The sequence below is a fragment of the Salinarimonas sp. genome (assembly GCF_046292825.1).
Lineage (GTDB): Bacteria > Pseudomonadota > Alphaproteobacteria > Rhizobiales > Beijerinckiaceae > Salinarimonas.
In genome coordinates this window covers 1-90,242 of sequence record NZ_JBKBQG010000014.1, presented here as the reverse complement: position 1 = coordinate 90,242, position 90,242 = coordinate 1, and the positions used below count along the sequence as shown (strand labels likewise).

80 protein-coding genes and 2 tRNA genes are annotated in these 90,242 nt (G+C 71.8%); 56 read left to right on the top strand and 26 right to left on the bottom strand.

What is annotated here, in order from left to right; genetic code table 11:
- On the top strand, positions 1-1,012 hold a 1,012-nt coding region (locus ACK4UM_RS09355), incomplete at its 5' end, for a transketolase C-terminal domain-containing protein (protein WP_409798084.1).
- A gap of 19 nt (positions 1,013-1,031) precedes the next feature.
- On the opposite strand, the gene ACK4UM_RS09350 is transcribed toward ACK4UM_RS09355, so the two are convergent.
- From ACK4UM_RS09350 to ACK4UM_RS09340, 3 genes are all read right to left on the bottom strand, one after another.
- Positions 1,032-1,340 (bottom strand): AzlD family protein, encoded by a 309-nt coding sequence (locus tag ACK4UM_RS09350; protein ID WP_409798082.1) that lies wholly within the window; start codon positions 1,338-1,340, stop codon positions 1,032-1,034.
- Positions 1,337-2,056, bottom strand: coding sequence for an AzlC family ABC transporter permease (locus ACK4UM_RS09345; RefSeq protein ID WP_409798080.1), 720 nt, complete (start codon positions 2,054-2,056; stop codon positions 1,337-1,339). Before ACK4UM_RS09345 ends, ACK4UM_RS09350 begins: the two co-directional genes overlap by 4 nt.
- 79 nt (positions 2,057-2,135) lie before the next feature.
- Positions 2,136-3,257: a hypothetical protein gene (locus ACK4UM_RS09340; RefSeq protein ID WP_409798078.1), complete on the bottom strand. Its 1,122-nt coding sequence runs from the start codon at positions 3,255-3,257 to the stop codon at positions 2,136-2,138.
- A 233-nt stretch (positions 3,258-3,490) separates the two neighbouring features.
- Between ACK4UM_RS09340 and ACK4UM_RS09335 the strand changes: the two genes are divergently transcribed.
- The gene (locus ACK4UM_RS09335; RefSeq protein WP_409798076.1) at positions 3,491-3,925 is read left to right on the top strand and encodes a GlcG/HbpS family heme-binding protein; all 435 of its coding nucleotides are present in this window, start codon (positions 3,491-3,493) and stop codon (positions 3,923-3,925) included.
- A gap of 10 nt (positions 3,926-3,935) precedes the next feature.
- Here ACK4UM_RS09335 and ACK4UM_RS09330 read toward each other — a convergent pair whose 3' ends face one another.
- The gene (locus ACK4UM_RS09330; protein ID WP_409798074.1) at positions 3,936-4,622 is read right to left on the bottom strand and encodes a hypothetical protein; all 687 of its coding nucleotides are present in this window, start codon (positions 4,620-4,622) and stop codon (positions 3,936-3,938) included.
- Between the two features lie 166 nt (positions 4,623-4,788).
- Between ACK4UM_RS09330 and ACK4UM_RS09325 the strand changes: the two genes are divergently transcribed.
- Together ACK4UM_RS09325 and ACK4UM_RS09320 are read left to right on the top strand one after the other, a co-directional pair.
- Positions 4,789-5,118 carry a hypothetical protein gene (locus ACK4UM_RS09325; RefSeq protein ID WP_409798072.1) on the top strand — a complete coding sequence of 110 codons (330 nt, stop codon included), beginning with the start codon at positions 4,789-4,791 and terminating at the stop codon, positions 5,116-5,118.
- A 336-nt stretch (positions 5,119-5,454) separates the two neighbouring features.
- Positions 5,455-6,177 (top strand): cold-shock protein, encoded by a 723-nt coding sequence (locus tag ACK4UM_RS09320; protein WP_409798070.1) that lies wholly within the window; start codon positions 5,455-5,457, stop codon positions 6,175-6,177.
- Positions 6,178-6,326: 149 nt separating this feature from the next.
- Here ACK4UM_RS09320 and ACK4UM_RS09315 read toward each other — a convergent pair whose 3' ends face one another.
- The gene (locus tag ACK4UM_RS09315) at positions 6,327-6,923 is read right to left on the bottom strand and encodes a hypothetical protein (RefSeq protein ID WP_409798068.1); all 597 of its coding nucleotides are present in this window, start codon (positions 6,921-6,923) and stop codon (positions 6,327-6,329) included.
- A 184-nt stretch (positions 6,924-7,107) separates the two neighbouring features.
- Between ACK4UM_RS09315 and ACK4UM_RS09310 the strand changes: the two genes are divergently transcribed.
- Complete coding sequence (locus tag ACK4UM_RS09310) at positions 7,108-8,742, top strand: long-chain-fatty-acid--CoA ligase (protein WP_409798066.1); 1,635 nt, start codon at positions 7,108-7,110, stop codon at positions 8,740-8,742.
- 10 nt (positions 8,743-8,752) lie between these two features.
- Here ACK4UM_RS09310 and ACK4UM_RS09305 read toward each other — a convergent pair whose 3' ends face one another.
- Complete coding sequence (locus ACK4UM_RS09305; RefSeq protein ID WP_409798064.1) at positions 8,753-9,274, bottom strand: DUF1523 family protein; 522 nt, start codon at positions 9,272-9,274, stop codon at positions 8,753-8,755.
- A 362-nt stretch (positions 9,275-9,636) separates the two neighbouring features.
- Between ACK4UM_RS09305 and ACK4UM_RS09300 the strand changes: the two genes are divergently transcribed.
- The gene (locus tag ACK4UM_RS09300) at positions 9,637-10,494 is read left to right on the top strand and encodes an alpha/beta hydrolase (protein WP_409798062.1); all 858 of its coding nucleotides are present in this window, start codon (positions 9,637-9,639) and stop codon (positions 10,492-10,494) included.
- A 6-nt stretch (positions 10,495-10,500) separates the two neighbouring features.
- On the opposite strand, the gene ACK4UM_RS09295 is transcribed toward ACK4UM_RS09300, so the two are convergent.
- Both ACK4UM_RS09295 and ACK4UM_RS09290 read right to left on the bottom strand, forming a co-directional pair.
- Positions 10,501-11,550 (bottom strand): polysaccharide deacetylase family protein, encoded by a 1,050-nt coding sequence (locus ACK4UM_RS09295; RefSeq protein ID WP_409798060.1) that lies wholly within the window; start codon positions 11,548-11,550, stop codon positions 10,501-10,503.
- A gap of 73 nt (positions 11,551-11,623) precedes the next feature.
- Complete coding sequence (locus tag ACK4UM_RS09290; protein ID WP_409798058.1) at positions 11,624-13,843, bottom strand: GumC family protein; 2,220 nt, start codon at positions 13,841-13,843, stop codon at positions 11,624-11,626.
- Positions 13,844-13,987: 144 nt separating this feature from the next.
- Between ACK4UM_RS09290 and ACK4UM_RS09285 the strand changes: the two genes are divergently transcribed.
- A complete protein-coding gene (locus ACK4UM_RS09285; protein WP_409798056.1) occupies positions 13,988-14,863 on the top strand; it encodes a MurR/RpiR family transcriptional regulator in 876 nt (291 codons plus the stop codon).
- Positions 14,864-14,883: 20 nt separating this feature from the next.
- On the opposite strand, the gene ACK4UM_RS09280 is transcribed toward ACK4UM_RS09285, so the two are convergent.
- The gene (locus ACK4UM_RS09280) at positions 14,884-15,456 is read right to left on the bottom strand and encodes a hemerythrin domain-containing protein (protein WP_409798054.1); all 573 of its coding nucleotides are present in this window, start codon (positions 15,454-15,456) and stop codon (positions 14,884-14,886) included.
- 656 nt (positions 15,457-16,112) lie between these two features.
- Between ACK4UM_RS09280 and ACK4UM_RS09275 the strand changes: the two genes are divergently transcribed.
- The 11 genes from ACK4UM_RS09275 to ACK4UM_RS09225 all read left to right on the top strand — a co-directional run bounded on the left by ACK4UM_RS09275 (position 16,113) and on the right by ACK4UM_RS09225 (position 30,453).
- Entirely contained in the window at positions 16,113-17,156 is a 1,044-nt protein-coding gene (locus ACK4UM_RS09275; RefSeq protein WP_409798052.1) for a GMP reductase, read from the top strand.
- A gap of 55 nt (positions 17,157-17,211) precedes the next feature.
- Entirely contained in the window at positions 17,212-18,180 is a 969-nt protein-coding gene (locus tag ACK4UM_RS09270) for an alpha/beta fold hydrolase (protein WP_409798051.1), read from the top strand.
- Between the two features lie 147 nt (positions 18,181-18,327).
- Complete coding sequence (gene crtI / locus ACK4UM_RS09265) at positions 18,328-19,887, top strand: phytoene desaturase family protein (RefSeq protein ID WP_409798049.1); 1,560 nt, start codon at positions 18,328-18,330, stop codon at positions 19,885-19,887.
- A gap of 14 nt (positions 19,888-19,901) precedes the next feature.
- The gene (locus ACK4UM_RS09260; protein WP_409798047.1) at positions 19,902-20,378 is read left to right on the top strand and encodes a DUF2141 domain-containing protein; all 477 of its coding nucleotides are present in this window, start codon (positions 19,902-19,904) and stop codon (positions 20,376-20,378) included.
- Positions 20,379-20,393: 15 nt separating this feature from the next.
- Positions 20,394-21,947 carry a phytoene desaturase family protein gene (locus tag ACK4UM_RS09255; RefSeq protein ID WP_409798045.1) on the top strand — a complete coding sequence of 518 codons (1,554 nt, stop codon included), beginning with the start codon at positions 20,394-20,396 and terminating at the stop codon, positions 21,945-21,947.
- Positions 21,948-22,294: 347 nt separating this feature from the next.
- A complete protein-coding gene (locus ACK4UM_RS09250; protein WP_409798043.1) occupies positions 22,295-23,158 on the top strand; it encodes a lysophospholipid acyltransferase family protein in 864 nt (287 codons plus the stop codon).
- On the top strand, positions 23,155-24,267 hold the full coding sequence (locus tag ACK4UM_RS09245) for a glycosyltransferase (RefSeq protein ID WP_409798041.1): 1,113 nt from the start codon (positions 23,155-23,157) through the stop codon (positions 24,265-24,267). The genes ACK4UM_RS09250 and ACK4UM_RS09245 overlap by 4 nt, the downstream gene beginning before the upstream one ends.
- Before the next feature lie 4 nt (positions 24,268-24,271).
- The gene (locus tag ACK4UM_RS09240; RefSeq protein WP_409798040.1) at positions 24,272-25,954 is read left to right on the top strand and encodes a squalene/phytoene synthase family protein; all 1,683 of its coding nucleotides are present in this window, start codon (positions 24,272-24,274) and stop codon (positions 25,952-25,954) included.
- Positions 25,951-27,237 carry an FAD-dependent oxidoreductase gene (locus tag ACK4UM_RS09235; protein WP_409798038.1) on the top strand — a complete coding sequence of 429 codons (1,287 nt, stop codon included), beginning with the start codon at positions 25,951-25,953 and terminating at the stop codon, positions 27,235-27,237. The genes ACK4UM_RS09240 and ACK4UM_RS09235 overlap by 4 nt, the downstream gene beginning before the upstream one ends.
- Positions 27,234-28,190: a 4-hydroxy-3-methylbut-2-enyl diphosphate reductase gene (gene ispH / locus ACK4UM_RS09230; protein WP_409798036.1), complete on the top strand. Its 957-nt coding sequence runs from the start codon at positions 27,234-27,236 to the stop codon at positions 28,188-28,190. The genes ACK4UM_RS09235 and ispH overlap by 4 nt, the downstream gene beginning before the upstream one ends.
- Positions 28,191-28,266: 76 nt before the next feature.
- Complete coding sequence (locus ACK4UM_RS09225) at positions 28,267-30,453, top strand: DUF294 nucleotidyltransferase-like domain-containing protein (protein WP_409798034.1); 2,187 nt, start codon at positions 28,267-28,269, stop codon at positions 30,451-30,453.
- A 470-nt stretch (positions 30,454-30,923) separates the two neighbouring features.
- Here ACK4UM_RS09225 and ACK4UM_RS09220 read toward each other — a convergent pair whose 3' ends face one another.
- A complete protein-coding gene (locus ACK4UM_RS09220) occupies positions 30,924-31,844 on the bottom strand; it encodes a hypothetical protein (protein ID WP_409798032.1) in 921 nt (306 codons plus the stop codon).
- A gap of 217 nt (positions 31,845-32,061) precedes the next feature.
- Between ACK4UM_RS09220 and ACK4UM_RS09215 the strand changes: the two genes are divergently transcribed.
- The 4 genes from ACK4UM_RS09215 to ACK4UM_RS09200 all read left to right on the top strand — a co-directional run bounded on the left by ACK4UM_RS09215 (position 32,062) and on the right by ACK4UM_RS09200 (position 37,367).
- The gene (locus tag ACK4UM_RS09215; protein ID WP_409798030.1) at positions 32,062-33,210 is read left to right on the top strand and encodes an MFS transporter; all 1,149 of its coding nucleotides are present in this window, start codon (positions 32,062-32,064) and stop codon (positions 33,208-33,210) included.
- 49 nt (positions 33,211-33,259) lie between these two features.
- Positions 33,260-34,255 (top strand): hypothetical protein, encoded by a 996-nt coding sequence (locus ACK4UM_RS09210; protein WP_409798028.1) that lies wholly within the window; start codon positions 33,260-33,262, stop codon positions 34,253-34,255.
- A gap of 373 nt (positions 34,256-34,628) precedes the next feature.
- Complete coding sequence (locus ACK4UM_RS09205) at positions 34,629-35,921, top strand: adenylosuccinate synthase (protein WP_409798027.1); 1,293 nt, start codon at positions 34,629-34,631, stop codon at positions 35,919-35,921.
- A 33-nt stretch (positions 35,922-35,954) separates the two neighbouring features.
- On the top strand, positions 35,955-37,367 hold the full coding sequence (locus ACK4UM_RS09200) for a histidine kinase (protein ID WP_409798025.1): 1,413 nt from the start codon (positions 35,955-35,957) through the stop codon (positions 37,365-37,367).
- 40 nt (positions 37,368-37,407) lie between these two features.
- On the opposite strand, the gene ACK4UM_RS09195 is transcribed toward ACK4UM_RS09200, so the two are convergent.
- Complete coding sequence (locus tag ACK4UM_RS09195) at positions 37,408-37,584, bottom strand: hypothetical protein (protein ID WP_409798023.1); 177 nt, start codon at positions 37,582-37,584, stop codon at positions 37,408-37,410.
- 188 nt (positions 37,585-37,772) lie between these two features.
- Between ACK4UM_RS09195 and ACK4UM_RS09190 the strand changes: the two genes are divergently transcribed.
- Positions 37,773-39,314: a helicase HerA domain-containing protein gene (locus tag ACK4UM_RS09190; RefSeq protein ID WP_409798021.1), complete on the top strand. Its 1,542-nt coding sequence runs from the start codon at positions 37,773-37,775 to the stop codon at positions 39,312-39,314.
- Positions 39,315-39,559: 245 nt separating this feature from the next.
- Positions 39,560-40,276 (top strand): DUF937 domain-containing protein, encoded by a 717-nt coding sequence (locus ACK4UM_RS09185; RefSeq protein WP_409798019.1) that lies wholly within the window; start codon positions 39,560-39,562, stop codon positions 40,274-40,276.
- Positions 40,277-40,526: 250 nt separating this feature from the next.
- Here ACK4UM_RS09185 and ACK4UM_RS09180 read toward each other — a convergent pair whose 3' ends face one another.
- Positions 40,527-41,063 carry a MarR family winged helix-turn-helix transcriptional regulator gene (locus tag ACK4UM_RS09180; RefSeq protein WP_409798017.1) on the bottom strand — a complete coding sequence of 179 codons (537 nt, stop codon included), beginning with the start codon at positions 41,061-41,063 and terminating at the stop codon, positions 40,527-40,529.
- Between the two features lie 111 nt (positions 41,064-41,174).
- Here ACK4UM_RS09180 and yihA point away from each other — a divergent pair, with 111 nt between their 5' ends.
- Entirely contained in the window at positions 41,175-41,861 is a 687-nt protein-coding gene (gene yihA, locus ACK4UM_RS09175; protein ID WP_409798015.1) for a ribosome biogenesis GTP-binding protein YihA/YsxC, read from the top strand.
- Positions 41,858-42,238 (top strand): DUF423 domain-containing protein, encoded by a 381-nt coding sequence (locus ACK4UM_RS09170; RefSeq protein ID WP_409798013.1) that lies wholly within the window; start codon positions 41,858-41,860, stop codon positions 42,236-42,238. The genes yihA and ACK4UM_RS09170 overlap by 4 nt, the downstream gene beginning before the upstream one ends.
- A 263-nt stretch (positions 42,239-42,501) precedes the next feature.
- Here ACK4UM_RS09170 and ACK4UM_RS09165 read toward each other — a convergent pair whose 3' ends face one another.
- The 7 genes from ACK4UM_RS09165 to ACK4UM_RS09135 all read right to left on the bottom strand — a co-directional run bounded on the left by ACK4UM_RS09165 (position 42,502) and on the right by ACK4UM_RS09135 (position 48,800).
- Positions 42,502-43,731: a class I SAM-dependent methyltransferase gene (locus ACK4UM_RS09165; RefSeq protein ID WP_409798011.1), complete on the bottom strand. Its 1,230-nt coding sequence runs from the start codon at positions 43,729-43,731 to the stop codon at positions 42,502-42,504.
- Positions 43,728-44,513, bottom strand: a complete 786-nt coding sequence (locus ACK4UM_RS09160) for a DUF1365 domain-containing protein (protein WP_409798009.1) — start codon at positions 44,511-44,513, stop codon at positions 43,728-43,730. Before ACK4UM_RS09160 ends, ACK4UM_RS09165 begins: the two co-directional genes overlap by 4 nt.
- On the bottom strand, positions 44,510-45,829 hold the full coding sequence (locus ACK4UM_RS09155) for an NAD(P)/FAD-dependent oxidoreductase (protein WP_409798086.1): 1,320 nt from the start codon (positions 45,827-45,829) through the stop codon (positions 44,510-44,512). Before ACK4UM_RS09155 ends, ACK4UM_RS09160 begins: the two co-directional genes overlap by 4 nt.
- Positions 45,830-45,850: 21 nt before the next feature.
- Complete coding sequence (locus tag ACK4UM_RS09150) at positions 45,851-47,308, bottom strand: cryptochrome/photolyase family protein (RefSeq protein ID WP_409798007.1); 1,458 nt, start codon at positions 47,306-47,308, stop codon at positions 45,851-45,853.
- Positions 47,309-47,448: 140 nt separating this feature from the next.
- Positions 47,449-47,784, bottom strand: a complete 336-nt coding sequence (locus tag ACK4UM_RS09145) for a hypothetical protein (RefSeq protein WP_409798005.1) — start codon at positions 47,782-47,784, stop codon at positions 47,449-47,451.
- Between the two features lie 216 nt (positions 47,785-48,000).
- Positions 48,001-48,076, bottom strand: a tRNA-Asn gene (locus ACK4UM_RS09140).
- An 88-nt stretch (positions 48,077-48,164) separates the two neighbouring features.
- Positions 48,165-48,800: an exopolysaccharide biosynthesis protein gene (locus tag ACK4UM_RS09135; RefSeq protein WP_409798003.1), complete on the bottom strand. Its 636-nt coding sequence runs from the start codon at positions 48,798-48,800 to the stop codon at positions 48,165-48,167.
- Positions 48,801-48,919: 119 nt separating this feature from the next.
- Between ACK4UM_RS09135 and ACK4UM_RS09130 the strand changes: the two genes are divergently transcribed.
- The 7 genes from ACK4UM_RS09130 (at position 48,920) to ACK4UM_RS09100 (ending at position 55,688) form a co-directional block, all read left to right on the top strand.
- Positions 48,920-50,221, top strand: coding sequence for an oligosaccharide flippase family protein (locus ACK4UM_RS09130; RefSeq protein ID WP_409798002.1), 1,302 nt, complete (start codon positions 48,920-48,922; stop codon positions 50,219-50,221).
- Positions 50,222-50,311: 90 nt separating this feature from the next.
- Entirely contained in the window at positions 50,312-51,361 is a 1,050-nt protein-coding gene (gene speB, locus ACK4UM_RS09125; protein ID WP_409798000.1) for an agmatinase, read from the top strand.
- Between the two features lie 108 nt (positions 51,362-51,469).
- Positions 51,470-52,315, top strand: coding sequence for a transporter substrate-binding domain-containing protein (locus tag ACK4UM_RS09120; RefSeq protein WP_409797998.1), 846 nt, complete (start codon positions 51,470-51,472; stop codon positions 52,313-52,315).
- A gap of 212 nt (positions 52,316-52,527) precedes the next feature.
- Positions 52,528-53,376 carry a transporter substrate-binding domain-containing protein gene (locus ACK4UM_RS09115; protein ID WP_409797996.1) on the top strand — a complete coding sequence of 283 codons (849 nt, stop codon included), beginning with the start codon at positions 52,528-52,530 and terminating at the stop codon, positions 53,374-53,376.
- Positions 53,377-53,444: 68 nt separating this feature from the next.
- The gene (locus tag ACK4UM_RS09110; protein ID WP_409797994.1) at positions 53,445-54,167 is read left to right on the top strand and encodes an ABC transporter permease; all 723 of its coding nucleotides are present in this window, start codon (positions 53,445-53,447) and stop codon (positions 54,165-54,167) included.
- A complete protein-coding gene (locus tag ACK4UM_RS09105) occupies positions 54,164-54,913 on the top strand; it encodes an ABC transporter permease (protein WP_409797992.1) in 750 nt (249 codons plus the stop codon). The genes ACK4UM_RS09110 and ACK4UM_RS09105 overlap by 4 nt, the downstream gene beginning before the upstream one ends.
- Before the next feature lie 10 nt (positions 54,914-54,923).
- The gene (locus ACK4UM_RS09100) at positions 54,924-55,688 is read left to right on the top strand and encodes an ABC transporter ATP-binding protein (protein ID WP_409797991.1); all 765 of its coding nucleotides are present in this window, start codon (positions 54,924-54,926) and stop codon (positions 55,686-55,688) included.
- Positions 55,689-56,076: 388 nt separating this feature from the next.
- On the opposite strand, the gene ACK4UM_RS09095 is transcribed toward ACK4UM_RS09100, so the two are convergent.
- Entirely contained in the window at positions 56,077-56,703 is a 627-nt protein-coding gene (locus tag ACK4UM_RS09095) for a TetR/AcrR family transcriptional regulator (protein WP_409797989.1), read from the bottom strand.
- Between the two features lie 90 nt (positions 56,704-56,793).
- Here ACK4UM_RS09095 and ACK4UM_RS09090 point away from each other — a divergent pair, with 90 nt between their 5' ends.
- The 7 genes from ACK4UM_RS09090 to ACK4UM_RS09060 all read left to right on the top strand — a co-directional run bounded on the left by ACK4UM_RS09090 (position 56,794) and on the right by ACK4UM_RS09060 (position 64,119).
- Complete coding sequence (locus ACK4UM_RS09090) at positions 56,794-58,056, top strand: amidase (RefSeq protein WP_409797987.1); 1,263 nt, start codon at positions 56,794-56,796, stop codon at positions 58,054-58,056.
- Between the two features lie 399 nt (positions 58,057-58,455).
- Positions 58,456-59,370, top strand: coding sequence for an MBL fold metallo-hydrolase (locus ACK4UM_RS09085; protein WP_409797985.1), 915 nt, complete (start codon positions 58,456-58,458; stop codon positions 59,368-59,370).
- A gap of 116 nt (positions 59,371-59,486) precedes the next feature.
- A complete protein-coding gene (locus tag ACK4UM_RS09080; protein ID WP_409797984.1) occupies positions 59,487-60,938 on the top strand; it encodes a GntP family permease in 1,452 nt (483 codons plus the stop codon).
- Between the two features lie 78 nt (positions 60,939-61,016).
- The gene (locus ACK4UM_RS09075; RefSeq protein WP_409797982.1) at positions 61,017-61,919 is read left to right on the top strand and encodes a diacylglycerol/lipid kinase family protein; all 903 of its coding nucleotides are present in this window, start codon (positions 61,017-61,019) and stop codon (positions 61,917-61,919) included.
- Positions 61,916-62,788: an inositol monophosphatase family protein gene (locus ACK4UM_RS09070; protein WP_409797980.1), complete on the top strand. Its 873-nt coding sequence runs from the start codon at positions 61,916-61,918 to the stop codon at positions 62,786-62,788. The genes ACK4UM_RS09075 and ACK4UM_RS09070 overlap by 4 nt, the downstream gene beginning before the upstream one ends.
- Before the next feature lie 107 nt (positions 62,789-62,895).
- Entirely contained in the window at positions 62,896-63,504 is a 609-nt protein-coding gene (locus ACK4UM_RS09065) for a DUF2231 domain-containing protein (RefSeq protein ID WP_409797978.1), read from the top strand.
- Positions 63,505-63,618: 114 nt separating this feature from the next.
- Positions 63,619-64,119 (top strand): SH3 domain-containing protein, encoded by a 501-nt coding sequence (locus tag ACK4UM_RS09060; protein WP_409797977.1) that lies wholly within the window; start codon positions 63,619-63,621, stop codon positions 64,117-64,119.
- An 82-nt stretch (positions 64,120-64,201) separates the two neighbouring features.
- Here the strand turns inward: ACK4UM_RS09060 and ACK4UM_RS09055 are convergent, their stop codons facing one another.
- The 4 genes from ACK4UM_RS09055 to ACK4UM_RS09040 form a co-directional block, all read right to left on the bottom strand.
- Positions 64,202-64,897 carry a GNAT family N-acetyltransferase gene (locus ACK4UM_RS09055; protein ID WP_409797975.1) on the bottom strand — a complete coding sequence of 232 codons (696 nt, stop codon included), beginning with the start codon at positions 64,895-64,897 and terminating at the stop codon, positions 64,202-64,204.
- Positions 64,898-65,058: 161 nt separating this feature from the next.
- Positions 65,059-65,676 carry an SH3 domain-containing protein gene (locus ACK4UM_RS09050; RefSeq protein ID WP_409797973.1) on the bottom strand — a complete coding sequence of 206 codons (618 nt, stop codon included), beginning with the start codon at positions 65,674-65,676 and terminating at the stop codon, positions 65,059-65,061.
- A 344-nt stretch (positions 65,677-66,020) separates the two neighbouring features.
- Positions 66,021-66,281: a hypothetical protein gene (locus ACK4UM_RS09045; RefSeq protein WP_409797971.1), complete on the bottom strand. Its 261-nt coding sequence runs from the start codon at positions 66,279-66,281 to the stop codon at positions 66,021-66,023.
- 163 nt (positions 66,282-66,444) lie between these two features.
- A tRNA-Leu gene (locus tag ACK4UM_RS09040) sits at positions 66,445-66,529 on the bottom strand.
- A gap of 188 nt (positions 66,530-66,717) precedes the next feature.
- On the opposite strand from ACK4UM_RS09040, the gene ACK4UM_RS09035 reads away from it, so the two are divergent.
- Both ACK4UM_RS09035 and ACK4UM_RS09030 read left to right on the top strand, forming a co-directional pair.
- Positions 66,718-67,095 (top strand): hypothetical protein, encoded by a 378-nt coding sequence (locus tag ACK4UM_RS09035; protein WP_409797969.1) that lies wholly within the window; start codon positions 66,718-66,720, stop codon positions 67,093-67,095.
- Positions 67,096-67,221: 126 nt separating this feature from the next.
- Positions 67,222-68,244, top strand: coding sequence for a complex I NDUFA9 subunit family protein (locus ACK4UM_RS09030; protein WP_409797967.1), 1,023 nt, complete (start codon positions 67,222-67,224; stop codon positions 68,242-68,244).
- 13 nt (positions 68,245-68,257) lie between these two features.
- On the opposite strand, the gene ACK4UM_RS09025 is transcribed toward ACK4UM_RS09030, so the two are convergent.
- A complete protein-coding gene (locus ACK4UM_RS09025) occupies positions 68,258-69,424 on the bottom strand; it encodes an acyl-CoA dehydrogenase family protein (protein ID WP_409797965.1) in 1,167 nt (388 codons plus the stop codon).
- A gap of 372 nt (positions 69,425-69,796) precedes the next feature.
- Between ACK4UM_RS09025 and ACK4UM_RS09020 the strand changes: the two genes are divergently transcribed.
- The 9 genes from ACK4UM_RS09020 (at position 69,797) to ACK4UM_RS08980 (ending at position 84,375) form a co-directional block, all read left to right on the top strand.
- Positions 69,797-70,084: a hypothetical protein gene (locus ACK4UM_RS09020; protein ID WP_409797963.1), complete on the top strand. Its 288-nt coding sequence runs from the start codon at positions 69,797-69,799 to the stop codon at positions 70,082-70,084.
- Between the two features lie 266 nt (positions 70,085-70,350).
- A complete protein-coding gene (locus ACK4UM_RS09015) occupies positions 70,351-70,608 on the top strand; it encodes a DUF4212 domain-containing protein (RefSeq protein WP_409797961.1) in 258 nt (85 codons plus the stop codon).
- Positions 70,609-70,618: 10 nt separating this feature from the next.
- On the top strand, positions 70,619-72,394 hold the full coding sequence (locus tag ACK4UM_RS09010; protein WP_409797959.1) for a sodium:solute symporter family protein: 1,776 nt from the start codon (positions 70,619-70,621) through the stop codon (positions 72,392-72,394).
- A 117-nt stretch (positions 72,395-72,511) separates the two neighbouring features.
- A complete protein-coding gene (locus ACK4UM_RS09005; RefSeq protein WP_409797957.1) occupies positions 72,512-74,428 on the top strand; it encodes a putative nucleotidyltransferase substrate binding domain-containing protein in 1,917 nt (638 codons plus the stop codon).
- 30 nt (positions 74,429-74,458) lie between these two features.
- Positions 74,459-74,995 (top strand): hypothetical protein, encoded by a 537-nt coding sequence (locus ACK4UM_RS09000; protein ID WP_409797956.1) that lies wholly within the window; start codon positions 74,459-74,461, stop codon positions 74,993-74,995.
- Between the two features lie 98 nt (positions 74,996-75,093).
- On the top strand, positions 75,094-75,477 hold the full coding sequence (locus ACK4UM_RS08995) for a response regulator (RefSeq protein ID WP_409797954.1): 384 nt from the start codon (positions 75,094-75,096) through the stop codon (positions 75,475-75,477).
- A complete protein-coding gene (locus ACK4UM_RS08990; RefSeq protein WP_409797952.1) occupies positions 75,474-77,660 on the top strand; it encodes an exonuclease domain-containing protein in 2,187 nt (728 codons plus the stop codon). The genes ACK4UM_RS08995 and ACK4UM_RS08990 overlap by 4 nt, the downstream gene beginning before the upstream one ends.
- Positions 77,661-77,830: 170 nt before the next feature.
- Positions 77,831-79,762: an autotransporter assembly complex protein TamA gene (locus ACK4UM_RS08985; RefSeq protein ID WP_409797950.1), complete on the top strand. Its 1,932-nt coding sequence runs from the start codon at positions 77,831-77,833 to the stop codon at positions 79,760-79,762.
- 2 nt (positions 79,763-79,764) lie between these two features.
- Positions 79,765-84,375 carry a translocation/assembly module TamB domain-containing protein gene (locus ACK4UM_RS08980; RefSeq protein WP_409797948.1) on the top strand — a complete coding sequence of 1,537 codons (4,611 nt, stop codon included), beginning with the start codon at positions 79,765-79,767 and terminating at the stop codon, positions 84,373-84,375.
- A gap of 219 nt (positions 84,376-84,594) precedes the next feature.
- Here the strand turns inward: ACK4UM_RS08980 and ACK4UM_RS08975 are convergent, their stop codons facing one another.
- A complete protein-coding gene (locus ACK4UM_RS08975) occupies positions 84,595-85,062 on the bottom strand; it encodes a GNAT family N-acetyltransferase (RefSeq protein ID WP_409797946.1) in 468 nt (155 codons plus the stop codon).
- An 86-nt stretch (positions 85,063-85,148) separates the two neighbouring features.
- Between ACK4UM_RS08975 and ACK4UM_RS08970 the strand changes: the two genes are divergently transcribed.
- The 5 genes from ACK4UM_RS08970 (at position 85,149) to ACK4UM_RS08950 (ending at position 89,980) form a co-directional block, all read left to right on the top strand.
- Positions 85,149-85,472, top strand: coding sequence for an FtsB family cell division protein (locus ACK4UM_RS08970; RefSeq protein ID WP_409797944.1), 324 nt, complete (start codon positions 85,149-85,151; stop codon positions 85,470-85,472).
- Positions 85,473-85,622: 150 nt separating this feature from the next.
- Entirely contained in the window at positions 85,623-86,693 is a 1,071-nt protein-coding gene (gene pdhA / locus ACK4UM_RS08965) for a pyruvate dehydrogenase (acetyl-transferring) E1 component subunit alpha (RefSeq protein ID WP_409797942.1), read from the top strand.
- A gap of 76 nt (positions 86,694-86,769) precedes the next feature.
- Positions 86,770-88,212: a pyruvate dehydrogenase complex E1 component subunit beta gene (locus ACK4UM_RS08960; RefSeq protein ID WP_409797940.1), complete on the top strand. Its 1,443-nt coding sequence runs from the start codon at positions 86,770-86,772 to the stop codon at positions 88,210-88,212.
- A 12-nt stretch (positions 88,213-88,224) separates the two neighbouring features.
- Positions 88,225-88,530, top strand: coding sequence for a DUF5076 domain-containing protein (locus tag ACK4UM_RS08955; protein ID WP_409797938.1), 306 nt, complete (start codon positions 88,225-88,227; stop codon positions 88,528-88,530).
- A 31-nt stretch (positions 88,531-88,561) separates the two neighbouring features.
- Positions 88,562-89,980 (top strand): pyruvate dehydrogenase complex dihydrolipoamide acetyltransferase, encoded by a 1,419-nt coding sequence (locus tag ACK4UM_RS08950; RefSeq protein WP_409797937.1) that lies wholly within the window; start codon positions 88,562-88,564, stop codon positions 89,978-89,980.
- Positions 89,981-90,242: the final 262 nt, after the last annotated feature.

Below are 90,242 nucleotides of genomic sequence, written 5' to 3'. Positions count from 1 at the left end.
CGTCACCTTCGACGTGGTGACGGGCGCGCAGGCCAAGCCCAAGGCCAACGCGCCGGCCTATACGAAGGTGTTCGGGCAATCCCTCATAGCAGAAGCCGAGCGCGACGAGAAGATCGTGGCGGTCACCGCGGCGATGCCGTCGGGCACCGGGATCGACCTGTTCGGCCAGGCTTTTCCCAAGCGCACCTTCGACGTGGGCATCGCCGAGCAGCACGCGGTGACCTTCGCGGCCGGCATGGCGTGCGAGGGCTACAAGCCGTTCGTCGCGATCTACTCGACCTTCCTGCAGCGCGCCTACGACCAGGTGGTGCACGACGTCGCGATCCAGAACCTGCCGGTCCGCTTCGCGATGGACCGCGCGGGCCTGGTCGGCGCCGACGGGCCGACCCATGCGGGCTCCTTCGACGTCGCCTATCTCGGCTGCCTCCCGAACATGACGATCATGGCCGCCGCCGACGAGGCCGAGCTCGTCCACATGGTCGCGACCATGGCCGCCCACGACACGGGCCCGATCGCGCTTCGCTATCCGCGCGGGGAGGGGGTGGGCGTCGAGATGCCCGAGCGGGGAATGCCACTCGAGATCGGAAAAGGCCGCATGATCCGCGAGGGCACGCGCGTCGCGCTCCTGTCGCTCGGCACGCGGCTCGCCGAGGCGCTCGCGGCGGCCGAAGAGCTCGAGGCGCGGGGCCTCTCGACGAGCGTCGCCGACGCGCGCTTCGCCAAGCCCCTCGACACCGACCTCGTCCTGCGGCTCGCGCGCGACCACGAGGTGCTGATCACGATCGAGGAAGGCTCGATCGGCGGCTTCGGCTCCTTCGTGCTGCACGCGCTCGCCGAACACGGCGCCCTCGACCGGGGGTTGAAGGTGCGCGCCATGGTCCTGCCGGACGCCTATATCGACCACGACAAGCCCGCCAGGATGTACGCGCAAGCCGGCCTCGACGCGCAGGGCATCGTCGCGAAGGTCTTCGAGGCGCTCGGCCGCGCGGACGAGGCGAAGGCGCGGGCGTGAGCGACGCCCCGGGGGCGCCTCACACCCCCAACGTCGCGCGCATCAGCGCGAGCGTCGCGGCGCCGGCGAGGGCGGCGGCGAGGTCGTTGCGGGTCGCGATCATCACGAGGGCGACGGCGCCGAGCGCGGCGAGCTCCTCGGGCCGTCCGCGGATCGCGGTCAGGGCCACGATGCCGGCCATCACCCCGAGCGGCGTCGCCTTGAGCGCGGCATCGAGCGCGTCCGAGCGCGGTACGAAGCGCATCAGGAAGAAGCCGCCCGCGCGGCACAGATAGGACACGAGCGCCACCGCGAGAAGCAGCGGCACGAGGTCGGCATCGAGGCTCATCCGCCGATCCCCGCCCGCACGCGCAGATAGGCGACCGCGCCGCCCGCCAGCCCCGCCGCGACGATCGCCCAGCCGAAGGAGGCGAGGCTCCCGACCGCGATCGCCGCGAGCGCGCCCGCCGCGATCACGAGGAGATCGGCCCGCGCCTTCGTCATCGCGAGCATCATCGCGCCGGCGAAGGCGACGAGCAGGAAATCGAGGCCGAGCACGCGCGGATCGGGCGCGACGGCGCCCGCGCTGACGCCGAGCGCGGTGCCCGCCATCCAGCCCGCGAAGATGAGGAGCCCGGAGCCGAGGAGAAAGCCCGCATCCTCTTCGCCCGCATCGTGCGCCTTCATCGAGAGCAGCCAATTGCCGTCGCCGAGGAAGTAGAGGCTGCCATAGGCGCGCCCCGGCGTCAGCCCGCCGAGCCAGGGGCGCAAGGCCGCCGAGAAGAGGAAGTAGCGCGCGTTCATCACGAGGACGGTGACCGCGATCGAGACGACGCCCACCCCCGCGGCTCCGCCGGCTTCCGCGAGGATGCCGATCATCGCGAGCTGCGCCGTGCCGGAATACACGAAGGCGCTGACGAGCGCGGCCTCGAGCAGCGAGAGCGAGATCTGCTGCGCCATCAGGCCGAAGGCGATGCCGTAGATGAAGGTCGCCACCGCGAGCGGCTGGCCGGCCTTCGCGCCACGCACGAGGCCGGCCCGCGTCAGGACTGTGCTCTGCGCCATCCGCCCTCTCCGACCCGTCCCGATTCGTCGCGGTCAGGATAGGTCGGACGCAGCGGCGGGCAACCGGAAATGCGCGCGGTCAGGCCGCGTAGCGGAACACCGCCGCGGCCTTGACGCCCTCGCGCAGATCCCCGCGCGGGGCGGCGAGCGCCGTGCCGCCGGTGCGCAGGGTGCGGCCGACGAGCTCGTCGAGGACGTCGTAGGTGGTGGCGCTCGCCTCCGCTCCCGGCACGAAGGAGCCGATCCCGGCCTCGAGCGTGCCGTAGACCGCCTCGTCGAGGCACACGACGAGCGCCTCGACCCGGCCCTCCTCGGCCGCGCGCGCGATCTCCGAAATGTCGAACGAGCCGCGGTTCTCGTTGCGCAGGGCCTCGGCGCGGGCGATCAGGGCCTCGACCCGCTCCTTCTCGTGGGAGGCGACGATGGCGCGGGCGCGCTCGGCGATCTCCTGGTCGTGCGTGTGCTCCTGGTTGCCGGAGATGGTCTCCTTCGTCAGGTGCGGGTAATGCGTCGCGTGGCGGAAGAAGGTCGTGATCGTGTCCACCCCCGCGACCACGAGCGGCGTGGACTTGTTCTGGAGGAAGGGACGCAGCGCCCGCTCGATCCCGTGGGCGAACTGCTCCTGGCGCATCTTCTTCTCGGCCGATTGCTGGGTTTCGGCCATGTCGGTGATCTCGGGCGTGCGCTCGCTCGTGATGAAGTCGTCGAGGGAGCGGGGGAGGTCGGGGACGTCCACCTCGCTCACGTCGCCTTCCGTCACCGCGAGGAGCCGCACGCGCTTCTGCGACATCTCGAGCACGTAGGCGTCGTGCGGGCGCGCGAGGATCGGCGCGAGCGGCTTGACGTGGAAGCGGTCGGAGATCTCCACCCGGCGCCCCACCTGCATCGGCAGGCGGAAGGTGCGCACGGCGTCGGGCGTCGCGAAGACGGCGAGCCCGTGGGCCATGTAACGCCAGAACTCCGGGTCGTCCTCGAGGGCGGAGAGCCGCTCGTCGATCGCCGCGGCGGCGCGCTTGTCGGCCTGCGCCTCTTCGAGCCGCCGCGCCGTGTCGCGCCGCAGCTCGCGGAAGGCGAGGGTGTCCTCGCGCCAGGAGGGGATGGTCGCGGGCTGCGTCGGCATGTAGAGCGACACGCAGGGCGCGCCCCGCTCCGCGTCGAGCCGGCGGACCTCCTCCACGGTGACGGGATCGAGATGCAGCATGGGGTTCTCCTGTGTTGTCGTGCGTCGTCTTGCTGTGTGCGTCGTCTTGCTGGTCCTGGCGGAGCGCGCGCCCCGCGATCCGGTCGGGGGATGACGCCCGCGGCGCGGCGGCGGTTCCGGTGCCGCGGGAAAGGAGCTTTGCCCGGGCGAGCGGGTGCGCGGGGCCGCCTCTTGCGCTACAGGGGCGGGGAGGGGGCGCGTCCGCCCGCCTGTCGCCGATCGAGGAGAGAGCGATGACCGACCTGACCCGCGAAGCCGCCCGCACCATCGTCGCGAGCGCGTTGTCGATCGCCCGCGAGAAGGGCTTCAAGCCGCTCGCGATCGCCGTCTACGACGCCCGCGGCGCCCTCAAGGCCTTCGAGGCGGAGGACGGGACCTCCCTCAAGCGCGGCGAGATCGCGATGGGCAAGGCCTATGGCGCGGTCGCGCTCGGGGTGTCCTCGCGCGCGCTCGGCAAGATGGCGGCGGAGCGCCCGCATTTCGTCGCGGCGGCGACCCATGCGGTGGGCGGCATGCTGGTGCCGGTGCCCGGCGGCGTGCTCGTGCGCGATTCCGCGGGGCGCCTTCTCGGGTCGGTCGGGATCTCGGGCGAATTGTCGGACAACGACGAGTTCGCGGCGGTCGCCGGCATCGAGGCGGCCGGCCTCGTCGCCGAGACCGGAGCCTGATCGCGGGCGATCAGCCCCCTGGCGCCGGGAAGAACGGCATCTGCATGCCGCCGCCCTGGCCGCCGGGCGCCTGTCCGCCCTGACCTTGCTGCGGCATCTGCATGCCCTGCTGGCCTTGCATGCCTTCACCGCCCGGCGGCGCCTGCATGCCCTCGGCGATGACGGCGATCTCGGCTTCGCCGGGCGTCACGCCGGGGGCGGCCGCGTCGCAGACCATCCGATAGACGCCCGGAGCGCCCACCTCGACGACGACCTGGCCGATCGCGCCGGGCGACACGACGATCGCCGGCGCGCCGGGCGTGTATTGCGCCGCGACCACGCTCGCGATCCGCTCGCCGGCGCCGAAGAAGTCGGGCGCGACGATGGCGGCGGCGTGTTCCGTGAGGTTGACGATCTGCAGTCGCACGATCGTGCCGGCCGGCAGCCGCGCCTCCGGCGGGCGGCAGGCGACCGCGCCGTCCTGCAGCGTCACGGCGACTTCGACCGGGATCGCCTGATGCGTCGCATCGGGTGGCGTGAGCGTCGGGAAGCCGGCCTGAGGCTGCGCGCCCGCGACGCCGGTCATGGAGACGAGAGCGATCGCGCCGGACAGAGCGGCGACGACGCGCCGGGTGCCGAGGACGGGGCTCGCGGGGGCTGCGCTCGCGGGGGCTGCACGCGGCGCGGCGGCGGAGGGTTTCTGGTCTCTCTTGGACATGCATTCTCAATGCTCGGGCGTCGAGGGCGGTTCCGGTGCGTGGCCGCCGACGGGTCGGGAGCGGATGGAACCCGAAGTCGTCGGCCGTATTTCTCTCCTCACAAGCGTTTGGCACCGCTCGCGTTTTCCGGCGCGACCGAGCGCCGGAGGGAGGATGCCGATGTCGTTGACGAACAGACCCCGCCGCCGCTCCGGCCCCGCCGAATACTGCGCGATCGTCGGTGGCGTCCTGGGACTGGCGATCCTCGCGGCGCCCGCGAGCGCCGAGCGCGGCCTCGACCCCGCCATCGCCGGGCTGTTCCTGCCGCTCTCCGTCTACGCGGCCGAGGCGAATGCCCCCGATCCGGAGGCGACGGGGGCCCTGATCGAGCCGCCGATCGGCGAGCGCCCCACGCCCGCGGAAGCCCGAGAGGCCGATCTCGAAGAGCGGATCCTGATGCGCCCGCCGGGCGGCGACGCGACCGGTGGTCGTCCGGACATGCCCGTCGAGCGCTGATCCGGCATCCGGTTACGCAACGAGATCGTTCTTCGTCGCGCCCGCAAGAGTCCCGCGGGGCGGAAAAGCGCAAATCGGCAGCTCTTTTTTTGCGCGACGTCTTTACAAGTGGGCGGAACTTCGCCACACTCGGCTTCGTATGGCGATTAATCGCCACCCGACAGGCCGAAATACACGCGTTTTGATGGATCCTAATCCCGCAAGAGCCATGATATCGGTCTGAGAGGGCCTGTTTTTCGGACCCGGCTCTTTGCGCTGCAAACGCGATGGCTCGAGTTCGTGAAGCAAGTGCCAGCGTGAACGTGAAGCTGCTACAGCGCGAGAGCGAGAGAATACATGGGTCGAGGTCGAGAGTTCCGCGATTCGGGCCGTCGTGGGTTCGATGACGATTTTGGTCAGCGCCGGTCTGACTTCCCCGAGCCGCGAGCGGACCGCGGCTCGTTCGGTGGTGGAGGGGGCGCCCCGATGGGTGGCGCTCGCCCGATGGGCGGACCGCCCGTCGATGCCACCGTCAAGTGGTTCAACCCGGAGAAGGGTTTCGGCTTCGTCGAGGTCGAGGACGGCTCCGGGGACGCGTTCCTCCACATCCGCGCGGTCGAGGCCGCCGGCCATGCCGAGCTCCAGCCCGGCACCCGGCTGCAGGTCCGCACCGCCCAGGGTCAGAAGGGTCCGCAGGTCACGGAAGTGCTCAGCGTCGACACCTCGACCGCTCAGGCGCCGGCTCCGCGCAGCGGCTTCGGAGGCGGCGGCGGCTTCGGCGGCGGCATGGGTGGTCCGGGCGGCATGCGCCGTCCCCCCCGCGCCGGCGGTTTCGGCGCCGGCGGCGGCCCCCGTCACAGCGGCCCCACGACGGAGCTCATGGGCACCGTCAAGTGGTACAACCCCACGAAGGGCTTCGGCTTCATCGTGGCCGAGGACGGCGGCAAGGACGTGTTCATCCATCGCTCGGTGCTGATGCGCGCGAACCTGCCCGACCTCGTCGAGGGCCAGCCGGTCCGCATGGGCGTCGTCGACGGCATGAAGGGCCGCGAGGCGGCGACCATCGAGCTGGCCGACTGAGGCCCACGCGCCGTCGTCGATCGGTCGTCGATCGTCGTCGCTTCGATCGTCAGACGGCGGGTCCTTCCGGGGACCCGCCGTTTCGTTTTTCGCCAGGGTCGCGATCGTAACCTCGCGATCGTAATCTCGCGATCGTAATCGCGTCCGCCTCAATTCCTCTGCTGCTGCCCCTGGCCGCCCTGCTGGCCGCCGCCGCCCTGGCCGGTCGTGCCGCCCTGCTGGCCGCCGCCGAATTGCGGGCCGAAGGTGCGGCCCTCCTGGAAGCCGAACATCTGCTGGTTGCCGCCACCGCCGCCGCCGCCCCCGACGGCGCCGGTCGCCTGCGCGTCCTGGATCTGGACGAAGACCATCTCGCCCTCGGGCGAGCGCGCGCGCAGCACGTTGTGGCCGATCTCTTCGATGTCCTGGTAGCCCGCCTGGCGCAGGGCCTGCACGAGACGCTGGTGGCCTTGTCCGACCTGCTGCTGCTGCTGCTGCTGCCCGCCTTGCTGCTGGCCCATCTGCTGTTGGCCTATCTGCTGCTGACCCTGGCCGATCGGCTGCTGCGTCCATTGCTGCTGGCCCTGAACCTGGCCGTCGGCGCGCCAGGGATCGCGTCCCTGCATGTCCCCGGACTGCTGGCCCTGCTGCCCGAATTGCTGCTGCTGACCGGATTGGCCCCATTGGCCGCTCTGCTGCGCGAGCGCGGGGGCCGCGCCGCCGATCGCGAGCGCCGCGGCGAGGGCGGGGAGAATGGTACGCTTCATGGTCGTTTCCTCTCGTCGTTGATGCCGAGGCCGGCTGCGCCACGCGGCGCGCGCGCCTCCCCTCCCAAACGCTCGAGCGGATCGGTGTTCCGAAAAGCCGCGGCCATGGTCGAAGCGCCGCTTATGGCTTATCCTCCCGCGCCACCGCCCGAGACACGAAGGCGGAAACGGGAGAGACGCGCAGATGGACGGCATGCTCCACGGCCTCATGCAGGATTGGCCGCTTCGCATCCACACGATCATCGACCACGCCGCCGCCCAGCACGGCGCCCGCAAGGTCGTCTCGCGCTCGGTCGAGGGACCGATCGTCGAGACCGATTACGCTGCGATCCGCACCCGCTCGTTGCGCCTCGCCAAAAGGCTCGCGCGCGAGGGCGTGCGCCCGGGAGACCGGATCGCGACGCTCGCCTGGAACACCGCGCGCCATCTCGAATGCTGGTACGGCATCACCGGAATGGGGGCGGTCTACCACACGGTCAATCCGCGGCTCTTCGAAGACCAGATCGCCTACATCGTCGATCATGCGCAGGACCGGATGATGTTCCTCGATCTCGGCTTCGTGCCCCTCGTCGAGAAACTCGCGCCGCGCCTGCCGAGCATCGAGCGCTACGTGATCCTCACCGATGCCGCCCATATGCCGAACACGAGCCTGCCCGGCGCCGTTCCCTACGAGGAGTACCTCGCCGAGGCGGATGCCGATTTCGCCTGGCTCGCGGTGGAGGAGGGTGCCGCGGCGGGCCTGTGCTACACCTCCGGCACGACGGGGGAGCCGAAGGGCGTCCTCTATTCGCACCGCTCGAACGTGCTCCACGCGCTGATGGCGCGGGCGCCCGACGCGTTGGGGCTCTCGGCGCGGGACGTCGCGATGCCGGTCGTGCCGCTCTTCCACGCCAACGGCTGGTCCTTCGGCTTCTCGGCGCCGATGACGGGGGCGAGCCTCGTCCTGCCCGGCCCGAAGCTCGACGGCGCTTCGCTCGCCGAACTCCTCACGCGCTTTCGGGTGACCATCTCGGCGGCGGTGCCCACCGTCTGGTTCGGCCTCCTCCAGCATCTCGAGGCGTCGGGCACGATGCTGCCGGACCTCCAGCGCGTCGTCATCGGCGGCTCGGCCTGCCCGCGGGCGGTGACGCGCACCTTCCGCGACGTCTACGGCGTCGAGGTGCTGCACGCCTGGGGGATGACGGAGTTGAGCCCGCTCGGCACGGTCTGCTCGCTCAAGCCCGATTACGGCGAGCTCGACGCGGAGGCTTGGCTCGACGTGAAGGAGCGCGCCGGGCAGTCGTTCTACGGCGTCGAGATGCGCATCGTCGACGATGCCGGCGCGGAGCAGCCCTGGGACGGCAAGACCTCGGGGCGGCTGCAGGTGCGCGGGCCGGCGGTCGCGCGCGCGTATTTTCGGCGCGAGGACGAGCCGATCCTGACGGGGGACGGCTTCTTCGACACCGGCGACGTCGCCACCATCGATCGCTTCGGCAACATGCAGGTCGTCGATCGCGCGAAGGACGTGATCAAGTCCGGCGGCGAGTGGATCTCCTCGATCGATCTCGAGAACGCGGCCGTGTCGCATCCGGACGTGGCGGAGGCGGCCGCGATCGGCGTGCCGCACCCGAAATGGGACGAGCGACCGCTCCTCGTCGTGGTGCCGAAACCCGGCCGCGAGCCCGACAAGGCCGCGATCCTCGCCCATCTCGCGCAACGCTTCGCCAAATGGCAGGTGCCCGACGACGTGGTCTTCGTCGAGGAGATCCCCCACACCGCCACCGGCAAGATCTCGAAAGTCGAGCTGCGCCGCCGGATCGTCCCACCCGTCGCCGAGTGAGATTCAAGGCTCACGCGGCGCGGCGGCGGCGCCAGCGGGCGATCGCGATCCAGGCCCAGGCGACCAGGATCGCGAGGCCCGCGAGGAAGACGATGTTGAACCACGGCACCGGCGTGTAGTCCGCCGGGACCCGGCGGATCGAGACCGCGTTCGGGAAGACCGAGAACATCTGGATGCGCCAGCCGTAATAGGTCACGAGCGCCGTCGCGCGCTCGGATGCGGCGGAGGCGGCGCGCGCCTGCACGTCGGCGGAGTTGAACTTGAAATAGGGCGGGAAGCCCCAGCCGGTGTCCTCGTTGCGGAAGACGCGCGGGGCGCCGGTCTCGGGACGCTCGGCGAAGATGTAGTACACGTCGCGGGTGCGGATGCGCCCCTGCGCGTCCGGTCGCTCGTCGATGCGGCGGATGTCGGTCGCGGTGATGCGCACGACCTCGTGGCTCGGCAGCACGTAATGCAGACCCGCCACGATCGGGGAGAGGAGGAGAAGGACGAGGAGCGCCCGCACCACGACGCTGCGCATTCCGCTCTTCATGCTCCCGTACTCCCTCGCCTCGTCCGCCTCGTCCGCCTCGCCGCCGCGGCGCGCGCCCTCGCACATGTCGGCGTGCGGCGCGTATCAGTCAAGGCTGAGGGGGGCCTTCACCGAGGGAGAACGGAGGTTCTGCGTCAGGAGATCGTCCGCTCGCCGGACGGCGCGGTCGCGGCGGCTTCACGAACGCGTGACCGTCCGGCCATGGCGGCGACGAGCGCTTCTTGGTCGAGCCGACCTGGTGCACTTTGCGGGACGAGGAAACGCGCTCGGTGGCGGAAGATCAACCCGATCCGTCGGCGCGGCATTCGAAATCGTGTATCGATTGCATCGCCCGATCGGCCCCGGCTCCCTCGCGAGACGTCATGACCCGCACGCCCCCCTCACGCACCCTCGCCCGCACGCTTCTGCGCGTCGCCCTCGTCGGGTTCGTCCTCTATGCCGGTTTCGTCGCGCTGCTCTATTTCGGACAGCGCGGGCTGGTCTTTCCCGCGCCGCAGGGGGTGGCGAGCGCGGTGGAGGCCGGGCTCGAGGGGTTTGCGGACGTCGTCATCGAGACCGAGGACGGCGAGCGCCTGCGGGCCTTCTTCCGCGCGCCGGAGCCGGGGCGGGTTCTCACGATCTATTTCCACGGCAATGCCGGCTCGAAGATCCAGCGTGCGCCGCGGGGCCGGGTGCTGGCGGAGGACGGGCGCGGCGTGCTGCTCCTCGCCTATCGCGGCTATTCCGGCTCGACCGGCCGCCCGAGCGAGGCGGGGCTCCTGGAAGACGGGCGCGCCGCCTATCGCTTCGCCCGCGCCCATGCCGAGCCCGACCGGATCGTCCTCTACGGCGAGAGCCTCGGCACCGGCGTCGCCGTCCCCCTCGCCGCCGAGGTCCCGGTCGCGGGCGTGATCCTCGACGCGCCCTTCACCGCCGCCGTCGACCTTGCGCGGCGCGCCTATCCGTTCGTCCCGGTCGATCTCCTGATGCGCGACCCGTTCCGCTCGATCGACCGGATCGGCGAGATCGAGGCCCCGATCCTCATCCTCCACGGCACCGCCGACCCGGTCACGCCCTTCGCGCATGCCGAGCGGCTCTACGCCGCCGCCCCCGAGCCGAAGCGCTTCGTCGTCCTCGAAGGCGAGGGCCACATCCGCAATTTCGAGAACGGAGGCCTGCCGGAGATCCGCGCGCTCCTCGACGCGATCGAGGCGGGGGCGGCGCCGTTCGGGGGATCGTGATCCCCTTCACGCCACCGCCAACCGCCGCCCCCGGTTCCAGGCGAGAAGGGGGAGGCCGGAGAGGAGGGCGCGCAGGGCGCCGGCGCTCTGGTGGAGGCCGTTGACGGAGATGCGGGGGAGCGCGTGGAGATGCTGCGCGTGGTCGGGCCAGAGATGGCCCGGGCGCGTCGTCACCGCAGTCGCGAAGCCGGCCTCGCGGGCGAGGGCGAATTCCCGCGCCCCGGCCGAGCCCGGATCGCCGACGGGGTAGGCGAGGTGGCGGACCTCGCGTCCGAGGCGCTCTGCGAGGATGGCCCGGCTCTCGACGATCTCGCGGCGCGCGGTCGCCTCGTCCCATTTGGCGAGCATCGGATGGGTAAGCGTGTGCGCGCCGAGCGTGAGTTCCGGGGTCGCGCGGCTCAGCGCGGCGAGCTCGTCCCAGTCGAGACAGGCGTCGCGCGAGAGGGCTGCGGGGTCGATGCCGGCGCTCTCGCAAAGACGCGCCGTCTCCCGGCGCAGATCCGCCTCCGAGCCCGCGCGCAGGCGCCAATAGATCGCCTCGAAGGCTTGGATCTTCTGCGCGTCCGTCTCGGCGGGCAGATCGAGGCCGAGCGCGCGCACCCGTGTCGAGGCCGCGACGGCGGCCTCGATCTCGCGCCACCAGAAGCGGCCGCGCCCCTCGGCGAAATCCGTCGTGACGAACAAGGTCCAGGGCGCGCCGCGGCGGGCGAGGATCGGGGCCGCGTGGTCGCGATTGTCGCGATAGCCGTCGTCGAAGGTGAGGACCGCGAAGGGCCGCGCATCGCGTCCGCCGTGCGCCTGTGCGACGCGCTCGGGGACGGCGTCGAGCGGCACGATCTCGAAGCCGAGCGCGTCGAGCGTGTCGAGCACGGTCTCGAGAAAAGCGGGCGTGATCTCGAGCAATCGGTTCGGCGCGAAGCCGGCCTCGGCGGCGGGGCGGACGTGGTGGAAGGTGAGGATCACGCCGCAGCCGCGGGCGAACCGCGCCCAGCGCTCGGCCCGCGTGCGATCGGCGACGGCGAGGCCGAGCTCGATGACGGTGCGCTTGATCGACACGGACGGCCCCCCGGTTGGCGTTCACGCCGACCGGGTGTAGCGCGGTTTTCCTTGCGGCACCGTTAGCGCGCCGTCATGCGGCCGCCTCGCCGCTGGAGGGGGACGCGCGGCCTTCCGCGGCGTCCTCCCCGGAGAGGGCGACGACGACGTCGGGCGCACCCGCCGCCCGCAGCGCCTGGTAGACCGCGACGAGATCGGGATCGTCCGGGCTCGTGCGCGCGGCGAGGATCGCCGTGTCGACCCGCTCGCCTACGAGCGCGAGGAGGGCCGGGTCCAGGGGATCGGCGAGGACGAGGAGGCTCGCCTCGTAGGTCTGGTCGAAGGCGCTGAGGGTGATCTCGAGCGCGTCCGCGATCTCGGGATCGGCGGGGTCGAGCGCGGGCTCGCCGGGGCCGATGCGGTGAAGGCGCGCGCCGGGGCTCGCGGCGATCGCCTCGAAGAAGCGCGCCTCGCCGGCGACGAGATCGGCGAGCCCGGCCGCATCCGTCGGTACGGTGCCGGGGGCCGCGTCGAGCGCGACGACGAGGACGGGGAGGCTGCCGGGCAGCTCGCGCGCGAGCGCCTCCGCGAGCCGCGCGGCCGAGATCGGATCGCCGACGGCCGCGCCGTCTTCGTCGCGACCGAGCGCGCAGACGAGCACCCGGCGGCCGCGCTCATCGACGTCGGCGCGCAGCATCCGCGCGACGAGGGCGGGGACGTCGACGCCGATCGCGGCGCGGCCGGGCTCGGAGGGCTGGCGGTCGCGGAGGAGACGTCGGCGCCCGGCAGGCCCGCCTTCCGGCGGATCGCCGTCGGGATCGGCGAGGGGCTCCACCGCGCCACGGGCGATCGCCGCGGGGGCGGGGCGGGCGGCGGGCTCGGGCAGCCGCGCCCGGGCGCCGTCGAACAGGAGGGCCTTGAGGAGCACGGTGCCGATCGCGAGCATCAGCGCCGTCGCGGTGGCGAGGATCAGGATCGGGCCCTTGCGCGGGAAGACGGGCTCGTCCGGCACCGCGGCGCGGGAGACGATCCGCGCGTCGGGCAGGGTCGCCTCGTCGGAATCGCGGGCGACGGCGTCGCGATAGCGGGCGAGGAAGACTTCGAGCTGCTCGCGCTCGGCCCGTGCCTCGCGCTCCAGCGCGCGCAGCTGCACCTCGTTCTCGTTGGCCTGCGAGGCGACGCCCATCTGCCGGTCGAGCGCCGCTTCGAGCGCCGTGACGCGCTCGCCCGCGAGCCGGGCCTCGCCCTCGAGCCCGCGCACGGTGCGCTCGGCGGCGCCGCGGATCTGCCCGTCGAGATCCGCGAGCTGGGCTTCGAGCGCGATGAGGCGCGGGTGCTGGGGCAGGAGGGTGCGGCTCTCGTTGGCGATCTGGGCGCGCAGGCTCACGCGCTGGGCGATCAGGCCTCGGACGAGGTCGTTGTTGACGACGTCGGGGATGTCGAAGGCGCGGCCCTGCGCGATCAGCTCGCGGATCAGGGCCGCGCGTGCGGCGGAATCCGATTGCTGGGTGCGCGCCGCGACGAGCTGGGCGTTCAGATTGTCGAGCTGCTGGCTCGTGAGCGTCACGTTGTTGGCGCCGACCAGGAGGCCGCGCCCCGCGCGAAAAGCCTCGACCCGCGCCTCCGCCTCGCGGACCTGCTCGCGCAGGCGGTCGATGTTCTGCGAGAGCCAGGTCGAGGCGCTGCGCGCGGTCTCGATCTTGGCGGCTTCCAGCGTCTCCAGATAGACCTCGGCGATGACGTTCGCCGCGCGCGCCGCGAGCTCGGGATCGGCGGAGCGGAACTCGATCGTGATCACCCGCGAGCGCGGCACGACGTAGACGAGGAGCCGCTCGTAATAGGCGCGCAGAACCCGCTCGACCGCCGCCTCCTCGCGGCCCGCGCCGCCGAGGCCGAGCATCATGCGCACGCGCGTGATCGGGTTCATCGGCCGCACGGTCGGGTCGAATTCGGGGTTGCCGACGAGGTCGAGCCTGCGCACCGCCTCGCGGGCGACGTCGCGGGAGCGGATCACCTGCACCTGGCTCGTGACGGCCTGTTCGTCGATGACGCGTGAGGTCTCGTCGGCGGTCGCGGCGATGGGGCGGGTGAAGCCGGTCTCGCGGCTCTCGAGAATCACCTGCGTCTCGCCGCGATAGCGCGGCTCGGCGGTGACCGCGAAGAGGAGGGCGCCGAGGGCGGCGAGCGCGGTGACGAGGAGAATCGCCTTCCAGCGGCGGGCGACCGCGAGGATCAGCTGCCCGAGATCGACGGTCTCGCTCTGCGGGCCGACGGAAGCGCCGGCCGTCGGCTCGTCGGTTCTCGTCACGGACATGGATACGCCTCTACCGCTCGCGATCGGGAGCACGGGGCGACTGTGTCCGATTAAGCTTGACGCGCGGTTAAGGGCCGGGCGAGGCACCCCCACCACCAGGGGCGCGCTTGTAACGGGTGTCCGCGCGCTCTACCGTCGCCGCCGATGCCCGAAATCCCGCTCGCCAGCACCATCCTGTCGCGTTTCGACGACCTTCCGCCGCAATTGCGGGCGGCGGCGCGCTTCGTCCTCGACTATCCCGAGGAGGTCGCGCTGCTGACCACCCGCGAGCAGGCGAAGCGCGCGGGCGTCTCGCCGGCGGCGCTGACGCGGCTCGCGCAGCGGCTCGGGCTCGACGGCTACGACGACGTGCGCCGGCAGCACGCGGAAGCGTTGCGCTCTCGCGGCGCGGGGATGCGCGGGCGGGCGCGCGATCTCGTCGCCGCGCGGCGCGAGGCGGGGGAGCCCGGCTTCACGCGCGCCTTCATCGAGGCCGGGGCGGAGAATCTCCACGCGCTCGCCCGCTCGGAGGAGAGCACCGCCGCGCTCGCCGCCGCCGCCGATCTCCTCGCGCGGGCGCGCACGATCTATTGCCTCGGCCGCCGCTCGAGCTTCGCGAGCGCCTTCCTCGCGAATTATCTCTTCGGCCTCCTCGGGCGCGCGAGCGTCCTCGTCGAGGGCCCCGGCGAAGGCGGCCTCGACCGGCTCGCCGCGATCGGCCCGCAGGACGTGCTCCTCGCCGTCTCGGTGCGGCCGAATGCGCGGCCGGTGCGGGAGGCGATGCGCTATGCCCGCGAGCGCGGCGCCCGGCTCGTCGCCGTCACCGACGGCCGCCACACGACGATCGCGCGGCTCGCGGACGTGGCGGTGCCGGTGCGCATCGAGACGCTCTCCTTCTTCCACGCGACGACGCCGACGCTCGCCGCGGTGGAGGCGCTCGCCGCGCTCGTCGCCGCCCGCCTCGGAGACGCCGCGCTCGAGGCGGTCGCCGAGAGCGAGGGCCGGCTCGCCCGCTTCGGCGCCTACGACGACGACGATTGAAGGCGCGCGCCGGCTGCCGCTCAGATCCCGAGGCCGGGCTCGGTGCGATCGAGGATCAGGGGGACGATCAGGTCCTCCTCGTCTTCGAGGTGGCGCAGGAGGCCGGCGAGCAGCCGATCGCTCTCGTCGGCATAGGCATCGGCGGCGCGCATCAGGGGATCGCCGGGCGCCGCCTGGAGGAGCGCGCCGGCACGCTCGGCGATGCACTCGAGCGCGTGGTGGATGCCGTCGTGGTCGCCCTCGAGCACGTCGAAGCCGCGCACGAGCCGCGCATCCGCCGCGCGGAAGAGCGGGAAATAGGCGTCGTCCTCGATGCGGTGATGCCCGTCGAGTTCGCCGAGGAAGAAGCGCAGCCGGGGCACGAACCAGGCCTTGTAGCGATCGGCCTCGACCCGCCCCTCGCGAAATTCGAGCGTCGCCCGCGAGAGCGCGCCGCCGAGTTCGCGGAACATGTCGTGCCGCTGCAGCCAGAACCGCGCGGTGGCGCCGAGATTGGGATGCGCCGGCCACACCTCCCGCGGGTACCGATCGAGCAGAACGCGCAGCTCCGGCGGCCATCCGACGCGCCGTGCCAGATCGAGATCGTCGCTCACAGGCCTCTCCGCTGCCTCGCCCCGCGCCGACATAGAGGCCCCGTGCCGCAGCGGCAAGGGCAACGGCGTCGCCTCTCCCCGCAGGGCTAGGAGGGTCGCGCATCGCGATCTGCGCATAGCCAGGGAGGACGAAGCGCCGCCCTTGTCCTTCCCCTCAGCGTTCGAGAATCTTTCTCCTAGAACCTCCCCGCCGTCATTCCGGGGCGCGAAGCGAGCCCGGAATCCAGACTCCCGACGTCGGGTCGAGCGCGCATGCGCGCTCGTTGCGCAACTTTAGGCAGCTCACGCGTCGAAGGACGCAGCCTATAGGCTGCTCATCAGACGTCGGGGTTCTGGATTCCGGGCTCGCTTCGCGCCCCGGAATGACGGGCGGGGAAAGATGCACGAGGTCTCGCCTCAGGGGAAGGAGAACGAGCGTCGTGTTTGCGTCGACGGCATGCAGGAACCACGAAGACCGTGGCTTGACGGATCATCTCCACCCGGGCCCCACCCGACCCCTGTCGCTTCGCTCCAGGGGCCACCCTCCCCTCCGGGGAGGGATTGTTGCCCTCGGCCGCGCGATCCCCTAACATGAGCCGCAATCCGAACAGATTGCGCGCGCGCAGGGCGGTTCTCGCATCGCCCGGCGGGCGCGCGCGTGCGCGGGAGGGAACGGAATGCGCATCGAGAACGATCCGAAGCTCGATTTCAAGGACGTGCTGATCCGGCCCAAGCGCTCGACGCTCGGCTCGCGCGCCGAGGTCGACATCACCCGCACGCTGCGCTTCATGCATACGGGCCGCAGCTGGACGGGCTTCCCGCTGATCGCGTCGAACATGGACGTGACGGGGACGATCGGCATGGCCCGCGCGCTCCACAAGCACGGGGCGATGGTGGCGCTGCACAAGCATTACCCCGCCGAGATGCTGATCGACTTCCTGCGCGCGCCGGAATCGGCCAACACCTTCTACGCGCTCGGCACGGCGGAGGCCGATTGGGACAAGCTCGCCGCGGTCAAGCGCCAGGTCGCGGTGCCGAACATCTGCCTCGATGTCGCCAACGGCTACACGGAAAAGTTCGTCGACATGGTCGCGCATGCGCGCGAGACGAACCCGGACGCGGTGATCATGGCCGGCAACGTCGTCACCGGCGACATGACCGAGGCGCTGATCCTCGCGGGCGCGGACATCGTCAAGGTCGGCATCGGGCCGGGCTCGGTGTGCACGACGCGCAAGATGACGGGGGTCGGCTATCCGCAGCTCTCGGCGACCATCGAATGCGCGGACGCGGCGCACGGGCTCAAGGGATTGGTTTGCGCCGACGGCGGCTGCACGGTGCCCGGCGACATCGCCAAGGCCTACGGCGCGGGCGCCGATTTCGTGATGCTCGGCGGCATGCTCGCCGGCCATGACGAATGCGAGGGCGAGCTCGTCCACGAGGTCCTGGACGGGGAGGAGCGCGCGACGAAGATGATCTTCTACGGCATGTCCTCGGACACGGCGATGAAGAAATATGCCGGCGGCGTCGCCGCCTACCGCGCCTCCGAGGGCAAGACCGTCGAGGTGCCCTATCGCGGCCCCGTCGACGCCACGATGCAGGAGATCATGGGCGGCGTGCGCTCGATGATGACCTATATCGGCGCGACGCGTCTGAAGGAGGTGCCCAAGCGGACCACCTTCGTGATGGTGGGGGCGCAGCTGAACACGGTGTTCGGGGGGTAGGGGAGCCCGGAACACCGCATCCCCCCCGGCGTTCGCCCTGCCGGAGGTGGAACCCATGCTGGAGATCGCGGCTGCGGCGGCGGGACTGGTCGCCGCGGGGGGCGGGGCGTCGGCGATCAAGGCCTATCTCGACGGGCGGCGGATCGAGACCGCGTCGCATCCGCCCCGCGGGCGCTTCGTCGAGATCGACGGTCTGCCGCTCCACGTCTGCGAGGCGGGTCCGCGCGACGCGCCGCCGGTGGTGCTCGTGCACGGCATCGGCGGATGCGTGGAGGATTTCATCGAGGGCGGGCTCGTCGACCATCTCGCGCGCGATTACCGGGTCTTCATGATGGATCGACCCGGCTACGGGCATTCGCCGCGCCCCGCCGGCCGCTTCGGCGTGCGCGAGCAGGTTCGGGTCCTGCGCAGGCTTCTCGCCCGCGAGACCATCCGCGCACCGCTCGTCGTCGGCCATTCCTACGGCGCGCTCGTCGCGTTGGCGCTCGTCCTCCATCCGAAGTCGGAGGTCGCGGGCGCGGTTCTCATGTCGGGCATGTATTATCCCGACGAGCGCCTCGCCACGAGCCTCCTCGCGCTGCCGACGGCGCCGCTGCTCGGACCGGCGCTGCTGTGGACGCTCGGCGCGCCGCTCGCGCGCCAGGCGGGTCCCCACCTGCGCGCGCGCAGCTTCGAGCCGCAGACGATCCCGCCCGCGCTCGCGGCGCGCTACCCGACGGCCTATGCCGAGCGTCCTTGGCAATTGCGCGCGCAGTTCGAGGAGGCGGCGTCGCTCGTGGCCGATACCGCCGCGCTCGCGCCGCTCTATCGCACCTGCAAGGTGCCGCTTGCGATCCTGCACGGGGACAGCGACCGCTCGATCGAGCCCGACCAGGCCGGGCGCCTCGCCGCGGCGATACCCCATGCGCGGCTGCGCCTGCTGGAGGGGCTCGGCCACATGACGCACGTCTTCGCCCACGAGGCGGTCCGCGAGGCGCTCGCGCCTGCGGCGCGCGAACGCGCGCTGCCTTCGCAGGTGCGGTGATCCTCCGCGCTCCGACCGACGTACACCTTGCATCCGACCGGCAGGTCGGCCCAATCTGCGCCGTGTACAGGGGTGCCAAAGAAGATGCGAAATCCGGAAGGGGGATCTCCGCAGCTGTCGGTGCGGGATGCGATCTCGTCGAGCGCGTTGAACGATCTCGAGGATGCCCGCGGGGCGCGGATCGCCATCGTCGGAGCCGGGCCGGGAGGCCTCGCCGCGGCGATGCTGCTGGCGCGCCAGGGCGCGCGCGTGACCTTGTTCGAGAAGGACCCCGTCGTCGGCGGCCGCACCAAGACGGTGACGGCGCCCGGCGGGTACAAGTTCGACATCGGCCCGACGTTCTTCCTCTATCCGCGCATCCTCGCCGAGATCTTCGAATTGTGCGGCGAGCGGCTGGCGGACCATGTCGACCTCGTCAAGCTCGACCCGCAATACCACGTCGTGTTCGAGGGCGGCGGCGACATCAAGGCGACGGCGAACGTCGAGCGCCTGGCCGCCGAGATCGCCAAGGTCGCGCCCGCGGACGCGCCGAACGTCCAGCGCTTCATGGCGGAGAACCGCAAGAAGCTCGAGCTCTTCCGGCCCGTGCTCGAGCAGGCCTTCGACAACCCGCTCGGCGTGATGTCGCCCGCGATGCTGCAGGCGCTGCCGATGATGCGCCCCTTCGCGAGCGTCGACGGCGATCTCAAGCGCTATTTCGCCGATCCGCGCGTGCGCCTCGCCTTCTCGTTCCAGACGAAATATCTGGGCATGTCGCCCTATCAATGCCCGTCGCTCTTCACGATCCTCTCCTTCCTCGAATACGAGCACGGCGTCTTCCACCCGATCGGCGGGTGCGGGGCGGTGTCGGAGGCGATGGCGAAGCTCGCGGCCGACATGGGCGTCGACATCCGGCTCTCGGCGGGCGTCGAGCGCGTCGTCTACGAGAACGGCCGCGCCTGCGGCGTCGAGGTGGACGGGCAGCGCATCGCGGCGGACGCGGTGGTGATCAACGGCGATTTCGCGCATGCCGCGCGCCGGCTCATCCCCGAGGAGCACCGCCCGCGCTGGAAGGACGCCAAGATCGACAAGGCGCGCCTCTCCTGCTCGACCTTCATGCTCTATCTCGGCCTCGAGGGCGAATTGCCCGATCTCGAGCACCACACGATCCTGCTCTCGGACGATTACGAGAACAACATCAACGAGATCTCCACCTGCCGGATGCCGACGAAGCCGTCGTTCTACGTCCAGAACGCCGCGCGCACCGACCCGTCCATGGCGCCGCAGGGCCATTCGAGCCTCTACGTGCTCGTGCCGGTGCCGAACCTGCGCTCGGGCACCGACTGGGCGGCCGAGACGCCGCGCTTCCGCGCGCAGGTGCTGGAGCGCCTGAAGGTGATCGGCCTCGACGACATCGAGAGCCGCATCCGCTACGAGCGGGTCATCACTCCGGCCGATTGGCAGGGCGAGTTCGCGGTCAACGAGGCGGCGACCTTCAACCTCGCCCACGATCTCGGCCAAATGCTCTATTTCCGCCCCCACAATCGGTTCGGCGGCGGCGTCTATCTCGTCGGCGGCGGCACGCATCCGGGCTCGGGCCTGCCTGTGATCTACGAGGGCGCGCGCATCACGGCGAAGCTGCTTCTGCAGGATCTCGCCGAGCGGCGCACGAGCCCCAAGCGCTCCCTGTTCCGGCGCAGGCCCGTCGCCGCCCCGGCGCAGGCGTGAAGAAAGAAGAACCCATGCTCTCCCGATACTCCCTCGCGGCGCTCGCGCTCCTCGCGAGCGCGGCCGGCGCGCAGGCGGCGACCCTCGTCGTGCGCGTCACCGACATCGAGGTCGGCCGCGGCCAGGTCTTCGTCGGCCTGTGCGATCGCGACCTCGTCCAGGAGCGCTGCCCGATCGGCCGCTTCGAGCGGGCCCGCAGCGCGACCATGAACTTCCGCTTCGACGGGCTCACTCCCGGCCGCTGGGCGGTCGCGGCCTACCAGGACATCAACGACAACGGCCGGCTCGACATGCAGCCGATCCTGTTCTGGGAGCTGCCGGCCGAGCCCTACGGGTTCTCCAACGACGTCGGCCGCTACGGCGTGCCGACCTTCAGCGGCGCGGCCTTCGATCTGCCGCCCGCGGGTGCTACGGTGGACGTGCGGCTCGCGCGCCTGCCGCTCGACGACGAAGCCGCCGTGCAGGATGCGATCCGGCGCCAGGGCCAGTAACCACAGGAGCGCGACGTGAGTGGGTCTACGAAGAAGGTGGCGGTGATCGGCGGCGGGCTCGGCGGTCTCGCGAGCGCCTGCGTCCTCGCCGCGCGGGGGCACGAGGTCGTGCTCTACGACAAGAACGCGTGGGTCGGCGGCAAGGCGGCGGTGCTGCACGAGGGCGGCTTCCGCTTCGACATGGGGCCGACCATCCTCACCGTGCCGCGCGTGCTGCACAAGATCTTCGCGGAGGCGAACCGCAAGGTCTCCGACTACATGGACCTCGTGCGGCTCGATCCGCAATGGCGCTGCTTCTTCGAGGACGGCAGCCGCGTCGACCTCGTCGAGAACGTCGACGCGATGGCGCAGACGATGGACACGTTCGCGCCCGGCAAGGGTGCGGGCGAGGGCTACAAGCGCTTCATCGCGCTCTCCGAGCACCTGCACGAGGTCTCCGAGAAGTTCTTCTTCTGGAAGCCGGTCGAGGATCTGTTCGACACGATGGATCTCGGCACCACCTTCAAGCCGGACACGCTGCGCGACGTGATGGCGCTGCGGATGGGCTCGTCGGTCGCAGGCACGATCCGCGCGCGGGTGAAGGACGAGCGCCTCTCGCAGATGCTCGACCATTTCACCCAATATGTCGGCTCGAACCCCTACGGCTCGCCCGCCGTGCTCTGCTCGATCGCGCATATGCAGGTGGCCGAGGGCATCTGGTATCCGATGGGCGGCACCCGCGCCTGCGCGGAGGGCCTCGCCAAGCTCGCGACCGATCTCGGCGCCAAGCTTCGTCCGAGCACGGACATCGTCGGCCTCGACATCGAGAGCGGGCGCGTCAAGGGCGTGCGGCTCGCGGACGGCACGGTCGAGGCCTGCGAGGCGGTCGTCTCCAACATGGACGCGATCCGCACCTATCGCGAGCTCGTCGGCGGCAAGGCCGCGGAGCGCTACGACCGCAAGGGCTTCGAGCCGGCCTGCTCGGGCGTCGTGCTCTATCTCGGGCTCAACAAGCGCTACGACCACCTTGCCCACCACGATTTCGTCTTCTCCCGCGATCCGGAGGAGGAGTTCGACTACATCTACGGCAAGGGCGAGCCGGCGCCGGACCCGACAGCCTATCTCGCCGCGCCCGCCGCGACCGATCCGTCCGTCGCGCCCGAGGGCGGGGAGGCGCTCTACGTCCTCGTCCACACGCCCTATCTGCGCCCGCATCACGACTGGTCGAAGATGTTCGCGCCCTATCGCGCCAAGATCATCGACAAGCTCAAGCGCACCGGCGGCATGGAGGACATCGAGGAGCGCATCGTCGTCGAGCGCCACCTCACGCCGCAGGACATCCACGAGCGCTACAAGGTGCTCAACGGCGCGATCTACGGGCTCGCGAGCCACGGCAAGTTCCTCGGCGCCTTCAAGCCGGGCAACCGCTCGCGCGACGTACAGGGCCTCTACCTCGCCGGCGGCGCGGCCCATCCGGGCCCTGGCATGCCGATGGTGATGATGTCCGGCTGGATCGCCGCCGACGCGCTCGACCAGGACGCCAAGAGCCCGGGCAGCGCCAAGAACCCCACCTTGCGCGCGGCGTCCTGACGCGGCCGCGACCTGCGCGAGCGCCGAGCGAGGCGCTTGCGCGGGTGAGGCATGCGCGGCAAGTTTTCGGCACCAATCCGACGGGTGTCATCCCGGGCCGCGAAGCGGACCCGGGACCCATACCCTCGACGCTCGATCGAGCGCGCATGCCGCGCTCGCTCCACGACATCGCCGAATGCGGCGTCGTCGAAACGCAGCCTACAGGCTGCGAACCAGCGTCGAGGGTATGGGTCCCGGATCGCCTTCGGCGTCCGGGATGACAGCCTTGAGATCGCCTCGTCGCATCCGAGGGGACGAGGTGTCGGTCGAACGACGTTTGTTGAAGTCACTGCGTATCGGGAGCGGTCATGAGCGACGTGACGGGGCGGCTCGCGAAGGTGTCGCGGCTCGCCGAGAAGCTGCCGGAGGGGGAGCGGCCGACGCGCTTGCGCGATCCGCGGCGGCTTGCCTTCTTCACCGCCTATTTCCGGCGCTACTTCAAGCGTCACATGAACGCGTTGCGGGTACCCCTCTGGGGCGAGCCGCAGATCGCCGACGAGCCCCGCCCGCTCGTCTTCTACACCAATCACCCCGCCTGGTGGGACGCGGCGACCTACATGATCGTCGGCGACCATTATTTCCGCGCGCGCCAGAGCTACGCGCCGATCGATGCCGAGATGCTCGCCGCCTACGGCTTCATGAAGCGGATCGGCGCCTATGGCGTCGATCTCGAGACGCCCAAGGGCGCCGCCGCCTTCCTCGCGGCCTCCGCCGACATCCTGGCGCACGACGACGCGGCGATCTGGGTCGCGGCGCAGGGGCGCTTCGTCGACGTGCGCGAGCGCCCCGTGGGCCTGCGCCCGGGCATCGCCCGCCTGCCGGAACTCGCGCCGCACGCGCTCTTCGTCCCGGTCGCGATCGAATATTCCTTCTGGGAGCAGCGCGGGGCGGAGGCCTTCATCGCCTTCGGCACGCCCGAGACCGGCGAGAGCCTCCTCGCGCTCCCCCGCGAGGCGCGCCGCGCGGCGCTCGACGAGCGGCTCGGCCACCTGCTCGACCGGCTCTCGGCGGACGTGCGCAGCCGCGACCCCGCGCGTTTCCACGCGATCCTCGACGGCAAGGCGGGGGTCGGCGGCATCTACGAGGCCTGGAAGCGGTTGCTCGCCGCCATCAAGGGCGAGCGCTTCGAGGCCGCGCACGGCAAGCGGCCGCAGCCGCGGAGGGTCGGATGACGTTTCTCGCCTGGATCGCCGTTCTCCTCGCCGCGCTCTCGGCGGGCCTCGCCGCGGCCAATCTCAAGCTCGCCCGCACGCCGGCCGCGCGCCCCGCGCCGGAGGGCACGCTCGTCTCCGTGCTGATCCCCGCCCGCGACGAGGAAGCCAATATCGGCGCGGCGGTCGAAGCCGCGCTCGCGAGCCGGGACGTCGCGGTCGAGGTCGTCGTGATGGACGACGGCTCGACCGATCGCACGCCGGAGATCGTCGAGCGGCTCGCCGCGCGCGATTCCCGCGTGCGCCTCGCCCGCTGCCCGCCGCTGCCGGAGGGCTGGACGGGCAAGGTCCATGCCTGCCAGCGCCTCGCGGACGAAGCGCGCGGCACGCATCTCCTCTTCGTCGATGCCGACGTGCGCCTCGCCCCCGATGCCGCCGCCGCCCTCGTCGCGCACCAGGCCGACAACGGGCTCGCGCTCGTGAGCGCCGTGCCGCGCCAGATCATGAAGGGGCCGGGCGAGCTCCTCACGGTGCCGATGATCAATTTCCTGATGCTCGGCTATCTGCCCTTCGCGCTGATGCGCAAGCGCCCCGATCGCGGGCTCGGCGCGGCCTGCGGGCAATTGATGTTCTTCGAGCGGGGCGCCTACGACGCCATCGGCGGCCACGGCTCGATCCGCCATCTCCTGCACGACGGCATCCAGCTCGCGCGCCGCTTGCGCGACGAGGGGCGGATGACGGACGTCGTCGCGGGTGCCGAACTCGCCACCTGCCGGATGTACGAGCGCTTCGATCAGGCCTGGGCGGGTTTCGTCAAGAACGCGCACGAGGGCATGGCGAATTGGCGCCAGCTCCCTGTGTGGACCGTGCTCCTCGGCCTCGGCCACGTGCTGCCGCCGATCCTCGTCCTCCTCGCGCTGATGGGCATCGGCTCGCTCCTGCCGGCGCTCCTCGCGCTCGCGCTCTCGCTCGGCACGCGCGCCGCGATCACGCGGGCGACGGGGGAGAGCCTGTGGACGATCCCGCTCCACCCGGCGACCGTGGCCGTCGGGCTTGCGATCCAATGGGCGTCTTTGCTCGGCCTCGCAGGACGCGCCGGTTGGAAGGGACGCGTCTATCCGGCACAATGAGCGCATGACGCCCGATCTCGCGGCCGACGCGCCGACCAAGACCCATCGCGACGAGAACTTTCCCGTCGCCTCCCGCCTGATCGCGCGGCCTCTGCGCGCGCCGGTGCTCGCCTTCTACCGCTTCGTGCGCGCCGCCGACGACGTCGCCGATTCGCCCGACCTCGCCCCCGAGGCGAAGCGCGCGCGGCTCGACGCCATGGAGCGTGCGCTCCGGGCCGGCGACCCGGGAGAGCCCCTCGCCGCCGCGCTCCACGCCGCCGATCGCCGCTTCGGCGCCGGGATCGAGCAGGCCTGCCGGCTCCTCGACGCCTTCCGCCAGGACGCGGTGAAGAGCCGCTATGCCGATTGGGACGAGCTCCTCGCCTATTGCCGGCTCTCGGCCGAGCCCGTCGGGCGATTCCTGCTTCGCCTCCATGGCGAGAGCGCGCGGGCGGATGCCTCGGCGGACGCGCTCTGCAGCGCGCTCCAGATCCTCAACCATCTGCAGGATCTCGTGAAGGACCGCGACGCGCTCGATCGGATCTACCTCCCCGAGCCCTGGCTCGCGGAGGCCGGAGGGGAGGGCGCCTTCTTCGATCCCGCCGACGAGCGCGCCGCCCGCGCCCGCCGCGCGCTCGTCGACGCCGCGCTCGACCGCACCGACGATCTCCTCGACCGCGCGGCCGATCTTCCCGCGCGCGTCTCGAGCCGCCGTCTCGCCGCCGAGAGCGCGGTGACGATCGCGCTCGCGCGGCGTCTGACCGCGAAGCTGCGCCGGGCGGATCCGGTCGCGACGCGGGTGGCGCTCTCCAAACGCGATTTCGCGCTCGCCTTTTCCGGTGTCCCGCTGGCGCTCGCGCGACGCGGCGCGAGCGACCGGGCGGTGGTCTCGCGGATCGTCGCGGGCTCGGGCTCCTCGTTCAAGCTCGGCATGGCGGCGCAATCGCCCGCGCGCCGCCGCGCGCAGCACGCGGTCTACGCCTTCTGCCGGGTCATCGACGACATCGCCGACGGCGCGGCGCCGCTTTCCGAAAAACGGGTCTTCCTCGATGTGTGGCGGCGCGAGATAGGCGCGCTCCCGGACGCGCCGACGCATCCGATCGGCCGCGAGCTCGCCCACGCGATGCGCGCCTTCGATCTGCCGGCGGAAGAATTCTTCGCGCTCCTCGACGGCATGGAGAGCGACGCGCTGCCGCGCGTGCGCATCGCGGACGAGGCGGGGCTCGACCTCTATTGCCGGCGCGTCGCGGGGGCGGTCGGCGCGCTTTCGATCCGCATCTTCGGCGCCCCGCACGCCCACGACTTCGCCCTCGTGCTCGGGCGCGCGCTGCAGATCGTCAATATCCTGCGCGACATCGACGAGGACGCGGCGATCGAGCGCGTCTACGTGCCGCTCACCCGCCTCGCCGCGCTCGGCATCCCAGCGGGCGAGGACGTGCCTGCGGCCGCGATCGTGACCGATCCGCGCTTTCCCCGCGCCTGCGAGGATCTGGCGGCGGAGGCGCGGGCGGGTTTCGCGCAAGCCGATCGGATGCTCGCCGGGCTCGACCGGCGCACGCTCAAGCCGGCGATCCTGATGATGGAGGGCTACCGCGCGCTCTTCCACAAGCTCGAGGCCCGCGGTTTCGCGCAGCGCGGCCCGCGCATGCGGCTGTCGAAACGCGAGAAGGCGCGGCTCGTCCTTTCGAGCCTGCGGAGCGCACCGTGAGCGCCGGGCGGCGCCTGCACGTCGTCGGCGCGGGCGTCGCGGGGCTCGCTGCGGCGCTCACCGCGCGCGATGCCGGGGCGGAGGTCGCCCTCTACGAAGCCGCGCCGCAGCCCGGCGGGCGCTGCCGCACGATCGTGCCGGCGACCGGCTTCCGCTACGACAATGGCACCCACGCCCTCGTCGGCGCCAATCCGCGCGCGCTCGCCCTCCTGTCGCGGGTCGGCGCGCGGGAGCGCTGGATCGAGCCGGAGCCGGAGGGTTTGCCGGTCTACGATGCCCGCGACGGGACGCTCTCGCGCGTCGCGCTCTCGCCGGCGGGATGGTGGCGGCGGGATCGGCGCCCGCCGGGGCTCGGCTTCGCCGACCTGCCGCGCCTCGCCCGCCTCGCGCTGCCGCTCGCCGACCGTCCGATCGGCCCGCTCTTCGCCGGTCGCCCGCTGCTCGAGGGCTTCGTCGAGCCGCTCACCGTCGCCGTCCTCAACACGCCCGTCGCGATCGCCTCCTCGGCGAAGCTCGGGCGGGCGCTGCGGCGGGTGGTGCGGCCCGGCGGCGCGCGGCTCTACGTGGCGCGGACGGGGCTCGGGCCGGATCTCGTCGAGCCCGCCTTCGCAGCGCTTGCGGCCGGCGGCGCCGTGGCGCGCACCGGGGCGCGGCTCAAGGCGATCGAGACGCGAGCGGGTCGCGTCTCGGCGCTCGTCTTCGGCGAGGCGCGGATCGCGATCGGGGAGGGGGAGGGCGTCGTCCTCGCGCTGCCGCCCGCCGAGGTCGCGCGGCTCCTGCCCGGTCTCGACGTGCCGGACGCCTACGAGCCGATCCTCAACGTGCATGTCGGTCTCGCGTCCGGGCCCGCGACGCCGCGCTTCGTCGGCCTCGTCGGCACGTTCTCGCAATGGGTCCTCGTGCGCGAGGACCACCTCTCCGTCACCGTCTCGGCGGCGGGCGAGGCAAAGACGGGCGATCCGGAGGGGCTCGTCGCGCGTATTCTCGGCGAGATCGCCCCTGCGCTCGCCGCGGCGGGCGTCGCGACGGGCGAGTACGGGGAGGCGCGGGTGGTGAAGGAGAAGCGGGCGACGATCCGCCAAGTTGCCGGCGCCGGGCCCGTCCGCGCGCGCGCGGGCGTCGGAGGGCTCGCGCTCGCGGGCGATTGGCTGAGCCCCCTTCCCGCCACCATCGAGGCCGCGATCGCGAGCGGCGAGGCCGCCGCGCACGCTCTGCTGCGGGATCTCCCCGCCCGCGCACGCACGCCGCTGCCTGCGCTCGACGCCGCGGAGCGCGCCCCGTGACGGCCCCCGCGGAGAAGCCACCGCTCACGGTGCTCCTCGCCGCCCCGCGCGGCTTCTGCGCCGGGGTCGAGCGCGCGATCGAGGCGGTGGAGGCGGCGCGCGCGGCGACCGATCGGCCGGTCTATGTCCGCCACGAGATCGTCCACAACGGCCGCGTCGTGCGCGCGCTCGAGGAGACGGGCGTCGTCTTCGTGGACGAGGTCGCCGCGATCCCGGACGGTGCCGTCACGATCTTCTCCGCTCATGGCGTCTCCCGCGCGGTCGAACAGGAGGCCGCCGCGCGCGGGCTCGACGTGATCGACGCGACCTGCCCGCTCGTGCGCCGCGTGCACACGGAAGGCCGCCGCCACGTCGCCGACGGGCGCACGCTGATCGTCATCGGGCACCGCGACCATGTCGAGGTCGAGGGGCTCGTCGGCCAGGTGGACGGGGCGGTGCACGTCGTCGAGAGCGTCGAGGAAGCGCGCATGCTCGCGATACCCGATCCCGAGCGCCTCGCCTACGTCACGCAGACGACGCTCTCGGTCGACGACACGCGCGACATCATCGCCGCGCTCAAGGCGCGCTTCCCCACGATCGTCGGGCCCGACCTCAAGACGATCTGCTACGCGACGCAGAACCGCCAGGCGGCCCTGCGCAGCATCGCCGCGCGGGCCGAGCGCGTCATCGTCTGCGGCGCGCGCAATTCCTCGAACACGAACCGCCTGGCCGAGCTCGCCCGCGTCCTCGGCCGCCCGGCGCTCCTCGTCGAGGATGCGGGGGAGATCGGCGAGGATTTCGTCGCGGGCGTCTCGACGATCGGGCTCACCTCCGGCGCCTCCGCTCCCGAAGCGCTCGTGCAGGAGGCGCTCGCGCGGCTCGCCCATTGGCGGCGGCTCGACCTCGAGGAGATCCGCGTGACGCAGGAGAGCGTCCGCTTCGCTCCCGTCGATCTCGGCGCGCTCGCGGGCTGAACGCCCGCAAGCAATTCGCAACGGATCGGCGCTACGCTGTCTTTCGCGTCCACAGGGACGTCCGAGGAGGCCAGCCATGAGCCGCATCGAGCATCGGCCGGTGGTCACGACACTCGAGCAGCTCGATTTCGTCGTCGTCGATCTCGAGACGACGGGCCTCGACGTGCGGCGCGATCGCATCGTCCAGATCGGGGCCGTGCGGATGCGCGGGGCGCGGATCGCGCATGAGGAGACGTTCTCGACGCGGGTCGACCCGCAAATGCCGATCCCGGCGCTGGCGAGCCGCATCCACGGCCTCTGCGACGCGGACGTCGCGGGCGCGCCGCCGATCGCGGAGGCCCTGCCCCAGCTCCTCGCCTTCCTCGGCGACCAGATCGTCATCGGCCACGCCGTTGGCTTCGATCTCGCCGTCCTGCGCCACGAGGCCGCCCGCGTCGGCGTCGAGTGGCGCGAGCCGCGCGCGCTCGACGTCGGCCTGCTCGCGGCGGCGCTCGATTCGAAGCGCGTCGATCCCTCCCTCGACGATCTCGCGCACGCGCTCGACATTCCGCTGGAGGGCCGCAACACGGCGCTCGGCGACGCGATCGCGACCGCGCAGGTCTTCGCCGGCCTGTTTCCGGAGCTGCGCGCGGCGGGCGTGCGGACGCTGCCGCAGGCGGAGGCGCTGGCGCGACGCCCGCGCGGCCTCGTCGCCCGGCAGGAGGAGGCGGGCTGGCACGACCGACCGGATTCGAAGCCCGATTTCGCCGATGCCGCCATCCGCCGCGGCGCCGCGCGCGCGATCGACGGATTCCTCTACCGCCACCGCCTCGCCGACGTGATGTCCTCCCCGCCGCTCTCGATCGATCGCGAGAGCACGCTCGCGGAGGCGGCGGCGCGGATGAAGACGGCGGGGATCGGCTGCCTGATCGTCGAGCCGCTCGTCGCGGGCAAGGCCGGCATCGTCACGGAGCGCGACGTCCTGCGCGCACTCGGCGCCCATGGCGCCGCCGCGGCCGATCTTCCCGTCGCGGCGGTGATGAGCGCGCCGGTGATCGCGGCCTCGGGGGACACGCTCCTGTTCCGGGCGCTCGGGGGCATGGCGCGGCGCAACCTGCGTTATCTCGCGGTGACCGCGCCGGACGGGCGCATCGACGGCGTCTTCACCCTGCGCACCCTCCTGCGCGAGCGCGCGCTCGCGACGCTCACCGTCGGCGACGAGATCGCCGCCGCGCGCAGCCCCGCCGATCTCGCGGGCGCCCATCACGCGCTCGCCCCGCTCGCCGCCTCGCTGATGGCGGACGCGATGACGGCACCCGAGATCGCGGCGGTGATCTCCGCCGAGATCGTCGCGATGACGGCGAAGGCGGCCGAGCTCGCCGAAGCCGAGCTCGTCGCCGCGGGAGCCGGGCGCGCCCCCGCGCCGTGGTGCCTCCTCGTGCTCGGCTCGGCCGGGCGCGGCGAGTGCCTGCTCGCCCCCGACCAGGACAATGCGCTCGTGATCGACGACCGCTATCGCGGCGATCTCGACGACGAGGCGGACTGGTTCGCGCGCTTCGGCGCGCGGGTGAGCGCGATCCTCGCGGAGGCGGGCGTGCCGCTCTGCAAGGGCGGCGTGATGGCGAGCGAGCGCAAGTTCCGCCGCCGCCTCTCGGAATGGGGCGAGGCGATCGCTGCCTGGGTGGCGCACCCGGAGCCGGAGGCGCTTCTGGACGTCGACACCTTCTACGATTTCGCCCCGGCCGCGACCTCGGACGCCGCCGGCGCGCATCTCGCCCACGTGCTGCGCGAGATCGCGACGCAGGCCGCGCGGGCGGCGCCGGGGCTCGCGCGCACGCTGGGCGCCCAGGCGATGGGCCGGCGCGCGCCGCTCGGCCTCCTCGGCGGCATCCGCACCGACGAGGCGGGCCGGGTCGACCTGAAGGCGGGCGCGCTCGCGCCGATCACGGCCGGCGCCCGCGCCATGGCGTTGCGCCACGGCATTCCCGCGCGCGCGACGCCGGAACGGCTCCTCGCGGCGACGCGCGCCGCCGGCACCGGCGCGGCGGATGCCCGGCTCCTCGCCGACATCCACGCCTTCGTCTCGCGCCTCGTGATCGCCCAGCAGATCGCCGACGTCTCCGCCGGCCGCCGCCCGAGCGCCAAGGTCGACCTCAAGGCGCTCGAGCCCGCCGAACGGGAGCGGCTGCGCGAGGCGCTCGGCCATGTCGACCTGATCGGCGAGATCACCCGCACCGTCCTCGCCGCGAGCGCGGCGAAGGGGCAGGAGTTCGTGGCGGGGTGAGGGGCGGGACGACGGAGTAGTCTCGATTCCTCCACGCCCGTCATTCCGGGGCGCGAAGCGAGCCCGGAATCCAGACTCCCGACATCGGGTCGAGCGCGCATGCGCGCTCGCTCTCCACCTGCAGGCGATTGATCGATGCGTCGAGGGACGCAGCCTATAGGCTGCTATTCCGAGGTGGGGAATCTGGGTTCCGGGCTCGCTTCGCGCCCCGGAATGACGGGGGTGGGGGATTCCCGAACGCTCAGAGCTTGAAAATCTCTCGTTGCGGTGTCATCCCGGACGCCAAAGGCGATCCGGGACCCAGAACCACGACGTGTCAGTCGCAGCCTGTAGGCTGCGTTTCTCCGACGGAAGCTGCCCAAATGTAGCGGAACGAGCGCGGCATGCGCGCTCGGACTTGTCGTCGAGGGTATGGGTCCCGGGTCCGCTTCGCGGCCCGGGATGACAACCTCCGAAAGATTCACAGGCGCTCAGCTGAAGCGCACGAGCTTCTCGCGGACGGGGAGGGCGTCGATGTCGGCGAAGGCGCCGAGATCGAGCTCCTCCTGAACCGCGATCTCCTCCTCAGCCGGCTGCTCGGCGACGTCCTCCACCGCCTCCTCCGCGGACGCCTCGGCCAGCGGCTCGGTCCAGGCGATCGGCTCGGCGGGGAGATCGTCGACGGGGGCCGGTTCGACCACCTCGATCGCGAAGGGCGTCGCCTCGACGATCAGGGCGTCGTCGATGGCGGTCTGGTCGAGGCCGTTGAAGACGTCGAGCTTGGCGGAGAGGTGCGGCTCGCCCTCGTCCTGCGCGTCGAGATCCCCGGCGTCCGCGCCCCAGACGTCGATCATCGCGTTGATGCGCCCCTCGAGGAAGCGCAGCGTCTCGATGATGCGGCGGGTGCGCTGGGCGGTGAGGTCCTGGAAGGAGCAGGAGGTGTAGATCTCGGTCGCGCGCCGGTCGAGCTCGTCGCACAGATCGGCGCGAGCGCCGTCCTCGCGCAGGGTCCAGGCGGCCTCCTGCACGTGTTCGGCGGCTTCGAGGATGTCGGTCGTCGCGCGCTCCGTCGTGCGCACGATCCCGTCGAGCGCCTCGGAGGCGACGCCGAGATCGGTGGGCGTGCCCTCGGCGGGGCGGATCGAGGCGATCTCGCGCTTGGTGACGGTGATGGCCCGCGCCATCTCGACGAGGTCGAAGCGCAGGCGATCGAGATCGACGATCTCGCGCTCGGAACGAACGGCGTTCTCGAGCCGGCCGATGGCTTCGAGGAGCATGCCGGTGTCGGCGGTGCGGTTGCGGCGCGCGTATTCGGCGAGGAACCAGCGTCCGCGCTGCGTCTCCATCACGGCCGCCTCGATGGCCTCGTAATCGGCCTCGTCGATCGGGGTGAGGGCTTTCGACTCGTTCATGCGGGGGGCGACCTCGGGTCTCGAATCGCGGGACGGCTCCGAGGTCGACCTTCGCCCACGAGGCGTTGAGGACCCCTTACCGAAGGGCACGATCAACGCGCAATTCGGCGAAAAGGTGAAGCTCGGGTCACCGAACGCGGTCGCATTCGCGGCATCGGGCGCGCGTGCTATAGGGAGAGCCCGCCGCCGCATCCCGCGCGATTCCCTCCGGCTCTCGATGTCCCTGCCGCTCTCCGTCCGCCTCGCGGCGCTCTCGGCCACGGCTTTCGCCGGGATCGGCATCGCCATGCCCTATCTGCCGGTCTGGCTCGAGAGCCGCGGCGTCGCGGCGAGCCTGATCGGGCTCTTCGTCGCGCTGCCGACGCTCGCGCGCATCGTCGCCGCCCCGCCGCTCTTGGGGCTCACCGATCGCGGGGTCTCCGCGCGTCGGCTGATCGTGTGCGCGCAGCTCGGGGTCGCGGCGGCCTATGCCGCCCTCGTCGCCGCGCCCGACCCGCTCGTGATCGCGCTCGTCGTGATCGCGGCGGCGATCGCGCAGGCGCCGATCGTGCCCGCGAGCGAGCTCGTGACGACGGACGCCGTGCGCGAGCATCGCGGCATCGATTACGGGCGCATCCGCATCTTCGGCTCGCTCGCCTTCCTCGCCACGACGATCCTGATGGGCTGGCTGCTCGAGGCGCTGCCGCCGGACGCGATCCCGATCGGCGTCGCGGCGCTCGCGCTCGTCGGCGCCCTCGTGGGGCTCGGCGCGCCCGCCACCTCCTCGGAGCGCGACACGGGCGTGGGGGCGACGGCGCGGACGCCCCGTCTGCCGCGCCCGCTCGTCCTCGCCATCGCCGCCGCCGCGATGGTCCAGGCGAGCCATGCGGGCGTCTACGCCTACGGCACGCTGCACTGGAAGGGGCTCGGCTTTCCGGGGCTCGCGGTCGGCTGGCTGTGGGCGGTGGGGGTGATCGCGGAGATCCTCCTCTTCGTGCTGGTGGGCCGGCAGGTGGGGAAGGTCGGCGGCTTCGGGCTGATCGTGATCGGCGGCCTCGCCGCCTTCCTGCGCTTCGGCGGCCTCGCGCTCGATCCGGGGCTCGGCGCGACCTTCCTCCTGCAGGCGCTCCACGGGCTCTCCTTCGGTGCGACGCATCTCGGCGCGATGGCGGCGATCGTGGCGCTCGCCCCGCCCGGGACGCGCGGGCGCGCGCAGGGCGCGCTCGCCGGCGCCTCGGCGCTCGCCATGTCCTTGGCGATGGTCGCGTGCGGGCCGCTCTACGCGGCGGGAGGCAGCCTCGCCTTCCTCGCGGTCGCGCCGCTCGGCCTCATGGGCGCGGCGATCGCCTGGCGCGCGAGTGCGGGTCGGCGATTGACGCAATCGTAAGGGAAGCGTGGCAGGCTCGCCCGGTGCCGAACAGCCCGTGGAGTGCCCCATGGACCACGCCGCCAGCCCCGAGAGCCGCGATTTCGGCTCGGTCGAGCCGCTCGCCGGCCTTGCGGACCTGCCGCTGACGCCCGAGGGCGTGCTCGCCCTGCGCGCGCGCATCTTCGGGCCCGACGACGCCATCACGCTCGCCGAGGGCGAGACGCTCTTCGCGCTCGCGCGTCAGGTCGGCGAGCGCGGCTGCCGGGAATGGCGCGACTTCTTCTGCGAGGCCATCGCCGACCTGATGGTCCACCAGCTCGAGCCGCGCGGCTATCTCTCGGACGCGAACGCCGACTGGATGATCGCCCGGCTCGCGGGCCGCCCGGTCCTCGCGACCGAGTTCGCCGCGCTCCTCCACGTCATGGAGCGCGCGCGCGTCGTGCCCGATCGGCTGGCCGCCTTCGCGCTCGGCCTCGTCGAGCAGGTGGTGCTGACGGGGGAGGGGGAGGCGATCACGGGCGAGCGGCATGCGCCGGGTCGCGTGACTTTCGCCGACGTGCAGGCGCTGCGCCGGGTGCTCTACGTCGCCTCGAGCGAGGGGTTCGGCCACGTCACCCGCGCCGAGGCCGAGGTCCTGATGCGCATCGCCGAGGCGACGGCGGGCGCCGACAACGATCCGAGCTTCGCCGATCTCTACGCCCGCGCGATCGGCAACCACCTGCTCGCCGGCCCCGGGCGCCACGCCCCCGCGCGGCTGCAGGTCCTCGACCGCAACGCCTGGCTCGACCAGCGCCGCTCGATCGGCTCGGGCGTCCTGTCCACCTTCCGGCAGATGGCGGCGCAGGCCTTCGGCGTGACGACCCGCCCCGTGCCGGCCGCGGTCGACGATTCGAGCGGCCTCAGCCCCGATCGCGTCGACGACGAGGAGGCCGCTTGGCTGCTCGGCCGGCTGGAGGGGCGCCGCGAACTCGGCGATCCCGAGCGCGCGCTCCTCGCCTTCGTCGCGAGCGAAGCCCTCGAGATCTCCCCGCGCCTGCGCGCGCTGATGACCCGCGTCGCGTGAGCGCGCGCTCGGCATTGCCGGGCAGCCGACGGCTCCGGACCGCGAAAAACACAAAACCCCGCCGAAGCGGGGTTTTGGGACAGCGACAATATCTAGGCTACTCGAAGCTTGTCATCGCTCGGTGAGCAGCCTGCCCAGCAAGCTGGGTCTTAATGCCCGACGACCGGGTACGCTGCTACGCCTAGAACACGCGCGCTCGTTCCGCAAGCCGACCCGCGTCGCGTGAGCGCGCGGGCGCCCGCTTGACCTCGCGCGCGCGATCCATCAGAACGCCTTGCAAGGTAATCGCCCGCCCCGGCCTTGCGGCCGGGGTTTTTCGTTCGGGCGGGCGAGCGTGGCCGTCGGCGTCGCGCCGGGTGGAGAGGGGAGTGCGATGTCGAACGTCGTCGTCGTGGGCGCCCAATGGGGCGACGAGGGCAAGGGCAAGATCGTCGATTGGCTGTCGAGCCAGGCGGACGTCGTCGTGCGCTTCCAGGGCGGGCACAATGCCGGCCACACGCTGGTGATCGGCGGCACCGTGTACAAGCTCTCGCTCCTGCCCTCGGGCGTCGTGCGCGAGGGCACCCTGTCCGTCATCGGCAACGGCGTCGTGATCGACCCGCACGCGCTCGCCGCCGAGATCGAGCGGCTGCAGGGCCAGGGCGTCGCGATCTCCCGCGACAATCTGCGCATCGCCGACAACGCGACGCTCATCCTCTCCGTCCACCGCGAGCTCGACGCGCTGCGCGAGAGCGGCGGGCACGGCACCAAGATCGGCACGACGAAGCGCGGCATCGGCCCGGCCTACGAGGACAAGGTCGGCCGCCGCGCGATCCGCGTCAACGACCTCGCCGATTTCGGCGCGCTGCGCCCGAAGATCGAGCGGCTCCTGACCCACCACAACGCGCTGCGCCGCGGCTTCGGGCTGCCGGAATTCGAGCTGGAGGCGCTCTACGAGGAGCTCTCGAGCGTCGCGCCGAAGGTCCTGCCCTATATCGATGCCGTCTGGCGGCTCCTCGACGAGGAGCGGCGCGCGGGCAAGCGCATCCTGTTCGAGGGCGCGCAGGGCGCTCTCCTCGACGTCGATCACGGCACCTATCCCTTCGTGACCTCCTCGAACACGGTTGCCGGGCAGGCGGCGACGGGCTCGGGCCTGGGCCCGAGCGCGGTGGGCTACGTGCTCGGCATCGCCAAGGCGTACACGACGCGGGTGGGGGAGGGGCCGTTCCCGACCGAATTGTTCGACGAGATCGGCGAGCGCATCGGCGAGCGCGGGCGCGAATTCGGCACGGTGACGGGCCGCAAGCGCCGCTGCGGCTGGTTCGACGCGATGCTGGTGCGCCAGACGGTGCGCACGAGCGGGATTTCCGGCATCGCGCTCACCAAGCTCGACGTGCTCGACGGCTTCGACACGATCAAGGTCTGCGTCGGCTATCGCCTTGATGGCGACGCAATCGACCACTTTCCTGCCGCGCAGGACGCGCAAGCCCGAATCGAGCCGATTTACAAGGAGTTCGAGGGCTGGTCCGGCTCCACTGCCGGCGCGCGTTCCTGGGCGGATCTCCCGGCCCAGGCCGTGAAATACGTCCGCTTCATCGAGGAGCTCATCGGCGCGCCGGTGGCCTTGCTCTCGACGAGCCCCGAGCGCGACGACACGATCCTGGTGACGAATCCGTTCGAGGCTTGACGTATCGTTCCTCCTGAGGACACTCGCAACGCGATGGCCGACTACTACCCCCTGATCGCCCGTGCCGTGCAGGGCCTGGCGGATCCTGCGCCCGCCATGCGCGGTGCGGTCTACGACCGTGCGCGCGCGGCGCTCATCGACCAGTTGCGGGCACTCGACCCGCCGCTGTCGGAGGCGGACATCGATCGCGAGAGCGAGGCCCTCGAATCCGCGATCGCGCGCGTCGAGGCGGATTACATGCAGCCGGAGGCGGCGCTCGACGAGCCGGCCTTCGAGCCGCGCGATCCTGTTCCGCCCGCGCCCGAGCGCGCGAGCTCCTTCGCGGATCCCGCGCCGCGCTACGAGCCGGAGCCGCGCTACCAAGCCGAGCCGCGCTACGAGCCCGAGCCGCCGCCTGCGCCGGTCTCGACCTTCCAGCCGGCCTACCTGCGCAAGGCTAACGCCGCGCCCCGCGAAGAGGCGGCGCAGGACCGGCCGCCGCGCGGCGAGGAGGCCTCCGGCTTCAGCCTGCCCGATCAGCGCCGTCGCCCCGCTCTCGACGAGGTCGCCGCGGCGCCGGCTCCGGCCGAGCCGCCCCGCGCGCGCCCGCGCGTCGAATCCCGGCAGCGCAAGAGCGGCAGCGGCGCGACCGCGCGCGTCGCGATCATCGCGGCGGCGCTCGTCGTCGTCGTCGGCGCCATCGCGGGGACGGCCTACAGCCTGCGCGAGACGCCCGCCGAGGTCGTCGCCCGTGCGAGCGCGCCGGCCACCACGGCGGCGCCCGCGGACGAAGGCAAGATCGCCGAGCGGATCGGCGGGGCCCCGGCCGACGCGACCGCCGCGCCGACCGTCGTCGCCTCGGCGCCCGCGGCCCAGGCTCCCGCGCAGGAGCTCGGCGGCGGCAGCGCGGCGGCGATCCCGGTGGCGCAGCGCGCCGTCCTCTACGAGGAGGATCCGGTCAATCCCGGCGGCGAGCCGCGGGCCGCGGCCGGCCGCGCCGTCTGGCAGCTCACCTCGGGCGGCCAGGGCGAGCCGGCGGTGCGCGCCACCGTCGAGATCCCCGATCAGAACCTGCGGCTCGAGATGGTGATCCGCCGCAATCTCGATCCGACGCTGCCCGCCTCGCACACGATCGATCTTACCTTCGCGACCGGCGACATCGAGTCGCGCCGCGTGCGCGACATCGGTCTGCTGCAGCTGAAGGACACCGAGACGATCCGCGGCGCTCCGGTCGCCGGCCTGCCCGTGCCGGTGCGCGACAACCTGTTCCTGATCGGCCTGTCGAACCTGCCGCGGGACGTCGAGCGCAACGCCCAGCTCCTGACCGGCCGCAATTGGATCGACCTGCCGATCCGCCTCGCGAGCGGCCAGCGCGCGATCCTGTCCTTCGAGAAGGGCAATGCCGGCTCCCAGGCGATGGCGGAGGCCTTCGAGCGTTGGGGCGCGGTCCGCACGAGCGGCAATTGAGGGCGCGCCTTCCCCTCGGCGGGGGAAGGCGGCTCTCGGCTCACGCGTCGGGGGGCACGGAGAGGCCGAGCTCGGAGAGCTTGGCGTGCACGTCCGCCTGCGAGCGCTTGGTCTTCATGCTGATGACGCTCGCGGGCACGTTCTCGCGCGCGAGCGCGATCAGCTCCTGCACCTGCTCGTAGGTCCAGGGACGGCTTTCCGAAGCGATGTCGTTCATCGTCGTCTCCCGTTCGTCCGGTTGCGTTGCGGGCGACGGGCGTCGCGTCGCCCGTGTCGAGAATGGGAGCGCCCCCGCCGCGGTTCAAGCTGTGGAGGGTCCGGACCCCGGGGCTGCATAAGGGCGGCCGACTTGCTAGGACGGGTCTCGGACGAGACGCGAGCGCGCGGGAGGATCGAGAGAGGCGGATGAGCGTCGGCATCGACATGGGCGAGATCGCGCCGCCGGGCGGGGTGGGCGATGGTGGGCGAATGCTCCTCGATCTCGAGGAACTCCTCGCGACGCGCCTCCTCGTCCAGGGCAATTCCGGCTCCGGCAAGTCGCACCTCCTGCGCCGCCTGCTCGAGCAGAGCGCGCCCTGGGTGCAGCAATGCGTCGTCGACCCCGAGGGCGACTTCGTCACGCTCGCGGACAAATACGGCCACGTCGTCGTCGAGGCGGAACGCTCGGAGGCCGATCTCCAGCGCGTCGCCGCGCGCGTGCGCCAGCACCGCGTCTCGGTGGTGCTGAGTCTCGAGGGGCTCGACGCCGAGCAGCAGATGCGCGCGGCCGCCGCCTTCCTCGGCGGCCTGTTCGACGCCGAGCGCGACCATTGGTACCCGATGCTCGTCGTCGTCGACGAGGCCCAGCTCTTCGCCCCGGCCGCGGCCGGCGAGGTGTCCGACGAGGCGCGGAAGGTCTCGCTCGGCGCGATGACGAACCTGATGTGCCGCGGCCGCAAGCGCGGCCTCGCCGGCATCATCGCCACCCAGCGCCTCGCCAAGCTCGCCAAGAACGTCGCGGCCGAGGCCTCGAACTTCCTGATGGGCCGCACCTTCCTCGACATCGACATGGCGCGCGCGGCCGATCTCCTCGGCATGGAGCGCCGCCAGGCGGACGCGTTCCGCGATCTCGCGCGCGGGCATTTCGTCGCGCTCGGTCCCGCGCTCTCGCGCCGTCCGGTCTCCGTGAAGATCGGCACCGTCGAGACCGCCGCCCGCTCCTCCTCGCCGAAGCTGATGCCCCTGCCGGAGGCGCCGGGGGAGGCGGTGCGCGATCTCATCCTCGCGCCGCTCGAACCCGAGCCGATGCGCCCGCGCCCCGAGCGCCGCCCCGCGCCGCCCCCGCCGCCCTCGACGAACGACCTCCTCGCCGAGCTCGTCCGCGCCCGCCCCGCCGGCACCGCGGCGCCGCAGGAGGAGACGCTGCCGGCGGCCGAGCGCGAGGCGGTGCTCGACGAGGTCCTGCGGGAGATCCTCGCCGATCCGGATGCGGCGTTCCGCTCGGTCGCGGTCCTGTACCAGGACTTTTTGGTGCGCCTGCGCATCCGGCGCGTGCCGGGAGAGGCGCCCTCGCTGCCCTCCTTCCGCAAGCGCCTCGCGGTCGCGCGGGCGGGAGTCGATGCGGGCGCCGTGGACGACGAGGCATGGGCGCGCGCCGAGGCCGCGGCGGCGGATCTGCCGGACGACATCCAGGGCGTCTATCTCATCCTCGCGCGGGCCGCGCTGGAAGGCGCGCCGTGCCCCTCCGACGGCGCCATCGCGCGCGCCTGCGGCAGCCGCTCGCCCGGTCGCGCCCGCCGGCTCGTGCAATACATGGAGACGCGCGGCTTCGTCGTGACCCGCGCGGACCTGCGCGGCCAGCGCATCGTCGCCCTGCCGGATCTCGGCGTCGAGACCGCCCCCGGAGACCCCGCCGCCGCCGACGAGCCACCCGACGCGCCCGAGCGCGACCTGTTCGCGGCGGGGTGAGCGCCATCCCTCCCCGGAGGGGAGGGTGGACCCTGGAGCGGAGCGACAGGGGCCGGGTGGGGCCCGGTCGGAGAACTCCCCGCAGGCGTCGTGCCCCACCCGACCTCCTCGCTTCGCTCGGAGGCCACCCTCCCCTCCGGGGAGGGACGTGCCCCGTTCGGGGGCATTCCCTTCGGCGCGATGACGCGTCATGCTGTGGACGGCATCCCGCGCGGGCGGGAGCGGGACGAGAGGCGCCGGGGTCGATGCACACCTTCTTCGAGATGATCCGCGACGCGCAATCGGGTGCGGCCGCGGACCTGTTCTTCCGGCAATTCGGGGTCTCCCCGGAGGAGACGGCGAAGGCGGTCTCGGCGCTGATGCCGGCCTTCGCGCTCGGCCTCGAGAAATCCGCGCAACGCCCGGACGCCATGGCCGAACTCACCCGCCTGATGACGAAGAGCGGCTTCGGCGGCCTGAGCGCGAGCCCGCAGGCGATCTTCTCGCAGCAGGCGATCGCGCTCGGCGAGGAGGTGATGGGCAAGCTTTTCGGCTCGCCCGCCCTCGCCAAGGCGATCGCCGAGCAGGCGGCGGCGATGTCGGGCGTCGCTCAGGAATCGGTCGCCAAGATCATGCCGGTGATGGCCGCGACCATGATCGACGCCATGGCCCAGGCCGCGCGCTCGGGCGCGGAGGCGAGCGCGCGCGCGCAGCCCGCGTCGAAGCCGGCGTCGAAGCCCGCCGCCAAGCCCTCCAATGCCGAGAACCCCTGGGAGGCGATGTTCGCCACGATGATGGGCGCGCCCGAGAAGCCCGCCCCCGAGCCGGAGCCCGAGCCCGAGCCGCGCGACCCCGCCCACGCCGCCGCCGAGGACGCCTTTGCCGCCTATGCGAAGCTCGTCGATGCCGGCCGCGAGATGCAGGACGCGCAGCTCAAAATGATGAAGGCGATGATGGACGCCTATCTCGGCAAGAAGGGCTGAGCGCGCGGCCCGACACCGACGGCTGTCATCCCGGGCCGCGAAGCGGACCCGGGACCCATACGCTCCACGACCGTCCGAGCGCGCATGCCGCGCTCGCGCTGCACCCTCGCAGCGGCGCTCGTCGGAGAAACGCAGCCTACAGGCTGCGACTGAAGCCTCGTGGGTCTGGGTCCCGGATCGCCTTCGGCGTCCGGGATGACAGCGTCGGACGTCGGTTGTCGAACCCGACTCGCCGCTCGCCCGCGGCACCTCACCCCTCCGGCATCACCCCGCGCAGCCCCTTGGCGCGCAGGACCGCGCTCGCGTCCTCCACCTTGGCGAGCGCGCCTTCGAGCGCGGCGCGCTCGGCGGCGTCGAGGCCGGCGACGAGCTCCGCCTCGAGGCGCAGCGCGAGCCGGGAGATGTCGAGGAACACGCGCCGACCCTCGCTCGTCAGCGCGATCGCGGCGAAGCGCCGGTCGCGCCGCGCCGATTCGCGGCCTGCGAGGCCGAGCTCGACGAGGAGCCCGATCGCGCGGCTCGCGGCGAACTGGTCGAGCCCCGCGGCCTGCGCGATCTCGCCCGCGCTCGCGCCGGGGCGCGCGCCGACGACCGCCATCGCCCGCCAGGCGGCGAGCGTCAGGCCGTAGCGCGGCGCGTAATAGCTCTGGAGGATCTCGGCGATGCGCGTCGCGACGCCGAACAGGCGGTAGGGGAGCCACGTCTCGAGGACGATCGCCGGGTGGCCCTCTCCTGCGCCCGCGCCCTCGTCCGGTCCGCTCGGCTCCGCTCTCGGAGGTTTCGCCATCGTCCACCCACGCGTTTCCCCGGGGCTTCGTGTCGCGCATATGCCGCGACGGGGCAAGAGGCGGCAGGCGGGCCGCTTGCCAGATCGCGCGAGACCCGTCATGAACGAGCCATGGCCGAACACGATCAGGACGAGACGCTCGCCGAAGCTGGGCGCAAGCTGTTCGCGCGCGAGGCGCGCTTCACCGCCGCCGTCGACAAGGTGGAGCGGCTTCCCCCCATGAGCGGGCTCGAGATCGCCTTCGCCGGGCGCTCGAACGTCGGCAAGTCGAGCCTCGTCAACGCGCTGACGGGGCGCAACGCGCTCGCGCGCACCTCGCACACGCCGGGCCGCACGCAGGAGCTGATCTTCTTCGACGTCGGCTCCACCTTCACCCTCGTCGACATGCCCGGCTACGGCTATGCGGCGGTCGGCAAGGAGAAGGTGCGGGCCTGGACGCAGCTGATCCGCGATTACCTGCGCGGGCGCTCCAATCTCGTGCGCGTGCTGCTGCTGATCGATTCGCGCCACGGCGTGAAGCAGAACGACGAGGAGATCCTCGATCTCCTCGACAAGGCGGCGGTGCCCTACCAGATCGTGCTGACCAAGGCCGATGTGCCGAAGAAGGCCGAGCTCGACGCCGTGATCGAGGCGACCCGCGCCGCGATCGCCCGCCGCCCGGCCGCCTTCCCCGAGATCGTCGTCACCTCGAGCCGCGCCAAGGACGGCATCGCCGACCTGCGCACCGCGATCGCGCGGCTCCTCTCCGAGCGCGGGGTCGCGCTGCCGACGGTCGAACCGAGAGGCGAGGGGGCGTGAACGTGGGCGTGCGGCTCCTCGTCGCCGCCTCGGGGCTCGCGGGCCTTCTCGGGGTCGCGGCTTCCGCCATGGCCGCGCACGTGACGGGCGGCGGCTCGCTCGCGATCGCCGGCACCTTCCTCCTCATCCACGCCGCCGCGCTCCTCGGCCTCGCCGCCCTCGTCGGACAGGGCCTCGTCAGCCGCCGCTTGGGCCTCCTCGCCGGCGCGATCCTGGTGGCGGGCCTCGTCCTGTTCTGCGGCGACATCGCGCTTCGCGTGGGCGCGGGCGTGACGATGTTCCGCTGGGCCCCCCCGACGGGCGGGTTCCTCATGATGGCCGGATGGGCGCTCGTCGCCACGGCGAGCCTGCGCGGGCGCGGCGCGTCGGTGGGGTGAGCCCCCGGGTGCGTACTTCGTGATCAGCCGCCGCCGCTCTCCTTCCCCTCAGGGGAAGGTGGCCCGGCGGCGAAGCCGACGGGTCGGATGGGGTCATTCGCCGCGACAGCGGCGAAGGGGCGTCGTCTTAGAGCCCCTTACGTTCGGAGAAGCCCAACGCCCCTTCGACCCTTCGGGTCGAAAGACCCCATCCGTCTCCGACCCCTGTTCGGGGTCGGAGCCACCTTCCCCTGAGGGGAAGGAGAGGGAGCGACCGCTGCCCCCTAACCCCGCCGCACCACCATCTGCCGCACGTCCGTGTTGCGCGTGGCGAAACCCGTTTCGCAATAGGCGAGGTAATAATCCCACATCCGCCGGAAGCGGGCGTCGAAGCCGAGCGTCTCGAGCCGCGGGCCGGACGCGCGGACGCGCTCGCGCCAGATGGCGAGCGTGCGGGCGTAATCGGCGGCGTAGGAGCGGTCCTCGACGGTGTCGAGCCCGGCGCGGGCGGGGAGTGCCGTCAGGATGCCGTCGGAGGGCAGCATGCCGCCGGGGAAGACGCGGGCGCGGATGAAGTCGATTTCGGTGCGGTAGCGCGGATAGCGCGCGTCGCAGATCGTGATCGCCTGCAGCCCCGCGAGCCCGCCGGGCACGAGCCGATCGTGCAGCACCCGGAAGAAGCGCTCCCAATAGGCCTCGCCGACGGCCTCCAGCATCTCGATCGAGACGATCCGGTCGAACTGTCCCGCGACATCGCGATAATCCTCGAGCCGGATGTCGATGCGCTCGGAAAGCCCCGCCTCGTGGACGCGGCGGCGGGCGACGTCGGCCTGGGCTTGGGAGATCGTCAGCGCCGTGACGCGGCAGCCGATCTCGCGGGCGGCGAAGAGCGCGAAGCTGCCCCAGCCGCAGCCGATCTCGAGCACGTGCGCGGAGGGCTCGATGCGCGTCGCTTCGGCGAGCCGCCGGTTCTTGCGCGTCTGCGCCGCTTCGAGATCGTCGCCCTCGGCGAAGATCGCGCTCGAATAGGTGAGGTCGCGGTCGAGCCAGGCGGCGTAGAAGGCCTCGCCGAGGTCGTAATGGTCGGCGATGTTGCGCCGCGCGCCCGCCCGCGTGTTGCGCCGCAGCGCATGCCCGATCCGCCGCAGCAGGAGCCGCGGCCAGGGTTCGGAGACGATGCGCGCCTCCCTGGGGCGGCTCGAGGCGAAGAGGAGGAGGAGCGCCGCGAGGTCCGGCGTGTCCCAGAGCCCATCGACATAGGCCTCCGCGAAGCCGATCTCGCCGCCGAAGACGACGCGCCGCGCGAACGCCGCGTCGCGGATCGCGAGCCGTGCGGCGGGGCCCGGCGCCTTGCCCGCGAAGAGGAGCACGCGCCCGTCCGGCAGAGCCACCTCGAGCCGTCCCGCCTCGATCGCGAGGCCGATCGCGAGGAGCCGGCGCAGGAGGAAGGGCAGCCCGCGCGCGACGCGTGCGAGGGTCTCGCGCGTGACGACGATCGGGGTCTCCTCGCTCACGCCGCTGCGTCTCCGATGCGCTCGCCCGCGCGCGTCCCGGTGCCCTTGCGCGGATGGGGGTGGACGCGGATGCCCTTGGCGAGAAGACGCAAGGCCTGCCAATGGATTGCGACGACGACCTTGAGCGTCATCAGAGGCGTGCGGGCGAGCGCCGCGAGAAGCGTGCGGCTCGACAGAGCCCGCCGCGCGCCGGCGAAGATCGCGGTGAGGATCGGCCCCTGCGCGTCGCTCTCGACGATCGACACGCGCGCTTCCGCCCCCGGCGCTTCGAGCCCGAAGCGATAGGAGAGCTCCATCGGCAGAAAGGGCGAGACGTGGAAGGCCTTGTCCGCGCTCGCGCGGGCGCGATCCGCGGCGAGGGCGAGCGGGTAGGTGTGGCGCTCGCCGAAGGTGTTGCGCACCTCCGCGAGCGCGCCCACGAGCCGACCCTGCGCATCGGTGCCGTAATAGACGCTGATCGGGTTGAAGGCGTAGCCGGCGATGCGCGGATAGGCCATCAGCCACACCCGCTCCGCCGCGATCCCGGCGCGGGCGAAGGCGGCGCGGGCCTGATCGGCGAGCGGCGCGGTCGCGTCGGCCTCGCCGTGGTCGCCAGGGTGGAAGGCGACGAGGTTGAACCGCCCGACCGAGAACAGCGGCGAAGCGCGGTCGAGCTCGGGCAGGCGATCGAGATCGGCGAGGAGCGTGAAGACGCGGTAGCGGAAGCGGTGGGCGCGCGGGCGCAGGCGCGCATGCATCACGCGGCCCACATAGAGCGCGCCCGCCGGGCCGTCCGGGCTCATTCGGCGGCTTCCGCGAAGCTGCGCGGGTCGATCCGCCAGGGGATCGTCGCGCCGAGCGCCTCGGCGGCGAGGAGGCCGGAGACGAGCCCGTCCTCGTGGAAGCCGTATTTGGTCCACGCGCCCGCGAAATGGACGCCGCCGCCGCCCTGGATCTCGGGCAGCCGCGCCTGCGCGGCGATGGCCGCCTGGTCGAATTGCGGATGGGCGTAGGAGAAGGTGCGGAAGACGCTGCCGGGCGCCGGCGGGCGCGGCGGGTTGAGGCTCACGAAGAGCGGCCGGGAGGGATCGATGCCCTGCAGCGCGTTCATGTGATAGGTGACGCAGACCTCGTCGTCCGAGTGCTTGATCACGTTCCACGCCGCCCAGGAGCGCGCGTCGCGCGGCATCAGGCCGCGATCGCGGTGCAGATAGACGTCGTTCTCGCGGTAGCGGATGGCGCCGAGCACCGCCCGCTCGGCCGCGGAGGGGGTCTCCAGGAGCGCGAGCGCCTGATCGCTGTGGCAGGCGAGGACGACCGCGTCGTAGCGCTCGCTGCCGCGCGCCGTGACGATCTCCACGCCCTGCGCGTCGCGCCGCACGGCGCGCACCGGATCGTCGAGCCGCAGCCCGTCCGCGAAGCTCGCCGTCATCGCCGTCACGTAAGTCCGCGAGCCGCCGGTCACCGTGCGCCAGGTCGGCCGCTCGATGCGCAAGAGGCGGTGGTTCTCGAAGAAGGACAGGAAGGACGCCGCCGGAAAGTCGAGGATGTCGCCCGGCGGCATCGACCAGATGGCCGAGCCCATCGCGACGACGTAATCCTCGCGGAAGCGGCGGGAGAAGCGCCGGCTCGCGAGGTAATCGCCGAGGCTCAAGCCCTCCAGCCGGCCCGCATGCAGATCCGCGACGCCGCTCCTGTTGAAGCGCACGAGATCGCGCAGGACGAGGAGGTGGACGGGGGAGGGGATGCCGATCCCGTTCGGCACGAGCCCGCCGAGGAGTCGCGAGGGCCGGCTCGTCCAGGTCAGCCGCGCGCTCCCCGAATCCTCCCAGTCCGAGACCGAGAAGCTCATGTCGGAGGCCTGCGTGCCGATGCCGAGATGGGCGAGGAGGCGCGTGAAATTGGGGTAGTTCGGCTCGTTGTAGACGATGAAGCCGGTATCCACCGTGATCGGCGCGTCGTCATACGCGACATCCACCGTCGCCGCGTGCCCGCCCGCGCGCCCATCCGCCTCGTAGACGGCGAGACGGTGGCGCGAGCCGACCGCCAACGCCCATGCGGCGCCGTTGCCGGCGATGCCGGTGCCGACGACGGCGATCCGCTTCTGCGCGCTCACGATACGCTCACCTCGCGCGCGATCTCAGGCCGCGGCCCGTTTCATCGTGGCGAGCGCCTCGAGCGCTCGATCGCGGGCCTTCTCATGAACGACGATGGGCAACGGATAGGTCTCCCCGAGGCGAATGCCCGCCTCTTCTAGCACGTTCCGCGGCGCTTCCCAGGGGGCGTGGAGGAAACGTGAAGGCAGGCGGGCGAGCTCGGGGACATAGCGACGCACGTAATCCCCCTTCGGATCGAAGCGCGTCCCCTGGGCCACGGGGTTGAAGATGCGGTAATAGGGCGCGGCGTCCATGCCCGACCCGGCCACCCATTGCCAGGAGGCGGCGTTGTTGGCTGAGTCCGCGTCGCACAACGTGTCCCAGAACCAGTCCTCGCCGCGCCGCCAGTCGATCAGGAGGTGCTTGACGAGGAAGGAGGCGACGACCATCCGCACGCGGTTGTGCATGAACCCCGTCGTCCACAATTGCCGCATGCCGGCATCGACGAGCGGATAGCCGGTGCGCCCGCGCTGCCAGGCTTCGAGCGCGGCCTCGTCCTCGCGCCAGGGGAACGCGTCGAAGGCGCGCTGCAGGTTCGTGCGCGCCATGTCGGGGGTCTCGAAGAGAAGCTGGTGGGAGAAATCGCGCCAGGCGAGCTCGGAGCGCAGCGTGTCGTAATCGCCCGCGCCGACGCTGCCCGAATCGCGCGCGTGCAGGGCGGCGTGGACGATCTGGCGCGGCGAAATCTCGCCGAATCGCAGATGCGGGGAGAGCATCGAGGTCGATTCGACGTCCGGCCGGTTGCGCCGCTCCGCATAACCCGCGAGCGGCCCGTCGACGAAGGCCGCGAGCCGCGCCCGCGCGCCCGCCTCGCCGCGGGTGAAGGTCGCGCGCAGGCCGCCCGCCCAATCGGGCGCCGTCGGCTCGAGCGCGAGATCTGCGATCGCGAGCGTCCGCGCGAGAAGCGCGTCGGGGATCTCGGCTGCGGGGATGCGGCCGGGGGCGGGGAGGGGGCGCGGCGGCGGATCGAGCGCGACGCAGGCGTTCTTGAAGGGGGTGAAGACGCGGTAGCTCCCGCCGGTCTTCGTGCGCACCTCGCCCGGCTCGCAGAGAAGGCGGGCGTTGAAGCTCGCGGCCTTGACGCCGTCGGCCTTGAGCGAGGCCTTCAGTTCGGCGTCGATCGCGCGCTCGGCGCCGTAGCGGCGGTTCCAGAAGACGGCGCTCGCTCCGAGCGCGGTCACGGCCTGCGGGATCGCCTCGCGCGCCGCCCCGCGCATCACGAGAAGCCGCCCGCCGCGGCTCTCCAGCGCCTCGGCGAGCGCCGCGAGCGAGCCGGCGAGCCACCAGCGCGATGCGCCGCCGAGCGGGCGGATCTCGGGAGAGGTCTCGTCGAGAAGGTAGAGGCAGGCGACGGGCGCGCCGCTCTCGATCGCGGCGGCGAGGGCCGGGTTGTCGGAAAGGCGCAGGTCCTCGCGGAACCAGACGAGCGCGGGACCGGACACGGGGGACACCTCTCGAGCGACGCGAAATGCCGCCAGGATATTCACCTTCGCCGCCCCGTTGAACCGCGATCGGCGCGACTTCGGGCCGCAGGCGGGGGGGGCGTCAGAAGACGGCCATATCGCGGATCAGATGGAGGCCATCACCGCTTCGGGCTGGCGCCGATCACTTCGCGTCCGTTGAACTTGTATAGAACGACCCGGAGATCGGTGGTCAGCTGGCAGAAGACGGTCCCGGTACTCGTCGGCATCGCGATCGTAATCAGATCCTGTCCTTCGAAGGGTCCGGCGACTTGCCGGATCACCGCCTCCTGAGAATAGCCTAACGACCGATCAGGAAGCGAAGCTTCGACGAATCCACGCTCAACGGCCGCATCGTCACAGGCATGCCAAGCTTCGCTGAAGTCGACCTCGGCCAGCGTGGGGCTGGTACTCGCCACGGCCATGATCGCCGCGAGCATGGCCTGTTTGAATTTCATTCTGCGTCTCCATGGTTGCGCCTGGCGCGACGCGACGTGCCCGCACGAGGCGACAACATGGTGCAGCGAAACGGGTCGGCGAGCCGAGTGTAGGCAACGCGCCTGAATCCGCCGCTCCGCATTCTGCGTCGTCACCGCCATCGACGAAGCGAACGCAGTGCCGCCGGCACACGTCACACGCGACAAGCCCGAGTATCTGATCGTGGCGGAAAAGGTTGGCTCCCCGAGTAGGACTCGAACCTACGACCGAGCGGTTAACAGCCGCTTGCTCTACCAACTGAGCTATCGGGGACCACGAGCGGGGATATATCGGGTGGCTTCCGGGGATGCAAGCCCGGTTTTTCGGGTCGGGCGGAAAAAATCGGCGGGGCGGCCGCGCGTCACAGGAAGGAGAACAGGAACGCGATCACCGTCGTGCCCGCGAGCGCGAGGAAGCCGATCCACACGAGCGCGATCGCGGTGCCGGCGAGCATCAGGAGCCCGTCCTTCTCGATCATGCCGATCGAGAGCACCGCGACGCCGATCGCCGGCACGGTGTTGGTGAGCGGGAGCGGCGTGAGGATCGACAGCGAGGCGATCACCATCGCGAGCCCGAACAGCTTCTCGGCGACCCGCGACGAGAGCGCGGAGAGGCGCGGGCGCGCGAGCAGCTCGAGGCGGCGCAGCCACGGCCCGCCGCGGGCGGCGAGCGCCCGCAGATCGTCGCGGCGGATGGTGCGCGCGCGCATCGGATCGGGCAGCCAGAGCGTCTGGCGGCCGATCAGGATCTGCGTCGCGACGAACACCATCGGCAGGGAGAAGACCTGCGGCACGCCGTAGAGGAACGGGATCGCGCAGGGCAAAGCGAGGATCAGGAGGACGAGGCCGAAGGCGCGCTCGCCGAGCACGTCGACGATCTGCCCGAGGCTCACCCGCTCGTCCGGCGCCGCGGCGGCGAGCCGCTCGAGGAGATCGGAGGCGCGGGCGGCGTGCGCCGGCTCGGCGGCGGGCAGTTGCGAGGGAGCGGCGCTGGACATGAGGCGAGGGACCCGGTGGGCGGATGGGACGAGAGCCGCGACATCGGTAGCGCCGCCCGCGCGCGAAGTCCAATCCCCGGTAACGGGATCTGAACGCACAGCCGCTAAGCGAGACCCGCATGACGCCCCTCGCAGCGAACCTCGCCAGATTGTCGACCGACCTGCGCGACGCGGGCGCGCGCGTGCTCGCCGCGGGCGGGGCGTTCGCCCTCTGGGCCTTCGCGATTCGCGTGGCCGCCGCGCTCGTCGCCTTCGTGGCGCAGATCGCGATCGCGCGCATCGTCGGCGAGGGCGAGTACGGGCGCGTCGCCGCGGCGGTCACGGTGCTCGGCGTCGCGGCGGCGCTCGCGGTGTTCGGCCTTGATGTCGCGGCGCAGCGTTTCGTCGCGCGCTATCGCCAGGAGAACGATCCGCCGGCGCTCGCGGGCTTCCTCCTGTTCTCGCGGGCGCTCGCGCTCGCGGTCGGGGGGGCGGTCGGCATCGTCGGCGCGCTCGCGCTCGCCCCCCACGATCCCGTTCTCGCGCTCGCCTTCGCCATGCTGCCGGCGATGGCCCTGATGATGGTGCAGGAGGGGATCGCGAAATCCTTCGACTGGCCGATCCTCGCGCTCGCGCCGAGCTATCTCCTGCGCCCGCTCCTGATGCTCGCCCTCGTCGGCGCGGGGCTCGCGCTCGGCATCGGCCGGGGCGCGACCGAGGTGATGCTCGCGATGCTCGTCGCGACGAGTCTCGTCTGCGGCGTCCAGGCCCTGATGCTGCGCCCGCGGATCGCGCCGATGCTGCCGCCGGGCGGCGCGCGCCGGATCGAGGGGCGCCACTGGCTCGGCGTGTCGGTGCCGCTCCTCGTCGGCGATGTCGGCGCGCTCGTGGCGGTGAGCGCGGACGTGATCGCGCTCGCCTGGTTCCGCTCCGCCGAGGAGGCGGGGATCTATTTCGCCGCCGTGAAGAGCCTCGCCCTCGTGCCCTTCGTGGCCTACGCGATCTCGAACGCGATCGCCCACCGCGTCTCGGCGCTGCACGTCCGCGGCGATCGCGAGGCCTTGCGGGCGATGGTGCGGCGCGCGACGCTCGCGACGCTCGTGCCCTCGGTCGTCTTCGCGGCGGCGCTCGTGGCGCTCGGCCCCTTCGTGCTCGGCCTCTTCGGTCCCGGCTTCGTCGAGGCCTGGCCGGCGATGGCGATCGTCGCCGCCGGCACCGTGGCGCTCGCGGCGGTCGGGCCGGCCGAGCGGGTGCTCGCCATGGTCGGGGCGGAGCGGACCTATGCCCGCATCTATGTCGGCGCGGGCGTCCTCGCCTGCGTCCTCGCGCTCGCTTTGGTGCCGGCCTACGGCGTGATCGGCGCGGCGAGCGCGCTCGCGCTCACCATGCTCGCCGAGGCGATCGCCCTCGGGCTCGCGGTGCGCCGGGTGCTCGCCCGCTGAGGACATCGCGCGAGCGCATCCCGCGCGATCGCCCGCTTGACGCTCCCGCCCCGCCGCTCGAAGCTCGCGCGACGAGACGCGGAGCGGATCATGGATCAGGACAAGCTCGCCCGGCTGCGGGCGAAATACGCGAACGCCAAGGGCGGGGACGTCTTCGACCCGGCCTTCAAGGCGGTGGCGGACACGCAGTTCATGAGCGGCGAGCGGCGGCGCTGGCCCTTCATGGAGCCGGCGACCTTCCTCGCCGCGCCCTATCGCCCGGACGCCGCTTCAAACGGCTTCGCCGGGCTCGACGTCGCGATCGTCGGCGTGCCGATGGATCTCGGCGTGACGAACCGCACCGGCACCCGCTTCGGCCCGCGCGCGGTGCGCGGCATCGAGCGGATCGGCCCCTACGAGCACGTGCTCAAGGCGCTGCCGACCTACGAGCTGCGCGTGGCGGACGTGGGCGACGTGCCGCTCGAGAGCCGCTTCTCGCTCGAGCGCTGCCATGCCGACATCGAGGCCTATTTCCGCGATCTCGTCGGCGCGGGCGTGCGTCCCCTCGCGGTGGGCGGCGACCATTCGATCTCGCTTCCGATTCTCAAGGCGGTCGGCGCCGAGCGGCCGGTGGGCATGATCCATATCGACGCCCATTGCGACACGTCCGGCGAATACGAGGGCGCCAAGTTCCACCACGGCGGCCCCTTCCGCCGCGCCGTGCTCGACGGCGTGCTCGATCCCGAGCGCACGATCCAGATCGGCATCCGCGGCTCGGCCGAATGGCTGTGGGAATTCTCCACCGAAAGCGGCATGACGGTGATCCACGCCGAGGAGGTCGACACGCTGGGCATCCCCGCGATCGTCGAGCGCGCGCGCGCGATCGTCGGCGAGGGGCCGGTTTACGTCTCCTTCGACATCGATTCGATCGACCCCGCCTTCGCCCCCGGCACCGGCACGCCGGAGGTCGGCGGGCTCACGCCGCGCGAGGTGCTCGCGCTGATGCGCGGGCTCGCCGGGCTCGACGTGATCGGAGGCGACGTCGTCGAGGTCGCGCCCCAATACGACGCGACGACGAACACCGCCCACGTCGCCGCCCAGATGCTCCTCGAGATCCTCTGCCTGATGGCGCGGGCGCCGTCTTTCTCTTCCTCCCGTTGACCGAGCGCGCCCGGCGGGCTTCACTCGCGCGCATCGGGGCCGTAAACGAGCCCCTCCGGGCGGCGCGCGCCGTCGCCCGCGATCATTCACGACGCCAAGGATGAAACCATGACCATTTCCAAGACGATCGGCCTCGCTCTCGCCGCCACGGCCCTCGCCGCGAGCCCCGCGCTCGCGCAGGAGCGCATCACCATCGCCACCGAGGGCGCCTACGCGCCGTGGAACTTCTCGCAGCCCGACGGCACGCTCGACGGCTTCGAGATCGACCTCGCGCGCGACCTCTGCACGCGCATGGGCGTCGAGTGCGAGATCATCGCGACGGATTGGGACGGCATCATCCCGAGCCTCGTCGCCGGGCGCTTCGACGCCATCATGGCCGGCATGTCGATCACCGAGGAGCGCGAGGAGGTGATCTCCTTCTCGAAGGCCTACACGCTCTCGCCGAACGGCTTCCTGGTGCCGAACGATTCCGACATCGCCGAGCTGCCGCGCTCGGGCGAGCGCTTCCATCTCGAGACGAACCGCGAGGCCGCGATGGCCGCGCTCGAGGAGGTCCGCCAGGCGATCTCCGGCAAGACCATCGGCGTCCAGCGCGCGACGACGCATGCGGTCTTCGCGCGCGAGTTCTTCGAGAACGACGTCGAGATCCGCGAATACGCCACCACCGAGCAGCACGACCTCGACTTGCAGGCGCAGCGCATCGACGCGGTGCTCGCCGACCTGCCCACGCTGGAGGCGACGCTGACGAAGCCCGAGTTCGAGGGCGAGTTCACGATCACGGGTCCGGGCTTCGTCGGCGGCATCCTCGGCCGCGGCGTCGGCGTGGGGCTGCGTCAGGGCGACGAGGAGCTGCGCGCCCGCTTCGACGAGGCGATCCAGGCGGCGATCGACGACGGCACGGTGCGCACCCTGTCGATGCAATGGTTCGGCCTCGACCTCACGCCGGTCGAGTGACGGCCGACCCGCTCCTCTACCGCACATAGCGCGGGCGAGAGGCAGGTGCGACGCAGCTGCCCATTTCCGCGCCGAATGCACAGCGTCGGCGCGGAAAAGAAGGGCTTGCAGGGGCCGCTCGCTGCCTTTTACTTAGGCGTGTCGGGCGCCTCGACGCGTCCGCGCTCCAGTTCCGCCGGGAGAGCGGAAACCTCCAGAGGGGATCTACTCGCATGATCAATCTCAAGGCGCTCGGGCTCGGGATCGCTGGCGCGGCCTTCGCGCTCGGCCTCTCGACGGCCCATGCCCAGGACGTGGTGCGCATCGCGACCGAGGGCGCGTACGCTCCGTGGAACTTCTCGAACCCCGACGGCAGCCTCGCCGGCTTCGAGGTGGACCTCGCCGAGGATCTCTGCCGCCGCATGGAAGTGACCTGCCAGGTCGTCCAGCAGGACTGGGCCGGCATCATCCCCGCGCTGCAGGCCGGCCAGTACGACGCGATCATGGCCGGCATGAACATCACCGACCAGCGCCTCGAGGTGATCAACTTCTCCCGCCCCTACGCGGGCACCCCGCACGGCTTCGGCGCGCTCGCCGACAGCCCGCTGATGGAGCTCGCCGGCACCGGCGAGACCCTGTCGCTCGACACGGATGCCGATGCGGTGACCGCGCGCGTGGCGGAATGGGAGCCGATCCTGCGCGGCAAGGTGATCGGCGTGCAGGGCTCGACCACGAACTCGAACTTCCTCCAGCAATATCTCGGGGACATCGTCGAGATCCGCGAATACGGCACCACGGAGCAGCACGATCTCGATCTCCTGGCCGGCCGCCTCGACGGCATCTTCGCCGCCCATTCGGCTTTGACCGCGACGAAGATGCAGCCCGATTTCGCCGAGATGGAGATCGTCGGCACCGGCCTCTCCGGCGGCGTGCTCGGGCGCGGCGTCGCGGTCGGCCTCCGCAAGGAGGACACGGCGCTCGCCGAGAAGTTCTCCGCCGCGATCGAGGAGGCGCTCGCCGACGGCTCCCTGCAGGAGCTCGCCGTGAAGTGGTTCGGCGTCGACATCACGCCTGCGAACTGACACGGTGAGAGCATGGGACGCGACCCCGCGCGCCGCTCGACGCGGCGCCGGGGCCAGACGGTGAGGCGATGACACCGGTCGGATTCTTCGAGCTGTTCGGCTTCGGCCCGCGCGGGTGGGGCGGAGCCATGCTCCTCGCGATGGTCGTCACCCTGGCGGTGGCGACGACCGGCTTCCTCGTCGGCAACGTCGTCGCCGCCTGCATCGCGGCGATGAAGCTCTCGCGCAGCCGGGTCGCCCGCACGATCGGCGACACCTACACCACCGTGCTGCGCGGCATCCCGGACCTGCTCGTCATCTACCTCTTCTTCTTCGGCGGCTCGCTCGCGCTCACCAATCTCGGGCGGATGCTCGGCTACGAGGGCTTCATCGGCCTGCCGGTCTTCGTCACCGGCGCGCTCGCGATCGCCGTCGTCAACGCCGCCTATCAGGCGGAGGTCTATCGCGGCGCCTACCTGGCGCTGCCGAAGGGCGAGCTCGAGGCGGCGCGCTCGGTCGGCATGGGCCGCTGGCTGATGCTGCGGCGGATCGTGTTTCCGCAGGTGATGCGCTTCGCGATCCCCGGGCTCGGCAATTGCTGGCAGCTCGCGCTCAAGGAATCGGCGCTCATCTCGGTCATCGGCCTCGTCGAGCTCCTGCGGCAGGCGCAGATCGGCGCCGGCTCGACGCGCCAGCCCTTCTATTTCTTCCTCGCGGCGGCGGTCCTCTACCTCGTCCTGACGACGCTCTCCACCTGGTTCTTCGCCAAGGCCGAGGCGCGCGCCATGCGCGGCGTGAGGAGGGCGACATGATCGATCTTCCCTTCATGTGGGACGCCTTCCAGCGGCTGCTGCCGGGCGTGCCCCTGATGCTGCAGCTCGCCGCGTGGTCGCTCTCCTTCGGCGCGGTCTTCGCGCTCGCGCTCGCGATGATGCGTCTGTCCGGGATCGCGGTGCTCGATTGGACGGCGCAGGCCTACATCTTCGTCTTCCGCGGCACGCCGCTCCTCGTGCAGATCTTCCTCGTCTATTACGGGCTCGGCCAGTTCCGGCCGCAGCTGCAGGAGCTCGGCATCTGGTGGTTCTTCCGGGAGCCCTATTATTGCGCGATCTTCGCGCTGACCCTCAACACCGCCGCCTATGCCGCCGAGATCATCCGCGGCGGGCTCCTCGCCGTGCCGCACGGGCAGATCGAGGCGGCGAAGGCCTGCGGCATGTCGGGGCTCCAGCGCTTCCGCCGCATCGTGCTGCCGATCGCGGTGCGCCAGGCGCTGCCGGCCTACGGCAACGAGATCATCCTGATGGTCAAGGCGACCTCGCTCGCGTCCGTCATCACGCTGATGGAGGTCACGGGCCTCGCGCACCGGATGATCTCGCAGACCTTCCGCGCGGTGGAGGTGTTCGTGGTGGCCGGCGCGATCTATCTCCTGATCAATTTCGCGGTCACGCGCGCGATCCAGTTCTTCGAATGGCGCCTGTCGCCGCATCTGCGCGAGCCCCCGCGCGCAGCCGACAAGCCCGTCCTGACGCCCGATCCCGCCGGCGCGCGCGGCGCCTGAGAGAGGAACGATGACCGAGACCGCCGTCAGCATCCGCGATCTGCGCAAGAGCTTCGGCTCGCTCGAGGTGCTCAAGGGCGTCTCGCTCGATGCGCGCGTCGGCGACGTGATCTCGATCCTCGGAGCGTCCGGATCGGGCAAGTCGACGATGCTGCGCTGCATCAACATGCTGGAGACGCCGGATTCGGGCGAGGTCAGCATCGGCGGCGAGACGATCGCGCTCAAGAAGACCCGCCACGGCATGCAGCCCGCCGACCAGCGCCAGGTCGACCGCATCCGCTCCAAGGTCGCGATGGTCTTCCAGAGCTTCAATCTCTGGTCCCACATGACCATCCTCGAGAACGTCGTCGAGGCGCCGATCCACGTCCAGGGTCGGCCGAAGGCGGAGGCGATCGCGGAGGGCGAGGCGCTGCTCGAGAAGGTCGGCATCGCCGACAAGGCGAAGCATTACCCCGCTCATCTGTCGGGCGGCCAGCAGCAGCGCGCCGCGATCGCCCGCGCGCTCGCCATGCGGCCCAACGTGATGCTCTTCGACGAGCCGACCTCCGCGCTCGATCCGGAGCTCGTCGGCGAGGTGTTGCGCGTCATGCGCGCGCTCGCCGAGGAGGGGCGCACCATGCTCGTCGTCACCCACGAGATGGGCTTCGCCCGCGACGTCTCGAACCGCGTCGTCTTCCTGCACCAGGGCGTCGTCGAGGAGGAAGGCCCGGCCGCCGAGGTCTTCGCCGCGCCGAAATCCGAGCGTTTCCGGCAATTCGTCTCGAGCCATCGCTGAGCGCTGGGAACTGCGTCTCGCAATCGTCGTCATGCCAGTCGCGCCGATCGCGATAGAGGTTGTCGCGGGCTACGCCGCGGGCGTCGCCTCGAGCTGCCTGGTCGGCGGCATCAGGAGCGTGCTGCGCACGCGTCTTTCTGCGCTGGGTCCCCTTCCCCTGCGCACGCTACGCGTGCTCCGGCCGGGGATGACACCGTTGGAGCACTCCGTCGGTGTCATCCCCGGCCGGGGGTCGCATGCGACCGGAGGGGAAGGGGACCCAGCGTGAGAAATTGCTTGCGGAGCAAGCTCTTGCGGCGGCGACGAGCCGCCTGGTAGCCAGCCTTGCGAGCGCCTTCGGCTCAAGGCCGGGTGCTCGCGATTCTCCGATCCACGATAATCGTAACGCTCACCCCGCCTCCAGCTCGCCCCCCGCGATCGCCGCCGCGACCAGCGCCGCGACGCCGCGGTCGAGGACGCTCTCCGGGTCCTCGCACAGGCCGCCGAGGCGCCCGGAGGCGGCGAGCGTCGCGATGCCGTGCGAGAGCCCCCACACCTGCAGCGCGAGGCTGCGCGCGTCGTCGAGGCGCGCGCCGCGGGTCGCCACGCTCGCGGCGATGGCGTCGACGAGCATGCGGAAGGCGTCTTGCGCCTCCGGCGGCCCCTCGGGCCCCTCGGGCAGGGCGGCGGAGAACATCGCGGCGTAGTAGCCGGGCTCCTCGCGGGCGAAGGCGAGATAGGCGCGGCCCATCGAGCGGAACGCCTCGCCGGGCGCCGCGCCGCTGCCGGAGAGGCGCGCGACGAAGGCCGCGAAGCCGCGCCGCGCCACCTCCGCCAGGAGCGCCTCGCGATCGGCGAAATGGCGGTAGGGCGCCGCCGGCGAGACGCCCGCGCGCCGCGCCGCGTCCGCGAGCGTGAAGCCCTGCGGCCCCTTCTCGGCGAGGAGCGTGCGCGTCGCCTCGACCAGCGCCTCGCGCAGATTGCCGTGGTGATAGCCGCGCCGCCCGCCGATGCCGACGCCGTCCGTCGCGCTCATCGGCCAAATCCCGTGCGGCAGGCGCGCGCGCTGCGCTGGGGCGCGGCCGTGCTAGGGTCGCTCCACGAGCCATACCGGGAACGCGACGCCATGCTCTCTCTCCTCGAACTCGCAGCCCGCATCGACGCGGGCACCCTCGCGCCGTCCGACGCGCTCGCCCTCTCGCGCGCGGAGATCGACGCCCATGACGGCGAGATCCGGGCCGTCGTCCATCTGGACCGCGCCGCGCATGCCGGTCAAGCGAAGGGGCCGCTCGCCGGGATCGCGCTCGGGGTCAAGGACATTCTCGACGTCGCCGGCCTGCCGACCCGGATGGGCTCGCCGATCTACGACGGGAACGTCGCGCGCGCGGATGCGAGCGTCGTCGCGCGGGCGCGCAGCCTCGGCGCGGTGCCGCTCGCCAAGACGGCGACGACGCCCTTCGCCTTCCTCGACCCCGTCGAGACCCGCAATCCCACCGCGCCGGGCCGGACGCCGGGCGGCTCCTCGTCCGGCTCGGCGGCGGCGGTGGCGGCGGGCATGCTGCCGCTCGCGCTCGGCACGCAGACGGGCGGCTCGGTCATCCGCCCCGCCGCCTTCTGCGGGGTGGTGGGCGTCAAGCCGTCGTTCAAGCTCCTGCCGAGCGTCGGCTGCAAGACCTTCTCCTGGACGCTCGACACGGTCGGCCTGTTCGCCGCGGGCGTCGCGGACGCGGCTTTCGCGCTCGCCCATCTCGCCGAGCGCCCGCAGCTCGCCCTGCAGCCCGGCGATCCGCGCGAGATCTATGCCGGCCTGCGCATCGGCGTCGTCGCGCAGGCCTATGCGGGCGATCCGGAGCCGGAGGGCGCGGCGGCGCTCGAGGCGGCGGCGCGGGCGGCCGAGCGCGCCGGGGCGCGGGTGGTGCGCCTCGCCGAGCCCTCCGCGCTCGCCGACGCCTTCGCGATGCACCCGGTGATCCAGGCCTTCGAGGCGCGCCAGGCGCTCGCCTGGGAATATGCCACGCATGCGCGCGCGCTGCCGCCGCTCCTGCGCGCCTGCCTCGACGAGGCGCAGGCCGTGTCTGCGGCGGATTACGACCGCGCCCGGCGGGTCGTCCACCAGGCGCGCGGGAGCCTGCGGGAGCTGTTCGGGGCCTGCGACGCGATCCTGACCCTGTCCGCGCCCGGGCCGGCGCCGCAGGGGCTCGGCTCGACGGGAGATTCGCGCTTCAACCGGCTCTGGACCCTCATGGGCGACCCCTGCGTGAACGTGCCGGGCCTGCATTCGGCGGACGGAGCGCCGATCGGCGTGCAGCTGATCTCGCGCTTCGGACGCGACGAGCAGGCGCTCGCCGCAGGCGCCCTCGTCGAGTGTGCGCTTGCGGGAAGTCGTTGATCGGCGGCGCCTATTCTGCCGCGCGCGCAGTCGCGCAGACCCCTTTAACCGACGATTAGGCTCGATCGTCGGGAGCGTGGCCGGACACTAGCCGTCGAAGCACTTGCGCGACCACGCGCACTTGCTACATTGAAGGTCGGTCCTCGCCAGGGAGGTGTCCATGAACCGCTTCGCGAAGATGCACATCGTACCGAAGCTGAACATCGCAGCCTATTGCGCGGCGCTCGCCTTCGTCGGCGCCATCGTCGTCGGGGTCTTCTGATCCCCGGCACGCACCAGAACCAACCTGACGAGCGGCCGCCGCCGGGATACCCGGCGGCGGCTTTTCCGTTATAGGAGCCTGCGCCGGTCCCACCGGCGGCGGCTTTTTCCTATCGGGAGCCTGCGCCGAGGAGCCTCATGAGCGAGCCGATCGCCTTCGACACGCGCTTCGACGCGCCGCACGGGGTCGCGGTGACCCTCTCGCCGCTCCTGCGCCGCGTCGTCGCCCCCAATCCGGGGCCCGTCACCTTCACCGGCACCTGCAGCTACGTGGTGGGGCGCGGCACCGTCGCGATCGTCGATCCGGGGCCGGACGATCCCGCCCATGTCGAGGCGCTGCTCGCGGCGGTGGCGGGGGAGAGCGTCGGGCACGTCGTCGTCACCCACACGCACCGCGACCATTCCCCCGCCGCCCGCGCCATCGTGGCGGCGACCGGCGCGCGGCTCGTCGGCTGCGGTCCCCACCGCCCCGCGAGCGTCTTGCCCGACGGCGTCGCGAACCCGATGGAGGCGAGCGGGGACCGCGACTACAGGCCCGATCTCGAGATGCGCGAGGGCGACGCGATCGCCGGCGCCGGCTGGAGCCTCGTCGCGGTCGAGACCCCCGGCCACACGGCGAACCACCTCGCCTTCGCGCTGCCGGAGGAGCGCGCGCTGCTCTCGGGCGACCACGTCATGGCCTGGGCGACGACCTTCGTCGGCCCGCCCGACGGGGCGATGGGGCCCTACATGGCCTCGCTTTCGAAACTCCTCGCGCGCGAGGACGACGTCGTCTACTGGCCCGGCCATGGCGGCCCCGTCACCGAGCCGCGCCGGATGGTGCGCGCGATCCTCGCCCATCGCCGCCAGCGCGAGGAGGCGATCCTCGCCCGCCTGCGCGCCGGCGACAGCGCCGTTCCCGAGATCGTCGCGAACGTCTATCGCGGCCTCGCCCCCGCGCTCCACGGCGCCGCGGCGCTGAACGTCCTCGCCCATCTCGAGGACCTCGCCGCGCGAGAGGTGGTGCGGGTCGAGGGGCCGTTGTCGCTCGCGGCGCGGTTCGCGATGGCTTGAGGGGGTTGTGCCCGGCGCCGTCCCGCGCTAGGCACGCCGCAAGCAAGAAGCACCGAGGAAACGCGAGGAACGGGCTCCGCAGGACGCCGCAGGGCAGGCACGGAGAACGCGAACCCATGGGTCTCATCGGCATCGTCGCGGGCCTCGCGCTCCTCATGGCGCTCGCCTTTCGCGGCTGGACGATCCTTCTGCTCGCGCCCGCGGCGGCGCTCGTCGCGGCGGCGTTCTCGGGCGAGCCTCTGCTCGCGCATTGGACGCAGACCTTCATGAGCGCGGCGTCGGGCTTTGTCGCGCAATTCTTCCCGCTCTTCCTGCTCGGCGCCCTGTTCGGCAAGCTGATGGAGGATTCGGGCGCGGTCGACGCCATCGCCCGCTTCATGACCCGCACGCTCGGGCCGACGCGGGCCATCCTCGCGGTCGTGCTCGCGGGCGCGCTCGTGACCTATGGCGGCGTGAGCCTGTTCGTCGCCTTCTTCGTGCTCGCGCCGATGGGGCTCGCTCTGTTCCGCTCGGGCGCGGTGCCGCGGCGGCTCCTGCCCGCGACGATCGCGCTCGGCACCTCGACCTTCACCATGTCGGCGCTGCCCGGCACGCCCGCGATCCAGAACGCGATCCCGATGCCCTTCTTCGGCACGACCGCCTTCGCCGCGCCGGGGCTCGGCACCATCGCGGCGATCATCATGCTCGGCTTCGGCCTGTTCTGGCTCGAGCGCCGGCGCATCGCGGCGAAGAAGGCGGGGGAGGGGTTCGAGGGGCCGCTCGCCGAGAAGAAGCCGGTGGCCGACAAGACGGTTCTGCGCGAGCTCGCCTCGACCGCCCGCGAATTCGACCCCGCCGAGATCGAATCGGGTGCCCGCACGCCCGGCCGCCCGCCGATCGCCCTCGCGCTCCTGCCGCTCGTGGTGGTCGTCGCGGTCAATCTCGCGATGGCGCAGGTGGTGCTGCCGATGATCGACACCGCCTATCTCCAGGAGGCGCGCTTCGGTGGCGTGTCGCTCTCCGCGGTGGGCGGCGTCTGGGCGGTGGCGACGGCGCTGCTCGCGGGGATCGTCGTGCTGCTCGCGACCTCGTGGGCGCGCTTCGCCAAGCTGCGCGAGAGCGTCGACGCGGGCGCGAACGCCTCCGTCCTGCCGGTGCTGAGCGTCGCGAGCCTCGTCGGCTTCGGCGCGGTGGTCGCCGCGATGCCCGCCTTCGAGGCGGTGCGCGAATTCGTGCTCGGCATCGGCGGCGGCCCGCTCGTCTCGCTCGCGCTCGCGACGAACATCCTCGCCGCGCTCACGGGCTCGGCGTCCGGCGGCATGACGATCGCGCTCGACGCGCTCGGCCCCACCTTCATGCAGATCGCCGCCGAGACCGGGCTCGACCCGGCCCTCATGCACCGCGTCGCCGTGATCGCGTCCGGCACCCTCGACAGCCTACCCCACAACGGCGCCGTCGTGACCATGCTCGCGGTCTGCGGCTGCACCCATCGCGAGAGCTATCTCGACATCGTCATGGTGGCGGTTGTCGGCGCCCTCATCGGCCTCGTCGCGGTGATCGGGCTCGGGACGGTCTTCGGCAGCTTCTGACGTCCCCGCCTCGGGCGCGGGAACCTCCGCGGCGCCTCCCGCGTCTGTCGCAGGAGGCCCCGAAGCGGAGGCGGACCCGTGTCGCGCGCCATCGTCATCCACAATCCGTCGGCGGGCGCCGACGACCACGGCCGCGAGAGCCTGATCGCCTCCCTGCGCGAGGCCGGCTGGGAGTGCGTCGCCTTCCGCTCGAGCAAGGAGGACGATCTCGCCCGCGTCCTGCGCGAGCCCGCCGACATCGTCGTCGTGGCCGGCGGGGACGGCACGGTGGCGCGGGTGATGCGCGCCATGCCCGACGGCGGGCCGCCGATCGCGATCCTGCCGCTCGGCACCTCGAACGGCATCGCGCGCTCGCTCGAGGCCGCGACCCACGTCTCCGCGTTGCCGAGGCAATGGCACCGTTTCCACCCCCACGCCTTTCGCCTCGGCGAGGCGTCGGGCGCGCTGGACGGCCTGTTCGCCGAGGCGGCCGGGGCCGGTGCCATCGCGCAGGCGATCGCCGAGGCCGATGCCGCAGACGCGTCGCTCGCAGGCGACGCGCGGCTCGCGGCCGGGCGCGCGCGCATCGCCGCCATCCTCGCGCGCGGGGACGCCGCGCCCCTGACCGCCTATGCCGACGGGGTCGCGCTGCCCGAGCCGCTCGTCCTCGTCGAGGCGCTGATCGTGGGCGTCACCGGGCCGCGCCTGTTCCTCGCCCCGCAGGCGGAGCCTGCCGCCGAGACGCTCGACGTCGTCTATCTCACGGCTTCGCGGGCGGGGGCGTTCCGCGATTGGCTCCAGCGCGACGACGGCACGCCCGCGCCGCTCGCCCATCTCACCTCCCGCGAGCTCGTGATCGCGGGGGAGGGGGCCTTCGTGCGCCTCGACGACGAGCCGCGTCGGTGCTCGGGACCCGTCTCGATCACGCTGCGACGCAGCGCGCGGCGCGTGCACGTGCTCGCCCCCGCCCCGACGCCGCCGGACCACGGAGACCCGCCATGAGCCGCCGACCCGAAAGCCGCTACGCCAACCATTCCGATCGCCGCGCCCGCGCCGAGACGGCGCTCGGCCACGACGCCATGGTCGCGATCGAGCGCACCGCGATCGTGCTCGCCCGCCTCGCCGGCGCCGAGATCGTGTCCGCGCTCGGCGGGCGGCGCGACGTGCATTACAAGTCGATCGAGGAGGGCGCCTATCTCGACCCCGTCTCCGAGGTCGACCACGCGGTCGAGACTATCATCCGCGCGATCCTCGCCGAGCGCTTCCCCGATCACGACATCATCGGCGAGGAAATCGCCGAGCGCCCGAGCCACGGCCACGACGTCGTCTGGGTGATCGACCCGGTCGACGGCACCGCGAATTTCGTCAACGGCTTTCCCCTCTTCTCCGCCTCGATCGGCGTCGTCTGGCGCGGATGTCCGATCGCGGGGGCGCTGTGGTGCTCGACGAGCCACACGCTGCGCTCGGGCGTCTACCATGCCCGCGCGGGCGGCGGCCTCGGCTTCGACGAAACGCCGGTCGAGTCGGGGCCCGATCCGGCGGTGCGCCGCCGCCTCGTCGGCGATCCGCGGGGGGATCTGCCGCAATCCTCGCCCTTCGAGGCGCGCAAGACGGGCTCGGCGGCGCTCGAATGCGCCTTCGTCGCCGCGGGGCTCCTCGCCGCGGCGCGGTTCGCGCGGCCGAACGTGTGGGACGTGGCGGGCGGGATCGCGCTCGTCGAGGCGGCCGGCGGGGTGGTGGCCGAGCACGGCCCGGACGGCGCCTGGCGGCCGTTCGAGGCCTTTCCGTCCGACCTCGCCTCGTGGCGCGCGCAGCTCGCCATCGCCGGCAGCGAGGGCGCGCTCGCCGATCTCGGCGTCGACGGCGGCTGAAACACCCTTCGCCCGCCACGCGGGCACCGCGAATTCTCGCCGACCCGCCGGAACTCGCTACCCGACGGCGCATTCGCCCGTGGTGGTACCACATGCGGGAGGCGCGAATGGCACGGGACCCTGGACGAGAGAGGGTCGAGGCCGGCCCCGACCCGCGACACGGCGATGCCGCGCGGCACGGCCGGCGCTACCGCGCCTATCTCTCCGGCACCGGCAGCGCCGCGGCGATCCGCGGCCACCCGCTGCACCCGATGATCGTGCCCCTGCCGATCGGCGCGCTCGTCGTCGCCTTCGGCTTCGACATCGCCTTCATCATGACGCAGGACCCCTTCTTCGCGCGGGCGGCGATGATCCTCCTCGGCGTCGGGCTCGCGACCGGCGCGCTCGCGGCGGTGCTCGGGCTCATGGAGATGATGAGCCTCTCCCGCGCGCGCACGCTCGGCATCGCCTGGATGCACGGCGTCGGCAATCTCGTCGCGATCTTCCTCACGCTCGCCAATTTCCTGATCCGCCATCCCGACCCGGCGGGAGGCGTCGTCCCGGCCGGCGTGGCGATCTCGGGGGTCGTGTTGCTTCTCCTGCTCGTCGGCGGCTGGCTCGGCGGCGAGATGACCTATCGGCATGGCGTCGGCGTCTCCCCCGGCGTCGGCTCGGAGCGGGAGGCGGCGGACACCGACCATCTCCCGGACGGGCGCCCCGACATCGGCAAGTCCTGAATGCGGCCGGGGCGATTTCGTCAGCGTGGGCGTGGGAACACGGTCCGCGGCGCGTCGTTCAACGGGCGTTCCCGAACGGAACGCGCTTGAAGTCAGCGATGGAGGAACGAGACCATGAGAGCCACTCCCGTCCTCGCGGCCGGAGCCGTCGCGCTCGCCATGGCCATGCCCGCCAACGCCCAGCAGGTGATCGCGACGACCGATCTGAACCTGCGCGAGGGCCCCGGCACGCGCTTTTCCGTGATCACGACGGTTCCCGGCGACCAGCGGCTCGACGCCGTCTTCGGCTGCCTGCCCGATCGCGATTGGTGCGAGGTCCAGTTCCGCGGCGCCCGCGGCTGGGTCTTCGCCGATTATCTCGAGGTGATGGGGGACGACCGCCGCCTCGGACCCATCGGCCAGGTCGGCCCCGGCATGGGCCTGCCGACGGCGCGCTTCGAGGAGGCGGACCGCCAGCGCTGGGAGCAGCGCTACGAGGGCGTCCAGCCGCAATTCGATCAGCGCTATCAGCTCGGCACGAACGTGCCGGGTGCCACGGGCGCGATCCCCGGCGTCCCGGCCGGGCAGCAGCCCGGCTGGCAGGGTCAGCCCCAGCAGCAGCAATGGCAGCGTTGAGCGCCCGCGCCGCGCCCTCGACCGACGCGTCGGGGGCGTCGCGGAAAGACGAAGCCGCCGCGACCGGCGGCTTCGTCATGCCCTACGACGTGCGGACGCCGTCCCGGGCGATCTCCAGGACGAGCCGGTCGCCCCCGCGCGGCGCCGTCCCCGCTCGCGCATAGCCCGCCTTCTCGAGCACCTTCAGCGAGGCGTGATTGTCGGCGTGGACGATCGCGAAGAGCGTCGCGAGTTCGCCATGCGCGGCGAAGGCGTGGCGCGTGGCGAGCGCGACCGCGTCGCCCGCGATCCCTTGACCCCAATGCGACGCGCCGAGCCAATAGCCGATCTCCGCGCGCCTGCGCCCCTCGTCCGGATCGAAGGCGAGGCGGACCTGGCCGACGGGCGCGCCCTCGACCACGATCGCGCGGACCTCGTGATGCGTCCCCTCGCGCGCGATCTCGATCAGGTCGCGCGCGATCGCTTCCGTGAGCGGCGCGGGATAGGTCTCGGGGAGGTGGCGCCACACGCGCGGATCGTCGAGGAGCGCCACGAAGGTGGGCAGATCGTCGAGCCGCCAGGGCCGCAGGAGGATGTCGCCCTCGGCGGCGCAGGTCGCGAGATCGTCCGCGCAGGCGAGCGGGATCCAGCCGTGCTGGAGCGGATCGTAGGCGAGGGGAACCGCCTCGGCGCGGCAGGCGGCGAGGGCGTCGGCGACGAGGGGGCCGGCGGAGCGCGGCCGCGCCGGATCGATCACGGGCGCGTGGGCGAGCGGGAGGCGGCGGGCGGGCAGATCCATGGTTCCCTTCCGATCCAACAAGTGGGGGCGAGCCTATCACGGCCGACCTGCGCGATTCCCGGGCCGTTTCGTGTGTATGAGCGCCCCTGCGCCGGAGTGTCGGCACGAAAAAGCCCCCGATGCGGGTGCATCGGGGGCTCGGGTCGAGGATCTCGGTCGCGTCAGCGGATGGGCTCGTAGCGCTGATCGACGCGCGGCTGCACGCCGTCATATTGCTGGCGCCAACGCTCGTCGTCCCAGCGATCCCGCGCGACGGCGCCGGTCTGGGGGACGTCGCCGCGCTGCGGAGCGAAGCGCTGATCGACGTTCGGCTGCACGCCGTCATATTGCTGGCGCCAGCGCTCGTCGTCCCAACGGTCGCGCGTCCCGGCGACCGCGTCGGGGACCTCGCGCTGGGGCGCGAAGCGCTGATCGGCGCGCGGCTGCACGCCGTCATATTGCTGACGCCAGCGCTCCTCGTCGAAGGCGACGGTGGGCAGGCCCATGCCGGGGCCGACCTGGCCGATCACGCCCAGACGCTGTCCGCCCTGCGTGACCTGCAGGTAATCGGCGAAGACCCAGCCGCGCGCGCCGCGATACTGCACCTCGCACCAATCGCGATCGGGCAGGCAGCCATAGACCGAATCGAGCCGCCCCTCGTTGGGGATCGACCGGATGACGTCGAAGCGCGTGCCGGGGCCCTCGCGCAGGTTCACGTCGGCGGTGGTCAGCACTTCCTGCGCATTCGCGACGCCGCCAGGCATCGCCATGCCGAGCGCGAGCGCACCGGCCGCGATCATCGAAGCATATCGCATCGGTACTTCCTTTCCGTCTGTTCACCCGTGTTTGCTGGACGGGTGAACGACGCTTCGGGAAGTGTGTTCCGACAGCCGAGTTTGCGCTGGGGTAGGGGGAGGGTTGCTGGGCAGGGATTACAGTATAGGACATGCGGGGAGTGTAGGCCGGAACCGACCAGTGCGCTGCACAGGAGCGGCCTGCCGGCGGGCCATCCGCGTCGGGCGCTGCAGCCGGCTTTTCGCGTGGGCGCACCGGCCCGATCCGATCACCGAAGAAACGTCGATCATCCCCTTGACCGGGTACTGAAGGAGCTGGGGTTCGACAGGCGCCTCGCCCGGCCATCCCATCAGTTCTTGTCGGCCCGTTGCCGCTTCCCGGTTGCGGCCTGTCCGATTTCAACGAGTACGCCCAGCGCGATGGCCAAGATGATGGTGATGATGGCTTTGTCGATGGACTGACCGGAGGAGTCGGTTCCCAAATACTGGACCGCCGCTGCGGCTCTCGCGGCAGGGTCGTCGTAGCTCGCAACGAACAGCCCTGTTCCGAGCCTCAGAACGCCGAAGATCAGCATCAGCCACGCAACGATGAGTCCCAGCCGAACAAACATGTGCACCCCCGTTGGCGCAGCATAGTACGCGAGAGCGGCTCGGGGTCTCGCTCTCGACCTGGTCGATTCACCACGACGATGGACCGCCCGTCTGTACCACCGGGTCGGCCTCATCACCTTGCTCTGCCTGGAATACTTGCGGCTCAACGCTTCCTCGAAGCGTTGGTGCCCAGGAGAGGACTCGAACCTCCACGGCTTGCACCACTGGTACCTGAAACCAGCGCGTCTACCAATTCCGCCACCTGGGCCCGCTCGCGCGGTGGAGGGTTCATAAGGGGGGGCGGGCTTGGCGTCAATCGGTTTTCTCGGCGTGCGTCGGTTTTCTCGCCAGGGCTCGACGGCGCGCGTTCCGCCCGGAAGTTTCCCGCGCCGGGGGATGAACCAAAGGGCGGCCGCTTGCGTAGAAACCCATATGACTCGAACCCGGGAGGCGCAGATGCGCTCCTTGTGGCATGAGCCGCTGATCCGGCTCTTCGTGGTGAACGGGCTCCTGGGTGTCGGTTTCGGGCTCGCGATCGCGGCCGTGCTCGTGGCGGTGGATTTCCGCGACGTCGGAACGCTCGCGGCGACCCAGGACAACGGTTTCGTCGCCATCGTGATGCTCGCGATGGGCCTCGCGGTGACCTGCGGCGGCGCGGCGATCGCGACCGCCGTCATGCTGCTGCCGTGGGAGGACGACGACGCTTCGGGCGGCGGCTCGGGCGGCTCGGGCGGCGGCGGCGGTCGCGACGAGCGGGCACGGCGCGCGGTGTCGCTCGTCCCGGTCCGCGTGCGCGGGCGCCACGGCGTGCCGCGCATTCCGCCTCGGGATTGACGTCGCACCGTTCGAGGCGCGCGCGTCCCCGACGCCATTTCCGTTTCGCGCGGAAATGCTCTAGATACGCCGCGACCGGGGCGCCTCGGACGGTGCCCGGTCATGCGCGCGTTTCTTTCGAGGGTGATGACGATGCAGGCGTCGGGCTGGCCACAGGCGAAGCTGATCACGGTGTTCGGCGGTTCCGGGTTCCTCGGCCGCCATGTCGCCCAGGTTCTCGCCCGGCGCGGCTACCGGGTGCGGGCGGCGGTGCGGCGGCCCGATCTCGCCTATCACCTGCAGCCGCTCGGCACCGTCGGCCAGATCAACGCGGTCCAGGCCAATCTGCGCTTCCCCGAATCGATTTCGGCGGCGCTCGAGCGCTCCGACGCGGCGATCAACCTCGTCGGCATCCTCCAGGAGGGCGGCAAGCAGCGCTTCGACGCCGTGCAGGCGGAGGGCGCGGGGCTCGTCGCGCAGGCGGCGCGGGACGCCGGCATCCCGCTCGTCCACGTCTCGGCCATCGGCGCCGATCCCGATTCGCCGGCGCTCTACGGGCGCTCCAAGGCCGAGGGCGAGCGCCGCGTGCGCGAGGCCTGCCCGGACGCCGTCGTGTTTCGCCCCTCGATCGTGTTCGGCCCCGGCGACGGCTTCTTCAACCGCTTCGGCGGCCTCGCGCGCGCCCTGCCGGTGATGCCGATCGCCGCCGCGCAGACGCGCTTCCAGCCGGTCTGGGTGATGGACGTCGCGGAGGCGATCGGCCGCGCGATCGACGGGGACGTGCCGGGCGGGCGCGTCTACGAGCTCGGCGGGCCGGAGATCTACACCTTCCGCGAGATCGTCGAGATCGTCCTGCGCTATACCGAGCGGGAGCGTCCGATCCTCGCGATGCCCGACGGCTTGGCGCGCCTGCAGGCGACCGTGACGGAGACGCTCGACCGCTTCTCCTTCGGCCTCTTCCCCAAATCGCTCGTGCTCACGCGCGACCAGCTCGCGATGCTCGCGACCGACAACGTCGTCTCCGAGGCGGCGAAGGCGGAGGGGCGCACGCTCGAGGGGCTCGGCATCACGCCCACCGCCGTCGAGGCGATCGTGCCCGCTTATCTGCGCCGCTTCCGCAAGCTCGGTCAGTTCGAGAAGCGCCGCCTCGAGGAAGACGAGGCGGCGTGAGGCGGCGCACGCCTCAATAGGAGCGCGGCAGGCCGAGCACGTGCTCGGCGAGGTGGGCGAGGATCAGGTTCGTCGAGATCGGCGCGACCTGGTAGAGGCGCGTCTCGCGAAACTTGCGCTCGACGTCGTATTCCTCCGCGAAGCCGAAGCCGCCATGCGTCTGCACGCAGACGTTCGCCGCCTCGAAGGAGGCGTCGGCGGCGAGCATCTTGGCCATGTTCGCCTCCGGGCCGCAGGGCGCGCCCGCCTCGTAGAGGCGCGCGGCCTCGCGCACCATCAGCTCGGCCGCGCGCATCTGGGCATAGGCCTTGGCGATCGGGAACTGGATGCCCTGATTCTGGCCGATCGGCCGCCCGAAGACGACGCGCTCCTTGGCGTAGCGCGTGGCCCGCGCGAGAAGCCATTTGGCGTCGCCCACGCATTCGGCCGCGATCAGGATGCGCTCGGCGTTCATGCCCGACAGGATGTAGCGGAAGCCGCGCCCCTCCTCGCCGACCAGGTTGTCCGCCGGCACGCGCAGATCGTCCATGAAGATCTCGGTCGTGGCGTGGTTCATCATCGTGCGGATCGGGCGGATGGTCAGCCCCCGCCCGAGCGCCGCGCGCATGTCGACGAGGAAGACCGAGAGCCCGTCGGTGCGCTTCGCCACCGCCTCGCGCGGGGTGGTGCGGGCGAGAAGCAGCATGAGGTCGGAATGCTCGGCCCGGCTCGTCCAGATCTTCTGGCCGTTGATCACGTATTCGTCGCCCTCGCGCCGCGCGACCGTCTTGAGCGCCGTCGTGTCGGTGCCCGACGTCGGCTCGGTGACGCCGAAGGCCTGGAGGCGCAGGCGCCCCGCGGCGATCTCGGGGAGGAAGCGGCGCTTCTGCTGCTCCGAGCCGTGGCGCAGGAGCGTGCCCATCACGAACATCTGCGCGTGGCAGGCCGCGCCGTTGCCGCCCGAGCGCTGGATCTCCTCGAGGATCGCGGCCGCCGCCGAGAGCGGCAGGCCGGCCCCGCCGTATTCCTCCGGAATCAGAGCGGCGAGGTAGCCGGCCTGCGTCAGCGCCGCCACGAATTCCGTCGGATAGGCGCCCGCGCGGTCGCGCTCGCGCCAATATTCGTCGGGAAAGTCGGCGCACAGGCGGGCGACGGCCTCGCGGATTTCGGGATGATCGACCTCGTGCGTCGCGATGGACATGGCGGAGCGCTCCTCTCTCGGGGCAGTGCTAACCATTCGACCGCCGATCGCAAGGGCTCGTCGGCGGAGGAGGGCGGCGCGTCCGCGCAGGGCGGATTGGCTGTATGCAGAGGAATACGTTGAGCCCCGCGGATGGCCGTGCTTCAATAGTCGCAAGGCGATGCGTGTGCATAACAAAAGAAAATATCAGGTAATTGTTCTACGTATCCCGTGATGACGGGCGTTCGGTTATAGTCAAGCTTACACGATCTCGTCGCACGCGCGGCCTCCGGCCGGTGCGGAATCGGTCGGTCCTCGCGGGTGACGCGCGGACGGCGCTGCGAGATCGAAGGGCACGAAGGGTCGGCGAAAAGTCGACGAAGGGGAGCGAGCATGAACGCGCAGATCTTCGACGCGCGAACGGCGCTGGCCACCGGCCAGGTGTTCAACGTCTTCCGCAGACGCGATTCCGACCTCGCCTGCGCGGTCCCGCTCGACCGACCGGTGCCGCATTTCATCGGCGATGCTTGGCAATATTGGGGAGAGGCGGATCTCGCCTTCGGCCCCGCCGTGCTCCAGGTCGCGGATGCGGTCCGCCGGGCCAATCGGTTCGGTTTCTACTTCTTTCGTATGCCGCATGCGCGCCCGATCGAGCGGATCGAGGCCGTTCCCGTCGGCTGAACGCCAGATTTTCCCAGCATTGTTGCGCGTGCGAAGCGAATTTGTTGCGTCGCAATATTCACATTCGTAGCATGCCTATTAGCCGAACGTCTGCCTTATCAACATCTCTGCCGTGGAGATAGTGTCGCCGCGCCCGGAATCGTGAAGACGACCGGGCGTCCGCGTTGCGGTCCACACGCGCCTCGTCGCACTCCGACGCAAGGGAAGCGGGGATCAGGACCGTTCCGACGCGCGGGGGAACCGAACGAACCCGAAGGTGGGCGCCAATGGACCAAAACGAGAGAGACCAACAATACTGGAAGGCCAATCTGAGCCTCGTCCGAAACTGCATGATCGTCTGGGCCGTCGTGACCTTCGGCTTCTCGATCCTGTTCCGCCCGCTCCTGTCGGGCATCCAGTTCGGCGGCACGGACCTCGGCTTCTGGTTCGCGCAGCAGGGATCGATCATCGTATTCCTGTTGCTGATCTTCTTCTACGCGTGGCGCATGAACGCGCTCGATCGCGAATTCGGCGTCGAGGAGTGAGGTAAGCGCCATGGACCAGCAGACCCTCATCTATCTCGTCGTCGGCGCGACCTTCGCGCTCTACATCGGCATCGCCATCTGGGCCCGCGCGGGCTCGACCGGCGAGTTCTACGCCGCCGGCCGCGGCGTGCACCCCGTCACGAACGGCATGGCGACCGCGGCGGACTGGATGTCCGCGGCGTCCTTCATCTCGATGGCCGGCCTGATCGCCTTCACCGGCTACGACAATTCCTCGTTCCTCATGGGCTGGACCGGCGGCTACGTGCTGCTCGCGATGCTGCTCGCCCCCTATCTGCGCAAGTTCGGCAAGTACACGGTGCCCGAGTTCATCGGCGACCGCTTCTACTCGCAGACCGCGCGCATGGTGGCGGTCGTCTGCCTGATCATCATCTCGGTCACCTACGTCATCGGCCAGATGACCGGCGTCGGCGTGACCTTCGCCCGCTTCCTGCAGGTCGACACCTCGACGGGCCTTTTCATCGGCTCGGCGGTGGTGTTCGTCTACGCGGTTCTCGGCGGCATGAAGGGCATCACCTACACGCAGGTGGCGCAATACGTGGTGCTGATCACGGCCTACACCATCCCCGCGATCTTCATTTCGCTGCAGCTGACCTCGAACCCGGTGCCGATGTTCGGCCTGTTCTCGACGCACGTGGAAAGCGGGATGCCGCTGCTCGCGCGCCTCGACCAGGTGATCACGGATCTCGGTTTCGCCGCCTATACCGGCCACCACACGAGCACCCTGAACATGGTTCTGTTCACGCTCGCGCTGATGATCGGCACGGCGGGCCTGCCGCACGTCATCATCCGCTTCTTCACCGTGCCGAAGGTCGCCGACGCGCGCTGGTCGGCCGGCTGGGCGCTCGTCTTCATCGCGATCCTGTACTTCACCGCTCCGTCGGTGGGTGCGATGGCCCGTCTCAACCTCGTCGAGACGATCCAGATCGGCGACGTGGGCGCGCCCGATTCGAACCTCGCCTACGAGGACCGTCCGGACTGGTTCCGCACCTGGGAGCAGACCGGCCTCATCCGGTTCAACGACCTCAACAACGACGGGCGCATCCAGTTCTACAACGACCGCAACGCCACCTTCGCCCAGCAGGCGCAGGAATGGGGTTGGGCCGGCAACGAGCTGACCGTGAACCCGGACATCCTGGTGCTCGCCAATCCCGAAATCGCCAATCTGCCCGCCTGGGTGGTGGCGCTCGTCGCGGCGGGCGGCCTCGCGGCCGCGCTCTCGACGGCGGCGGGCCTGCTTCTCGCGATCTCGTCGGCGATCTCGCACGACCTGATCAAGAGCACGCTCAACCCGCGCATCTCGGAGAAGGGCGAGCTGATCGCCGCGCGTATCTCGATGGCGGGCGCGATCGCCCTGGCCACTTGGCTGGGCCTCAACCCGCCGGGCTTCGCGGCACAGACGGTGGCGTTGGCCTTCGGCCTCGCGGCGGCGTCGATCTTCCCGGCCTTGATGATGGGCATCTTCTCGAAGCGGGTGAACAATGTCGGCGCGATCGCGGGCATGCTGACCGGCCTCGTGGCGACCTGCCTCTACATCTTCACCTATCTCGGCTGGTTCTTCATCGCCGGCACGAACATGGTCGAGAACGTCCCGGCCAATTGGGTGTTCGGCATCTCGCCGGCCTCGTTCGGCGCGGTCGGCGCGTTGCTCAACTTCATCGTCGCCTACGCGGTCTCGAAGGCCACCGCGGCGCCGCCGAAGGAGATCCAGGACCTCGTCGACAGCGTCCGCGTGCCCCGCGGCGCCGGCTCGGCGGTCGCTCACTGACGGCCCGTCGGCGGGGGTCCGCAAGGACCCTCGCTCGACGCGCCGGACGCCTCGGCGCTACCATCCGGAGCCCGCCCTCAGGCGGGCTCCTCCCCATCCGGGTACAAGGCGAGAGCCATGGCCGAAGCCTCGATACGCCGCAGCGGCTCGACGAGCGCGCTCCGCCTCGACGGCGAGCGCATCGAGGGCGAGCGTGCGGCCCGTGCCGTCGCCTTCCTCGCCCGCCACCACCCCTTCGACCTCCTGCCGCAAGAGGCGCTCGAGGGTCTCGTCGCCGCCGCGCGCGTCGTCGACAGTCCGGCCGGGACCGTCGTGCTCGCCGCCGGCGAGCGGGTCGAGGCCGTCCATATCCTTCTCATCGGCGCGATCGACGCCTTCTCCGTCGAGGGCGAGCACGTCAGCCGATACGTCGCCGGCGAGCCGATCGGCGTGCGCGCGCTCCTGCGCGACAAGCCCTCCGCCGTCCGTGCGCTCGCGGTCGAGCAGACCCGCACCCTCGCGCTCGCGCCCGCCGATTTCCTGGCGCTGCTCGCCGCCCACCCGGCGGTCGATGCCTATTTCGACCGGCTGCGCAGCGCCGAGCGGCGGCGCGGGATGCCGCGCGAGGCGGATGCCGGCGCGCTCTTCGCCGCGCCTTTGGCCGACGTGATGACGCCCGCGCCCGTCGCCGTCGCGCCCGATGCGAGCGTGCGCGAGGCCGCCGCGCTCATGCGCGAGCGCCGCATCTCCTGCGTGCTCGTCGAGGAGGCGGACGGCGCGCTCGCCGGCATCCTGACGACGGGCGACCTCACCGGCCGCGTCATCGCCGAGGGTCGCGCGCTCGACACGCCCGTGCGCGCCGTGATGACGCCCGCGCCGACGACGCTCCCGCCGGACGCGCTCGTCTTCGACGCCATGATCCTGATGTCGGAGCGCGGGATCGGCCATCTGCCGATCGCGGAGGGCGGGCGCGCGCGGGGCATCCTCACGCGCACCAATCTCGTGCGCCGGCAATCCGTGTCGGCGATGTTCATGATCGGCGACATCGCGAAGGCCCGCACGATCCAGGATCTGCGCGCGGTGCTCGGCCGGCTGCCGGAACTCCTCCTCCAGCTCGTCGGCGCGGGCGTGCGCTCCCAGCGCGTCGGCTTCGCCATCACGAGCGTCACGGACCAGCTCACGCGGCGCCTGATCGAGCTCGCCGAGGAGCGGCTCGGCCCCGCGCCGATCCCCTATCTCTGGCTCGCCTGCGGCAGCCAGGGGCGGCGCGAGCAGACGGGGATCTCCGACCAGGACAATTGCCTCATCCTCGACGACGCCTACGATTCCGGCAGGCACGGGGACTATTTCGAGGCGCTCGCCAAATCGGTGGTCGAGGGGCTCGCGGCCTGCGGCTATTATCTCTGCCCCGGCGACATGATGGCGACGAACCCGAAATGGCGCCAGCCGCTGCGCGTGTGGCGGACCTATTTCCGCGGTTGGATCATGCGGCCCGACCCGATGGCGCAGATGCTCGCCTCGGTGATGTTCGACCTGCGCCCGATCCAAGGGGAGAGCGCGTTGTTCGGCGATCTCCAGGAGGAGACGTTGCGGCTGGCGCGGGCCAATTCCATCTTCCGGGCGCACATGATCGCCAACTCCCTCAAGCACACGCCGCCGCTCGGCCTGTTCCGCGGCTTCGCGCTGATCCGCTCGGGCGAGCACAAGGACACGGTCGATCTCAAGCATTCCGGCATCGTGCCGATCGTCGATCTCGCCCGCGTCTACGCGCTCGACGGCGCGATTCCCGCAATCAACACCCGCGAGCGCATCCTCGCGGCGCGGGAGGCGGGGACCCTGTCGGAGAGCGGCGGGGCGGATCTCGTCGACGCCTACGATCTCATCGGCGACATCCGCCTGCGCCATCAGGCGGCGCGCATCCGCGCCGGGGAGAAGGCGGACAATTATCTCGCGCCGAGCACGCTGTCCGCGCTCGAGCGAAACCATCTCAAGGACGCGTTCGGCGTCGTCAAGAGCCTCCAGTCGGCGCTCGCCCACGGGCGCAGCGCCGGTTGAGGGTCCGGTTCAGGGAAGAGACGCAAGGTCATGATCTTCAATCTCATCGCCGTCGTCGTGATCGGCATCGCGGTCGCCGCGATCCTCATGATGGCGTTCAAGATGGCGGGCCGCCCCGCGCCCAAATGGCTCCTGCCGATCGGCGCGGGCGTGGCGATGTTCGCCTTCGTGCTGTACAACGACTACACGTGGTTCTCGCGCACCGTCGACGCGCTGCCGGACCACGTGGCGGTCGCGGGAACCTACACCCAGACCCACCCGCTGCAGCCCTGGACCTACCTCGTCGCGCCGGTCAACCGCTTCGCCGTGGTCGACCGCGAGCGCGTGATCGCGAGCCCGCAGGATCCCGATCTGATGCTCGCGGAGGTGTCGATGGTCTCGCGCTTCATGCCGACCGGCAGCGCGACCTTCCTCATCGATTGCGAGACGCCGCGGCGCGCGGACGCGACGCAGGTGACGGGCTTCGACGCGGCGGGAGAGCCGATCGGCGCGCGCTGGATCCCCGTCGCGGCAGACGATCCGGTCCGCCGGATCGTCTGCGCGACGCCGCGGCCGGCGACGTCCTGAACCGCGCGGCGGGCGTTGTCGATGTCTGCCTCCGACCCGGGTCAACCGGGCGGGGAGCGCTGGAATTTCGGGGAGACGATCTGACAGGAGGAGGCACCATGGCGCTCGAAGTGCTCGTCGCCGACGACGAGGAATGCGCCGCCCAGGCACTCGCGCGGCTCATCGCCCGCGAAGGCTGCGCGGTCGCGACGGCCGAGGACGGGGAGGCGGCGCTCGCCGCGCTCAGGGCCTGCCCGCCCGACATCGCCTTTCTCGACATGGACCTGCCGCGCCGGGACGGGCACGAGCTCGCTTTCGCGATCCGCGCCGATCCCGCGCTGTCGCATGCGCGCATCGTGCTCATGAGCACGCGCGCGCGTCCGGTCGACGGCGAGAAGGCGCGCGCGCTCGGGGCGGACGCGGTCCTGGTCAAGCCCTTCGGGGCGGACGCCGTGCGCGCGACGCTCGCGGCTCTCGCGCGGACGCCGGAGGCCGTCGCATGAGGCACGAGGGCGGCGCCCGTTCCGTCGCCTTCCGGAAGCCGGCCTCCTGGCCGCTTCGCCTGCGCGTGTTCCTGTTCTTCGCGTTGATCGCGCTCGGCGCGATCGTGGTCATCGTCGGAGCGCTCGTCTATCTCGCGAACGCGCTCGCGCCCGAGCGGATCGACCCGCTCGTGCTCGCCGGGGTCGCCGCGGTCTTCGGCATCGTCGGCGTGACGACCTGGGTCTGGCTCAAGTTCGACGAGAACGTCGCCCGCCCCCTCGTCGCGATCGCGGCCGACGTGCGCACCGCCGTCCACGCCCGCATCTCCGGCACGCCGCCATCCGTCGCGAGCGGACGCTATCTGGGGCTCCTCGCGCCGGCCGTCGCCGAGTTCACCGCGGCCCTCGATTCCGCCCGGCGCGAGGTCGACGCCGCAGTCGCCGCCGCGACCGCGGAAGCCGAGCGCGAGCGGCGCCATCTCGAAGCCGTGCTGCGCGATCTGCACGACGGCGTCGTGATCTGCACGCTCGACCACGAGGTGCTCCTCTACAATCGCCGCGCGCTCGAGATCCTCGGTCGGGAGGGCGAGCTCGGGCTCGCGCGCCCGCTCACCGACAGCCTCGAGCCGCGCGTCCTGGAGCACGCCCTCGAGCGCCTGCTCGACCGCTTCCACAAGGGCCGGCACGTCATCCACCGCGACGGGCTCGGCCTCCTCCTCGTCGGCGCGACGCGGCGGGAGACGGCGCGGGTGCGCGGACGCATGACGCTGATGCTCGATGCGGACGGCGCCGCACCCGTCGGCTACGTCGTCTCCTTCGACGACGTCACCGAGACGCTGGCCGCCGGCATCGCGCGCGACCGGCTCCTCGCCGACACCGTCTCCGACATCCGCGAGCGCGTCGCCGCGCTCTCCCTCGCGGGCGGGCTCGTTGAGACCGACGCGCCTCCCGCGCCGGAGGACCTCGCGGTGGTGCGCCGGGCGCTCGCCGTCGAGCCGCAGGCGATCGGCGCCCGGCTCGACCGGCTCGAGGCGGTCGCCTCCGACATTCTCGCGGGGGCCTGGCCGATGGCGGTGACGCAATCGACGACCCTGTTCTCGCTCCTCGAGAAGCGACGGAGCGCGGATGCCGCGCCGCGCCGCTTCACGGTCGACGGGGCGCCGGTCTGGCTCGTCTGCGATTCGGCCTCGATCGTCGATCTCCTCGACCGGCTCACCCAGCGGATCGCGGCCGCGAGCGAGGTCTCGCGCTTCCGCCTGTGCGCGCAGACCGACGACGGGCAGGCGCGGCTCCTCGTGCGCTTCCCGGCCCCGCCCCCGCCGCCCGCGCAGCTCGCCGCCTGGCTCGGCGAGACCGTCTGCGAGGGGCCGGGCGCCGTCACCGGCGAGGACGTGCTCGCCCGCCACCGTACCGAGATCTGGTGCGTCGCCGACGGCGAGGGCGGGGCGCGGCTCGAAATGCCGCTCGCCCGCGCGGCCGAGGACGAGACGCCGATCGCCAAGGCCGCGACGCCGCTCGCCGAACGCCCGGAATTCTACGATTTCGGCCTGCTGCGCTCCTTCGTGCCCTCCCGCTTCGACGATCGCGCCTTGCGCGCGCTCACCTTCGTCGTGTTCGACACCGAGACGACGGGGCTCGATCCGGGCGGGGGCGACGAGATCGTCTCGATCGCGGGCGTGCGCATCGTCAACAACCGCGTCCTCACGGGCGAGATCTTCAACCGCCTCGTCGATCCCGAGCGGCCGATCCCGGCCGTCGCCACCAAGGTGCACGGCATCACCGACGCGATGGTCGCCGGCGCCGAACCGGCGCGCCACGTGCTGCCGCGCTTCCGCCGCTTCGTCGGCGACGCGGTGCTCGTCGCCCACAACGCCGCCTTCGACCTCGCCGCCTTGCGCAAGCGCCAGGGGGAGGCGGGGGTGACCTTCGACCGGCCGGTGCTCGACACGGTGCTGCTCGGCGCGCATCTCTTCGGTCAGGACGCGAGCCTGACCCTCGACGCCCTCGCGACGCGCTTCGGAATCGTGATCCCGCTCGAGGCCCGCCATACGGCGCTGGGCGATTCGCTCGCGACCGCGGAAGTGCTCCTCAAGCTCGTGCCGCTCCTCGAGGCGGACGGGGTGCGCACCCTCGCGGATGCGCGCGCGGTCTCCGACAAGCAGGCACGGTTGCGCCGGAAGATGGCGGCGCAGGTCGGCGGGTGACGCTCCTCCGGGTTGCAATTCCACATGAGGCATTTGCCAAACGTCGCCTTTCGTGGTGTGCTGATGCTCGACGGGGGGCGTCGAGGGGTTATAACCGGCTCGCGGGGAATCGTGCGGGCACGGCGGAGTGGGGAATGCGTTCGAAGCGTAGGGAGCGGTGGCGCGGCAGGATGCTCGCGGTCGCCGTCGTCGCGGCGCTCGGCCTCTCCTTCGGGAGCGGGCCTGCGCGCGCGCAATTCGACCTTCTCGGTCTCCTCGGCCTGCGCGGCGAGGAGACCCCCGAGCCGTCCCTCGAGGCGCTGCCCTACGAGGTGGACATCGTCTATGTCGGCGAGGACCCCGATCTCGAGGCCGCCTTCGAGACCGCCTCGAACCTCATCCGCCTGCGCGGCGAGCCGCCGCCCGACGCCGAGACCCTGGCGCGGCGCGCCCAGGCCGATCTCGTGCCCTTCATCGACGCGCTCTGGGGCGCGGGCTATTACAACGCGCGGGTGACGATCGAGGTCGCGGGCGTGCCGCTGACCCTGCGCGGCGAGAACCTGCAGGCGGCGGCCGCGGCGGCGCGGCCCTTCCGCGGCACGGCGCTCGTGCCGATCCGCATCGTCGTCGAGACGGGTCCGCAATTCACGATCCGCGCGCTGCGCCTGATCGGCCCCGACGGCGCGCCGCTCGCGGTGCCGGAGGACGCCTTCCCGCTCGGGCCCGGCGATCCGGCGACGAGCGCCTCGATCCTCGGCGCCCAGGCGAACCTCGTCGACTATTACCGCGCGCAATCGCGGCCCTTCGCCGAAGTGGTCGACGTCGATCCCGTCGTCGATCACCCCTCCGCGGCGATGGACCTGACGGTGCGCGTCGCGCCGGGTCCCGTCGCTGGGATCGGGCCGATCGCGGTCTCGGGCGCGCCGAACATCCGCGAGCCGGTGATCCGCTCCTTCATCTATACCGAGCCCGGCGATCCCTACTCGCCGCGCGCGCTCGCCGACATCCGGCGCGCGATCCAGCGGATCGAGGCGGTCTCGGCGGTGCGCGTCAACGAGGCCGACGCGCTCGACGCCGCCGGCAATCTGCCGCTCGAGGTCGTCGTCAGCGAGCGCCTGCCGCGCGTCTTCGGCGTCGCCGCACGCTGGTCGACGACGGAGGGGCCGGAGGCGTCGATCTCGTGGACGCACCGCAACCTGTTCGGCGGGGCCGAGCGGTTGCGGCTCGAGGCCTCGGTCTTCTATCTCGCGCGCGACGGGGGGCGGCCGGACCTGCGCCGGCAATGGACGGACGAGCTCGGCGGGCGGGCGAGCGTGAGCTTCCTCAAGCCGGCCCTGTGGGGCACCCGCAACGACTTCGTCTTCGACGCGGCGATCGCCCGCACCCGCACCGACGGCTACACGGCCGATTTCGGCAACGTCGTCGCCGGCATCCGCCACCGCTTCTCGGACCGCTTCAACGTGCAGGCGGGCATCGAGTACGAGCGCGGCACCGCGCGCGACGTGCTCGGGCGCATCGACTACCAGCTCGTCGGCTTTCCGCTCGCGCTCGAACTCGATACGACGCTCGACCGGCTCGACCCGCGCGAGGGCTTCCGCCTGCGCGCCGGATTGACCCCGTTCGTCTCCGCGCTCGGGTCCGATCCCGGCTTCACGCTCGCGCGGGCGGACGCGTCGGCCTATTTCCCGCTCGACGCGCGCCAGCGCTTCGTGCTCGCCGGGCGCCTCGGCATCGGCTCGATCGTCGGCGCCGAGCTCACCGAGATCCCGCCCAATCGCCGCTTCTTCGCCGGCGGCGGCGGGTCGGTGCGCGGCTACGAGTTCCGCAGCCTCGGCCCCCGGGTCGCCGGCCAGCCGATCGGCGGGCGCTCGCTGATCGAGGGCTCGCTCGAGGCGCGCCTGCGCGTGACCGACACGATCGGGATCGTGCCCTTCGTCGATGCCGGCATGGCCTTCGCCCAGAGCTATCCGAGCTTCGACGAGACCGTCCGCTGGGCCGCCGGGCTCGGCCTTCGCTACCACACGCCGATCGGACCGCTGCGCCTCGACGTCGCCTTCCCGCTCAATCCGGGCCGCGGCGACAATCGCTACGCGATCTATATCGGCATCGGACAGGCTTTCTGACGATGACGCGGCTGCGCACGGTCCTCTTCGCTCTCGCGCTCGTCGGCGCCGTCCTCGCCGGCCTCCTCGCCGTCGGCTCGCCGACGCGCGCCCAGGACGAGGAGGAGGATCGCGGCGTCCTTGCGGGGCTCATCTCGAACCTGCTCACGACGCCGACCCAGCGCATCTCGATCGGCGCCGTCGAGGGCGTGCTGTCCTCGCGCGCGACGATCCAGGGCATCACCATCGCCGACGAGGACGGCGTGTGGCTCTCCGTCGACACGATCGAGATCGACTGGAGCCGCACCGCGCTCCTCCTGCAACGCCGCCTGGAGGTGACCCAGCTCACCCTCGGCACCGTCACGCTCGCCCGCCTGCCCGAGCGCGAGCCGGCGCCGCCGGGGCGGGTCGAGGAGGGGCCGATCTTCCCCGAATTGCCGCTCGAGGTGCGCATCGACGCCTTCGGGCTTGGGCGGCTCGTCCTCGGCGAGCCGGTGCTCGGCGAGGCGGCGGAGCTCTCGGCCGAGGGCCTCGCCCGCATCGGGGACCCGGAAGCGGGGCTCGTCCTCGATTTCCGCGCCGAGCGCCTCGATGCGCCGGGCAGCTTCGTCGCCGACGTCGCCTATCGCCCGATCCCCAACGAGCTCTCCCTCGACATCGCCTTCGAGGAGCCCGCCGGCGGCCTCGTCGCCCGCCTCCTCGACCTGCCGGGCCTGCCGCCGGTCACGCTGACCCTGCAGGGCGAGGGCCCGCTCACGGCCTTCGCCGCCGAACTCGCCTTCGAGGCGGGCCCGACGATCGGCGCGGAGGGCCTCGCCACCGTCAACCGCACGGCGGACGCCTACGTCGTCGACGTCGATGTCGGCGCGCGGCTCGCGGGCCTGCTGCCGCCGGCGATCGAGCCGGTCTTCGAGGGCGTGACGCAGCTGCGCGGCCTCGTCACCGTCGGCGACGACGGGCGGATCGGGCTCGAGCGCGTCGCGCTCGCGACCCCCGTCGCCGCGCTGACGGTCTCCGGCGCCGTGGGCCCGCAGGGCGTCATCGACGTCACCGTCGCCGGTCGCGCCCTGCCGACGGAGAACGGCGCGACGCGGGCGGGTGCCGCACGCATCGAGGACCTCGCGCTCGACCTCGCCGTCGCCGGGACCCTCACCGCGCCGCGCATCTCGGGCTCGATCGAGGCCGCGGGCGTCGACGTGCCGGGTCTCGCGGTCGAGAGCCTCGATCTGACCATCGCCTCGGAGCCGATCGGCACCGAGGAGCCGCCGGAGCGCTTCTCCTTCGATCTCGACGCGACCGCGCTCGGCATCGTGCTCGAGGATGCGGCGCTCGGCGCCGCCATCGGCCCGCGCGTCGTCGTGCGCGCCTCGGGCGAGGTCGGGCTCGACGGCCTCGCGGAGATCGCCGAGGCGCTGATCGAGACCGACACCGCCTCCGCCCGCTTCGCGGGCGAGGTGGGTCCGCAGACCCTGATGGGCGATCTCGTCGCCGCGATCCCCGACCTCGCCCCCTTCTCCGGCCTCGCCGGCACGCCGCTGACGGGCGCGGCCGAGCTCGATTCGCGCCTCTCGGGCGATCCCTCCGTCGGGATCGTCTCGGCCGCGCTCGATGCGCGGCTTGCGGGTTTCACCAGCGGCATCGAAGCGCTCGACGGCCTCCTCGGCGAGACCGCGACGCTCCAGGGCAGCGTCCAGCGCCTGCCGGACGGCTTCCAGCTCACGGGCTTGCGGCTCGACGGCGCCAATCTCGCGATCCTCGCCGACGGGCGGGCGACGGAGGAGGATGCCGACGTCACCTTCGAGGCGCGCGTCGACGAGTTGGCGCGCCTCGATGCGCGCGTCACGTCCGGCTTCGCCCTCGTCCAGGGCCGCCTCACGGGCACGCTCGCGCAGCCGAACCTCGCCGCGACCGCGAGCATCCGCGACGCGACCGCGATGGGCAGCCCCGTCGAGCGCCTCGACCTGCGCATCGAGGCGAGCGACCTCACCGGCGCGCTCGACGCGCGGGTGGCGCTTTCGGGCCTCGTTGCCGGGGAGAGCGCGGAGGGCCGCGCGCGCGTGCGCCGGCCGCTGCCGGAGCCGGGGCTCCTCGTCGAGGGGCTGGCGCTGACGGTCGGCACGGTCGATCTCTCGGGCGACCTCGCGATCGGCGATTCCGGGCTCGTCGCGGGCGAGATCGCGCTCGCGGCGGTCGACCTCTCTGACGTCGCGCCGCTCCTCCTCACCGACCTCGCCGGGTCGCTGCGCGCGCAGATCGCGCTCTCGGTCGTCGACGGCGGGCAGAACGCGGCGATCTCCGCCTCGGGCAACGCCCTCGTCTTCGGCGAGGCCGCCCTGTCCGATTTCGCGGCCGAGCTGACGGTCGCCGACCTCTATCGCGCGCCGGTGATCGACGGCGAGGTGCAGGCCGTGGCGCTCGCCGTCGCCGGCCAGACCTTCCAGGCGATCCGCGTCGCCTTCGACGGCACCCCCGCCGCGAGCGCCTTCGACGCGACCGCGACGGCGGAGGGCTTCGACCTCGCCGCACGTGGGCGCATCGAGCCCGTCGACGAGGCGATCCGCGTCGCGCTCGACGCCTTCTCCGCCACCCGCGCCGGCCGCACGCTGGCTCTGCGCGCGCCGGCCGCGATCACGATCGCCGACGGGACGGTGGCGATCGACGGGCTCGTCCTCGACGCCAACGGGGGCAGCCTCTCCGTGACCGGCACGATCGGCGAGACGCTCGCGCTCGACGCGCAGGTGAGCGCCTTCCCGCTCTCGATCGCCGAGGTCTTCGTCCCCGATCTCGGGCTCGCCGGCACGCTCGACGGAACCGTCGCGCTGACGGGAACGGCGGCGGCTCCGCAGGGCACCTTCCAGACGCAGGTGACCGGGTTCTCGCTCCCGGCGACCCGCGAGGCCGGCCTGCCGCCGCTCCAGGCGAGCGCGCAGGGCACCTTCGACGGGACCGCCGCGCAGATCGCGGCCGACATCGCGATCGGCCCCGGCACGCTCGCGGTCTCGGGTCGCGTGCCCTTCGACGAGGCGGGCGCCCTCGCGCTCGAGGCGCAGGCGAGCGCCTTCCCGCTCTCGCTCCTCGACGCGGTCGCGCCCGATCTCGGCCTCGAGGGCACCGCGAGCGCGACCGCCACCATCGGCGGAACGCGGCTCGCGCCGACGGGGACCTACACCGCCGACGCGACGGGCGTCTCCGTGGCGCAGACCCGCGCGCTCGGCCTGCCGGCGGCGACGATCGGCGCGTCGGGCACCATCGCGGGCGGGCGCATCGGCATCGACGCGACCGTCGCGGTCGGCGCGGTGGGGACGCTCGGGGTCGCAGGCTCGGCGCCCCTCGGCGATGGCCCGCTCGACATCACCGTCACCGGGCCCGTCGCGCTGACCCCGCTCGCACCGCTCCTCGATCCGGGCCAGCGCGTCGAGGGCCAGGCGCAGATCGCGCTCGCGGTGACGGGACCGGCCGCCTCGCCGCAGATCTCGGGCACCGTGGCGATCCGCCAGGGCGCCTTCTTCGACGACCTGCGCGGGCTCGCCTTCGTCGGCATCAGCGCGGATCTCGCGCTCGACGGGCAGACGCTCACCGTCGCCGCCTTCTCGGCCGCGACGCCGAACAACGGCACGATCACCGCGTCGGGCACGGTCGGGCTCACGGGGAACCTGCCCGCGAATCTCGCGATCGCCGCGCGGCGCGCGCAGATCCTCGACGATCCGGTCGTGACGCTGGTCGCGGACGCCGATCTCACCATCACCGGCCCGGTCGCGACCGCCCCGACGATCGCGGGCAACGTCGCGATCCTGACGCTCGACGTGAACATCCCCACCGCGCTGCCGACGACGCTCGAGCCCCTTCCCGGCACGCGCCACGTCTCGCCGCCGCCCCAGGCGGCGGCGCGGCTCGCGCTCGCCCGCGAGATCGCCGCGCGCGCCGAGACCGGCCCGCCCTTCGCGGCCAATCTCGACCTGACGATCGTCGCGCTCAACCGCATCTTCGTGCGCGGGCGCGGCGTCGATGCCGAGCTCGGCGGCTCGCTGCGGCTCACCGGCACGACGCTGGACCCGATCGCGATCGGCGCCTTCGACCTCATCCGCGGGCGGCTCGACATCCTCGGCCAGCGGCTCGACTTCACCTCCGGCCGCCTCGCCTTCGCGGGCGACCTGACGCCGTTCGTCGACTTCGTGGCGCAGACCCAGGCCGCCGACATCACCGCCATCATCGCCGTGCGCGGCCCTGCGGACAGCCCGACCTTCGAGCTGACCTCGATCCCGGAGCTGCCCGAGGACGAGATCCTCTCGCGCGTCCTCTTCGGCCGCGAGGCGGGCGGGCTGACGGCGGCGCAGGCGGTGCAGCTCGCTTCCGGCCTCGCCTCTCTGGCGGGCGGGGACGCGGGCGTGTTCGAGCAGTTCCGCCGCGCGCTCGGCGTCGACGGGCTCGACGTCACCTTCGGCGAGGGCGGCCCGGCGCTCGGGATCACGCAATACATCGCCGACAACGTGCGGCTCGGCGTGCGCGCCGGCGCGCGCCCGGAGGATACCGGCGTGACGGTCGACATCGACCTCTCCCGCCGCCTGCGCCTCCAGGGCCAGGTCGGCGCCGACGGCCGCTCGTCGGTGGGGATCGCGTACGAGATCGAGTATTGAGCCGTCGAAGAGTGTCGTGCCCTCGCTGTCATCCCGGGCCGCGAAGCGGACCCGGGACCGATACGCTCCGACGTCCGTCCGAGCGCGCATGCCGCGCTCGCTCGAAGGCGCTGCCGGGGGGCGGGAGAGACACGCAGCCTACAGGCTGCGACTGACGCGTCGAGTTTATGGGTCCCGGATCGCCTTCGGCGTCCGGGATGACAGCCTACCCCCGTCCCGCTAAGCTCCCACCGCCCGCTCCATATACACCCGCCGATAGGGCGGCTCGCCGCCCTCCGCGGTCGTCGCAAAGCCGAGGCGGGCATAGAGCGCGCGGTTCTCGTGCATGAGGACGTTGGTGTAGAGGCGCAGGCGCGGCAGAGCGCGCGCGCGGGCCTGCGCCTCGGCGAGCGCGATCAGCGCCCGGCCGAGCCCCGTCCCCCTGAGATCCTCGCGCACCGCGACCGTGTCGACGAGGAGGGCGTCCGGCTCGGGGACGAGCCGCGCGATCGCGGCGAGGCCGCCGTCCGGGCCGTCGATCGCGAACACCTCGCCCGCGGCGATGCAGGCGGCCCAGTCGAGCGCCATCGGCGCGGGCTCGGCGCCGATCCGGGGGGAGTAACGGGCGAAGGCCGCGCGCACGAGCGCCGTGATATCGGCAGCTTCGTCCGGACCCGCCGGGCGGGAGAGGGCAGGGGGAGCGTTCATCGCGCGATGATGCGCGCCCGCACCGAGCGGTGCAATCGCGGCGTCGGATTCACCCGTCCTTAACCAAGTCGCCGCAGGCTCTGCCCATGGTCGTCAAGAAACGTCTCCGCGCCGTCCTGATTCCGCTCGCGCTCTACAGCGTCTCCGGGCTCGCCGTCGGCTATTTCGTCCACCACGCGCAATCGGGCCAGCGCGGCCTCGAGGCCAAGCGCGAGCTGCAGGTCGAGAAGGCCCGCATCCAGGCGAGCCTCGACAAGCTGCGCGAGGAGCGCGAGGATTGGGAGCGTCGCGTCGCGCTCGTGCGCTCGGACCAGATCGACCGCGATCTCCTCGAAGAGCAGGCGCGGGTGATGCTCGGACGTGTGCACCGCAACGATCTCGTCATCGTTCTCGATCCGGCGGACCGCTGAGCGCGTCTTTCGATCAACTGAAAAGCAGTTGATCACGATTCTTTCCGTTAATTCAAAGCTGTAACTCCTCACGTGCGACACGGTTGCGCTCTCGCTTTCCCACTTTAGTTGGGCTAAGAGTGGCGACGAGGAAACCGTGTGGAGGGTTGCATGGCCACGGCTGCGCGTCGGACGCAAGGCTCGTCCGGTTCCAGGGCCACGAAGGCCGCGAGCACCAAGGGTGCCCGGTCGGCTCAGAAGGGGGCGGTCGCGAACACGCCCACGCTGAGCAAGGAAGAGGAGCTCTACGCCTATCGCGAGATGCTGCTCATCCGCCGTTTCGAGGAGAAGTCCGGCCAGATGTACGGCATGGGCCTCATCGGCGGCTTCTGCCATCTCTATATCGGCCAGGAGGCCGTCGTCGTCGGCATGCAGATGGCCGCCAAGGACGGCGATCAGGTCATCACCGGCTATCGCGACCACGGCCACATGCTCGTCACGGGCATGGATCCGAAGGGCGTGCTCGCCGAGCTGACGGGCCGCCGCGGCGGGTATTCGCGCGGCAAGGGCGGCTCGATGCACATGTTCTCCAAGGAGAAGAACTTCTACGGAGGGCACGGCATCGTCGGCGCGCAGGTCTCGCTCGGCACCGGCCTCGCCTTCGCCAACAAGTATCGCGGCGAAGATCGCGTCTCGATGACCTATTTCGGCGACGGCGCCGCCAACCAGGGCCAGGTCTACGAGAGCTTCAACATGGCGGCGCTGTGGAAGCTGCCCGTCGTCTACGTGATCGAGAACAACCGCTACGCCATGGGCACGGCGGTGACGCGCTCGGCCGCGCAGTCGGACTTCTCGAAGCGCGGCCTCTCCTTCGGCATTCCGGGCGAGCAGGTCGACGGGATGGACATCCGGGCGGTCCGCGCCGCCGGCGCCCGCGCCATCGAGCACGCCCGCTCGGGGGAGGGGCCCTACATCCTCGAGATGCTCACCTATCGCTATCGCGGCCATTCCATGTCCGATCCGGCGAAGTACCGGACCAAGGACGAGGTGACCCGAATGCGCGAGGAGCACGATCCGATCGAGCAGGTCCGCCGCCGCCTCCTCGGCGAGTGGCAGGTGCCGGAGGAGGAGCTCAAGGCGATCGACGGCAAGATCCGGCAGATCGTCAACGAGGCGGCCGACTTCGCCACCAACGATCCCGAGCCGGACGTGTCCGAGCTCTACACCGACATCCTCCTCTGACAGCGACGACCGAGCGCGGCGCGCCTTCGCCTCTCGAGCGGAGCGCGCGACCGGCGCCACCAGGGAAGAGCGGCCCATGCCCATCGACGTTCTGATGCCCGCCCTGTCTCCGACGATGGAGCAGGGCAAGCTCGCCAAGTGGCTCAAGAAGGAAGGCGACAGCGTCAAGTCCGGCGACATCCTCGCCGAGATCGAGACGGACAAGGCGACCATGGAGGTCGAGGCGGTGGACGAGGGCGTCCTCGCCAAGATCCTCGTTCCCGAGGACACCGACAACGTCGCCGTCAACACGCCGATCGCGATCATCGCGGCCGACGGCGAGGACGTCTCGGCGGCGGCCGCCGGCGGATCCGCGCAGCCGAAGGCGGCCCCCGCCCAATCGGGCGCCCCGGCCGACATGGTCGCGGAAGGCGCGAGCGCGCAGCCGGGCTCCGGCCCCACCGCGCCGACCGCCCCCGTGGCGACGCCGGCCGCGCCCGCGATCATGCGCCCGGTCGACGTCTACGACGCGACGGCCGAGATCCCCGCCGGCACCGAGATGGTCAACATGACGGTGCGCGAGGCTCTGCGCGACGCCATGGCCGAGGAGATGCGCCGCGACGAGAGCGTCTTCGTCATGGGCGAGGAGGTCGCCGAGTATCAGGGCGCCTACAAGGTCACGCAGGGTCTCCTGCAGGAATTCGGCGCGCGGCGCGTCGTCGACACGCCGATCACCGAGCACGGCTTCGCCGGTCTCGGCGTCGGCGCCGCCTTCGCGGGCCTGCGGCCGATCGTCGAGTTCATGACCTTCAACTTCGCCATGCAGGCGATCGACCAGATCATCAACTCGGCGGCGAAGACGCTCTACATGTCCGGCGGCCAGCTCGGCTGCCCGATCGTGTTCCGCGGTCCCAACGGAGCCGCCGCCCGCGTCGCCGCCCAGCACAGCCACGATTACGCCGCCTGGTACTCGAACGTGCCGGGGCTGAAGGTGGTGATGCCCTACACCGCGGCAGACGCGAAGGGGCTCCTCAAGAGCGCCATCCGCGATCCGAACCCGGTCGTCTTCCTCGAGAACGAGATCCTCTACGGCCAGTCCTTCCCGGTGCCGAAGATGGACGATTACCTCGTCCCGATCGGCAAGGCGAAGGTCCACCGCCAGGGCACGGATTGCACGATCGTCTCCTTCGGCATCGGCATGACCTACGCGCTGAAGGCCGCCCACGAGCTCGAGGCGGAGGGCATCTCCTGCGAGGTGATCGACCTGCGCACCATCCGTCCGATGGACACGGACACGGTCGTCGCCTCGGTGATGAAGACCGGGCGCTGCGTCGCCGTCGAGGAGGGCTTCCCGCAATCGGGCGTCACCGCCGAGATCGCGATGCGGATCATGGAGGCGGCGTTCGACTATCTCGACGCCCCGGTCGCCCGCGTCACCGGCAAGGACGTGCCGATGCCCTACGCCGCCAATCTCGAGAAGCTCGCGCTGCCGTCGGTGGCCGAGGTGGTGCAGGCGGTCAAGGCCGTCACCTATCGCTGAGGGGAGGGCGCGATGAGCGACGACGAGCGCCCGCTCCTCCACACGATCGAGACGCCGCCGGACGCGATCGCGCGCGGCGGGCACGAGGTGTTGCGCGCCTTCGTCGTGGACGGGGCCGTGTCGGTCGCGCTCAGGCGCTCCTTCGACGACCCCTTCACCTGGGGCGTGCTCCTCGTCGACATCGCCCGCCACGCCGCGCGCATCTACGCGATGGAGGGCGCGCTCGCGGAAGAGGACGCCTATCGCGAGATCCTCGCGGGGCTGCAAGCCGAGATCGAGAGACCGACGGACCCGGGCTCCACCGGGCCGCTCAACTGAAGATCAACGACATATCGGGGATACGCCGCCGATGCCGATCAACGTCCTGATGCCCGCTCTGTCGCCGACCATGGAGAAGGGCAACCTCGCCAAGTGGCTCAAGAAGGAAGGCGACAGCGTCAAGTCCGGCGACATCCTCGCCGAGATCGAGACGGACAAGGCGACCATGGAGGTCGAGGCGGTGGACGAGGGCGTCCTCGCCAAGATCGTCGTCGCCGAGGGCACGGCGGACGTCCCCGTCAACGACATCATCGCCGTGATCGCGGAGGAGGGGGAGGACCCCGCCTCCGTGTCCGCGCCCGCCGCCGGGGGCGCGCCCGCGCCGTCCCCGAAGCCGGCCGAGGCGGCGCCCGCCGCGAGCGCCAACGTCGCGAGCGCAGGCGGCGGCGAGACGGGCCATATGGGGCACGCCCGCGTCGATGCGGCCCCGGGCGGCGCGCCCGCTCCGGCTGCCGCGCCCGCGCCGGCCGCTTCGGGCGACCGCGTCTTCGCCTCGCCCCTCGCGCGCCGGATCGCCAAGGAGAACGGGCTCGACCTCGCCGGCGTGAAGGGCTCGGGCCCGCACGGGCGCATCGTCGAGCGCGACGTCAGGGCCGCGCTCGCGGGCGGTGCGCCGAAGGCGGCTCCTGCCGCCGCTCAGGCCTCCGCCGCCGCGCCCGCGCCGAAGGCCGCTCCCGCTCCGGCGCAGGGCGCCGCGATGGCGCAGGGCATGTCGGCCGCGCAGGTCAAGGCGATGTTCCCCGAGGGCAGCTATCGCGAAGTGCCGCTCGACGGCATGCGCAAGACGATCGCCAAGCGCCTGCTCGAGTCGAAGCAGACGATCCCGCATTTCTACCTGACGCTCGACGTCGAGCTCGACGCGCTCCTCGCGATGCGCGAGCAGCTCAACGCCGCCGCGCCGAAGGACAAGGACGGCAAGCCCGCCTACAAGCTCTCGGTGAACGATTTCGTCATCAAGGCGCTCGCGCTCGCGCTGCAGCGCGTGCCGAAGGCGAACGCCGTCTGGGCCGAGGACCGCATCCTCGAATTGAAGCATTCGGATGTCGGCGTCGCGGTCGCGATCGAGGGCGGCCTGTTCACGCCCGTCATCCGCCAGGCCGAGACGAAGACCCTCTCCGCCATCTCCGCCGAGATGAAGGATCTCGCCGCCCGCGCCCGCAACCGCCGCCTCAAGCCCGAGGAATATACGGGTGGCACGACGGCCGTCTCCAATCTCGGCATGTTCGGCATCAAGACCTTCTCCGCCGTCATCAACCCGCCCCATGCGACGATCCTCGCGGTGGGTGCCGGCGAGAAGCGCGTCGTGGTGAAGGGCGACGCGCCCGCCGTTGTGCAGGCGATGACGGTGACGCTCTCGTGCGACCACCGGGTGGTCGACGGGGCTCTCGGGGCGGAATTGCTCGCGGCGTTCAAGGGGCTGATCGAGGCGCCGATGGGGATGCTGGTGTGAGGTGAGGGGGCTCCGGGCGCGAGCCCGGAGACGGATGGGGGTCGTCGAGGAGGCACCGTCACGGTTCCTCCTGCACGACCCCCACCCCCGGCCCCTCCCCCAAGGGGGAGGGGAGACCCGCGCGCTCTTCAACGACGATGGAGAGTTCGCGGAGGGGTAGCGGCAGCTTGTCCTTCCCCCTTGGGGGAAGGTGGCTCCGGGCGCCAGCCCGGAGACGGATGGGGGTCGTCGAGGAGGCACCGTCACGCCAGATCCGGCACCA

Bases quoted from the DNA above. Each gene is read 5' to 3' on its own strand.
- ACK4UM_RS09350 (WP_409798082.1), bottom strand. From the start codon at position 1,340: ATGAGCCTCGATGCCGACCTCGTGCCGCTGCTTCTCGCGGTGGCGCTC.
- ACK4UM_RS09345 (WP_409798080.1), bottom strand. From the start codon at position 2,056: ATGGCGCAGAGCACAGTCCTGACGCGGGCCGGCCTCGTGCGTGGCGCG.
- ACK4UM_RS09340 (WP_409798078.1), bottom strand. From the start codon at position 3,257: ATGCTGCATCTCGATCCCGTCACCGTGGAGGAGGTCCGCCGGCTCGAC.
- ACK4UM_RS09335 (WP_409798076.1), top strand. From the start codon at position 3,491: ATGACCGACCTGACCCGCGAAGCCGCCCGCACCATCGTCGCGAGCGCG.
- ACK4UM_RS09330 (WP_409798074.1), bottom strand. From the start codon at position 4,622: ATGTCCAAGAGAGACCAGAAACCCTCCGCCGCCGCGCCGCGTGCAGCC.
- ACK4UM_RS09320 (WP_409798070.1), top strand. From the start codon at position 5,455: ATGGGTCGAGGTCGAGAGTTCCGCGATTCGGGCCGTCGTGGGTTCGAT.
- ACK4UM_RS09315 (WP_409798068.1), bottom strand. From the start codon at position 6,923: ATGAAGCGTACCATTCTCCCCGCCCTCGCCGCGGCGCTCGCGATCGGC.
- ACK4UM_RS09310 (WP_409798066.1), top strand. From the start codon at position 7,108: ATGGACGGCATGCTCCACGGCCTCATGCAGGATTGGCCGCTTCGCATC.
- ACK4UM_RS09305 (WP_409798064.1), bottom strand. From the start codon at position 9,274: ATGAAGAGCGGAATGCGCAGCGTCGTGGTGCGGGCGCTCCTCGTCCTT.
- ACK4UM_RS09300 (WP_409798062.1), top strand. From the start codon at position 9,637: ATGACCCGCACGCCCCCCTCACGCACCCTCGCCCGCACGCTTCTGCGC.
- ACK4UM_RS09290 (WP_409798058.1), bottom strand. From the start codon at position 13,843: ATGTCCGTGACGAGAACCGACGAGCCGACGGCCGGCGCTTCCGTCGGC.
- ACK4UM_RS09285 (WP_409798056.1), top strand. From the start codon at position 13,988: ATGCCCGAAATCCCGCTCGCCAGCACCATCCTGTCGCGTTTCGACGAC.
- ACK4UM_RS09275 (WP_409798052.1), top strand. From the start codon at position 16,113: ATGCGCATCGAGAACGATCCGAAGCTCGATTTCAAGGACGTGCTGATC.
- ACK4UM_RS09270 (WP_409798051.1), top strand. From the start codon at position 17,212: ATGCTGGAGATCGCGGCTGCGGCGGCGGGACTGGTCGCCGCGGGGGGC.
- ACK4UM_RS09260 (WP_409798047.1), top strand. From the start codon at position 19,902: ATGCTCTCCCGATACTCCCTCGCGGCGCTCGCGCTCCTCGCGAGCGCG.
- ACK4UM_RS09250 (WP_409798043.1), top strand. From the start codon at position 22,295: ATGAGCGACGTGACGGGGCGGCTCGCGAAGGTGTCGCGGCTCGCCGAG.
- ACK4UM_RS09245 (WP_409798041.1), top strand. From the start codon at position 23,155: ATGACGTTTCTCGCCTGGATCGCCGTTCTCCTCGCCGCGCTCTCGGCG.
- ACK4UM_RS09240 (WP_409798040.1), top strand. From the start codon at position 24,272: ATGACGCCCGATCTCGCGGCCGACGCGCCGACCAAGACCCATCGCGAC.
- ACK4UM_RS09225 (WP_409798034.1), top strand. From the start codon at position 28,267: ATGAGCCGCATCGAGCATCGGCCGGTGGTCACGACACTCGAGCAGCTC.
- ACK4UM_RS09220 (WP_409798032.1), bottom strand. From the start codon at position 31,844: ATGAACGAGTCGAAAGCCCTCACCCCGATCGACGAGGCCGATTACGAG.
- ACK4UM_RS09215 (WP_409798030.1), top strand. From the start codon at position 32,062: ATGTCCCTGCCGCTCTCCGTCCGCCTCGCGGCGCTCTCGGCCACGGCT.
- ACK4UM_RS09210 (WP_409798028.1), top strand. From the start codon at position 33,260: ATGGACCACGCCGCCAGCCCCGAGAGCCGCGATTTCGGCTCGGTCGAG.
- ACK4UM_RS09205 (WP_409798027.1), top strand. From the start codon at position 34,629: ATGTCGAACGTCGTCGTCGTGGGCGCCCAATGGGGCGACGAGGGCAAG.
- ACK4UM_RS09200 (WP_409798025.1), top strand. From the start codon at position 35,955: ATGGCCGACTACTACCCCCTGATCGCCCGTGCCGTGCAGGGCCTGGCG.
- ACK4UM_RS09195 (WP_409798023.1), bottom strand. From the start codon at position 37,584: ATGAACGACATCGCTTCGGAAAGCCGTCCCTGGACCTACGAGCAGGTG.
- ACK4UM_RS09190 (WP_409798021.1), top strand. From the start codon at position 37,773: ATGAGCGTCGGCATCGACATGGGCGAGATCGCGCCGCCGGGCGGGGTG.
- ACK4UM_RS09185 (WP_409798019.1), top strand. From the start codon at position 39,560: ATGCACACCTTCTTCGAGATGATCCGCGACGCGCAATCGGGTGCGGCC.
- ACK4UM_RS09180 (WP_409798017.1), bottom strand. From the start codon at position 41,063: ATGGCGAAACCTCCGAGAGCGGAGCCGAGCGGACCGGACGAGGGCGCG.
- yihA (WP_409798015.1), top strand. From the start codon at position 41,175: ATGGCCGAACACGATCAGGACGAGACGCTCGCCGAAGCTGGGCGCAAG.
- ACK4UM_RS09160 (WP_409798009.1), bottom strand. From the start codon at position 44,513: ATGAGCCCGGACGGCCCGGCGGGCGCGCTCTATGTGGGCCGCGTGATG.
- ACK4UM_RS09145 (WP_409798005.1), bottom strand. From the start codon at position 47,784: ATGAAATTCAAACAGGCCATGCTCGCGGCGATCATGGCCGTGGCGAGT.
- ACK4UM_RS09135 (WP_409798003.1), bottom strand. From the start codon at position 48,800: ATGTCCAGCGCCGCTCCCTCGCAACTGCCCGCCGCCGAGCCGGCGCAC.
- ACK4UM_RS09130 (WP_409798002.1), top strand. From the start codon at position 48,920: ATGACGCCCCTCGCAGCGAACCTCGCCAGATTGTCGACCGACCTGCGC.
- speB (WP_409798000.1), top strand. From the start codon at position 50,312: ATGGATCAGGACAAGCTCGCCCGGCTGCGGGCGAAATACGCGAACGCC.
- ACK4UM_RS09120 (WP_409797998.1), top strand. From the start codon at position 51,470: ATGACCATTTCCAAGACGATCGGCCTCGCTCTCGCCGCCACGGCCCTC.
- ACK4UM_RS09115 (WP_409797996.1), top strand. From the start codon at position 52,528: ATGATCAATCTCAAGGCGCTCGGGCTCGGGATCGCTGGCGCGGCCTTC.
- ACK4UM_RS09110 (WP_409797994.1), top strand. From the start codon at position 53,445: ATGACACCGGTCGGATTCTTCGAGCTGTTCGGCTTCGGCCCGCGCGGG.
- ACK4UM_RS09105 (WP_409797992.1), top strand. From the start codon at position 54,164: ATGATCGATCTTCCCTTCATGTGGGACGCCTTCCAGCGGCTGCTGCCG.
- ACK4UM_RS09100 (WP_409797991.1), top strand. From the start codon at position 54,924: ATGACCGAGACCGCCGTCAGCATCCGCGATCTGCGCAAGAGCTTCGGC.
- ACK4UM_RS09095 (WP_409797989.1), bottom strand. From the start codon at position 56,703: ATGAGCGCGACGGACGGCGTCGGCATCGGCGGGCGGCGCGGCTATCAC.
- ACK4UM_RS09090 (WP_409797987.1), top strand. From the start codon at position 56,794: ATGCTCTCTCTCCTCGAACTCGCAGCCCGCATCGACGCGGGCACCCTC.
- ACK4UM_RS09085 (WP_409797985.1), top strand. From the start codon at position 58,456: ATGAGCGAGCCGATCGCCTTCGACACGCGCTTCGACGCGCCGCACGGG.
- ACK4UM_RS09080 (WP_409797984.1), top strand. From the start codon at position 59,487: ATGGGTCTCATCGGCATCGTCGCGGGCCTCGCGCTCCTCATGGCGCTC.
- ACK4UM_RS09070 (WP_409797980.1), top strand. From the start codon at position 61,916: ATGAGCCGCCGACCCGAAAGCCGCTACGCCAACCATTCCGATCGCCGC.
- ACK4UM_RS09065 (WP_409797978.1), top strand. From the start codon at position 62,896: ATGGCACGGGACCCTGGACGAGAGAGGGTCGAGGCCGGCCCCGACCCG.
- ACK4UM_RS09060 (WP_409797977.1), top strand. From the start codon at position 63,619: ATGAGAGCCACTCCCGTCCTCGCGGCCGGAGCCGTCGCGCTCGCCATG.
- ACK4UM_RS09055 (WP_409797975.1), bottom strand. From the start codon at position 64,897: ATGGATCTGCCCGCCCGCCGCCTCCCGCTCGCCCACGCGCCCGTGATC.
- ACK4UM_RS09050 (WP_409797973.1), bottom strand. From the start codon at position 65,676: ATGATCGCGGCCGGTGCGCTCGCGCTCGGCATGGCGATGCCTGGCGGC.
- ACK4UM_RS09045 (WP_409797971.1), bottom strand. From the start codon at position 66,281: ATGTTTGTTCGGCTGGGACTCATCGTTGCGTGGCTGATGCTGATCTTC.
- ACK4UM_RS09035 (WP_409797969.1), top strand. From the start codon at position 66,718: ATGCGCTCCTTGTGGCATGAGCCGCTGATCCGGCTCTTCGTGGTGAAC.
- ACK4UM_RS09030 (WP_409797967.1), top strand. From the start codon at position 67,222: ATGACGATGCAGGCGTCGGGCTGGCCACAGGCGAAGCTGATCACGGTG.
- ACK4UM_RS09025 (WP_409797965.1), bottom strand. From the start codon at position 69,424: ATGTCCATCGCGACGCACGAGGTCGATCATCCCGAAATCCGCGAGGCC.
- ACK4UM_RS09020 (WP_409797963.1), top strand. From the start codon at position 69,797: ATGAACGCGCAGATCTTCGACGCGCGAACGGCGCTGGCCACCGGCCAG.
- ACK4UM_RS09015 (WP_409797961.1), top strand. From the start codon at position 70,351: ATGGACCAAAACGAGAGAGACCAACAATACTGGAAGGCCAATCTGAGC.
- ACK4UM_RS09010 (WP_409797959.1), top strand. From the start codon at position 70,619: ATGGACCAGCAGACCCTCATCTATCTCGTCGTCGGCGCGACCTTCGCG.
- ACK4UM_RS09005 (WP_409797957.1), top strand. From the start codon at position 72,512: ATGGCCGAAGCCTCGATACGCCGCAGCGGCTCGACGAGCGCGCTCCGC.
- ACK4UM_RS09000 (WP_409797956.1), top strand. From the start codon at position 74,459: ATGATCTTCAATCTCATCGCCGTCGTCGTGATCGGCATCGCGGTCGCC.
- ACK4UM_RS08995 (WP_409797954.1), top strand. From the start codon at position 75,094: ATGGCGCTCGAAGTGCTCGTCGCCGACGACGAGGAATGCGCCGCCCAG.
- ACK4UM_RS08990 (WP_409797952.1), top strand. From the start codon at position 75,474: ATGAGGCACGAGGGCGGCGCCCGTTCCGTCGCCTTCCGGAAGCCGGCC.
- ACK4UM_RS08985 (WP_409797950.1), top strand. From the start codon at position 77,831: ATGCTCGCGGTCGCCGTCGTCGCGGCGCTCGGCCTCTCCTTCGGGAGC.
- ACK4UM_RS08980 (WP_409797948.1), top strand. From the start codon at position 79,765: ATGACGCGGCTGCGCACGGTCCTCTTCGCTCTCGCGCTCGTCGGCGCC.
- ACK4UM_RS08975 (WP_409797946.1), bottom strand. From the start codon at position 85,062: ATGAACGCTCCCCCTGCCCTCTCCCGCCCGGCGGGTCCGGACGAAGCT.
- ACK4UM_RS08970 (WP_409797944.1), top strand. From the start codon at position 85,149: ATGGTCGTCAAGAAACGTCTCCGCGCCGTCCTGATTCCGCTCGCGCTC.
- pdhA (WP_409797942.1), top strand. From the start codon at position 85,623: ATGGCCACGGCTGCGCGTCGGACGCAAGGCTCGTCCGGTTCCAGGGCC.
- ACK4UM_RS08960 (WP_409797940.1), top strand. From the start codon at position 86,770: ATGCCCATCGACGTTCTGATGCCCGCCCTGTCTCCGACGATGGAGCAG.
- ACK4UM_RS08955 (WP_409797938.1), top strand. From the start codon at position 88,225: ATGAGCGACGACGAGCGCCCGCTCCTCCACACGATCGAGACGCCGCCG.
- ACK4UM_RS08950 (WP_409797937.1), top strand. From the start codon at position 88,562: ATGCCGATCAACGTCCTGATGCCCGCTCTGTCGCCGACCATGGAGAAG.